The following is a 112,238-nucleotide window of genomic DNA, read 5'->3' as shown; positions in this document are numbered from 1 at the left end:
CGCTGGACGATCAACTGCGCGCGGGTATTGATATTGTCAGTGATGGTGAGCAAACACGTCAGCATTTTGTAACCACCTTTATTGAACACCTTAACGGCGTGGATTTTGAAAAACGCGAGGTGGTTAAAATCCGCAATCGCTATGATGCCAGCGTACCGACCGTTGTGGGGGCAGTGGAGCGTCAAAAACCGGTGTTTGTTGACGATGCACGCTATCTTCGCCAGCTCACGACGCAACCCATTAAATGGGCGCTGCCTGGGCCGATGACCATGATCGACACGCTGTATGACGCGCATTATAAAAGTCGTGAGAAGCTGGCCTGGGAATTTGCCAAAATCCTCAATCAGGAAGCCAAAGAGTTAGAAGCGGCGGGCGTCGATATAATCCAGTTTGATGAACCGGCCTTTAACGTGTTTTTTGATGAAGTGAATGACTGGGGCATCGCCGCGCTGGAAAGGGCCGTTGAAGGGCTGAAATGCGAAACGGCGGTGCACATCTGCTACGGATACGGTATCAAAGCCAACACCGACTGGAAAAAGACGCTGGGCTCTGAGTGGCGGCAATATGAAGAGGCGTTCCCGAAACTGCAACAATCGACTATCGATATCATCTCGCTGGAATGCCACAACTCGCGCGTACCGATGGATCTGCTGGAGCTGATTCGCGGTAAAAAAGTGATGGTTGGCGCTATCGATGTGGCAACCTCTGCCATTGAGACGGCGGAAGAGGTTGCCGATACTCTGCGCAAAGCGCTTCAGTTTGTCGATGCCGATAAACTGTACCCTTCGACTAACTGTGGAATGGCGCCTTTGGCCCGTCAGGTGGCGGCAGGTAAACTCAATGCGTTGAGCGCAGGTGCGGAAATTATTCGCCGGGAGTTGCTGGCGAAATAGTGTTATCGCTTTCGATGCTAAAGATGTAATGCGATCATGCTGAAATAACCGAATGCGGTATTTTGGCCTCGCGACTTAATCAGGATGAGTGCTAAGATGACAGGCTTAGCACTCAACGCAATTACCTGCAATTTACAAATGGTAATGAATTAATTGTTATTAATAGCCAATACCTTTACTGTTATCCCTTCAGCGTTTCCCCGAACCACCTCGTTTTATCCGTATAGCGTGATAATGATAAATAGATGAAACTTTTTAGCCATGTTATTAATGGCGAAAAAATACGCCCACCGAAAAGACAAATTTCTAAATAGCACTTTTTGCATGTTGAAACGTTAAGGCAATCCGGGGTTCGTCAACTAAACTGAGACACTGAGTATCCTGATTTGATGTTGTAAGGTAATTCTGAAGGAATAGAATGCGCATGTAAAAAGTAGTGTTATCTCATCGCCGATGGCGCTTTTTACAGGGAATGGCCTTCAGACGCATCTGGAACGCCATCACTCAATATCGTAAAAGAGTGTTTTGTATTTTATTGTTTTATCTAGGGAAATATCATGCAGTACTTATCGCTGGACAAATATAAAAATGGTTTCCTGTTGGTTGCTCGTATTTTACTGGCAATCCTGTTTGTGTTATTTGGCTGGCAGAAAATGATGGGGTTTGAAGGCACTGTGGGCTATATGGCGTCAGTTGGCGCACCGCTGCCGCAGCTTTCCGCGATTATTGCCGTTATTGTTGAGCTGGTGTTCGGCTTACTCATTGTTGCCGGTTATTTCACCCGCCCACTGGCGCTGCTTCTGGCCGTCTACACTGTGGCAACGGCAATTATCGGCCACCCTTACTGGAGCATGACCGGAATGGACCAGTACATGGCAATGACCAATTTCTTTAAAAACGTGAGTATCTGCGGTGGGTTCTTGCTGCTGGCTTTCACCGGCCCGGGTAGCTATTCACTCGATCGCAAATAACACATGGCATTAATGGTCTATCCTTGATGCAATAATAATACCTACAGGCCCATAAGAGGCCGAAAGGTTAATGACTCATATTGCCATTCGAACGATTTTGTTGGAATGGTAATATTCTTTTATTGGCTAGGTATTTTCTTATTCGGTAGCGTGTGCAAATTAATTGAAGGGATGTGTGACAATGTCGAGCGAGAAAACGAACAGTTCGAGACGCGACTTTCTGGTCAAGTCGATGACGTTAATTCCTGCGGTAGTGGTGGGCGGCAGCAGTGTTGGCGCCCTGGGGATGGTTGAAAACGCCGTCGCCGCAGAAAGTAAGCCTCACTCAGCGCCCGATCAGGGTGAGTGGACACCACGGTTTTTTAACAGTGATGAGTGGGCGTTTGTAAAAGCCGCTGTCGCGCGGCTTATTCCTGCGGATGAGCGGGGCCCTGGCGCGCTGGAAGCAGGCGTACCTGAGTTCATCGATCGCCAGATGAATACGCCGTATGCCACCGGCTCCATCTGGTACATGCAGGGGCCATTTAACCCGGATGTGCCGAAAGAGATGGGTTATCAACTTCCGCTGGTGCCAAAGCAAATCTATAACCTGGGCATTGTCGAAGCGAATGACTGGTGTCGCCAGCAGTATGGCAAACCGTTTGCCGAACTGGACGCTGCTAAACAGGATGCCGCCCTGAGCCAATTTGAATCGGGCACTGCCAGCTTTAAACAGCTTCCCGCTTCTCTGTTCTTCTCCTACTTACTCCAGAATACCCGCGAAGGATTCTTCAGCGACCCGATTCATGGCGGTAACAAAGGCATGGTGGGCTGGACGCTGATTAATTTTCCCGGCGCGCGCGCCGACTTTATGGACTGGGTTGAACGGGGCGAGCGTTACCCCTTCCCGCCGGTATCAATTAATGGGGAGAGGGCATAACGATGGCAACAGTAATGAAAAAAACCGACGCGGTGATCGTCGGATTCGGTTGGGTTGGCGCGATTATGGCCAAAGAACTGACCGAAGCCGGGCTGAACGTGGTGGCGCTGGAGCGCGGCCCGATGCGCGATACCTGGCCGGATGGCGCATATCCGCAGGTTATTGATGAGCTGACCTACAACATTCGCCGCAAGCTGTTCCAGGATCTCTCAAAAAGCACCGTCACGATCCGTCATAACACCAGCCAGACCGCCGTTCCGTATCGTCAGCTTGCGGCATTTCTGCCGGGCACCGGCGTGGGTGGCGCAGGGCTGCACTGGTCGGGCGTTCACTTCCGCGCAGATCCGATCGAATTGCGCATGCGTAGCCACTATGAAGAGCGCTACGGTAAGAATTTCATTCCGCAGGACATGATCATCCAGGACTTCGGCGTCACCTACGACGAGCTTGAACCCTTCTTCGACAAAGCCGAAAAAGTCTTCGGGACATCGGGAACGGCGTGGACGGTGAAAGGCAAAGTGGTCGGTAAAGATCGCGGCGGCAACCCGTTTGCGCCGGATCGTTCAGACGATTTCCCGCTGCCAGCCCAGAAAAATACCTGGTCTGCACAGTTGTTCGAAAAAGCCGGGCGTGAAGTGGGCTACCACCCGTATAACCTGCCGTCAGCGAATACCTCCGATTCTTACACTAACCCTTACGGCGCGCAGATGGGGCCGTGCAACTTCTGCGGCTTCTGTAGCGGTTATGCCTGCTACATGTATTCCAAAGCCTCTCCAAACGTGAACATTTTGCCTGCGCTGCGGATGGAAAAACGCTTTGAACTGCGGACCAACTCCAACGTACTCAAAGTCAATCTGACCGATGATAAAACCCGCGCGACGGGCGTGACCTATGTCGATGCGCAGGGGCGTGAAGTTGAGCAGCCTGCCGATCTGGTTATCGTGGGCGCGTTCCAGTTCCACAACGTCCACCTGATGCTGCTGTCGGGCATAGGTAAGCCTTACAACCCTGAAACCGGGGAAGGTGTGGTAGGGCGTAACTTCGCTTATCAGAACATGACGACGATTAAAGCTATCTTTGATAAAGACACCTTCACCAACCCGTTTATCGGAGCAGGTGGTAACGGCGTCGGTATCGATGACTTTAACGCCGATAACTTTGACCACAGTGAAGTCGGGTTTGTCGGCGGCTCACCGTTCTGGGTGAACCAGGCCGGTACCAAACCGATCTCCGGCCTGCCTGTCCCTCCGGGCACCCCGGCATGGGGGAGCAAATGGAAAGCGGCGGTGGCTGATACCTATACGCACCATCTGTCGATGGATGCCCACGGCGCGCACCAGTCCTATCGTCAGAACTATCTTGACCTCGATCCTAACTACAAAAACATCTACGGCCAGCCGCTGCTGCGTATGACGTTTGACTGGCAGGAAAACGACATCAAGATGGCGCAGTTCATGTTCGACAAGATGGCGCCTATCGCCAAAGCGATGAACCCGAAATACATGCTCGGCAGCCCGAAAAATGCCAATAGCCATTTCGATACCACCAGCTATCAGACCACCCACATGAACGGCGGGGTGGTGATGGGCGAAGACCCGAAAACCAGCGCGGTGAACCGCTATCTGCAAAGCTGGGATGTGCACAACGTGTTCGTCATTGGCGCATCGGCCTTCCCGCAGGGGCTGGGATATAACCCGACAGGGACGGTTGCCGCGCTGGCGTATTGGTCAGCAAAAGCGATCCGTGAACAGTATCTGAAAAACCCAGGCCCACTGGTACAGGCATAAGGAAGGCAACGATGAAAATTCAACTGTTATCGGCGCTGGTGCTGGGCGCGCTGAGCTTCGCAAGCTTCGCGCAGGATGCGTCAACCGACAGCAATCTCATTCGTCAGGGGGAGTACCTGGCGCGGGCGGGCGACTGTGTGGCGTGCCATACCAACGGTAAAGACGGGAAACCGTTCGCCGGTGGCCTGCCGATGGAAACACCGATCGGCACCATTTATTCGACCAACATTACGCCGGACAAAAAGAACGGTATCGGCGATTACACCTTCGAAGAGTTTGACGATGCGGTACGCAAAGGGGGCCGCAAAGATGGCTCAACGCTGTATCCGGCAATGCCATTCCCGTCGTTTGCCCGCGTGAGCGAAGCGGATATGCGGGCGATGTACGCCTACTTTATGCATGGCGTGGAGCCGCAGGCTGAGCCAAATCGCGACTCTGATATTCCGTGGCCGCTCTCAATGCGTTGGCCACTCTCCATCTGGCGTCTGATGTTTGCGCCAACGCCGAAAGACTTCGTCATCAATCCCAACGCCGATCCGGTGCTGGAACGTGGTCGTTATCTGGTGGAAGGGCTGGGGCACTGTGGCGCATGCCATACGCCGCGTAGCCTGACCATGCAGGAAAAAGCCCTGAGCGAAAAAGACGGCGATAACTATCTTTCCGGCAGCAACAGCCCGATTGATGGTTGGGTGGCGTCCAGCCTGCGCGGTGAAAATCGCGATGGACTGGGCACCTGGAGCGAAGCGGAACTGGCGGAATTCCTGAAAACCGGGCGTAACGACAAATCCGTAGTCTTCGGCGGCATGAGCGATGTGGTGGAACACAGCCTGCAATATCTCTCTGACGATGACATTACGGCGATTTCCCGCTACCTCAAATCGCTGCCGCCGCGCGACGGCAAGCAAACGCCTGCGCCTGTTGAAGACAGCGTGGCGAAAGATTTGTGGAAAGGGAACGACAGCAAGCCTGGTGCGTCGCTGTACGTGGATAACTGCGCAGCCTGTCACCGTACCGATGGCGTAGGCTACAAACGCGCCTTCCCGTCGCTGAAAGGCAACCCGGTGGTGCAGACGGAAGATGCCACCTCGCTGATTCACATCATCCTCACCGGTAGCACGACGCCGGCGGTGAAAGGGGCGGTCTCCAACCTGACCATGCCGTCATTCGGCTGGCGTCTGGACGATCAACAGGTAGCGGACGTAACTAACTTTATCCGCACCAGTTGGGGCAACAACGCGCCTGCGGTCAGTGCATCGGATGTGGCGAAGGTGCGCAAATCGCTTTCTCATGACGAAAAAGCGATGGGCAACGCCGATATCTCCAAACTACCAACGCCGTAATGGACAAACGGGGAGCCTCGCTCCCCGTTAAAGGGTTTTTCATGCTGCACGCAAATCAACTGACCTGCGTCTACGAGGAACGGGTGCTATTTGAGTCGCTGTCTTTCACGGTAGAGTCCGGGGAAGTGGTGCAAATAGCGGGTGCCAACGGCTCAGGTAAAACCTCTCTGCTACGCCTGTTAGCCGGACTGACTCAGCCCGACAACGGTGATGTGTTCTGGGGCGGTGAACGGCTTTCGCGCGCGCGTGACACGTTCCATCAACAGCTGCTGTGGATTGGGCACAAACCGGGCGTCAAAACCGCGCTCACTGCCGAAGAGAATCTGCGCCTCTTTTATCCTCGCTCGACGCTTGAGGAGCGGGAAACGGCGCTGGCGGCGATAGGTCTGGCAGGATTTGAAGACTTGCCGCTGTTTCAGCTCTCGGCCGGGCAGCAAAGACGCAGCGCGCTGGCGCGGCTGTGGCTAAGCGATGCCGCGTTATGGATCCTCGATGAACCGCTGGCGGCGCTTGATGTGTCAGCGATTGAGATACTGACCCGTCGGCTGGAAACACACGTGCACAGGGGCGGCAGCGTGGTACTGACCACCCATCAACCGCTGCGTTCGCTTAACTGCCCGTTACGCGTCTTAACGTTATCCGGCGGGGAGGCGTACGTTTCATGATCCGCACGATTTTTCTCTGCGAGCTGCGCCTGGCCTGGCGACGGGGCGCGGACATCCTCAACCCGCTGTGGTTTTTCCTGATTGTTATCACGCTGTTTCCCTTTAGCGTGGGGCCGGAAAGCGCCCTGCTGGCGCAAATCGCGCCGGGCGTGATTTGGGTCGCGGCGCTGCTGGCCGCGCTGCTGGTGATGGACCGCTTATTTCGCGATGACCTGCTGGATGGTTCGCTGGAGCAGCAATTACTGCTGCCGACGCCGCTCCCCGGCGTGGTGATGGCGAAAGTGCTGGCACACTGGATGATGACCGGGCTACCGCTACTGCTGGTTTCACCGCTGGCGGCGTTGCTTCTGGGGATGAACGCACACAGCGCAGGCGTGCTGTTTCTGACGTTACTGCTGGGTACGCCAACCCTGAGCTTTATTGGTTCGGTCGGCGCGGCGCTCACGGTGGGGTTGAAACGCGGTGGCGTTCTGCTCAGTTTACTGGTGCTGCCGCTCTCTGTTCCGATGCTGATTTTTGCTTCCGCCGCGTGCGAAGCGGCCGCTGCGGGTCTACCCGTTGATGGCTATCTCGCGGTGCTGGGCGCTTTTCTGGCGGGGAGCGCGACGCTATGTCCGTTCGCCACCGCTGCCGCATTGCGGCTTTCCGTTTAACGGGCCTGTTTTCACCAGGAAGGGCAATTTTATGTGGAAATTATTACATCAACTGGCGATACCGGAGCGGTTATACACGCTCTGCGGCCGCTGGCTTCCGTGGCTGGCAATGCTCAGCGCGCTGTTGCTGATTGTCGGGCTGGGGTGGGGGTTCATCTACGCGCCAGCCGATTATCAACAGGGTGAAAGCTACCGCATTATGTACGTGCATGTACCGGCGGCAATGTGGTCGATGGGGATTTACGCCATGATGGCGGTAGCGGCGTTCATCGGCCTGGTCTGGCAAATGAAAATGGCTGACTTAACGCTTATCGCTCTGGCACCGGTTGGCGCAGGTTATACGCTAATCGCTCTGGTGACGGGGGCGGCCTGGGGTAAACCGATGTGGGGCACCTGGTGGATCTGGGATGCGCGCCTGACATCTGAACTGGTGCTGCTGTTTCTTTACGCCGGGATAATCGCATTGTGGAACGCCTTCGATGACCGACGCCTTGCCGGACGCGCGGCGGGGATCCTGGCACTGGTCGGGGTGGTTAATTTGCCGATTATTCATTACTCGGTTTTATGGTGGAACACTCTGCATCAGGGTTCCACCAATATGCAGCAGACCATTGACGTCAGCATGCGTATACCACTGCGGTTGTGTATTTTCGGTTTCCTCTGCCTGTTTATCACCTTAACGCTGCTGCGTCTGCGCAACCTGATCCTCTGGCAGGAGCGTCGTCGTCCATGGGTGGCGACGCTCGCCCGCAAAGGAGACGCGCAATGACGCCTGCTTTCTCATCATTCGCCGATTTTCTGGCGATGGGCGGCTACGCCTTTTATGTCTGGCTTTCGCTGGCAACGACGCTGGTTGTGCTGCTGGGGCTGGTGGGGTATTCGCTCTGGCAACATCACGCGTTATTACAGGCTGTGCAGCGCCAGCAGCGTCGTGAGCAACGGCTTCGCCACGCGCGAGAAAACATGAACAAGGAGCAGGCTGATGCAGGCACGTCGTAAAACTCGCCTTTATCTGGTACTGGCCGTGCTGGCCGGGCTCGGGCTGGCGGTTACCCTCGTGCTGTACGCCCTGAGCACCAACATCGACCTGTTCTATACGCCAGGGGAAATCCTCAACGGCAAAAATGAAACTCAGGAAAAGCCGCATATCGGCCAGCGCCTGCGCGTGGGGGGCTATGTTGAAGCGGGTAGTATCAAACGTGATGATAAAACCCTGGATGTCACCTTCCGCCTGTACGACGCGCGCGGTGCGGTCTCGGTGAGCTATAAAGGTATTTTGCCGGATCTGTTCCGCGAAGGGCAGGGGGCGGTAGCGCAGGGTGTTCTCGACGGTGAACGTCATATTACCGCGCAGCAGGTGTTAGCGAAGCACGATGAAAACTACACGCCGCCGGAAATTCACAACGCCATGGCCACCGCGCCAAAGGATACTCGACAATGATGCCGGAACTGGGCAACTTTTTACTCTGTCTGGCATTAGGGCTTGCGCTGCTGCTGGCGATTTACCCACTATGGGGCGCGTATCGCCAGAGCCGCTGGCTGATGGCGCTGGCGCGTCCCTTAAGCTGGGGGCTGTTCTTCGCGATCCTTGCCGCGTTCCTGGTGCTGGTGCACGCCTTCGTGGTCAACGATTTCACGGTGCGTTACGTCGCGGATAACTCTAACGTTGCGCTGCCCGTCTGGTATCGCGTCGCGGCCACCTGGGGGGCGCACGAAGGCTCACTGCTGTTATGGGTGCTGTTAATGAGCGGCTGGACCTTCGCCGTCGCAGTGGGCAGCCGCCGGATGCCGCTGGACGCCGTCGCCCGCGTGCTGGCGGTAATGGGCATGATCAGCGCCGGTTTCCTGCTGTTTATTCTGTTCACCTCTAACCCGTTTACCCGCGGGCTGCCGGAATATCCCATCGACGGGCGCGATCTCAATCCGCTGTTGCAGGATATCGGCATGATCTTCCACCCGCCGTTGCTTTATATGGGCTACGTCGGTTTCTCGGTGGCGTTTGCTTTTGCGATTGCCTCGCTGCTGGCCGGGCGACTCGATACCGCCTGGGCGCGCTGGTCGCGCCCGTGGACGCAGGCGGCGTGGGTATTCTTAACGATGGGCATCGTGCTCGGCTCGGCGTGGGCCTATTACGAGCTGGGCTGGGGCGGCTGGTGGTTCTGGGACCCGGTCGAAAACGCCTCGTTTATGCCGTGGCTGGTGGGGACCGCGCTCATGCATTCCCTGGCCGTAACCGAAAAACGCGGCAGCTTCCGCGCCTGGACGGTGCTGCTGGCCATCAGCGCGTTCTCGCTGTGCCTGCTGGGCACCTTCCTGGTGCGCTCCGGCGTGCTGGTGTCGGTGCATGCCTTCGCCTCCGATCCGGCGCGCGGTATGTTTATTCTGGCGCTGCTGGTGTTGGTTATCGGCGGCTCGCTGCTGCTCTATGCCCTGAAAGGCGGCAGCGTGCGGGCGCGGGTGGAACACACATTATGGTCGCGGGAGTCTTTCCTGCTGGGCAATAACATCTTGTTGATTGCCGCCATGCTGGTAGTGCTGCTGGGTACACTTCTGCCGCTGGTGCATAAAGAACTGGGGCTGGGGAGTATTTCCATCGGCGAGCCGTTCTTTAATTCCCTGTTTACCGTACTGATGGCGCCGTTTGCACTGCTGCTGGGCATCGGCCCGCTGGTGCGCTGGCGTCGCGATGATGCGAAAAAACAGATTAAGCGGCTGGTCATTTCGCTGCTACTGACGCTGGTGTTGTCCATTGTTTTGCCGTGGTGGCTCCAGGATCGCATCGCCGCAATGACGGTCATTGGTCTGATGATGGCGCTGTGGGTCTTTATCTTCGTGCTGATTGAGCTGCATGAACGCGCCACCCATCGCCACGGTTTCTGGCGCGGGTTGACGAAACTCTCTCGCAGCCAGTGGGGTATGGTGCTGGGGCATATTGGCGTGGCGGTGACCGTCACCGGAATCGCTTTTAGTCAAAGCTACAGCGTCGAACGCGATGTGCGCATGAAGGCGGGCGACAGCATTGATATCCACCAGTATCACTTCGTCTTTAAAGGCGTGCGCGACATTGTCGGGCCGAACTGGTTTGGCGGGGAAGGGGTTATCGACGTCACCCGCCATGGCCGTCCGGAAGCCACCTTATATGCGGAAAAACGCTTTTACAGCGCCAGCCGCATGATGATGACCGAAGCCGCCATTGATGGCGGCCTGACGCGCGACCTCTACGCGGCGCTGGGTGAAGAGCTGGATGACGGCAGTTGGGCGGTACGTCTTTACTACAAACCGTTTGTCCGCTGGATCTGGTACGGCGGCGTGCTAATGGCGTTGGGCGGGCTTTGCTGCATGCTCGACCCGCGCTACCGGATGCGGAAATCACGTCAGGAGGTCACTCATGACGCGTAAGGCGCTTTTTCTACCGCTGGCGCTGTTTCTGGCGCTGGCCGTTGCACTGCTCTGGCAATTAATGCGTAACGCGGGCGGGGATGATCCGACGTCGCTGGAATCGGCGCTTATCGGCAAGCCGGTTCCCGCTTTTCGTCTTGAATCGCTGAATAATCCCGGTGAGGTGTACGATCGTTCAGTGCTGGTCAGCGGGAAGCCGCTGCTGCTCAACGTCTGGGCAACCTGGTGCCCAACCTGCCGCGCGGAGCATCAGTTCCTGAATCAGCTCTCTGCGCAGGGCGTGAGAGTGGTGGGGATGAACTATAAAGACGATCGCCAGAAAGCGGTCGACTGGTTGAATCGCCTCGGTAACCCTTATTCTCTGAGCTTGTTTGACGGCAACGGTATGCTGGGGCTGGATCTCGGCGTCTACGGCGCGCCAGAGACATTTCTCATTGATGGGCAGGGCGTAATTCGCTGGCGTCATGCGGGCGCGCTGGACGATCGTGTCTGGCGGGAACAGCTGGCACCACTCTGGCGGCAATACAGTCAGGAGGCGTCATCATGAGGCGCTGGATACTCGGTATTGTCGCGCTGCTGCTGGCCTGCAATGCGCTGGCGGCCATCGACACCTGGCAGTTCAAAGATGACGCCCAGGAGCAGACGTTTCGCGAAATCACCTCCCAACTGCGCTGCCCGAAATGCCAGAATAATAGCGTGGCTGACTCCAACGCGATGATCGCCGCCGATATGCGGCTGAAAGTCTATGAACTGCTGCGCCAGGGGCAGAGCAAACAGCAGATTATTGACTACATGGTGGCGCGCTACGGTAATTTTGTCAGCTATGAACCCCCCGTCACGCCGGGGACGATTGCCCTGTGGCTGATTCCGGCGCTGTTTATTGTGGCGGGTGCGACGGTTGTGGTGACACGCACCCGGCGACGCATGACGCAGATCGATACGCTCAGTGATGACGAGCGCGAACGCCTGGCTGCCCTGTTAAACAAAGAGAAAGATCTATGACCCTTTTTTTAATCGTCGCCGCGCTGCTGCTGGTAGGCGCACTCGCGCTGCTGTACTTCCCGTGGTCTTCGCGCGACGACGTCAATCACGATGCGCTGAACCGCGCGTTTTATCACTCTCGCCTGCGGGAAATTGAGCAGGAAGCGCCTCAGGATCGCGATGCGATGGTGGTGGAACTGCAACGTACGCTGCTGTCAGATATTCCCGAAACGGCCTCGCCAACCGTACGCCCCCAAAGCCGCTGGCTGCTGCTGCCCGGCGCGCTGGCGCTGGTGGTAATCAGCCTCGGCGTGTTTCTGAAAACGACCGATATCGGTGAAGTGCTGACGTTACGTCTGGCGCAGAATGAACTGCCTGGTCTTATACAACGTGCGTTAAATCCTGCTGAGCGGCCATTGCGTACGGATGAAGTGGAACAACTGGGGCTCGGCCTGCGCAGCCGCGTTCAGACTTCGCCCGACGATCTGGACGCCTGGCGTTTGCTGGGGCGGGTGGGCATGGTGCTCAATAACGGTGACATGGCAATAGGCGCGTATGCCCGAGCCAGCCAGCTCGCGCCAGATAGCCCGGCCATTGCGCTGGATTACGCCGGTGCCTTATTGTGCATCGGCGATGAAAGCGCTAACCGACAGGGCGAAATGAAGCTGCATGAACTGCTGAAAAAATACCCCGATAGCCTGCGCGCGGCAGCAATGAACAGCACTCAGCCGCCGCTTAATCTGGTGAATAACAGCGGGATGCGCTGCGATGTGATGGTGCACCGTTTCATCGATATCCTGGCGCGGGGCGGTAAGCCGTAACAAACGTGCAGCCTGAGGCGTTGACGCTTACAATGATTAGCGTTAATTGACGGATGTATTGTGCATCCCGAACCTGGTGAAATAATGCAGTTAGAAGATATCCGAATTTTTGTCACAATCGTGAATATGGGAAGCTTTACGGCAGCGGCGGAACATTTGCAGCTGTCGAAACAATATGTCAGCCGACGCATGGCGGCGCTGGAGAAAAAAGTCGCCGCCCGTTTACTGGTACGTAATACGCGAAAGCTGTCGGTAACCGACACCGGGCAGGTTTTTTTTCATCACGCGCAGCGTATTCTCGAAGAGGTTCATGAAGCCGAACAGGTTATTTCCGCTCGTCAGCAAAAACTGACGGGCTCTTATCGTATCAGCCTGCCAATGATTTATGGCGTGCGCCGCCTCGCGCCGCTGGTGGTGGAATTTCAGACCGCGCATCCGGAATTAGCGATGCATATCGATATGAGCGATCATTATGTCGATGTGGTCGGCGAGGGCTACGATATGGTCCTGCGGATTGGCAATCTGATGGACTCCACGCTCATCGCACGTTGTCTGGGAAAACTGGCCATGGTGCTCTGCGCCAGCCCGGACTACCTGAAGGCACACGGCACGCCGCGCACCTGCGACGATTTAAGCCAACATAATTGCCTGTTATACGGGCGCGAAGGACAGCTCGGCTGGAAATTAAAATCGGGCGGGGCGGTCAATACCTTCGCGGTAAAAGGCAGCCTGAGCAGTAATCATGGCGAAGTGATCCGTGACGCTGCCGAGGCCGGTGTCGGCATCGCGCTGCTGCCCACGTTTATTGTGGAAGATGCGCTGCGTCAGGGCACCCTGGTACAAATATTACCTGAATGCTCTCCACCGCATCTCACCCTTAGCGCGTTGTATCCCAAACATCGGCAGAATAGCGCGGTGACACGCGTATTGCTCTCTTTCCTGGCAGAAAGGGTGGCAGGGATAGTGGATGAGGATGAGAGTGATGAAATATAAATCGCGGTTTCTGAATGTGGAACAAAATGTCTCTGATTTAGGCTGCGCCGTTATAGAGGTTAACGGAATTGCCCCTCCTCATCGTCGAGTGCAGGATGCACAGGTATTAGTTTGTGAACATGATGCTCCGGTTGTCTTACTCAATATTTATGTAGAAGTTGATGCGGATGGGTTTATTACGACAAGTTGCTTCAAAGAGATTTTAAGCAATGATGACTACGTTGTTGTTCTCTGCGGCCAGCATGTCCATATTCTGGATATAGCCAGCCAGAGCGTTGAAAGCCTGTATCTCAACGATTATGTTGGGCATATCTATGCGGTACCCGATTATACAGAGGATACACTCAGTGAGAACTTCCTTGTGACAACGTATAGGTTTGTCTTCTTAATAAATGTCGCGCAAGGCATTTTGTGGAAATCAGAGGAGTGTGGCATTGATGGCGTGTTGATTCATGGTATTTCCGACAATATTATCTTTGGCTCAGGTGATTGGGATCCTCCCGGTGGGTGGGAAGATTTTGGGCTTTCGTTGATAAATGGTAAGCCATGCAATGTTGCTATTAGTGATTGAATGTCCTTTTTCAGGCGTAGAGAGGACTTAAAGAAATGCCGCGAGGTAGGCTATGAGTTGTGAGTTCAACTGATGGACGCAACACACTTATTGCACCGTTCTGCGGATAATTCACAGGTTTGTCCGATGAGTGCAGATATAACCGTTATGGTCTTGTTGTTTCTGATCTTCGCCAGTACAACAAAACGGGAATGACATTCTCATTGAAGTTTTGGCACTCAATCTATCCAGAGTACAGGTTCACCAATGTAAGTGTGTGTGCAGCAGCGACAAGTCACCTTAACATCCTTTCTAGTAATTGCAGGGTTTACCTGTTGCAGAATTCCATTCTCATTAACAAACAGACCCGGATAAAAACTGCTTTCGCCAATGCAGACTAAATCCCTTTGCTGGTGCTCATGTAGCGCGACCAAACAGAATACAGGCTCAGTGGTATCAAGACGTCCACATACTTCGCTGAATATTTCATCCCACGGTTTGCCAATCTGTTTGATCAAAAAATAAAACAATGGTGTGTAGTCTCGACCACGCTTCTGTCTGCCATGCATTGTCTCGCGCTTTGCCAGTAGTTCATCTCCGACTTTTTTACAATTGCGTTCCCAGCGATACTCAGCACCTGGATTATTAGAATGGTGCCGCGTAGTCGTATTGACGCTGCGATACAGTTTACGGGACTTTTTCAGTTGGTGAGTACGCATAGCTCGATCTCGTGCAGCCATTATTCTGTGAGTCAGTAACCCCTGCTGGAGCTAGATTCAATAGCTTATAACTGCATAAAAAATGGTCATGTTTAAAGGCAGTCTCATTCTGCTGAAATACCTTCCCGCTGACAACTACCAAAAGTCCGCTTCTGGCAGGAAGCGGACATATCAGTTTTGCCTTGCCCCAGGCCTCTGAACACGTTGAGCTTATCTGTCAGCGGCTACCTGCTGCTGAGTCTTTTTCGCCGGTGCGGCTTTTGACTTGCTGCTGGAGTAAATGAAGAACAGCGCGATACCCAGGCAGACAATGGCGCCGAGTCGGCTCATCGAAAACGGAATCGACGCATTGCCCAGCCAGCCGAAGTTATCGATCAGCATGCTCATGGTCAGCTGGCCAAAAATGACGGCGACCGTGGCAACCGCAGCGCCAATGCGCTGGATCGCCAGTACCATAATGACGATGTACGGCACGCCAAACATTGCGCCCAGCAGTTGCCATTTAGGCACGTCCATCAGGGTCAGGGCGTGTTTGGGTTCGAAGAAAAAAATAAGCAGCCCCGTCACCAGCGCGCCGACCGAAAAAGTCAGGAACGCGCTTTTGAAAACGCCGACCTTGCTGCCCAGTTGACCGTTGATAGCCGCCTGGATACTCAGCATGGCACCGCCAGCGACGGCGAGAAGAATCATGATAATAGTCATAATGTTACTTTACCCCTGTGCAACCATAACCAGCGCTGCAATGATGAAAATCAGCGCGATGATACGTTTACTGTCAATTTTTCTGTGCGGCGTACCGAGCAGGCCGAAGTGGTCAATAATCAGGCTTTTGAAGACCTGGCCTGCCAGTATGCCGATCATCGTCATGGCGATGCCGATTGCCGGCGTTACCACGGTCAGGATGATGACATAAATCGGCCCAAGCACGCCGCCCAGCAGCTGCCACGCAGGCTGCGCAAAGAATGACGGGCTGTTACGCGGGCTGAAGAAAAGCATCAGCAGGAAGGTCAGCGCCGCGCCCACGCCAAATACGCTGAAGGTAGCCCAGAGGTCACCGACCTCCCCGCCAAGTGGCCCGAGCAATCCTGCCTCTACGGACAGTCCCATGCCTCCGGCAATTACGATAAAAATCAATATCAGTTGCATAGCAATCAGTCTCCGGTTGTCCAGGCGGGGGAGATTACGACTTAACATGGATGAGAAAAATGCCATAATGAGATAAACACTTGTGCAGGATATGCATTAATGAATGAGCCTGGGAACATCAGCATTCGCGCTCTGCTGATCTTTATAGACGTTTATGAGACGCAGAATTTCTCTGTGGTGGCGCGGCGGGAAGGGATATCTGCCTCTCAGGTGTCGCGCGTCATCCATCAGATGGAGGATGCGCTCGGCCAGCAGCTCTTTTACCGCAATACCCGGGCGATCATCCCGACGGAAAGCGGCCATCTTTTTATCCGCTATGCGCGGGCCATGACGGGCAGCCTGGAGGAGGCGCGGCGGGAACTCAACGAGAGAACGCTTGAGCCTTCCGGAAGGGTCCGCATAAACGCCCCTGTGTTCTTTGGACAACGACATGTCGCGCCCGCATTACCCGGCCTGACGGAGCGATATCCGAGGCTCAGTATCGAGCTTACGCTGACCGATGATTATGTCGATCCGCACCGGGAACCGGCTGACGTGATTTTCCGCATTGGCACGCTGACGGATTCCTCATTTCATGCGCGCGTGTTTGGCCAGCAGTTCTATCATCTTGCCGCGTCAGCGGATTACATCCGTCGGCACGGTATGCCTGAATCACCTGAAGAGCTGGCAGGTCATAAATGTCTGGTTTATCACGGCTCGTCAGGTCCAAACCGCTGGCTGCTGCGCAGGCACCCAGAGGAGTGGGTGCACTATCCCGTCTCGCCCCTGATGTCATCCAATAATGCGGAATCGCTGCTGATTGCCGCACTCGGCGGAATGGGGATTGTGCTGTTTCCTGACTGGCTGATTGGCGACCGGCTGAAGAGCGGCGAGCTTGTCGGGCTGCTGCCGGAGCTGGACGCGTCCATAAAAACGGATCCGCAGCACATCGCGGCAATCTATCCGAATGCCCGCCACCCTCCGCTGAACGTGCGGGCAATTATCGATTACTACATTGACGTGTTCGGTTCACCGCTTTACTGGCAGTCTGAATAAGATAACCGATTTTATTGCTCGTCCTGAAAACGGCTCTGACGCATTGAATTTCGCGACGCTCACGCCTTCAGCTCGCAGTCGGCGGGGCAAACGGTATTAGCCTCACCGGTCTCATCGAGACCGGTGCATCTTGCAATGCAATCGCTCTTTTCACCAATAATATGTATGGTGGCTATTTAATAATTAATTATTATCCGGTATTGGATATCTCAATTCTATATCTGGTGCATCAGCTAAGTGCCTGCCTGAGCGGGCCATTAGATAGCCTGCAATCTCTTCTGCACTAAGTTCACTGTGTAACATTTCAGCGTTCTGGAACCAACTATCTGGCCAAAATATGAGATCAGATGGATTACCATCAAAATTACACTCAAGTAATGAAAGAGCGAAGTCTTGCTCGGATTCCTTGCCCTCGCAGGCACAAATGAAATTGATTATTTGAATCAATTCTACCCACGTAAAGTCTGGGTAAAATTTTTCCTGGTTAAAAGCCATTCGGGTAAATTCACGGGCACTGGTCCAGGAGGAAAAATCCCTGAAATCAGAAAATGCATAGGGGCACGCAACTTGATTGTTCCATTCAACCATCATAGCCATCAGAACAGGATCTTCCTGATTGGCACCCTCATCAATTTTAGCAAGTATCATCTCAGCTTTTTTTGAGAGTTCGGCTATCTTTTTACTACTGACTTTAGTTGGTTGCATCCTTTCCGGTAGCGGCATTGTCTTAATCCCTTTAGCGTTAGAGCATCAAATGTATTGGCTATAAATAATACTACTACGGCAGAAGCGGTACTATCATAGTCCGCTTCTGGACTAAAGCAGGCACATCAAGCCCTCATGTCACACCAACGCTTACGGCAAAAAATACCCTGGCGTTTTACCTACAATGGCCCGAAAGGCGGCGGAAAAAGCGGCCGGGCACGAGAAGTCAAGCTGGTAAGCGACCTGCTTAACAGGAATGCCGTTTGCGAGAAGATCCAATGAAGCACAAATTCTGGCCCGTTGCTTCCATGTTCTGAAGCTGAACCCGGTATCCTTGATAAAAAGCCGTGAGAATGTGCGTTCGGACATATTAGCAATATACGCCAGGTCGCTCATTGTTGCTTCCCAGCGATGGCTAACCAACAATTCCTGGGTTGCACAGTACAACCGTTCATCCCGCGGCATGGGAAGTTCCGCGGCTAAAGGGGCTGCCTCACTTAAAATCTCCAGAAGTAACAGCGCCATTTTTCGTTGGCTCGATGGGTTATATTCCTGGCTAAAGAGTGCCTGAATAAGTTCTTTCACCAGAGGCGTGGCGGTTATGACATGTACATCGTGACTTTTGGTGAAATTCGAACACTCGGCGATAAGACTACTGCTGAAATAGACCGATTGCAGGTCTGTCTGTGATAACAGGTGATAGCTGTGGATTTGCAGAGGCGGAAGCCATAATGCGCGTTGCGGCGGTATGACCCAGCGATTGCCTTCGGTTTCAACGAGCATCACGCCCCTGGAGGCAAACAGTAATTGCCCTTCAAGATGATGATGAGAGGGATCTGACTCACCGCGCTGATAGCGTATTGCCGTGCCGGACCAGCCGACACGTTCATCATGCCTTGGCGTTTTATCTATACTTCCTGGCATTTAAGATTCAACTCCTGCGCTTATGATGATGGCGTCATCCTCCCTTAGCCAGAACCAGACGGGCTCGATGAGGTGGTATCCATAATTATCATAAGTATTACAGGAGCATATGCAAATGAGAGTTCACTTCATCGTTCACGAGAGTTTTGAAGCACCAGGCGCTTATGAAACGTGGGCAAGGGAGAAGGGCCATGACGTCACTTATTCACGCGTTTATGCCGGTGAAAAACTCCCAACGGATACCGGCGACATTGATTTGTTGATTGTAATGGGCGGCCCGCAGGACCCGAGCGTGACTACTGACGAATGCCCCCATTTTGATGCAAAAAGTGAACAAACCTTTATTGCTTCTGTCATCGGATCAGGACGCGCCGTAATCGGAGTCTGTCTAGGCTCGCAGTTGATTGGCGAAGCGCTTGGCGCGCCTTTTGCGCACAGCCCGGAGAAAGAGATTGGCAAATTCCCGGTTTATCTGACGAAGGATGGCAGCAAGAGCGAGATGTTCAGTCATTTTGGCCCAATGCTTGAGGTGGGGCACTGGCATAACGACATGCCCGGCCTGACGGGTGATGCGGTCATTATGGCTTACAGTGAAGGATGTCCACGTCAGATTGTGGCTTATTCCGATCGCGTTTACGGTTTCCAGTGCCATTTGGAATTGACGCGAGAAGTCGTTGAAGAACTTATTGCTCATTCAGCATCGGAGCTAAGTCGTTTCGCAGAATATCGTTTTGTCGATACGGTGGAGAAACTTCGGGCACATGATTACAGCGAAATGAATGCGGCTTTGTTTATCTTCCTGGATAAGCTTGAAGCGCACTGCTCCCCTAAAATCGAAGCCAGAACCTGGTGACAGACATGAGCAAGGCGCTGAAAGAGAGTAAAAGATTGACAGGTTTCATGTTTAGATGGTTGTATTATGCAACTATATAAACAAGGGCAATGTTAATGAATCCAGAATTGCAGACCATAAAAAATGTACGTGAAGCCTCTCGTTTAATGGTGCGCGAGTTGGGTTTTATGAACCAGACGCTGGCGGCGACGGATTATCCTCCTTCCGCCGTTCACACCCTGCTTGAAGTTGAAACGTATGGGGCCATATCAGCGGCTCAGTTGGTACAGATTCTTGGGCTGGAGAAATCCAGCGTGAGTCGCATGCTCGCAAAGCTTGTCAAAGCGGGTGAGCTGGAAGAAAGACCTTACGCAGAAGACGCGAGGACGAAACTGTTAAATCTCACCGAAAAGGGGAGAAAGACTGTCCAGACCATCAATGCTTACGCTGACGACCGTGTCACCGCCGCACTCGAAAAACTGGATCCCTTTACCCAGATAACGACCTCACAGGGGCTTTCATCATATGCCTGCGCCCTGAAAGCCAGCCGCGAAAATACGGAGGTCAACGCAAGCAATAGCGTCAAAATTGTCACGGGCTATCATCCGGGAATGATTGGTCGCATTGCCGAAATGCATGGCGGCTATTATGCAAGGGAGCATAACTTCGGCGTTATTTTTGAATCGAAGGTTGCTGCGGGCCTTGCTGATTTTTCCGTCCGCCTTGATAAGTCCTGCAACCAGATTTGGTTGGCAATGGTAAACGACAGAATAGTCGGCTCGGTAGCCATCGACGGTGAGGATCTGGGAAATAATGAAGCCCATTTGCGCTGGTTTATCCTCGAAGATGGATGTCGTGGCAGCGGGTTGGGCAGAAAACTCATTGCAGAGGCGATGGCATTTTGTGTTGAGCAGCGGTTCTCTTCGGTACAGCTATGGACATTTAATAAACTGACAGCGGCAAGACGCTTGTATGAATCATTTGGCTTTACATTGTCGAAAGAATGGGAAGGCGACCAGTGGGGGAGTACCATTACGGAGCAACAGTTTACCCGAAAAATTACCTGAGCTTTACTGACTCCTTATTCTTTTAAATATGGATGGGTTGGCTGACGTGTTTTGGCTTTCTCTCTGTTTCATACTTAGCGAGTAAGATCAATAAACGGCACACCGTCTGGCACCTCTGGCGACTGAAAGTAGGGCATAAGGTCTGCTATGAGCGAGAAACGGGTGCTGACTATCCTCGCTAAATGGCAGCACTAACGGACACATCCTTGTATATCTATGTGCCAGGCTAACTGTGCGTTAAATAAATACAAAGTCGATTCCCCTGCCATTGGATTAAGAGAAGGAATAAGGAAAACTCAATGATTACTCTATGCAAAGCATGCGGTACGTCCTATGAGACGAAAGGTTCTTATCCAGATAATTGCAACATCTGTGAAGATGAGCGCCAATATATCCCTTCGACTGGGCAAAAATGGATCGATTTTAACGCCCTTTGTGCTTCACATACCAATACATGGAAACAACACGATAACGCTCTTTTTAGCATCCGTACCGTTCCTGATTTTGCCATCAACCAGCGTGCGTTTATTCTGCGAACCCCGGAAGGCAATATTCTGTGGGATTGCATTGCCACTCTCGACGATGCCACAAAAATGCTTATTTCATCCATTGGCGGTCTAAAGGCAATAGCGATATCGCATCCCCATTACTACACCACAATGCAAGATTGGGCTGAAGAATTTAGCGCCCCGATTTATCTTCATGCCAATGACAGTAAGTGGGTAATGCGCGACAGTCCCTGGATTAATTTTTGGGAAGGCGACACTTTTGCTCTGACCCGTGACGTTCACGTGATACGTCTTGGTGGGCATTTTGCCGGTGGCTGTGTTTTGCATTGGGCGCGAGATGAAGGCGTAGTGCTTTCCGCCGACATTATTCAAGTCACCCCAGGTGCGCACGCCGTCTCCTTTATGTGGAGCTACCCCAATTTACTGCCATTACCAGCAACAACCGTCAGTGACATTATTCAGCGACTGGATAGGGTGAAATTTAAGAGACTGTACGGCGCGTTTGAAGGAAAAGATATTACTGAAAATGCTGATGATATCGTGCGTTGCTCAGGGAAAAAGTATATTTCCTGTCTCGGATAGTTATCCGTGAATAAGTTACGCTTACGGTGTCAGGCAAAACCCAATCGTAAGCAACGCCTTGCTGGCGATGTAAAGTTAACAAAATGTTTAATATTTAAATTGGGCAAGAGCATCTATAGTTTCAGACACGTTGAATGTTATGGAACAGTATCTATGAAAAAAATAATCGTTGTTGCCTTATCCCTGTGTAGCCTGAATGCATTCGCCTCCCCTGAAGGTACTCTCAGCGTTCATATTCTGAACCAGCAAACAGGTTTACCGTCCCCTGGAGTGAAGGTTGTGCTGGATAAACAAGAGGGAATGAGCTGGAAGCATATTGCCGATGGAAAAACCGATGCAGGTGGCCGCATTAAGTCACTTTATCCCGCAGACACCGATATGACACCGGGGATTTACAGAGTGACATTTCAGACAGGGGACTATTTTAAAAGCCAGAAAATGGAGACATTTTTCCCAGGCATCCCGGTAACGTTCAACGTTTCTAAAAACAATGAAAAATTGCACATCCCTCTTCTGTTGAGTCAATACGGTTATTCAACTTATCGCGGTAGCTAATTCGCTGAGTTTAAGGATAAATTCCGATGGATACGGCAAGTTGTCGCTGCGGAGTCTGCCATGTAGCGCAGTAAACGACCCGTTGTACGGTTAGCAATATCGGCGACCAACACCGCCGCCGATATCCTCACCCGTTACAAATCCGGACCTTTTTTCCCTTCCTCAATAAATGCTTCATCAAGCTCTTCGGCATTACCTTCATGATCGCGGCCAGAGAACAGATTCCAGCTTGCAAGGAACAGGGCGGCAATTAATGGGCCGATGACGAAGCCATTAATCCCGTAAATTTCCATACCGCCAAGCGTGGTGATCAGAATCAGGTAATCGGGCATTTTGGTGTCTTTGCCGACCAGCAGGGGGCGCAGAATATTGTCGACCAGGCCGACGATAATCACAAAGAAGCCGATAATAAACAGCGCTTGCCACAGCTGGTGGGTGGCGAAGAGGAAAATCGCCGCCGGGACCCAGACAATGGCTGAACCCACGGCAGGTACCAGCGACAGAAACGCCATCAGCGCGCCCCACAGGATACTGCCGTCGATGCCGACAATCGCGAAGGCGATACCGCCCAGTGCACCCTGAACAATAGCGACGACCGCCGTGCCTTTTACCGTGGCGCGCGTTACGCCGACAAATTTGGCGAACAGGTGCTGTTTCACAAAGTCGGAAAGCGGCAGTGAATCGAGAATCTGATTAACCAGATAGGGCCCATCTTTGAGCAGGAAAAAGAGCAGATACAGCATGATGCCGAAACTGATGGCAAACCCGAAGGTGCCTTTACCAATCAGGAAAGCGCTGCCCGCAAGATATTGCCCACCCTGCAATGCCACTTCAGAGAGTTTTTTCTGGATCTGCGCGGCATCGTCCAGGTTGTGCTCCGTCAGGAACCCGCGCGCCCAGTCCGGAAGATGCGAGAATATCGCAGCTACCACCTCCGGGAACTGCGTATTGTTCTGCTGTAGCTTGGTGTAAACCACATTCAGTTCGAAGGCGAGCGATGAGAGAATAATCATCAATGGAATGAAAACGATGAGGCAAATAATCACCAGGGTGAGCAGCGACGCCAGCCCGTTACGATCTCCCATCGCATCGCGCAATTTGTTTTTTACCGGATAGAAAATAACGGTTAATACCGCCGCCCATAAAATGGCGGAGAAGTACGGTGACAGCACATCGAAGAAAGCCCAGGTGACAAGGGCCAGAATGAAGAGAAAGAAACCTTTGGTAAGTCCATTAAAGCGCATTAGTAAATCCTGTAGCTGAAAGACTGTAACGACTATAGAACCGTACAGACGATTTACCAACCTAAATACCCTCAGGGGTTAATAAAGTTGCGAAATACCTCAATGGGATGAAATAAAGGATAAAAAGCAGTTTAATACCCGGCTAACCTCGCGATTTTTCAGCCATACCATCATGGTATTGACGTTGCCGATGTGCGGCGATATAGAGTGGCAGCGAATGGGGAAACTTGTTTCGTACTGTTTTACGACGCTCTCAGGTAATAATGCAATGCCCATCCCGGCGCTGACGCAACCAAGAATGGCCTGAAAAGAGCCAAATTCCAGCGGTTCGGCATAATCGATATTTTGCAGCCGCAACCATTGCCCAAGTCGCGAACGATAATTACATCCTTTTACAAAGACGAGTGGCCTTGTCACCTCAAGGTCGGCTCCCGTCACGACATGGCCATGCTCGGCGGCGGTAACTAAAACCAGGGTTTCCTGACACAGCACCTGTGTTTGTAGCCTTGAATTGTCCACATGCAATGCCTGATGGTCAGCGACGAAGGCAATTTCAAGTTCACTATTCAGGATCTGCTGAACCAGCACATCTGTAGGTGATGTTTTTAAGTTCAGTTCAACAGAGGGCATTTCACGATGAAAATTCGCCAGCAAAGCAGGAAGCCGGACGGCAGCAGTGGTTTCCATTGCGCCGATGCGCAGAGGGCCAGCCGCCTTTGTTCCCTGCATGGACAATTCAGCTTCGTCTAATAGCGCGAGGATTTTGTTGGCATAACGTAGCAGCAGTTCGCCTTCAGGGGTGATGTGAAGCCGGTTCTTCTCACGAATAAACAACGACACATCCAGACTGGACTCAAGCTGCTTGAGCCGCGTTGTGACGTTTGAAGATACGCAGTGCAGGTTACGGGCTGCTGCGGTGATAGAGCCAGTTTCCGCGACAGTTTTAAACAAATTTAACGAGGTACTGTTCATCGTGTCTGTTACTCAAAGTGAATGTTTTCATCATTTTTATTAACTTTTTATTATCATTTCTTTATGTAACATAACAATCAAATCTGATTTACATATTGAGCCTGAAAAATGGATCTTGATCACAATGTTGTTGGCCATCGCCAGTTCAGCACGGCTGTCTTTGGCATGATCGTTTTAACGCTGGGCATGGGAATTGGCCGTTTTTTATATACTCCGATGCTGCCGGTTATGTTGCATGAAGGCATTTTTAGTTTTTCACAATTATCGTTAATTGCCAGTGCGAATTATGCCGGCTACCTGGTTGGCAGCCTCCTGTTCTCTTTTGGTATTTTTGGTGGTCTAAAGAATATCAAAGGGATGTTAATTTGTGCTGCATTAGTCACAGGGCTGCTTATTTTTGCGATGGCTGTGGTCACACATCCTGACATAGTGATTGTTATTCGATTTATCGCCGGTGTTGCCAGCGCAGGCATGATGATATTCGGATCGATGCTTGTGCTACAGCATACCCATAATCCGTTTGTCATTGCTTCTTTGTTTGCCGGCGTCGGGGTGGGTATTTTTATCGGAAACGAATATGTTATAGCCGGTATCGCCTATGCATTAAATTCAAAACTGCTATGGATCGGGGCATCAATCATTTCAGCTGTACTCTTCCTCGCGCTAATTATCTTATTGCCTGCAAACAAACACGTCCTTCCTTCTCAGAAAGCAGCTTCCTCATCCGAGCCGAACATCCAGTGGTGGAATTTAGCATTGCTGTATGGACTGGCCGGTTTCGGTTACATCATTGTGGCAACTTATCTCCCTTTGATGGCCAGAGGCGTGGGTAATGAATTTCTGGCTAACCATATCTGGTCTATTGTTGGCCTCGCCGTTATCCCCGGATGCTATGGCTGGTTATGGGCCGCACGCAAGTGGAGCATATTGTCCTGCCTGAGCGTTAACTTAATTGTGCAGGCGAGTTGTGTTGTGATGGCCTCGTTTATCCACTCGCCGTTTTTATTAACCTTGAGCTGTATTGGCTTCGGCGCAACCTTCATGGGTACCAGTTCTCTCGTGATGCCACTCGCGAAAAATATTTCTGCGCCGCAGAGAATTAATCTACTTGGGCTGGTAACGCTGACCTATGGTATTGGGCAAATTGCCGGACCATTGATCGTAAACGCGTTTCAAACCAATAAAAATGGAATGACTATTTCAATACTTGCAGGTGCTTGTGCGTTATTTATTGCAGCAGGGATAAGCTATTTGCAACACTGCAAAGTTAAATTTTCAGAAAATTTTAGCGAGCAATAAATACAAGTATTGCTATTTCGTGAATATTTAATCGGTAATTTTTATGCTCATCTTTACCCTGATGCAATCTTAAAACTATCTAATAACAGGAGTTAATATGCCTTACGTAAACATCAAAATCACTAATGAAGGTGCTACCGTTCAACAAAAGAAACGGCTGATGGAGGGAGTGACCCAGTTACTGGTCGATGTCCTGAATAAAAACCCAGCTACAACGATTGTGGTTATTGAGGAAGTAGAAACTGACAACTGGGGGATTGGCGGCGTGCCAGTCACTGAGTTGCGTAAAAAAAGCAAGCTGTAGCTGCCTATGAAATTGTTGGTAGGTTTTGTTCTTTGTATCCTGGTTGGCTTGGGTTTTACCTATTGCAACGTTCCGTTGGGTATGATGTTTGGCCCCCTGATTACCGTGCTGTTGTTAAAACCTATGGGTTTTTCTGTACCCGTGTTGCCGGGCAGTATGACGGTGATTCAACTCTCTCTTGGCACGTCGATTGGTCTTTTATTTCGCGATTTTTCTTTTGGGGCGCAAGAACATATCGCATTTTTACTGCTGTTATTATTGCTGTGCTTATCCCTGCAATTTACCGCGTGCTACTTGTGGTGTATTCATCGATTACGCTGGAGCAGGGACGAGGCTCTATTGGGCGCTGTTCCGGGGGCGATGGCGGCGGTTTTAGCGTTGGCTTCGCACATAAAAACGCCGCCGCAAAAAATTATTATTTCGCACTCGCTGAGGCTCATCACGCTGACCTTATTTGCCGGATATATTAGCGGCGGCGCGCATACCCCTACGGACTTCCCGCCTGTATTGTTAACCGCGACTAATATGCTCTGGTTATTGGGCATTGTCTTAGCGGGCTATGTGTTGGGCAAGTGCCTTGAACGCATCCATTTTCCCGCACCTTTTATGATTACATCGTTACTTTGTGCGGCGCTATTGCATCCTTTGTCATCTCAGACGGTACTCTTTCCCGATATTTTCAATCAGTTCAGTATGGCCTTAATGGGCATATTGCTGGGGCATCATTTTATTGCGTTTACGTTGACGGCATTTATGCGCCATCTCTGGTCTTCAATGCAGCTCATTACCATTGGGCTGGGCGTGACGGTGGTGATGGCGTTGGCAACGTCGCATCTTCTGGATTACCCTTTTTATTTATTGATGCTCTCCTGGGTCCCAGGAAGCGTGGAATCCATGTCCTTTGCGGCACTGGCGCTTAAAGCGGATGCCGGTTTTGTTATGGCAAGTCATATCATTCGCATGTTGATCATCCAGACTCTCCCTGCGATTGTTATTTATCGGAAAAGAGAGGTTATGCAAGGTAATGGCGCTAAAATGCGTAAACCGACGAAGCCACTTTAGGGTTTGGTTTATGACCGTGTTAAGGAAAGCGCCCCATGCTTAAAGAAAATTTCAATGAGCTTCAGCTCTTTCTCGCTGTCGCGCGAGAGCGTAGCTTCACCAAAGCCGCGGGTAAGCTAGGTGTGTCGCAGTCGGCGCTCAGCCACGCAATGAAAGCGCTGGAGGCCCGGCTGAACATTCGCCTGTTGACGCGCACCACCCGCAGCGTAGCCCCAACGGAAGCCGGTGAGCGGATCATCGCCTGTCTGGAGCCCCGGCTTTCCGAGCTGGATGAAGAGCTTGAACAACTGATACAACTGAACGGCGTTGCGGCGGGGAATATCCGCATTTCTGCGGGCGAACATTCAGCCAAATGTCTGGTGTGGCCAAAACTGAAACCGTTTTTACGCCAATACCCCGATATCAACGTTGAGCTGGTGGTGGATAACGGCTTCGTCAACATTGTGGAAGGGCGCTTCGATGCCGGTGTACGCCTGGGCGAGAGTGTCGATAAAGACATGATCGCCGTGCGCATTGGCCCTGACGTTCGCCTGGTAGTTGCCGGTTCGCCGGACTATTTTGCGCAATATGGCATGCCGCAAACGCCACACGACCTCCAGCATCATCGCTGTATCAATATGCGTTTGCCTACGGCGGGCGGGCTCTATCACTGGGAGTTTGAAAAAGCAGGGAAACAGTTAAAGGTGAGGGTAGACGGTCAACTCACTTTTAATACCATTGCTGAACGAATCGATGCGGCAGAGTCGGGTTTTGGTCTGGCATTTGTACCTGAGGATAGCATCGGTCAGCAAATTGCCGATGGAAGGCTTGTGACTGCCTTGACCGAATGGAGTCCTGTTTTTTCGGGATATTATCTCTATTATCCCAGTCGAAAACAGCACCTGCCCGCATTCACCTTACTGATTGATGCACTCAGATATTCCGATGTTGTTTGAGCGCATTAACGCTGCCCCTTCATTGCCTGCTGAATCACCGGAATCGGCGTCAGCAAATGCTGACGCATTAATTCACTGGCGCGTGCCGCATCGCGCGCCAGTATTACCTCGGTCAATTGCTGATGCTGGTCATGTTTATCTTCCAGCATTTCGACAGACAGCACCGTTCTGCGTAGCCAGATAAAGCGATAGCGCGCGGCCAGATCAAATAACCTTTCGCGCATTTGCAGCAGATAATAAGAACCACAGCCCGCGACAATTGCCGTATGGAACGCCTGATGGCGGCGGTCCCACTCATCGAGCATATTTTCACTGGCGTCGTTGGCTTCCAGTTTGCTGAGCATATGTGCGCGGGCAAGGATCTCGGCCTCCCAGGCGTCATCACCGCGTTCGATGGCCAGGCGTACCAGCATGGCTTCCATGTTGGCGCGCGCATCGAAGATGTCGAGCAGCTCCTTTTCCGACATGGAAGCGACGTTATATCCTTTCTGATTAACCACCGTCACCAGCCGCTCTGCCACCAGTTGGGAAAGCGCCTCTCGCAGTGGCCCTACGCCAAGGCCGTAGCGAGCGGTGAGCAGGCTCATGCGCAGCTTTTCATCGGGTTGATAAACGCCGCGAATAATATCGTTTTTCAGCCAGCGGTAGCCATCAATGGCCGTTGGTTGAGGAATAGCGGTCATGGCCTTGCTCCTGTGTAGCAATCCCGGCTTGCGCCGGGATAACAATCTATCGGGTATTGTGTAGTGGCGTTTTTTGCCACAATACCAGTTTTTTCCAGCGCGCCATAATCGGCACGGTACAGATAATCCCTATCGCTAATAAGCCGGTGGAAATGACCTCGAGTTGCTGCGCCGGGCGGAATAACATCACCACCAACACAAAGGTAATAAAGCCAATCACCAGCCAGGTGAGCCACGGATAAAGCCACATTCGCAAGCGAATTTCGCTTCCTTCTGCTCGCAGAATTTTGCGCATCCGCAACTGTGAAACGGCGATGACTAAATAAACCAGCAGGGCGATAGCGCCGGAGCTGTCGATCAGAAATTTAAACACCTTCGCAGGCGCGTAATAGTTCACCACCACCGTTAAGAATGCCGCGCCGGTGGAGAGTAACACCGCCACGTACGGGGTTTTACTGCGGTTGATTTTACCCATTACCGCAGGCGCATCACCGCGACGGCTTAAGGAGTAGAGCATCCTGGAGGCGGTATACAACGCCGAGTTCAGGCAACTGGTTACGGAAAGTAATATCACACAGTCCATGATTAATTTCGCATGGGGAATATTGAGCAATTCCAGAACCGAGCGATAAGAACCGACGGCTTTCAGCCCCGGCATATTCCACGGTATTAATGCCACGACGACAAAAATAGAGCACAAATAGAAGATAGAAATACGCCAGATAACCGAGTTGGTGGCGCGGACAATATGTTTTTCCGGCGTGTCGGATTCCGCAGCGGCAATGGTGACAATTTCTGCGCCCATAAACGAGAACATGGTGATCAACATCGCGCTTAATACCGCACCGAAGCCGTTGGGCATAAAGCCGCCGCTATCCCACAATCTTGAGATCCCGCTCACTTCGGCATAAGGGTAAAAACCGCTAATTGCGACTGCACCAAGGAAAATAAAGGCCAGGATAGCGATGACTTTGCACAGCGCCAGCCAGAACTCAAATTCCCCGTAGTTTTTAACGCTTAATAAATTACTGCCAGTTAAGGCGAGGGTAATGACGAGGGAAAATAACCAGATGGGAATGCCTGGAACCCACGAGTGCAGGATCATGGCGGCGATGTTGGCCTCCAGCGGGATAACCAGTACCCAAAACCACCAGTACAGCCAGCCGATGGTATAGCCCGCCCAGCGGCCAATGGCTTTATCGGCATAGGTGGAAAACGAACCGGTATCGGGCGTGGCAACTGCCATTTCCGCCAACATCCGCATAATCATAACCACCAGTAACCCGGCGAACAGATAGGCCAGTAATACCGCTGGGCCCGCTTCGGCGATGGCGACGCTGGAACCGACAAACAGACTTGCGCCGATAACACCGGCAATAGACAACATGGTGACGTGGCGTGACTTCAGCCCGCCGCCTAACTCATGTGGTTGCGATGATTGCCCCATCCTGAATCCTCTCGAAAGTGTGTCACTTGGGAGAGCGCCCCGACATTTCCCGCGTCGGGTCACGCGTTTAATTGTTATTGATTCTTTTTGCCGGAGAGCGGCTCCGCCTTATCCGGCCGACATAGATTTATTCCTGTTCACGTACAGATTGTCGGATGCGGCGTAAACGCCTTATCCGACCTGGATCACCGTCGGCCGGACAAGACGCGCAGCGTCGCCTCCGGCATGGGAGCGGTGCTACTGCTTCGCCTCATCAAAACACTGACCGATGATCTCCAGACCCTGACGGATCTGAGCGTCTTCAATAGTGAGCGGTACAAGGATGCGCAGCACGTTGTAATACGGGCCGCAGGAGAGAAGAATCAGGCCCTTATCGCGGGCGCGTGCCACGATCTCGGCAGTGAGTTTTGCGTCCGGTTTACTGTGATCGCCATCTTCAAACAGCTCGATGGCGATCATCGCCCCCAGCCCGCGTACGTCGCCGATCTCGGTGTGTTTTTCGGCGATCGCCAGCAATCCGTCTTTCAGCTTCTGCCCCAGATCGTTGGCTTTTTGCAGCAGATTTTCCTGCTCGAACACCTTCAACACTTCCAGCGCCGCCACGCAGGCAATCGGGTTACCCGCATAGGTGCCGCCCAGACCGCCTGGAGCGACGGCATCCATCACTTCCGCGCGCCCGGTGACGCCCGCCAGCGGGAAGCCGCCCGCGATCGATTTCGCAAAGGTGGTGAGATCGGGTGCCACGCCCATCTGCTCCATCGCAAACAGCGTGCCGGTACGCCCCGCGCCGCTCTGCACTTCATCGGCAATCAGCATGATCCCGTGCTCGTCACACAGCGCGCGTAAACGCTGCATAAAGGCTGGCGTCGCGGCGTAGAAACCGCCTTCGCCCTGAACCGGCTCAATCACGATGGCGGCGATATCTTCCGGCGCAGCGTCATTTTTAAAAATTCGGTGAATGCTGGCGATAGCGTCATCTTCACTGATGCCGTGCAGCGGGCAAGGATAAAGCGCGCGATAAACGTGCCCAGGCATCAGTCCCATGCCCGCAGAGTACGGATTCACCTTGCCGGTCAGCGCCAGCGTGTAGTGCGTGCGCCCGTGATACGCGCCGCTAAAGGCGATGGTGCCGCTACGTTTGGTGGCGGCGCGGGCGATTTTCACCGCGTTTTCCACCGCTTCGGAACCTGTAGTGACCAGCAGCGTTTTCTTGGCACAATCGCCTGGCACCTTCTGATTCATAATCTCGCACAGCTCCAGATACGGCTCGTAGGCCAGCACCTGAAAGCAGGTGTGCGACAGTTTTTTCAACTGCGCTTCCACCGCCGCAACCACCTTCGGATGCAGGTGCCCGGTATTGAGCACCGCAATCCCGCCCGCGAAATCAAGATACTCACGGCCTTCAACGTCCCACACCCGGCAGTTTTCCGCGCGGTCAGCGAAAATGGGGTGAATTTGCCCAACGCCACGAGGAACTGCCTGACTGCGGCGTTGCATTAACTCTTTATTGCTGCTCATTCGCGTTCTCCAGTTAAAGACCGATGCACATATATTTGATTTCTAAGTAATCTTCGATGCCATACTTCGAACCTTCACGACCCAGACCCGAGGCTTTGATGCCGCCGAACGGGGCCACTTCATTGGAAATAATGCCGGTATTGATGCCGACGATGCCGTACTCCAGCGCTTCGCCCACGCGGAAGACGCGGCTTAAATCACGGGCGTAGAAATAGGCGGCAAGGCCAAATTCGGTGTCATTGGCTTGCGCAATCACATCAGCTTCATCTTTAAAGCGGAACAGCGGGGCGAGGGGGCCGAACGTCTCTTCTTTCGACACTTTGGCGTTGGCCGGAACGTCCACCAGAATGGTCGGCTGGAAGAAGTTGCCGCCGCGTTCGTGCGCTTTACCACCGCAAACCACGCGCGCGCCTTTCTCCAGCGCATCGGCAATATGCTCTTCAACTTTTGCTACCGCTTTTTCATCGATCAGCGGCCCGATGGTGACGCCTTTCTCCAGCCCGTCGCCGATGTGCAGTTTGCTCACCGCCTGCTGTAATTTTTCGGCAAAGCGGTCATACACGCCGTCCTGCACGTATAAACGGTTGGCGCAGACGCAGGTTTGCCCGGCGTTGCGGAATTTCGAGGCCAGCGCGCCTTCCACGGCTTTGTCGAGGTCGGCATCGTCAAAGACGATAAACGGCGCGTTGCCGCCCAGCTCCAGCGACACTTTTTTGATGTCTTTCGCGCACTGTTCCATTAACTGGCGGCCAATTTCGGTCGAACCGGTAAACGACAGTTTGCGCACCAGCGGGTTGCTGGTCAGTTCGTTACCGACTGCGCCCGCCGAACCGGTGACCACGTTAAATACCCCAGCCGGAATGCCCGCGCGAATCGCCAGCTCCGCCAGCGCCAGCGCAGAGAACGGCGTCTGACTGGCGGGTTTCAGCACCATCGTGCAGCCTGCCGCCAGCGCCGGACCGGCTTTGCGGGTAATCATCGCCGCCGGGAAGTTCCACGGGGTGATAGCTGCGGTAACGCCAATCGGCTGCTTGATAACAATCAGGCGCTTATCGGCCTGATGACCGGGAATGGTGTCGCCATAAATACGCTTGCCTTCTTCGGCAAACCACTCAATAAAGGAGGCGGCGTAGCTGATTTCGCCTTTCGCTTCAGCCAGCGGTTTGCCCTGTTCGAGGGTCATCAGGCGCGCTAAATCGTCCTGATGCTCCATCATCAAATTGAACCAGTTGCGCAGAATGTTGGCGCGTTCTTTGGCGGTGAGCGCACGCCAGGCGGGCAGGGCGCGGTTGGCGGCGTCGATAGCGGCGCGGGTTTCATCCGCGCCCATTTTCGGCACGCTACCCAGCTTGTCGCCGTTCGCCGGATTGGTGACGTCGATGACCTCGCCATTGTTGGCGTCCAGCCATTCCCCGTTAATCAACGCCTGCTGGCGGAATAAGTTACTGTCGTTAAGTTTCATTGTTACGTCCTGTTTTCAAAGGTTATTGATTAAATGCGGCGTGTAAGGCATCCACACTACGTGCCGCTCGCAGCGTGCGTCCGGGGTTACTCTGGCTTGCCAACAGCGTTTGTACCTTGCTGACAATATGCGCACCAATAGGAATTGCTGATGTCGCTGCCGGGGAGGGCGCATTGCAGGTGTGGATCGTGCGCGGGGTGGTGACAAACAGAAAATCGTCAATCAGCTTGCCGTCCGGCGATACCGCCTGCGCCCGCACACCGGCGGGCCAGGGCTGGAGATCGCTTAACGAAAGCCGGGGACAATACTTTTGCACCAGCCGCAGATAGCCGCTTTTGCACAGCGAGTTTTTCATCTCGCCCAGTCCTGAGCGTAGATGGTTTTGCAGCACCCGGCGAATCCCCGACGAGCTCAAAATCTCCAGCGTGTCACTAAATGAGAAGTCGCGCTTGCGATAGCCTTCGCGTTTGAAAGCCAGCACCGCGTTTGGCCCGACGGTCACGCTGCCGTCGATCATGCGGGTGAGATGCACGCCCAAAAATGGCATCGCGGGGTCGGGAATGGGGTAAATCAGGTGGTTAACAATCTGGTTATGCTCCGGCGCAAGGCGGAAATACTCACCACGGAACGGGCAGATGATAAAGCCCGGTTCGAGTCCGAGCATTTTCACCAGCCGGTCAGCCATCAGCCCGGAACAGCTAATCAGCGTCGATGCTTCATATTCGCCGCCCTGGCGGGTACGTATCACCACGCCGTTTTTATGCTCACTGAGGCCGCTGACTTCTGCGTTATAGATAATCTCACCGCCTCTGGCCTGGAAAATTTTTGCCATCGCCGCTGTGACTTCGCGGTAGCTGACAATGCCGCTGGACGGCACAAAAATGCCGCCAAGCCCGGTGATATTCGGTTCGCGCTCGCGCAGTTCCACGGCGTTTAACCACTCGCGCTCGATACCGTTTGCCGCCGTGCGTTCCCACAACGCGCGCATCCGTTCCATTTCGAGTTCAGAGGTGGCGACCAGCATCTTGCCGCAGTTGTCATAGCGAATGCCGTTTTGATCGCAAAAGGCTTTAGTGGCGCGGTTTCCCGCCAGGCAAAACTGTGCCTTCAGGCTACCGGGCGTGTAATAAACCCCGGCATGGATCACGCCGCTGTTGTGGCCCGTCTGATGACAGGCCGGGCCGGACTCTTTTTCCAGCAACGCAATGCGGGCATCCGGATAGACATCAATTAGTTGCATGGCGGTCGACATGCCGATGATGCCGCCGCCAATAATCACAAAATCATACATCCGCTCAATTCCTTTGCGCTTACTGATGCGTCTGGTAGTGGTTAGAGGCGTAAGCGAAATAGCCACGCTGGCGCATCAGTTCACGGCGCAGATCCGGATGCGCGGTAAAGCGGTCGCGACCGTGCAGCCAGAACAGATTGTTAATCAACAGGAATTTGCCAACGGGAACGGGCACAGAAAGAATGCCTTTGCTGGTTTCAATGGCGTCGGAAAGCTCGCTCAGCCACACGCCTTCTTCGAAGTCTTTTGGCTGGACGAACTGGTCGATATAACGCATCACCGGGCGACCTTGTTGATCAACGTCGAACACTGGATGGAAAACATCTTTGCTGACGTTTTTGCTCGGCGGCGCGGCAAAGCGCATCGGGCGACGCGCCAGTGGATGGCGGAAATAGTGGTCGAGATGTTCCCAGTCGTCGAGATGCAGCAGCAGCGAATTTCCGCCCTGCATGTTCTGCTCATCGATTTTCATCATCAGCACGTAATCGGTGATCTCTTCGACATACGTACCGTCGTTGTGTAGCTCCATCACGCGGTGCGGCTGACGCAGATAGCTGTCTGAGTTATCGACATTTTTCACTACAAAACGCGCGTAATACTGACCGCTCATTGCGTCGAAATTGGAGCGACCAATCAGATGCGCCACCGCCGTCGCCAGCTTCACCATCTCATCTGCCTTTGCGACATCATCGACACCCACCGCGTTGATCAGCAGCGCACCCTCAGCGCGGTTTAGCAGGGTCTTCAACAGCAACGGTTGCAGCTGATTCGCACACAGATCGTCAAGAATTTTGCCTACCCGAAAACGCAGAAACGATTTGTACTCCAGCGCCTGCACGGGCCATTCGGCAACCTGCTCGAGAAACTGTTTGGTCGTCTGTTCGGTGAAGGTGAGTTCCAGCAGACGCGGGGATTGCGCCGACGGGGTGAGGGTGAATCCGCTATAGTCCTGGCCTGAATCGACAGCGTTATTTTGTACGGCGGTCAGTGCATTCATCAGAAGCGATCCTCTTATGAGATGTAGGGTGACATGGCGATGCTCATTTCGTAGCCATAAGTAAAAAATATCTACATTTTTAGAAAACGTGCACAGAGAGGGCGATTTGTTTCAAATTTGTGATCAAATGCGGCAGGAATTAAACGTCTTATTTGTGTGGGTATGCGTGCCGGGTAACCACGTTACCCGGCTTTAGGTGAAGGGATTATCGCGGCATCAGGGCAAAAACGCCCCAGCCGACGTATTCACGGGTGTATGTGACATGCCTTTTTGGTGATTCAGTTAAAATTGAGCGAACCTCCGGTGCGAAAGGATCGTTCGGGTTGGCTTCCAGCCAGCGGCGTAGGGTGAGCCATTTTGCCGCTTCATAGCGATCCCAGCCTTCCTGGTCTGCCAGCACCATCTCCACCACGTCATAGCCGCGCTCATCAAATAAACCGACCAGTTCCGGCAGTGCCAAAAAATCCTCAGGCGCGTTTGCGCCGCACGCCTGCGCAACCGCGTCGGATTCAGGCCTGCGACGCCAGAAAGGTTCGCCGATAAGCATCATACCGCCGGGTTTCAGGCTTTGACGCAGAAGGGCCAGCGTGCCTTCAAGGCCCCCGGCAATCCAGGTTGCACCGACGCAGGCTGCGATATCACAGGGTTCAGCAGCCACATAACCTGCTGCATCTCGATGGATAAAGCTCACGCGTTCGCTTACTTTCAGTTCCAGCGCCCGCGCTTTAGCCTGCCCGGTGAACAGCGGGCTTAAATCGACGCCTGTACCCGTTATCTGATGATCGCGCGCCCAGGTGCAGAGCATCTCACCGGAGCCGCTGCCGAGGTCAAGAATGTGCATTTCTGGCGTAAGCCTGAGAACGCGCCCCAGCGTGGCGTACTTTTCTGCCGTGAAGGGGTTATGAATGCGGTGCGCACTTTCGCTAATCGTAAAAATACGTGGGATATCCATAGGTTTTCTCCTTGTTTAGCGGTTGTCCAGTTGGGCGCGGACGTTCTGCAACCCGGTGGTGTTGATACGGTAAGGTTGCCCATTGACGGACTTAATCAGTTTTTTGGTTTTGAGTTTTTTAAAGACGGCGAGAGTACAGTCGCTGAGCAGAAGCCCTTCGCGGCTATAGCATTCGACGGAGGTCACGCGGCCTGAAGAATCGCGAACGTGCGCAATTCGGCCACCTTTGGCGAGAACGTGTAAGGTACGTTGTTCCTGACGGGATAAATTCATACTGGTGAACCTGTTAATCATCATGTGCAAAACGTGCAAACACACTGCGGTGTCCGCATTCGATTTCGGCGCATTGATAATCAGACCGGCCTTAAAAGGTCGGGGAGCTGATTATCGGATGATTACATTCTCCAGCATCAAAGCCTCGGTATGAGTTGATAGGTATTTACAGTGTGAATGTTAACACGCAGGTTTTACAGGGGAATAGGCGATGTTGGGTTGTGTGAGGGAGATCACGCAGGAGGACGCGGTGATGTCTCCTGACCTATTCCCGGAAGTGAAGAACTCAATTGTATTTTCAAATTAGGTAAAAATGCTTTATGCCATAACAGGTAACGCTATGCTGCCTTCAGGTATCGCGATGATATGAAAGGAAGCCTATAAAGCCGCCCGCCTGGTGTTTTTGTGTTTTACCGTTCATCTTTTCACCGTCTGTGAATGCGACTGAAAAAAACGACTATTTCAAGCGCATCAGTTTTCACTCACCCACCAACTCCGGCTTTCGCACCGCCTCTATTCTGAGCGCCGGGTTTACCGGGGCCAAGGTCACCATGAGCAGCAATCACGAAGCGCTCAATCTGAATGATGTCGTCTTTAGTGTTGCCCATGACTGGCTCGACATTCGTCCGCATCAGGAAGGGCGAGTAACGCTGGTGATGAAACGGCAGCCGCAGGAACATGAACTCTCCAATACGTTGACGTTGCGCAACCGTAAAACGGACAATACGCAGCACTATCCTTTCGTTGTGAACACCTGGCTTATCGGTGAGGGCACGGTTGATAATAATTTCTCTACCGCCCGCGAACGCTGTCAGCGAATGGGGGGCGGTTGTTAACGACGCGCGAATTCCGCGATGTGTCGAGGAAATGGTTTGGCTTGAGTCACGGTCAACTGAGCGAAAGGTATCCGCAAGCTCGTATCTTCCACCCACAGACGCAGGCAGGCGGCAGTTTCTGGGTGCATGAAGCGAAAGCGTTACACCTGCATACGGGGATTAAAAGTCATCAGCGAGGGATTAATACGTTTTGTCGGTATAATTATGCTGGTGCGTTGGAGGTCTGGGCTGGAACTTTTGAGTATGGCAAAGAAATTTTTCAAAAATAATCGTATTACCAAATTAAGTGGCACTGGCAGTGTACGCATTACCAAACTGTTGAATGCCATCCTTCCTGCGGGGCCAAAGGTTGATCGCAGCGGCCTCATGTTAGAAATTAAGCGTCAACTTGCCGTTGGTAAAGATGAGGAATATATCCTCCGCAATGTTCCTAAATCCGTTGCTTATGCTCGCTATCTAAAGGCGCAAGCCTCCACCGAAAACTATCGAGAATTAACGCGGGAAACACTGGAGAAAGCGGAGGCCAAACGACAGCAGGTTGAGGTCCACCAACATGAAAATGAGCAACTGGAACAGGAGCGGCGTTTCCAGATTGTTGAATGCCATAAAGATGAAGCTCTGCGCCTTGCCAGTGGCGGATTGATTGAAAAGGGTGTGCCGTATTCGAAACAGCTTCACGAATGGGTGAGTGGCCTTCGGAATCAAGGTCTTCCAGTACAGGAAATCATCGCGGCTATTCTCTCCTCATCCATTTTTGAAAAGTACTGCTTCCGGCGTGATGCTGTCGGGAAAATCCAAAAGGGGAAAAAAGCCGCTGCTAAGGCTGAGGACTTGCAGCGTTTGGAGGATCTACATAAAGCGTCACGCCTTCGCCGTGAAGAAGAAGTGCGGAAGGCTAATAAAAAACGCATCAATGATGAAGCCAGCCGTGAAGATATCCACGAAAAATTGCGTCAGATTCTACCGACGCATCTGCTGCTCGAATTCCGTTTACAGTTCCGCGGCACCGCTGAAACTATGCTCGAAAGCGCCCGTGATTTTATGGCTGCACGTATGCATAAACAGGTACAGCCAGCACCAGTCAATCAGCCTATCGAACCGATAGATATGCAACAACCGGTAGCACCCATTGCAGAACTTCCTGTGAAGCCTAAACGAGAAGGCTATAAAGCGGAGGTCATTACTCGTCCTGATCAGGTGGAATTCACCGAGACAGTACGTCTGAACTGTTTTAATTGTTGCGTGATTTCCGGTGTTCGCACACGCCAGCGCACGGAAGCGGCCCATCTTATGGAGCACTGCAATGACGGTATCGACCATTACACTAACGGGCTGCTTATGCGCGTTGACCTGCATCGTTTGTTTGATGCGGGCCTGATGGCGATTAACCCAGAGACATTGACCGTTCACTTTGACGCGGGAGTGTTGGCAGACGATCCCGACCTGGCGCAATTTGAAGGTAAGCTCATTGCTGATACCCAGCGTCCGATTAACCCGGCTTACCTGCTAGCCCGCTGGGCGGAATTCAGTCAGAATGCAGCGTGAAGGGGCAGGCAAGGACGAACACTATTGTTTTTAAGCTGTTAGAGGTTGATAGGCTGCTTTTTAGCGAGGAGCACACATTAGTTTGAAATGAAACCAAATTCGTATGCCGAAAGTGCTTTAAAAATGACTGACTTGTTTAAGTGAGACCTTACTAAGTATCGAGTAAGATCCTGTTAAACCTAAATGTAATCACCACACTGCCGATAATTCTACTTAATGTACATAAGTAAGCCAATTTCAGTTACGCACCAACGATCTAACGACAAGGAATAATTAGATGCCAAGTAAATCAATAAAGGCGATAGTTCAGGAAATCAACAACGATGAAGCTGATGGTGGTGGGCTTTGGCTTCCAAACATCCAGAGGCAGTTTGTGTGGAATACAGATCAAATTGCCCGCCTTTTTGACTCGGTGATGCGCCAATATCCGTTGTCTTCAATGCTTTTCTGGAAAACCCGCGAAGCGATAAAGCACCGAAAATTTATACAGAACTTTAATGGCGGTAAGGTTGATTTGAAGGATCATTATCATCATGGTAAAACGAAGGCAAAATGGCTCGTGCTGGATGGTCAGCAGCGTTTGCAGAGCTTCTATCTGGCATTAAAAGGGAGTATCGACGGTCAGGTATTGCATTTCGATTTACTGAGTGGTGAACCAGCGAGCAAAGAAGAACTACGTTATCGCTTTGAGTTTAAGGATGTATCTTGTACTGGTTGGCCGTGGATGGCAATGTCCGACATTATCTACCCCAAGAAATTGCCTGAGCAGATCCTCAGCCAGCGCCTCAAGGAAGAAGGACTAGAGCTGAGTAGTGAAGAACGTGAGCTGGCAACGATTAACCTAAGCAGAGCGCGTATGGAGTTCAGTAATGAAGGGGCTTTGTTATATCATGTAATTGACAGTAGCGACGATGAAGGCGATCTCACCTTTGACGATGTGGTTGAAGTTTTTATCCGCGCTAACTCAGGCGGTACGCGTTTAAGTAAGTCAGACTTGATGTTTACTCTGCTTTCCACAGAATGGTCTGAAGCAGATGTGATTTTTGAGGAGTTTCTGGAGCAAATTAACGATAATGATCGCTTCAACTTCTCTCGTGATTTTCTCATCAAGCTGAGTACTACTATTCTGGGTTACGGCGCTAAATACGATGTGGATAAATTACGTGACGATGAAGTCCGCAGAAAAATCAGTGAGAACTGGCCAGAAATAGCTAAAGCGCTGCTCTTTGTAAAAGGTGAGATCGTCAGTAAAACCTATATTCGTACCGGAAAAGCTCTTACATCATATAATGCACTTATCCCATTAGTATATTTGCAGTATCATTTCCCCAAGAAACTTGAGAAATCACAAGCCTTAAAACAGTATCTGATACCTGCGCTTCTCAATGGCGTATTTTCCGGTCAGCCTGATGGCATCATTGATAAACTGGTGAAGCTAATTGAAGAGCAACAAGGATTTGATGTTAAAAAAATTCGTGCGGCTATTGTTTCATCCAACCGGAGCCTGCATTTAACTGAGGAGCGTCTCTTCGACTGGTGCGGCTATGGCAGTGGACATATCCACCTTCTGTTCAACATGTGGTATGGAGGGGAATACAAATCCTCTGGATTCCAGCACGAACCGCAAATTGACCATATCTTCGCACGTAGCATTCTGAAAGCTCAGAAGGAACTTAATGAAGAAACCGGTCGCCAGATCCGAACCTACGAGAACTGGGAAATTGACCAGTTAGCAAACTGTATGCTTTTGCCTGCGCATCAGAATGGCTCAGGTGATAAAGGTGCACAACCACTCGAACAATGGCTGAGAAATCAATCAGCTGATTTTTTAGAGTTACATTGCATCCCCTCTTCACCTAAAACACTCTGGAAAACTGAAAATTTCAGACGCTTCGTCGAAAAGCGCAAGCAACTGATCCAAGAGCGTATTGCTGAAATTGGCCTGCTGGAAACTGAGGAGTAAATTCCCTGAAATACATGGGCCTGAATGTACTAAAGTTAAATAGCCCAAATTTGCCAGGTATTATTGTAGAAGGTAATAGCCTGGCATTCCCCTATACGTTAAGGCCATCCTTTGACCTGCCATCTGTTGATTAACATATGGTGACACACTCAACATTTTCCCCTGGCATGAAGCAGTCAAGTTCCTGATACCCAAAGTCTGCTATGAGCGAGAAGCGGAAGTTCATAATTGTTCTTATAGTCGGCAAGGTCTTAACGAACACACTGCGTATTACTCAAATAGGGGCTAATCCAAGATATAATCAGTCTAGTGGACGATTTCTAAAAATGAGTGCCCCGGTTGAGTGGGATTTACATATTTACTTTATCCTTTATTTTTGAACGTAATCTGGATTATATAAAGATGGTGAGTAACAGATTTGCAATATTCTACTTATCTGGCTTAAAAATTGAGATTTATTTTTAGGAATTTTAGATTGCAATCCCACGAATCAATAAAAACCACCTAGCTTACAGATGGTTTTTTACATAATAAACCTATAATTAGGTTATAGGATGCAGTTAGCAAGCTTCAATAAAACGTTCCACCCAACTCTGTCCTTTGTGTAATCTTAAATATAATTCTTCCAGATCATAATCAGGATTCTTTGTGATGTTCGTTTGGAAAAAATCATAGATAGTTGCATCGCCTAAATATACCGGAGGCAATTCCATTGAATCGAATGGAAGAATAAATGATTCATCTTTGATTAATTCAGAGTTTTCAAGGCCTCTAACCGCTATTTTTAAAATATATGGTTCTGAAGAAAGTGTTAAATATTCCATGAGTTTAATTTTTTCATCAGAGACACTATTCATAAATTCTAGCTTTGTTACGCCAAGTTTTAAATAACCTTTATATATTGATGTGGCTGATATACTAAAATCATAATCATTTTGAAAGGTTTTGCATAACAAATACAAAAGAAATCCCGGTTCTCGATATTCAAAGCCTTTTCTAAATCTTTTTTCAAATTCATGACCGACTGGTATATTTAGAATCTCAGCAAAGTTGCACCTTTTGAGGATTAAATCATATATCTCATCTGATGTATTGAGTACAAAACGACACAGAAGCGAGCATAATTCAAACACTTCGAAAATTGAATTTATTTTAAGTTTAGATGCAATGAGATGTGCACAAGCTGAATATTCAGTGAGCGACTTATCATAGAAATATTTCTTAAGTTCTATTTCATATTGTGCTAATTCAACTTTATATTCAGCAAAAGTAGAACGACTTTTGAGAGAGTGCATTTTAAATAGAACCTCCTGAGCCATTGCTGAACACTCAAGAATTGACAATATAGAAATAGGTGATCTGACTATTAATTGAAGATTTTCGTCCATGAATCTCATAAATAAAATAGGATGATCTGATACCATCCCTGTCGGAGTAAATCTATGTCCAATTGTTTCTGTATACCTCCATAAACAATTGCCTCCGTCTGCTGAACCTAATTCAGTAAAATATTTCGGAAGTCGAATAAACCTTAAAAAGTGTTCAAGGCTTTTAGCAATGTGGAAGTTTTCTTCATCTGTATTTTGATAGATATCAGTATTGCATGCATACGCTGAGGATAATAACTTTAAATATTTAAACCCCCATAGAGTTGATGTGCAGTCAATATAATGTGTAAATTCATGCCTTGCTAAGGATTTGACATCAATGACACTTTTGAAATCATCAATTGGTATGTTTTTAGAGTCATTAAATTCAGAATGGTATTTATCACATAATGATTCAATTTTCTTTATTGTTGGGCTGGATATAGAGTCCAAGCATATTATCGTTGTCCAAAAATCATAGGAACCAGAAACATCTGCAGATGCAAGGATGTTTTTTCTGGTTTTTTTTAGCTGATGATATGACATCTTACCCCTCCTGTATAATATTTAAATTATGGCTAATTATAATTATTATTTTTATGAAAAACAATAATCAACAGGCGAGAACAACGAGGCAACAGACAAAAAAGAAATGTAGTGACTAGATGAATTGGATTTCAATGATATTTTATGATTTAAAACATGGCGATATAAGGTGGTAATTTATCCCAACGAACCTACAAAGATATATGCCCCATATTTTATTTTGAATGAATTTTATTGTTTACAAAGTACAGTTCTGAGCAAGCCTAACAAAATCAATGTCTTCTTCTGGCACACAGCGGACAAGATAACTGAGCTGAAGGTCTACTGTGAGCAAGGAGCAGACATTTTGCTCATGTGGAAAACCGGAGGATTTAGCATCCGGTTTTCCGCACTCTTGGATTACATTAATGATCTCCAGCATCTCGTGCTGGCACCGCAGCAGCTTGTCGCACTTGACGACGCTGATTTCTTTTTTCCCACTTTGCTCGTAACCATTCGCTATATGCCGGCATGTTAAGGTATAACTGCTGTGTCATATCGGCCAGAACGCGAAGATTATCTGTATAGCCGAAGTGTCCTTTTCCCATTTCAGCATGGCGGCCACCTGCAGCATCCCAGGCTTGAGAAAGCGAATATGGCGCGAACAGCTCTAGACCAGTTAAGAGTATTACGGGAGCCCTTGTTTGTCGGCGCTCGCGGATGTATTCACGCCCCCAAGACGCGAGTTTTTTAATCCGCTGAATTTCAGCCGGGGAAAGATCTCCTGCCTGCTTCATGGTTGCAAAAACCAAAATCGCGCCAGGGAAGCGGATAGCAAGTTGTTTCATTCTTTCTACATCTTCAACTTCAAATGCATCAGCAACCGCTTTTTTCTCTTCGGAATTCTCTCCCCTAAAGCTTTTTGCCTCTCCAAATACGAGTTCTGCGTGGTGATCCAGCTCATTGAAAATTTTGCGTCGGTGCCAGAGTATTAGGTCAGCTTCAATATGTTGCTTTGGGGCCAATGTCAGTATTTGGCCGGTTGACCATGTAATAGTGGTATCATGATTTCCAAATATGTTGGCGAGAAATCTTAGCGTTAGGGATGCGGCGTATCCCCCACGAGCATAATCGGGAAGTGCAAAGGGGCCTATCAACCTGTAAGCCCAACGGGACAATTGACTCGAACTTGGATCGATCATTGGAAAGCTAAACTTATTTAGACAAAGGCCACATGCTACTACAAGATCCAGTTCGCGTAGCGCGTGCCATCCCCAAGTAGAGCATTTTGCACACTTCAACTCCAAGCCAAGCTCAACAGCACCAAGCTCAACTAAAGTTTCAGCATTTTTATTTCGCCATATATCCCCCTTCACCACATTATTAATTTTGTTCTGAAATTCTTGGTGTTGAATTGAGGGTGAAATAGGGCGTCGAGAAATTTTATTGAGAAGTTTCACTATCTCTGCATGGGCAAAACTACTAATTCCCCTGAAACCTCCGAGCGTATTAATGATCTGCTGTGTAGCTTGTCCTGCATCGGAGATTTGGCTTTCAACTCCATTGTTTTTTAGCCATTCACTTATCGCAGTTGTGCCGTCACTCAAACGCCAGAGATCAGACATATTATGGAAACGGCAAAATACAACAAAACCTTCAGTTGTAGATAAGATGCTCCTTTGTATTGACTGGAAACGTGGTATTTTGGGTGACCTGTAATTACATGGATAAACGGTTGCAGCCCGACTGGTATTTGCCCAATTTTTTAATTTCACGACGTTCACCCAGCGAGCATCATTAGCACCATATCTTTCAGTGAATTCTGGATGGAGATAATCAAATCGAACTTCGGTTCGGTCACCTTCGATTTGTGTGTCAAACTTTTTTTCTGCACATGATAGAGTAGGTCGAGTAGTGCGAACTGTAAAACCAGATGATGGTCGCCAAATCGGTGGATACCAATCTTGACGCCTATTTGCCTCATCTTGATTAACCCGCAAATAGTCGGCGTAAAGTTGTTCGATATTCGCAGTAGGGATAGATCTTGCGAACATTACAGTAGCATGATTCATTAAGCCAAATTGATTCCCTCGAACGGGACGATGGCAATGTTCAATGTATTCTCTGCAGTATGGGGAAAGCGCATCAATCCATTGGACTGGAATTGGTCGGACATATTTCCGCATGGCGCGAAGGTTCCAGAAGTCAATAAGATCGCGCGAGTCATGTGCATCCATGACAAAGAGCGTTGGGTCCGCATTGTCATGATAATTAACCTCAATATTCGAGTGACCGATTTGTAGTGCTGAATTAAATCCATCCTTGTACAGGTGTACTAGAACTTCTGGGGATAATTCAACCTGTTTGGGATCAAAAGCATCACAGAACCCTTGGCCAAAATATTTAAGGTCTTCATCCTCAGGGAAGCTGCCGGATAGGCAAGCACAAAACGACTTCAATGCATTCGTCCGAGGTAGTAGTTCCACGATATTGTGCTCATGTCGACGCACGAATTGAAATTGTTTCTTATACAGATCTTTATATAGATCGAAGACATCAAGCCCAGCTTGATCCCGTAGTTCATCAGATCGCCTTAGCATGGCTGAAAGTTGCAGTACTCGGTCTGGGTCATAGCCAAACCCTTTAGCCAGCCCTGCTTCAGCTTCTACAAGGAAATCAGGTTCGAAAGCATCAAGATAGCCATTGACGATCTGCAAAGCGCTCTCAGGTTTGTAGTCATCCCTATCCCACCATTTAGGCACATGCCCAAAAATTGGAATGATAGGGTTAAATTTACCGCCCCAAAGGCATGTGTTTATTTGGAAGATTTCCAATAACCGTTTACTGTCATTAGGTTTAACGAGGAATGCGAATCGAATTGGTCGTAGGGTTACGACGGCGCTTATATGAGCCATAATTCTTCCTGTCAGAATGTAGTACGTTCACTTTGAGGTTGTATAACCGATTTGTCACGCACCGCGTAACTGAGCGTTTACCAGCATTCTACTTTGATTTACCTCCCGTTTAAAAATGGTTTAAGCATTATGTTTTGTGGAAAAAGAGGCTATTGATCTACGCCTAAAATTAAATCTACGTTCAGTTAATAACGTCCGCTTCTGGCACGAAGCGGACTGTCTTAAGGAACGAGGGGCCTCTACGAGTGAGGAGAGGGCCCTGTCCCGGACATCTGAACTGACTGAGCTTATTTGTCAGCGGCTACCTGTTGCAGGGGCTTTTTCGCCGCTGCGGCTTTTGACTTGCTGCTGGAGTAAATGAAGTACAGCGCGATACCCAGGCAGATGATGGCCCCGAGTCGGCTCATCGAGAACGGAATCGACGCATTACCCAGCCAGCCGAAATTATCGATCAGCATACTCATGGTCATCTGGCCAAAAATGACGGCGACCGTGGCAACCGCAGCGCCAATGCGCTGGACAGCCAGTACCATAATGACGATATACGGCACGCCAAACATTGCGCCCAGCAGTTGCCATTTAGGCACGTCCATCAGGGTCAGGGCGTGTTTGGGTTCGAAAAAAAAGATCAGCAGCCCCGTCACCAACGCACCGATCGAAAATGTCAGGAACGCGCTTTTGAATACGCCGATCTTGCTGCCCAGTTGACCGTTGATAGCCGCCTGGATACTCAGCATGGCCCCCCCGGCGACGGCGAGAAGAATCATAATAATAGTCATAATGTTACCTTACCCCTGTGCAACCATAACCAGTGCTGCAATGATGAAAATCAGCGCGATGATACGTTTTCTGTCAATTTCCCTGTGCGGCGTACCGAACAGGCCGAAGTGGTCAATAATCAGGCTCTTGAAAACCTGGCCTGCCAGTATGCCGATCATCGTCATGGCGATGCCGATGGCCGGTGTTGCCACGATCAGGATGATGACATAGATCGGCCCAAGCACGCCGCCGAGGAGCTGCCACGAGGGTTGCGCAAAGAATGACGGGCTGTTACGCGGGCTGAAAAAAAGCATCAGCAGGAAGGTCAACGCTGCGCCCACGCCAAATACGCTGAAGGTGGCCCAAAGGTCTCCGACCTCCCCGCCAAGTGGCCCGAGCAATCCTGCCTCTACGGACAGTCCCATGCCTCCGGCAATAACGATAAAAATCAATATCAGTTGCATAGCAATCAGTCTCCGGTTGTCCAGGCGGAGAAGATTACGGCTTAATATGGATGAGAAAAATGCCATAATGAGATAAATACCTGTGCAGGATATGCATTAATGAATGAGCCTGGGAACATCAGTATTCGCGCACTGCTGATTTTTATAGATGTTTATGAAACGCAGAATTTCTCTGTGGTGGCACGGCGGGAAGGGATATCTGCCTCTCAGGTATCGCGCGTTATCCATCAGATGGAGGATGCGCTCGGGCAGCAACTCTTTTACCGCAATCCCCGGGCGATCATCCCGACGGAAAGCGGTCATCTTTTTATCCGCTATGCGCGGGCCATGACGGGCAGCCTGGAGGAGGCGCGGCGGGAACTCAACGAGAGAACGCTTGAGCCTTCCGGGTTGGTCCGCATAAACGCTCCTGTGTTCTTTGGACAGCGCCATGTAGCACCTGCGTTGCCCGGCCTGACGGAGCGATATCCGAGGCTCAGCATTGAGCTTACGCTGACTGATGATTATATCGATCCGCACCGGGATCCGGCTGACGTGATTTTCCGGATTGGCACGCTGACGGATTCCTCATTTCATGCGCGTGTGTTTGGCCCACAGTTCTATCATCTTGCCGCGTCAGCGGATTACATTCGCCAGCACGGTATGCCTGAATCACCTGAAGAGCTCGCACGTCATAAATGCCTGGTCTATCGCGGCTCTTCAGGGCCAAACCGCTGGCTGTTGCGCAGGCACTCAGAGGAGTGGGTGCACTATCCCGTCTCGCCCCTGATGTCATCCAATAATGCGGAATCGCTGCTGATTGCCGCACTCGGCGGAATGGGGATTGTGCTGTTTCCTGACTGGCTGATTGGCGACCGGCTGAAGAGCGGCGAGCTTGTCGGGCTGCTGCCGGAACTGGACACGTCGATAAAAACGGAGCCGCAGCACATCGCGGCAATCTATCCGAATGCCCGCCATCCTCCACTAAACGTTCGGGCAATTATCGATTACTACATTGACGTGTTCGGTTCCCCGCTTTACTGGCAGTCTGAATAAGATATCGGACTATATTACTCGTCTTGAAAACGGCTCTGACGCATTGAAGGTCGCTAACGACTACGTGATCTTACGGGATCCATTCGCCTGTTATAACCATCTTTAACGTCACATAGTGCGGCCAGCAAGCACACTCAATGCGCGATGCGTTCCTGCCATCGGTTATCCATATTGTTTGCCCGTAATTCCTGCAAGATTTTAGATGCCCAAATAAAATAATCTATTTGTAATTCTGCAAGTTACGTAAAAGAAAATGATGAGTGTTAGCGGATTTTTTAACTCGTCGCTTATAGCGCATAACAACTTTCTTGCAATTGATAATAGATCTCATTATCATTAACTCGATCTTATATACTATAAACATGTATTTTATCAGCATTTTATGCTGATGGAGTCCTATTGCTTAATTATTAATTTTTTAAAAATCAAATGTGGGTGTTCAGGGATTATTTGATAGCAGGGTAATTATTTTCATGAAAAGAAAGGCGCATCTTCGGTTAAATACGCTCGTCTTATTAGCATTGTGTTTCCCACTCACAGGAAAAGGTGCTGATAGCGCTGCCGATAATGAAAACTTCTCGCTCGGAGAAATTAACGTTTTAGGTACCAGTAGCTATGATGAGGATAGCGACGCGTTAATTGAAAGTTATCGCTCTCCGGTATCTTCCACCTACTTAGGTAAAGATGAAGTAGAGCGATACCGTGGGACACGTAACTCCGATATCTTCAATGATATGACGGGCGTGCAAATGAATAACCCGGCCAACGAGGCGGGGGCGCTGGATCCAGGTATCCGCGGAATGCAAGGTAATGGTCGTGTGCCTGTTGTAATTGATGATTCCGTACAGTCAACCATGACTGAGCGCGGTTATCAGGGGAGCTCTGATCGTACTTATATCGATATGGATTTAGTTCGCAGCGTGCAAGTCGATAAAGGCCCGGTAATTGGCGCTGATACTGCCGGAGCGACGGGCGGGCGTGTGGAATTACGCACAATAAATGCCAACGATGTTATTCCACAGGGTGATAGCTTCGGGATTAATTTTAATCTTGGAACGTATAACAATAACAGAATGCCGCATGAGTTTGGTAATTCATCGGAACAGCTAAACTATCATTTGCAGCGAGAACAAAAAGCAACACATTTCCGTAATGGCTTTTATTCGCTGGCGATGGCGGGAAAAAATGACTATGGCAGCGTATTGCTGGCCTACACCGAACGTAGTACGGGTAACTATTTTGCCGGAAAAAATAACGCCGCTCGTTATGACAAAGGAAATCAGTTTGACCAGGTCACTCGCCCGGGCCAGGAAGTAGCCAATACAAGCAGTGAAAATGCCTCTTTCCTTGCTAAAATATCGGCTGATTTCTCGCCTGATAACAAGTTATTGCTGACGTACCGCCATCATCACCAGAAGGCAGGAGAGATCCTTTCGGCCTATCTGACCAAAAGCCAAACGGTGAATGGTGATGATACCCAGCCGCAGTGGACATTAGGTACTGCCATTCTCGATACGTTTAGTGCCACCCATAACTACAAATCGCCCACCTACAACTGGCTCAACCTGAAGTCGACATTTTTCTACACTGAGTTACAGACTGAACAGCATAATGGATTCCTGGGGTACGGTACGGCAGGTGATCAATACTGGAACTCGCTACGCGACCGCCGTATTGGTATCAATGCCAGCAACACGTCACTCTTCCCGGCGCTGCCGGTGGTGGGGGATTTTAAAGCGGAATATGGATTTGCGCTGGAACAGCAGCTCATCAGCCCACGGAAAACTCAGCGTAGTGCAGGTTCAACCAACATTGACGGTAATCGCCGCAGCAACAGTATTTTCACCAATCTCAGCATTGATCCGACAAGCTGGGTCACTGTAGCAGTTGGCCTGCGCAAGACTGTTGTAGACCTGCACAGTAACCGTCAGATTGCATATACCCAGACAAACTATGATAACCCGGCTCACCCCTACACGCCCACTAGCGTAGTTAAAGGGATCAGTAAAAAGGACTTCCACTATAGCCCGCGTCCTGACTTTACCAGCAGTCTCACATTTCACTTAACCCCGGACATCGACGTCTACACCAGTTATTCCAATGTTAGTCGTGCGCCAAGTGCTTATGAGCAGATAAGTCAGGGGGGCACGATGAACAGCGCCAGCGCCACAGGACAGTCGGAAGTTAAGCCCGAAAATACGCAGAATATTGAGATTGGTGCAACCAGTCGTTTCAATGGCGTGCTGGCTGACGGTGATAGGATGCTCCTGCGTGTTTCGCGTTTCTATAATAAAAACCGGAACTATATTGCACCTGCGGCCATACCAACCAATGACATGTATGCCTTCGTTAACTATGACAAATACACCACCAAGGGTATTGAGTTGTCGGCAGACTATGACTCGGGGAAATTCTACACATCTGGAAGCTGGACTCATTATGACAAGCAGGAAGTATGCGCCGAATCACTTTCTGTTTTTCTTGGTGTTCGTCAACCTGCCTGTAATACCACCGGATTCTCCTATGGGGGAATTACCTCACGCATACAGCCGAAGGACAACCTGGTACTGAGAGCTGGCTATCGTTTCTTTGATGATAAGTCACTGGATGTGGGGGCGCGCTACCGTTACAACAGCAGCAAGAATAATCCTGAAAACTGGTTAGCAGGAACCGCGGCGCAGCAGATCATGGAAAATGCTGATGCCAACAAGTTTGTCGATATTTATGCTAACTACCAGGTAAATCAAAACGTTACTGTACAGGCTGGCATCGATAACCTGACGAATCAGTACGCGATTGCCCCTGGCGCTATTATCTGGATCCCAGAGCCTGGACGCACCTGGCGTTTCACCGTCAGAACGAAATTCTAAGAGGAGTATACGGTGCTGCTTGTCAACGCCGTTTTCCCTATGAAGAATTTATACAACCGTACCCTCATTGCGCTCGTCGTCTCGACGGTAATCCACGGCCTGTTGCTCTCGCTATTCCTGATTCGTCATCTCCCTACAATGACGCAGTCTCATAGCGAGGGTGAAAAGACGGTTATTTCCATCCAGATGTTTCTCGCCAACGTGCCTGCAGAAGAGGTGAGCGAGACAGACTCTGCTGAAATGGTTACACCGCGCCTTATTAATAATAACGCACTGATTAAAGAGGAATATATTCCACCTTCGCCGCGTAAAGAAGTGATAAAACCGAAGCAGAAACCGAAACCCCGCAAAGCCCGCCGGAAAAAGGTGGAAAAGAAACAGAAATCTCAGGTTGACCGGACACAGGGGAAACCTACACAGGCATCGGATCCTGTTAACGCTCTTGAAGGTGCCCGTAGTCCGTCACCAATGGCAGGTTCGTCAAGTGGGGCACCGGTGAGTAAGAGCAGTTATTTGTCGCGCTTGCTGACAAGTATCGAGAGCCATAAACAGTACCCGCCAAATACCCGCGAGGCAGAAGGGAGAAGCATAGTGTCTTTCAGGATCGGGGATAACGGCGAGATTTACGCTGTGTCGCTACACAAGTCATCCGGTTATTCGTTGCTCGATGCTGCGGCAATAAGTGCAGTCAGCCAAGGAAGTCTGCACTTGCCGCCGCCTGCTGACGTGCCGCGAAGTATGAACGTATCCATTATTTTTACAGTTCACCCATAATAGAGGCTATCGCTTATCATGACTCCACAATGTCTGATGTTTATTATTTTGTTTATCTCTTGTGGTTTTATCTGCTCAGAGTTGCATCGTCGACTGGGTTATTTTCGTGGTGAATGCCTTGCAGGGCGATTACTGTTGTGGTGCGCTTTCTTCATGTTCTGGCCTTTTTTTATGGTGATGTATGTGGCTTCCGGGAACTGATTACACACGAATCAATGTACATCGTTCTCAATGAGGAATATCTCACTGCCTCCAGTGAATTAATATGATATCTATAAAGATGACAGTTTTGTTATGATATTAATAATTTTTATTTTTGTAATAATTATTTGCTGCGTATATCTGCCGTGGCATCTGGAACACAGTTTTTACTGGAAGCTATACCGGGTAGCGGGTCTGCATGGACGCTCCAGGGAGTTCGAAATCATCGTATATGAGAGAAAATGCAGACGATCAAAAAAATTATTAATTGCCTATCACGATGCAATAAAATAAATATTCTCTCCATGTTTTGTTGAAGGTTACATGGTCTGAAACAGCCCGGTATGTTTGAAGTGCCCATTTGAGTCACCACGGGGTTAACAACACCGCAGAGACATTTATTATGGTTTATAGAGAAGTGCGCATGAGCAGTATAGGGAAAAACTTAAACAAGATGTAATCTGACAGAGACCTGTATAAATAACCTGTCACTGTCAGATCAGTTCAAAGATAAAACACATAAATACACTTATCGTTAGAACATACCGTTGCTGTTAGCAGATGTTTCCGGCACGGTCTGGATAACATCCCAGTGCTCAACGATTTTATGTTGTTTATCGAGACGGAAGATGTCGATAATTGCTTGCGTTACGTTCGGCTGACGCCTGGTAACGGCGACATGCAGAACCACATAATCTCCATCAACCAGCACACGTTTGATTTCACTGTGGGAGTCAGGGTATTTCTTTTTCAGGAATGCGATGAATTCCCTAAAACCATCAATACCATCTTTCGCAGTCGGGTTATGCTGTTTGTATTGCTCGCCAAGAAATGGTTTTGCAGCAGCAAAATTTTTATCATTTAACGCGTAATGATAAAACTTCAGTACATTTTCTTTGTTTTGCTGTGCTTCCGGCGGTACAGCAGCAAAACTGGTTTTGGCGATGCACAAGAACGCTAGCATGAGTAATGATTTTTTTAACATAAAACCTCGCAATGATAATTGATAATATTTATATAACAAATTCCACAAGAAGGTTAAAGACCTGGTGATTACCGTTTTGTCGATACAGTGAAGAAACTACGGGCACATAATTACAGTGAAATGAATGCGGTTTTATTCATCTTCCTTGATAAACCTGAAGCGCGCTGTGCATGAGTGCGCCCCTAAAATGAAGCCAGAACCCGGTAACAGTCATGAGTAAGGGACACTGAAAGGGAGTAAAAGATTACCAGATTTGGTTGGCAATGGTGAACGACAGAATAGTCGGCTCAGTCGCCATTGACGGTGAGGAACTGGGAAACAATGACGCGCATCTGCGTTGGTTCATCCTCGACGATGGATGTCGTAGCAGTGGACTGGGTAGAACACTCATTGCAGAGGCGATGGCATTTTGTGTTGAGCAAAGGTTCTCTTCGGTACAGCTATGGATATTTAATAAACTGACAGGGGCAATACGATTGTATGAATCATTTGGATTTAAATTGTCGAAAGAATGGGAAGGCGACCAGTGGGGGAATACCATTACGGAGCAACAGTTTATCCGAAAAATCACATGAGCATCCCTGACTCCTTATTCTTTTGAATATGGATAGGGGGGCTGACGTGTTTCGGCTATCTCTCTGTTTCATACTTAGCGAGTAAGATCAATAAACGGCACGGCTTCTGGCATTTCTGGTGACCGAAAGTCTCCCTTTCAGTCGCGGGTGGACAGGCCATAAGGTCTGCTGTGAGCGAGGAGCGGACTTTTGTCTATTTATGAAGAGAGAAGGAGATAGTAAATCGTCTGAAAGCAGAGAAATAAGTCCAGAGCGTGGCGGCGAACTAACTCATAGGGTGGTCATGAATACGAGCAGTCGCCTGAAATGTCGGGCTACTTGGACTAATTATCGGATATGGTTAATTGATATCCCAGCTATCAACCGGGAATTGATTTATGCTTTCGCACCTACATTATCAACGTTCGTAAGTTGTCCCGTCTGGGCGCATGTACATACCATCACTCAGATAAACGTCTTCGCCATCCTCAACACATAGGTCAGAATAAATATCGACCATGCTAGGTTCGATAATATTCGTCGAAATTCCATGAGCATCGTAGAGTTCAAAGAAGCGAGTGACCCATTCCTCGTTGACTTCATCTTGTATAGTTTTGCCTTGATCTATAGTAATGGAAAACATGGAGATGCAATTATTCTGAAAGCGGTCTACTTTTTTCTCAGGTTGAAGATGATTTTCTTGGGCTAACGTCTCAGCGACCGAAAAAAGGAGCTTCTGGTTTACTGGCAGCTTGTATCCGACAGTCAAACCACCCCCAGTGCGAATTCTCTCTTCGGGCCTCGTTGGTGTCTGCACTTCAAAAGAAGTACCATCATCATTTTGAGCTAAAAAGCGGACGAAAACCGTGTCTCCACGGACTAACATCCAATCCTTTCCATGTTTTGGTTTCATTGCTTTAACTATCTGCGGTTGTAATGCTGACATGCTCATGGTGTTAGATACCGAAAAGAAAACATGAAAGAGATTATACCGGATAGAGTGTTTTTTTATAGCTCCGCTACTCTTGGCGAGCATCACAGAAAAGAGACGCTACAAGCCAACGTCCGCTTCTGGCACAAAGCAGACATCCCCAAAATTCCTCACCATCCGCAATCAGCAAGCAGCCAGCTTAACCTCACACGCCCCCGGTTTACAGAGCGAGTTCTAACCCGATGGATGAAACGCTACCGACGACCTCAGATCTTAAGCGCAGCAACGATCGCATCCTCCATTTTCTCTGGGGTAGTGAAGGGCGCAAAACGCTTGATTGGCTTGCCATCGCGCCCTATCAGGAACTTCGTAAAATTCCACTTAATTCGTCCGCCCAGCACACCGGGTAATTCGGTTTTCAGATAACGGAATATCGGATGCGCGGCGCTACCGTTGACGTCCACTTTTTCGAACATCGGGAAGCTTACGCCGTAATTAATGTGACAGGCCTGCGCGATGTCATCGGCATTGCCGGGTTCCTGTTTACCGAACTGGTTACAGGGGAAACCCAGCACAACGAAACCCTGGGCGGCATATTTCTTATAAAGTGTTTCAAGGCCTGCATATTGTGGTGTGAAGCCACAATGGCTGGCGGTATTCACTACCAGGACCAGTTGACCGAGGTAGTCGGCCATTGCGTTGTTCTGCCCCTGCAGACTGGTGGCGGTGAGTTGGTGAAAATCGGGCATCTTGATATCCTCAGCGCAGAATCCGTGTGGCATAGACATGGCTATTGAGTATGGCGCAATTGTGTGTGAATCATTTTTACAGAGTCTAAAAACATCGTCCACCGTTCATCGGTTCAGCGCTCGTGGGGACATCATCCCAACCAAACCGCCACAGGCATTCGCTCCTCATCTTAAATTCCGCTATCATCTCCACCCACTTCCATGCCAGGCCGCGTCATGTCTACCCTTATCGACACTTTTATTGCTCCTCCATGCCATGACGATGTAGAGATTCTCTATCAGGATGAACATCTGCTTCTGATCAACAAACCTTCCGGTCTGCTCAGTCTCTCAGGCAAAAACCCGCAAAATAGAGATTCGGTGCATTACCGTCTGGTGCAGCAGTTTCCGGGTTGTACGCTGGTCCATCGTCTCGATTTCGGCACTTCCGGATTAATGCTCGTGGCGGGTAACAAAGCTATCAATGCGGCGCTGTGTCAGCAGTTCAGCCAGCGTTCGGTGAGCAAGGTTTACACGGCGCTGCTTTGCGGGCATCTGCAAGATGATGAAGGCGTGATTGATGCTGCTATTGCTAAAGATCCCGCGCTGTTTCCTCTGATGTCAATCAACGCCTGCGAGGGCAAGCCTGCGCGTTCTCGATATCGGGTGCTTGAACGTATTTATCACACGCCGGGAGAGGGCGCGGCGATACCCGTGACCCGCGTCGAACTTATCCCCGAGACCGGGCGTACCCACCAGTTACGTATTCATTGCCAGTATTTGGGGTATCCCATTTTAGGCTGCGATCTTTACGGCGGGCAGCTTCTGCCGGGCACGGAAACGGTGTCCCGATTAATGCTCCATGCGAGCGAATTGCATTTTATTCACCCGGTTAGCCAGAAGCCAACCCATGCCTGCAACCCCAGCGCGTTCTAGCTCGGCAGAGAGGGGATGTATAAATTCAACATTTGTTTATTTTTATAAAAGTGTTTAATTTTTAAATCGCGATGCTATGATGTGCCCATACATCAGCTATGGGCATTGCATTATGACGCTTCAACGATTCCCCACCAGCAAGCCGTTTCCGTTCTCGGATATGGTGAAAGCCAACGGTTTCCTCTTCCTTTCAGGCCAGGTCTCCATGACGCAAAACGGTGAGCCTTTACCGGGTTCGGTCAGCGAACAAACGCAGCGTATTCTCGATTCTATCGAACAGACGTTGGCACTTGCCGGGGCGACGTTGAATGACATTGTCCGCGCACAGGTGTGGCTCAGCGACATGGATAATTTCGCTGAGTTTAATACGGCCTGGCGCAGTCGATTTTCGAACGGATTTCCTTCCCGTTCGGTAGTGACCAGCCGCCTCGCGTTTGGGCTGGATGTTGAAATTGAAGTACAGGCGATTGAACCATGTCTAACCTCCTGAATGTTTTGATGGCGTCTATGGATGCCATGCGCACAACGCTTGCGGCAAATACGGAAGCCGTCCTACACGATTTGACGCAGCCTGAGTGCTCTGTAATCAGTATTGTTAATGGCCATGTCAGCGGGCGAAAACCGGGCGATCCTTTACTCTCCGGGCCAAATGATGATGTGGGTTTTCTGGGGCTACTGGAGCCATCCCAGCGTGTGCCTTCCCGGGTGTTCAACAATTACAAAACCACCACAACCTCGGGCAAAGTACTCAGCAGCGCGTCGACCATTTATTACAGTGAAGATGGCGTTCCGCGCGTGGCTTTTTGCATCAACGTTGACTTAAGCGTGGTGAATGATCTGAAACGCACCCTGGATTCGTTGTTACCCCCCACGTCGGATCGGGACGAAGAAGACCTTAACGACAAAATCCCGGCGCAATCCTTTGATGATGTCATTGCTAAATTTCGCCAGACGGGGTCAGAAAACAAAATTCAGTTTCGCAAACGCGTGGTCGCGGAATTGCAAAAAATGGGCTTCTTTAAGGTTAAAGGCAGCGTCGGGCATATCGCGCATACGCTCGGCGTGTCGCGTTACACCATCTATAACTATCTGGAAAAAAATGATGAAAAACAATAATACACACAACATCCCATTTTATCAGGTTGATGCATTTACCGCCGAACCCTTCGGCGGTAACCCGGCGGGCGTGTGTCCGCTGAAGGAATGGTTGAGCGACGACACGCTACAGGCCATTGCCCGTGAAAATAACCTGTCGGAAACGGCGTTTTTTGTGCCGACGGACGATGGCTATCATCTGCGTTGGTGTACGCCTGCGGTAGAAGTGGATCTTTGCGGTCATGCGACGCTCGCGGCCTCCTGGGTGTTGTTCAATAAGCTGGGCTATTCCGGCAAAACGATTCGCTTCCAGACACGCAGCGGCGAGTTGAGCGTCTCCCGGCACGGTGATGAATATTGCATGGATTTCCCGGCGCAAAAGGCGCAAGCCATTGATATCCCTGCAGGATTACTGGAAGCGCTCGGCATTACCCACGGCGTCGTTGGCGTCTGGAAAGCGGCTGATTTAATCGTGCTGGTCGATGACAAAACGATGATTGACGGCCTGTCGCCAGACTTTAACGCGCTCAATGTTTTTGATACGCGCGGCGTGATCGTCACCGCTGCCGACGATAAATTTGATTTTGTCTCGCGCTGGTTTGGCCCGCAGGTTGGCGTTAATGAAGACCCAGTGACGGGCTCCGCGCATACGTTCCTCGCGCCGTTCTGGGCGGAGCGTCTGGGCAAAAATACGTTATCTGCCCAGCAGGGTGGGGCGCGTAAAGGCACGCTGCGCTGTGTCGTGCGCGACGATGGACGCGTCGAACTTTACGGCGCGGCACGCATGATGATTGAAGGAACCTTCAGCCTGTGATGAAGCATAAAGAGCCTCGCTATGTGGTCGCGCTTGGCACGGCCATCATTGTGCTTTTGTACGTTGCCTATGTCTGGGGAAGTTTGAGCCAGTTCTGATCTCGGGTGGCGCATCACGTCGCCACTCTCTTTTAAGAGTTTCTTTCATGTCGGATACGAAACACCTCTCCTTCGCGGATACGCTCGCGTTAGGCGGGATGACCCTTGCGTTATTTTTGGGAGCCGGGAATATTATTTTCCCGCCGCTGGTGGGTATGCAGGCGGGCGCGAATTCTGTCACCGCGGGAACCGGTTTTATTATTACTGCCGTGCTGTTTCCTGCGCTGGCCATTATTTCTCTGGCGATCAATAAAGGGGATATTAACGAACTGACGCGCCCATTGGGGCGGGCCGTGAGTATTGCTTTTATCAGTGTCTGTTTCCTGACGCTCGGTGTTTTATTTGGTACACCGCGTACGGCCACCATTAGCTATGAAGCTATCACTAACGGTGCGCAGAGTACGTTAACGCAAAAAACGGTATTCTCTTTTGCGTTCTTCGCCCTGGCAGGCGCGGTGCTGGCAAAATCGGGCAAGTTGCTGGAAATTGTCGGCTTCTTCCTCTCGCCGGTGAAAATTGGCGCACTGATTTTCATCGGCGTTACGGCCTGGATTTATCCTACCGGCGCGCTGACCTCTGCGGTTGACGCGTTTGATACGCATCCGTTTGGTACCGGGTTCATCAATGGCTATCAGACGCTGGATGTCATTAGCGCGTTATGCTTTGGGGCGATCATCACGCACACGCTTTATCAGCGCGGCATCGTGAATGCCAAAGGTATTCTGCGTTATTCCAGTCGTGCGGCGCTGATTGCCGCCGCCGGGCTGGTGCTTATTTACGTCTGTTATATTTCTATGGGCGCGCATACGCTGGAGCATTCCGCCAGTAACGGGATGCAAATTATGAGTGCCTATGTGGAGACCGTCTTTGGTGTATATGGTCGCGCGTTGCTGGCGGCAATTATTACGCTGGCGTGTCTGGTGACGGCGATAGGTTTGACGACCGGTACCGCGCGTTATTTTCATCAGATAACCGGCATCTCTTATGGCCTGCTGGTCACGCTTTCACTGGTGCTTTCGGCGATGATTGCCATACTGGGGCTTGATTCGCTGACGATGCTGGCGGTTCCGGTGCTCAGTGCGATTTATCCGGCGGCGCTGGTGGTGGTGGCGTTGGGGATTGTCAGAAAATGGCTCGCTATTCCGACGATGTTATACCGGGGGTTATTCTTTATCGCGCTTATCGTGGGTGTGATCAGCGCGTTTATTTGACTGGCTTCACTTGCCCGGTAAGCGCCGCTACCGGGCATTGCCCGCATCATTAACACGGGTAGGGAATTACTCATTTCCCCACTGATTCAGGAACTCCGCAATTTCATCAATACGCGCGGCTTTTATGCCCGCTTCATCGGCCATCTCTTTCTGCGCCTCTTCGCTGATCTCTTCGTTATTCATCAGGCGGGTCAGCAACAGTTGAAAATAGTGTGCCAGCGGTGTGCGTTCAGACTCGGCGACCGGCTCTGCGCATTCCGTCGCATATTCATCGGCAATATCGTAATACTTCAATGGGATATCGTTGTTCATAAAAAGCCTCTGGTTAAGGTTTCGCGGATGTCTGGCCGGATATAGTATCACTCAATTGAGGTACACAACACTTCGCGCAGCCACGCCATAAAGGTAGTGACGCGCACGGGCGTATAGTGGCGAGTGGGGCGGATGAGCGAAAGAGGTAGCGCAGACGGCGCATGATCCTGCATTACCGGCACCAGCGTGCCCGCATGTAGGGCATCTTCGACGATAAACCACGGCAGCATAGCGATGCCCATCCCCTGGATTGCCGCTTCCCGCAGCACGTCGCCGTTATCGGTGATAAGCGGGGTATTCATCTCAGGCAGCTCTTTGCCTTCGGTAAATCCCCACTCATCGCGCGCGGAGAGCAGCGAGTAGCGCAGACAGCTGTGCCCGGCAAGGTCAGCCGGCGATGCCGGGACGCCTTTACGCGCCAGATACGCCGGCGAGGCGCAAAACAGCCGTGGAAGATCTGCCAGATGAGCGCAAACCAGCGACGAATCATTCAATGCACTGATGCGTAAAGCCAAATCCAGACCTTCTCCCACCAGATCCGACAATCTGTCTTCCAGCTGTAACTGCACGGTGATTTGCGGATATTTCGCCATAAATACCGGCAGCAGCGGCGCCAGTTTTTTCACACCATAGGTTAACGGCGCCGACAGACGAATCACGCCGCTCAGCGTTTCCTGAAAACAGTTGAGCCGCTCTTCGGCTTGTTCCAGTGATTCCAGGATACTTTTCACGTCCTTCCAGAACTGCTCGCCTGCCGTTGTCAGCTCAAGATGACGCGTGGTGCGGTTGAGCAGGCGCACGCCCAGACTTTTTTCCAGTGAAGAGACGCGGCGGCTGATGGAGGCGCTGCTGGTTTCAAGCTGTACGGCAGCATTATAAAAACTGCCCGTTTCGATTACGGCGACAAAGCTGCGCAGGGACAGGAGATCGTATTCTTTCATTTTTCGTAACGGTGAATTGTGTGTAGCCCCATTTATCCTGGGGAGAATGGTGATTACTCTGTTCGCATTATATGAACACCGGAGAGAAACAATGACAACCCAATACCGCGTAAAAAAAGGCGAATCCCTGCATTATCTACCCGCAAGTGATTATCACCCGGCGGATACCTACTTCCATTTTTCCTTCGCCAATTATTACGATCCTGACAACATGAATTATGGCGTATTACGCGTGGTGAATGATGACAATGTGAAACCGCATAACGGTTTTGGTCGCCACCCGCATCAAAACATGGAAATTGTCAGCTATGTGATTGATGGCCAACTGACCCACTGGGATAGCGCAACGCAAACGGAAGAGACGCTGGGGCGCGGGCATGTGCAGGCGATTACTGCCGGGAATGGCGTATGGCACTCTGAGCTGAATAAACATGATGAGTGGTGTCGCTTCCTGCAAATCTGGATCCTGCCGCCGAAGCAGGGGCTGGAGGTGCGTTACAACCAGCGTAAATATCAGGCGCAAGAGCGTGAAAACAAGCTCCTGCATATCGTGGGCAGCCTGAAAAATGACGATGCGCCGCTGATGCTCAATCAGGATGTGAATATGTACGTGAGCGAACTGACCAACCCGACGGCGGAAGTTGAGTATCAACTGCAGGCCGGACGCCAGGCCTATATCAATAACTTTGAAGGTGAAGTAAATGTGAAAGGTTTCGCTTCGTTAGGTAAAAAAGATACGCTGGAAATTACCGGGCCGGCGACCCTGAAATTCAGTGCCGCCAAAGAACAGAGCCATTTTATTATTATCGAAATGCCTGAGTCTCACGCTTGATTTTTAACGCATGACGCTGTCGATTTTTCCGGACACTTGCTAAAGTAACCTGCTGATTGCAAAGGAAGGAACGCGCTGTGGCCGGAAGAATCGATTACCAGATTGAAAAATACAGCTTCACCGAAGCGGGCGAGTCGCCGAGGCTCGCTCAACAGTGGTCGGAAGTGATTGAAGAGTGCCGTCAGTCCGGCGCGGGCGCGCAGGAGCGTCTACGCATTGCGCTGCTGAATGTTGACTACGTCACCAGCTTCGAATTGCCTTTTCGCCTGCTGTTAATCCGCGCGCCACAGCTGATCGCCGCCGTGCGTGACGAACTTCAGCTCAGTCAGAAAAATGTCCTCTTTAACGGTAAACGTTTCGGCTGTGTTTACAGCCTGAAAGCCAGCCTGGACGCCATTCCCGACGAATATCAATACCGCTTATCCAACCGTATCCGGCGAATGGATGGCACGCTTTCAACCGCCTCGCCGTATCAGGAAATTGCCAAACAGATTAAACAGCCGCGCGAGCGCTTAAAGCTGGCGCTGGAAAATGATTTGCAGGTTACCGCGCTGGATGGGCTTTTTTGGTTTGGCATTCAACGTATCGCGGCGGATGTGCAGAAGCTGCGCAAATCGGGGATGAAAATCAGCACCGCAGAGGTTGAGGTGTTTGATAACCTGACCGGCACCACGCGGCGGGTGCCTTATTATCAGCAGGTTAAAAGCGGCGCGTAGTGCGCCGATTTTTGCCCGATGGCGCTACGCTTATCGGACCTACAATGGGTGATGAATCGTAGGTTGGATAAGCGCAGCGCCATCCAACAATTACGTCTCGCTCACCGGCGTTCTGTCACCCTCATACAACGGCACTTTGCGATAACGACGTACCAGATACCACAGATATGCTCCACCCAGCGAGGCCCACACCAGACCCAGCGTCAGCGAGGTGGCTTCGAGGTTAATCCACAGCACGCCCACCGTCAGCGCGCCAACCAGCGGCATCAGTAAATAGTGGAAGTGTTCCTTCCAGCTTTTATTCATTCCTTTGCGACGCCAGAAGTGGTTGAACACCGACAGATTTACGAAGGTAAACGCGACCAGCGCACCGAAGTTAATCAGCGCCGTGGCGGTGACTAAATCGAAGAACAGCGCCGACAATGCCACAATCCCGACCATAATCACGTTTAACGCCGGGGTGCGCCATTTTGGGTGCACATAGCCAAACACGCGTTCCGGGAACACATTGTCACGCCCCATCACATACAGCAGACGCGACACGCTGGCGTGCGACGCGAGGCCAGACGCTAACGTGTTCACAAACGTGGTGCAGAGAAAAATCGACTGGAACAGCTTGCCGCCGACGTACAGCGCAATCTCCGGCAGTGCGGCATCCGGGTCTTTAAAGCGGCTGATATCCGGGAAGAATAGCTGCATAAAGAACGACGCCGCGATAAAGATAATGCCACCGTACACCGCCGTCAGAAAAATCGCTTTCGGAATAACCCGCGCGGCATCCGGCGTCTCTTCTGAAAGCGTGGTCACGGCATCAAAGCCGAGAAACGAGAAGCAGACGATCGTCGCCCCGGTAATAATCGGAATCAGATGCGCGTTCTCGCTGATAAACGGCTGTAGCGACCAGACCGTGCCAACGCCTTCTCCCTTATGCAGCCCCTGAACCACCAGGAAGATAAACACCACCATGATGGAGATTTGCACCAGCACAAACAGGGTATTGAAGTTAGCGACCAGGTTAACGCTCTTCAGATTCGCGGCAGTTAAAATGGCGACGAAGGTTACCACCCATACCCACGGCGGCACTTCCGGGAAGAGGGCAGAGAGATAGATCTTCGCCAACAGCACGTTGATCATCGGCAAAAAGAGATAATCCAGCAGCGACGACCAGCCGACCATAAAGCCAACGTGCGGGTTAATTGATTTTTGCGCGTAGGTATAGGCCGAGCCCGCCTCCGGGAACTGGCGAACCAGCTTGCCGTAACTGACAGCGGTAAACAGCACACCGGCCAGCGCCAGCAGGTAGGACGCCGGAACGTGGCCGTCGCTGATGCCGGACACAATGCCAAAGGTATCGAACACGGTCATCGGCGTGAGATAGGCAAGCCCCATCATCACCACCTGCCACAGCTTCAGCGACTTACGCAGTTTCGTTTTGCCAGGTTGTGCGGCGATATCCAGTGAGGAATTAAAGGCCATGATGTGTGCCTCCGCTGCGTAATCGGGTTTGCGGTCGCGTCGACCTGAAATCAAACCTGTTTAGCAGGGGAAGCAAAGGGGGCGGGGTACACTCGGTCGTGGGGAGGGCGCAAACGCAGCCTCCCTCGCCATGCGGGTATTTCATCATCGGCATCATCTCATTTCCTCGTCACAGTCTGTATCGTTAACGGAAGCCCGTTGCCGCCTGCGTTCCATAACGCGACATACGGGAAATGTCTGGATTACCAGCAAATGTCAGGCCAGGCTCCGCTCAGGCCGGTGATACATACCCCGCAAGGGGTCACTACGCGTTTTTCAACATCCACTCAATTTCGGTTTCTGTGATGAGGCGCTCAAACTGCAACAGCTCATCATTCTTACAGGCGTGATACACATGGCAGAAACGCTCGCCCAGATAGTGGCGCAGGTGGTCGTTTTGCATAAACTCCCACAGCGCATCGCTCTGACGAATCGGGAAGGGTGAGCCTTCCTGTTCCAGCCCGTTGCCTTCCACTTCTTCCTGCAACGGCAGTTCATTATCAAGGCCGTGCAGAATACCGGCGAAAATCGCCGCCATCACCAGATATGGGTTGGCATCCGCCCCGGCCACGCGGTATTCCACGCGGTGGTTATGGCGATCGCCGCACGGAATACGCAGGGCGACGGTGCGGTTGTTATGGCCCCACGACGCCTGCGTCGGCACATACATTCCTGGCTGGAAGCGACGATAGGAGTTCACGTTCGGCGCCAACAGCGCCATTGACGACGGCATCAGGTCAATCATCCCGGCGAGCATCTTTTTCAGCAGCGGCGAATCTTCGCCGTCAGCGTCAGACAGCACGTTCTCGCCACGGTTATTTTGCATGCTGATATGGATGTGCATCCCGCTGCCCGCGTGCTCTTCATACGGCTTCGCCATAAAAGTGGCGTGCATCTTATGCTTTTCCGCCATCAGACGCACCAGGCGTTTAAGGGCTAATGCATCATCGCAGGCATCCAGCACGTTATCGGTGTGATACAGGTTGATTTCAAACTGGCCCGGTGAGGCTTCGGCGACCGCGCCATCTGCCGGAATCAGCTGTAACTGCGCCAGTTCATCAATATCATTGAGCACGTCGGCGAAGTGGTTGAGGTTATCAACCGAGTAAACCTGGCTTTGGGTGTTGCGGTCATCGGTGCCGGGCGCGCAGGGCGGTTGCAAATACCCTTCGGCGTCGCGTTTGCGATCCAGTAAATAGAACTCCAGCTCTACCGCTACGACCGGGAACAGTCCGCGCTGGCGTAGCTGCTGCCACAGGCGGTTGAGTACGTTCCGCGGCTCAACGTCAAAGGGAGCGCCATCTTCATCGACCATGGTCAGGAGCATCTGACCGATATACTCCGGGTCAGCGGCGGAAGGGGTTAAGGAACCGAGTACCGGCACACAGGTACGATCCGGCTCGCCCATATCCTGACCCAGGCCCGCTTCTTCTACTACGTTACCGAGAATATCCATCGCAAAGACCGAGGCCGGGAAGTAACACCCTTTCTCCAGCTTCTTCAGGCTGGAGACCGGAACGCGCTTGCCACGGAAGCAGCCATTCAGGTCGGTAAGCAGTACATCAACATATTGCGTGTTCGGGTAGCGCTCCAGGTAGCGTTTCACTTCCTGCGTAAAGGCGCTACCCCGCCTCTCTTCTGACTGCTGAACAAAGTTCTCTACTTCAACGATATTGGTTTCCATGATTCTTCGCCTTTGGTTTTGTTTTCCGCTCGCTATGAAAGCGTAAAATATAATGACCACTCTTCGAATTTGTATGCAAACTAAATGTTTGTCAAATGTTAAATTAAGTTTGCAAAACCGAAAATCCACTGCTAGATTGAAAAAATATTGAACAGAAAGGTCATTTTAACCGCAGTAATGGCGATAATTTAGTCCACTTTGTGAGATCGATCATGGAAAATATAATGTACAAGCCGGTTATCGGTATCGTGATGTGCAGGAACAGGCTTAAGGGTCATGAGACCCAGACCCTGCAAGAAAAGTACCTGAATGCCATTATTCACGCGGGCGGTTTGCCGATTGCGCTGCCACACGCGCTGGCGGAGCCTGAGTTGCTCGCAGAACTTCTGCCGAAACTCGATGGCATTTATCTGCCAGGAAGCCCCAGCAATGTGCAGCCGCACCTTTATGGTGAAAACGGCGATGAGCCTGACGCCGATCCCGGGCGTGATCTTCTGAGCATGGCGTTAATCAATGCCGCACTCGAAAGGCGCATCCCCATTTTCGCCATCTGCCGGGGGTTACAGGAAATGGTGGTGGCAACCGGGGGTTCTTTGCATCGCAAGCTGTGCGAGCAGTCGGAACTGCTGGAGCATCGGGAAGATCCTGAATTGCCGGTCGAACAGCAGTATGCGCCATCGCACGAAGTGCAGGTTGAAGAGGGCGGATTATTGTCCGCACTGTTACCTGACTGTAGCAACTTTTGGGTAAACTCCCTGCACGGGCAAGGGGCGAAGGTTGTGAGCCCGCGTTTGCGCGTAGAAGCCCGTTCGCCGGATGGGCTGGTGGAGGCGGTGAGCGTCAATAATCACCCCTTCGCGCTGGGCGTGCAGTGGCACCCGGAATGGAACAGTAGCGAGTATGCGCTTTCGCGTATATTGTTTGAGGGCTTTATCACCGCTTGTCAGAACCATATCGCTGAAAAACAGCGACTCTGACCCCTACAGTTAAGGAAATGCAAATATGAGTGATGACGGACTGGCACCGGGTAAACGCTTGTCGGAAATCCGCCAGCAACAAGGACTTTCACAACGTCGTGCCGCCGAACTCTCCGGGCTGACTCACAGCGCTATCAGTACGATAGAGCAGGATAAAGTCAGCCCAGCTATCAGTACGCTGCAAAAGCTGCTGAAGGTGTATGGTCTGTCACTCTCGGAATTCTTTTCCGAGCCGGAAAAACCTGATGAACCGCAGGTCGTCATTAATCAGGACGACTTAATTGAAATGGGCAGTCAGGGTGTATCGATGAAGCTGGTGCATAACGGGAACCCGAATCGCACGCTGGCGATGATATTTGAAACGTACCAGCCGGGCACCACGACCGGGGAGAGAATTAAGCATCAGGGTGAGGAAATAGGCACTGTACTGGAAGGTGAAATTGTTCTGACCATTAATGGCCAGGATTATCATCTCGTCGCGGGGCAAAGTTATGCCATTAATACCGGCATCCCGCACAGTTTCAGTAATACGTCGGCAGGCATTTGCCGAATTATCAGCGCCCATACGCCCACCACGTTTTAATCTTTTTGCTTTTGTAGGCCGGGTAAGCGAAACGCCACCCGGCTAGCTATAAAGGCAATCTATAAAGAATGTCGCCAGAAATAAACGGGCTCATCGCCCGGGGATCTCTGCGCCCTGACGTTCACAAACTGCATATATCTGATAGACGTGAAACAGGAGTCATAATGAATTTTCATCATCTGGCTTACTGGCAGGATAAAGCGTTAAGTCTCGCCATTGAAACCCGCTTATTTATTAACGGTGAATATTCCGCTGCGGCGGAAAATGAAACCTTTGAAACCGTTGATCCGGTCACCCAGGCACCGCTGGCGAATATCGCGCGCGGCAAGAGCGCCGATATCGACCGTGCGGTGAGCGCAGCACGCAGCGTATTTGAACGCGGCGACTGGTCGCAGGCCGCCCCGGCAAAACGTAAAGCGGTGCTGAATAAACTCGCCGATTTAATGGAAGCCCACGCCGAAGAACTGGCGCTGCTGGAAACCCTCGACACCGGCAAACCGATTCGGCACAGCCTGCGTGATGATATACCCGGCGCGGCGCGCGCCATTCGCTGGTACGCCGAGGCAATCGATAAGGTGTATGGCGAAGTGGCGACCACCAGTAGCCATGAGCTGGCGATGATCGTGCGTGAACCGGTCGGCGTGATTGCCGCCATTGTACCGTGGAACTTCCCGCTGTTGCTGACCTGCTGGAAGCTTGGCCCGGCGCTGGCAGCAGGGAACAGCGTTGTCCTGAAACCGTCTGAAAAATCACCGCTCAGTGCGATTCGTCTCGCCGGGCTGGCGAAAGAAGCTGGTCTGCCGGATGGTGTGTTGAACGTGGTGACGGGTTTTGGTCATGAAGCGGGGCAGGCGCTGTCACGCCATGACGATATCGACGCCATCGCCTTCACCGGCTCGACCCGTACCGGGAAACAGCTGCTGAAAGACGCAGGCGACAGCAACATGAAACGCGTCTGGCTGGAAGCCGGTGGCAAAAGCGCCAACATCGTTTTTGCCGACTGCCCGGATCTGCAAAAAGCGGCGAGCGCCACCGCTGCGGGCATTTTCTACAACCAGGGGCAGGTGTGTATCGCCGGAACACGCCTGTTGCTGGAAGAGAGCATCGCCGATGAATTCTTAGCCCTGTTAAAACAGCAGGCGCAAAACTGGCAGCCGGGCCATCCGCTTGACCCCGCAACTACCATGGGCACCTTAATCGACAGCGCTCATGCTGACTCGGTGCATGGCTTTATTCGTGAAGGCGAAGGCAAAGGGCAATTGCTGCTGGATGGCCGCAACGCCGAACTGGCTGCGGCCATCGGCCCGACCATCTTTGTGGATGTGGACCCCAATGCGTCCTTAAGCCGCGAAGAGATTTTCGGCCCGGTGCTGGTGGTCACCCGTTTCACATCAGAAGATCAGGCGCTACAGCTTGCCAACGACAGCCAGTATGGCCTCGGCGCGGCGGTGTGGACGCGCGACCTCTCCCGCGCGCACCGCATGAGCCGTCGCCTGAAAGCCGGTTCCGTCTTCGTCAATAACTACAACGACGGCGATATGACCGTGCCGTTTGGCGGCTATAAGCAGAGCGGCAACGGTCGCGACAAATCCCTGCATGCCCTTGAAAAATTCACTGAACTGAAAACCATCTGGATAAGCCTGGAGGCCTGAAATGACCGAACATACCAGCAGTTACTACGCCGCCAGTGCGAATAAATACGCGCCATTCGACACGCTGAATGAGTCAATCACCTGTGATGTTTGCGTGGTCGGCGGCGGCTATACCGGGCTCTCTTCCGCGCTGCATCTGGCGGAAGCGGGCTTTGACGTGGTGGTTCTCGAAGCCTCACGCATCGGCTTTGGCGCCAGCGGGCGCAACGGCGGGCAGCTTGTGAACTCCTACAGCCGCGACATCGACGTTATCGAAAAAAGCTACGGCATGGACACCGCCCGTATGCTCGGCAGCATGATGTTTGAAGGCGGCGAGATCATCCGCGAACGTATCAAACGTTATCAGATTGACTGCGATTACCGCCCCGGCGGCCTGTTTGTGGCGATGAATGATAAACAACTCGCCACACTTGAAGAGCAGAAAGAGAACTGGGAACGCTACGGCAATAAACAGCTGGAACTGCTGGACGCCAACGCCATTCGCCGCGAGGTCGCCAGCGATCGCTACACGGGCGCGCTGCTGGATCACAGCGGCGGGCATATTCACCCGTTGAACCTCGCCATTGGTGAAGCCGACGCCATCCGCCTGAACGGCGGGCGCGTGTATGAGCTTTCTGCCGTGACGCAGATCCAGCACACCACGCCCGCCGTAGTGCGTACAGCCACAGGCCAGGTGACGGCGAAGTATGTGATTGTCGCCGGGAATGCGTACCTGGGCGATAAAGTGGAGCCAGAGCTGGCGAAACGCAGCATGCCGTGCGGCACGCAGGTGATCACCACCGAGCGGCTTTCCGATGATTTAGCCCGTTCGCTGATCCCGAAAAACTACTGTGTGGAAGACTGTAACTATCTGCTCGATTACTACCGCCTTACCGCCGACAACCGTCTGCTGTACGGCGGCGGCGTGGTCTACGGCGCACGCGACCCGGATGACGTTGAGCGTCTTGTTGTGCCGAAACTGCTGAAAACTTTCCCGCAACTGAAGGGCGTGAAAATCGACTATCGCTGGACGGGCAACTTCCTGCTGACCCTGTCGCGTATGCCGCAGTTTGGTCGCCTTGATACCAACATCTATTACATGCAGGGTTACAGCGGCCACGGCGTCACCTGTACCCACCTCGCCGGGCGTCTGATTGCCGAACTGTTGCGCGGCGACGCCGAACGTTTCGATGCCTTCGCCAATCTGCCGCATTACCCGTTCCCCGGCGGGCGCACGCTGCGAGTACCGTTTACCGCGATGGGCGCGGCTTATTACAGCCTGCGCGATCGTCTGGGCGTTTAATTTCCGATTAACAGTGAAGAGTCAAAAGGTGTGAAACATGAGCAACAATGAATTCCATCAGCGTCGTCTTTCTGCTACCCCTCGCGGGGTTGGCGTGATGTGTAACTTCTTCGCCCAGTCGGCTGAAAACGCCACGCTGAAGGATGTTGAGGGCAATGAGTACATCGATTTCGCCGCAGGCATTGCGGTGCTCAATACCGGGCATCGCCACCCTGAACTGGTCGCGGCGGTGGAGCAGCAACTGCAACAGTTTACCCACACGGCCTACCAGATTGTGCCGTATGAAAGCTACGTCACCCTGGCGGAGAAGATTAACGCCCTTGCCCCGGTGAGCGGGCAGGCCAAAACCGCGTTCTTCACCACCGGTGCGGAAGCGGTGGAAAACGCGGTGAAAATTGCCCGCGCCCATACCGGACGCCCTGGCGTGATTGCATTTAGCGGCGGCTTCCACGGTCGCACGTATATGACCATGGCGTTAACCGGCAAAGTCGCGCCGTACAAAATCGGCTTCGGCCCGTTCCCTGGTTCGGTCTATCACGTGCCGTATCCGTCAGATTTACATGGCGTTTCAACGCAGGACTCCCTCGACGCCATCGAGCGCTTGTTTAAATCAGACATCGAAGCGAAGCAGGTCGCGGCCATTATCTTCGAACCGGTGCAGGGCGAGGGCGGTTTTAATGTGGCGCCAAAAGAGCTGGTTGCTGCCATTCGCCGCCTGTGCGACGAGCACGGTATTGTGATGATTGCCGATGAAGTGCAAAGCGGCTTTGCGCGTACCGGTAAACTGTTTGCCATGGATCATTACGTCGATAAGCCGGACTTAATGACGATGGCGAAAAGCCTCGCGGGCGGGATGCCGCTTTCGGGCGTGGTCGGTAACGCGAATATTATGGACGCGCCCGCGCCGGGCGGGTTGGGTGGCACCTACGCCGGGAATCCGCTGGCGGTAGCTGCCGCGCACGCGGTGCTCAACATTATCGACAAAGAATCCCTTTGCGAACGCGCGAATCAGCTGGGCCAGCGCCTGACGCAAACCCTGATTGATGCCAAAGAAAACGTTCCGGCCATCGCGGCGGTACGCGGTCTGGGGTCGATGATTGCGGCAGAGTTTAACGACCCGCAAACGGGCGAACCGTCAGCCGCCATTGCGCAGAAAATTCAGCAACGCGCGCTGGCGCAGGGGCTGCTACTGCTGACCTGCGGCGCGTACGGCAACGTGATTCGTTTTCTGTATCCGCTAACCATCCCGGATGCGCAGTTCGATGCGGCCATGAAAATTTTGCAGGATGCGCTGAGAGACTAATTGCAATAACAGCGGGCTGCAATTGTGCAGCCCGCTATAAATACTGGATAAATATTATTAATTAACGCTTTTCCAGAATAACGTTCTTCATCCTTTCTCTTATGCTGCCTGCTCATATCAATAGCCAAAAAACTTGGTTAGCCCGTTCTTAATTGTTCAATATAGTCATTCCTGTGTTCTTGCTAATTCGCGTGATAGGCGTTTAGCGACTATTTTACAGGAGTTATATTTATGCATCTCGCTCGATTTCCCCGGCTCTCGTTCGGTCATTTCCCCACGCCATTAGAACCGTTAACCCAGCTTTCTCAATTGCTCGGCGGTCCGAATATTTGGATCAAACGCGACGATTGCACAGGCCTTGCGACAGGTGGAAATAAAACCCGCAAACTTGAATTTTTACTGGGCGATGCGCAGGAAAAACAGGCCGACGTTATTATCACTCAGGGCGCAACCCAATCGAATCATGTGCGACAGACCGTAGCCGCCGCGGCGAAACTTGGCCTCAAAACACATATTTTCCTTGAGCAGCGTGTGACCACACTCGGCGATGACTACCAGCACTCTGGCAATATTTTGCTTGATGGCCTGTTAGGCGGTGAAATTATTGCGCACCTGCCAGCCGGGACTGATATGCAGCAGGCGATGGAGCATCACGCAGAAACGCTACGCGCGCAGGGATTCAAACCGTATGTGATCCCCGGTGGCGGCTCGAATCCTGTTGGCGCGTTGGGCTATGTGGCCTGCGCACAGGAACTGCTATGGCAGTCCAGCCAGCAGCGCCTGAGAATCGACCATATCGTTCATGCCACGGGAAGCGCCGGTACGCAGGCAGGATTAGTCGCTGGTCTTCACGCCTCAAACAGCGGTATTCCGCTACTGGGTATTAGCGTGCGTGCGCCGCGTGAGAAACAGGAGCAAAACGTCTGGCGCCTGGCCCAGCAAACGCTGGAACTGTTGGGTGTCGAGGGCGAGCTGCCGCGCGAAAGCGTTAAGGCTAACAGTGACTATGTGGGTGAAGGATACGGCCTGCCGACGACATCTATGCTGGAAGCTCTGCAACTGCTGGCACAGCATGAAGGCATCTTGCTCGATCCGGTTTATTCCGGAAAAGGATTCGCCGGGCTGATTGGCCTGATTCGCGAAGGCGCTTTCCGGAAGGGTGAAAATGTGGTCTTCATCCACACCGGCGGTTCTGCGGGCCTGTTTGGCTACCGCCAGGTGATCACCGATTCGCTCGCCTCATGAGCCGCCCCTTTTTATTAGGTGTGCTGGGCGGCATGGGCCCATTAGCCACCGTCGATTTTATGCATAAGCTTCTGCGCGCCACGCCTGCCACTCACGATCAGCAGCAAATACCTCATGTGGTGTGGAATGTGCCGCAAATTGCCGATCGTCAGCGTGCGTTGGCCGGAGAGGGGCCATCGCCGCTTCCGCAACTGCTTTACGGTATACAGCAGCTTAACCGGTTGGGTGTTAGCCATATTGTGATTGCCTGTAACACCGCGCATCACTGGTATGAGGCGTTAAAACAAGAAAGTGATGCGCCGATATTGCACATCGCGGATGCCACGCTCGAGGCGATAGAGGATAAACCGAAAAAAGTGGGACTCATCGCAACACAGGGAACGCTGGATGCAGGCTGGTTTCAACAGCGTTTCGCGGCCATTGGTACGGAAAGCCTGCTCCCGACCCAGGATGAAATCACGCGCTGGTTTGTTCCGGGGTGCTATGCGGTGAAACGCGGTGATTTGCAGCAGGGAGGCGAGCTGCTGACGTTGCAGGCGCGGGCGCTGCGTGAGCGTGGTGCTGAGAAACTGGTGCTGGCCTGTACTGAAGTTCCTGTGGCGTTAGCGGCCATCTCTTCGCCCTATCTTAACGAGGCCATTGATCCTGCCGAGGCGCTGGCGCAGCAGTGCGCAACCCTTTGGTTATCACGGCGTAACGATCGCATTAATTGAATGATTTCACACAGAATAATACAGAGAGACAACATGAAAAAAGGTCTGGTTTTTTTACTCGCAGCAGGCAGTTTCTGGGTTAACAGTACTTTTGCCGACACACCGTCTGAAGTGCGTGTCGCCTATAGCGGTGGCTCACAGGTTTTGATGTTGGCAAAGGCGGATGGGTCACTGGATAAAGCATTAAACAGTAAAGTGAAGTGGGTGCAATTTGCGTCAGGTGCCGATGCCTTAACCTACTTCGCCAGCAATGCGATTGATATTGCCAACTTCGGATCCAGCCCGGCAACCGCAGGCATTGTCAGAAAACTGCCGGTCGAAATTATTGGTGTTTCCGGCGTCATTGCCAGCTATGAGCGGTTGATTGGAAAAGAGGGGATTAACGGAATTAAGGATATCGAAGGCAAACGCGTGGCGTATCCGCCAAACTCCACCGCGCAATATGCGCTGGAAGCCGCGATCACCGTTAATAAACTGGATCGTAGCAAAATAACTCTGCTGCCGTTACGTCCGGCAGAGATGGTGGCGGCGTGGAAACGCGGTGATATTGATGCGGGCTATGTATGGGCGCCTTTTGCGCAGGAGCTGGAATCAGCAGGAGGCCATCAGGTCTTTGCCACTAAAGAGCTGCAAAAATCAGGCTATCTCATTTACAACAACTACGTTGTCCGTAAAGCCTTTGCGGAACAATACCCTCAGGTGGTAACCGCATTCCTGCGCGTGCATCAGGAAAAAGTCAACGAGTTCAAAAAGGATCCGGAACGCGCTTCCGCGATTGTGGCAAAAGAAGTTGGCGCGCCGCAAACGACGGCGGCTAACACCCTGAATGGTCTGGAATATCCGACATTAGCTGAGCAGAGTACGCCCTCCTGGTTGGGGAATGGTACGGATACCAGCGATAGCGGTATTGGAAAAGCGCTGAGCAAAACGGCGAACTTCCTTGCCGGAATTGGTGAAATCCGGCAGCGCGATATCCCGACAAACTGGAATAGCGCCATCAATGCCCACTACATTCAAGATGCGGCGGTGTCCGGACAATGAAATTGAGTCAACATATCGCTATCAGCGTGGTATCGGTGGCGGTTTTCTTTTTGCTCTGGCAAACGGCGGCGACAAGGCAGTGGGTGGACCCACTGCTGCTCCCCTCGCTGACGGATATTGGTTTAACCGCGCGTGAGTTACTGGAAGATGGCTATCGGCAGGTACCGCTCTGGCAGCATATCGCCGTCAGTCTGGCCCGCGCGTTGAGCGCCTTTGCGCTGGCTATTGCGATTGGCATCCCGCTGGGATTATTGATGGGGCTTTCAGACACGCTGGCTGCCATCCTTAACCCGTTTGTGCAATTTCTCCGTCCGTTACCCAAAATCGCGTTGATTCCACTGGCGGTAGTCTGGCTGGGAATTGGCGAGTCATCAAAATTCTTTTTGATATTTATCGCGACGTTTTTGAGTGTCGTTGTCGGTGCGTCGGCGGCCGTAGAGCGAATTGGCCGCTCACGTATTCGCGTCGCACAAACGCTGGGCGCGACGCGTCGGCAGATCTTTATGCGTGTGGTATTGCCTGATGCGCTGCCGGATCTTTTTACCACGGTCAGGCTCTCGATTGGTATTGGCTGGACGTCGCTGATTGCGGCGGAGATGGTGGCTGCCAGTTCAGGGCTTGGCTGGATGGTGGTGAACGCCAGCGCCTACTTGCGCACGGATATTGTCATGCTGGGTATTCTGCTGTTGGGCGGCATTGGTTATCTGCTCGATTTATTAATCCTGGGGTTGCAGCGCGTGGTTGTACCCTGGGCGGGGAAAGAATAATGAGTTCTATCTCACTTGAAAATGTGTCACTGACCTTTGCGGCAAAACCGAGTCCGGTCACGGTTCTTGACGATATCTCCCTCACCCTGAAAAAAGGGGAGTTTGTAGTATTGCTCGGGCCATCGGGCTGCGGGAAATCGACCATCCTTAATTTGGTTGCCGGGTTTACTCGACCCGATAAAGGTACGGTAAAGGCCGCAGGGAAAAAGGTGACGCAGCCAGGGCCGGATCGCGGCATGATCTTTCAGCAGGCAAATTTATTTCCCTGGTTGTCAGTACTGGAAAACGTCACCTTTGGCCCGCGCTTAGGCAAATATGATAAAGAGGTCGTGAATAACCAGGCGATCGACTGGCTATCCCGCGTGGGCTTGAAGGGATTTGAACATCATGCGCCCTGGCAGCTTTCTGGTGGGATGAAACAACGCGTTGCATTGGCTCGCGCCTGGCTGCCTGAACCAGACGTTTTGTTGCTGGATGAACCCTTTGGCGCGCTGGACGCACAAACGCGATTAATGATGCAGGAACTGCTTCGCGACGCCTGGCTGAAAACGGAAACGACGTTGTTGTTTGTCACTCATGATGTGGAAGAGGCGCTGTTTCTGGCTGACCGTATTCTGGTTATGTCGGCCAAGCCAGGGCGAATTGTCGAAGAGATTGTGCTGCCGTTTACTCGCGAGAGAAATATCGAAACGCTGGCAGAACACCCGCAGTACAGTGAAATTAAACACCGTGTTCTGCATCGCGTACGCACGGAAGCAAAGCGACATATGGCGGCGTCGCTTCAGTGATCTCCTCTGAGCCTGCGCATGCAGGCTCATTCTCCCGCACGTCTTTACAGGCGAATCACAAACACCGGCACGCGTGCATGGCGTAAAATCCCCGAGGCTTCAGACCCCAGCAGATGCGACTGCTTTGCCGGGTTGCGCGAACCAATCACTACCACATCCGCCTTTAGTTCATCCGCCAGCGTCGCGACGGCGTCACGCACTTTCCCGCTGCGGATATGGTGATGAATACGGTTCTGTGGGAATGAGAGACTCCTTGCCAGCTGCGCCATTTTCTCTTCGCTGGCACATTGTAGATACTGCTGCATTTTCTTCGCGTCGGCGATAAAACCCCGCGTGAGCATCGGTGAGAATTCCGGCAGCACATGCAGAAGATGAATATCACCGCCGGCTTTCTCGGCCAGATATTGCGCGTGTGCTAAGGCGTTGTCGGCGAGGTCGGACTCAAAGACATCAACGGGAACCAGAATCGTTTTATACATAGTTGAAATCCCTTCATATCAATCATTTGCTGAAATAATCTTTATTGTGGATAACAACGCATGAAGGGGCCAGCGATCGCGGTCACTGATTAAGAAATATCGACAAATCAGATGGTTAATTTACATTTTGTGACTGACGCTTGCCCGGCTGAAGATCCGGTAGGCCTGATAAGCGAAGCGCCATCAGGCAACTGCGCCGTTCTCCTGCCGGGGGCGCTGCGCTTGCCCGGCCTACAAGGCTGAAGATCCGGTAGGCCTGATAAGCGAAGCGCCATCAGGCATCTGCGCGGTCCTCTAGCCGGGGGCGCTGCGCTTGCCCGGCCTACAAGGCTGAAGATCCCGTAGGCCTGATAAGCGAAGCGCCATCATGCAACTGCGCGGTCTCCTGCCGGGGGCGCTGCGCTTGCCCGGCCTACAAGGCTGAAGATCCCGTAGGCCTGATAAGCGAAGCGCCATCAGGCATCTGCGCGGTCTCCTGCCGGGGGCGCTGCGCTTGCCCGGCCTACAAAGGCTGAAGATCCGGTAGGCCTGATAAGCGAAGCGCCATCAGGCAACTGCGCGGTCTCCTGCCGGGGGCGCTGCGCTTGCCCGGCCTACAAAGGCTGAAGAGCCGGTAGGTCTGATAAGCGAAGCGCCATCAGGCAACTGCGCCGTCCTCCTGCCGGGGGCGCTGTGCTTGCCCGGCCTACAGGGGATGAAGAGCCGGTAGGCCTGATAAGCGAAGCGCCATCAGGCAACTGCGCCGTCCTCCTGCCGGGGGCGCTGCGCTTGCCCGGCCTACAAGGCTGAAGAGCCGGTAGGCCTGATAAGCGAAGCGCCATCAGGCAACTGCGCGGTCCTCCAGCCGGGGGCGCTGCGCTTGCCCGGCCTACAAGGGCTGAAGAGCCCGTAGGCCTGATAAGCGAAGCGCCATCAGGCATCTGCGCAGTCTCCAGCCGGGGGCGCTGCGCTTGCCCGGCCTACAAGGCTGAAGATCCCGTAGGCCTGATAAGCGAAGCGCCATCAGGCATCTGCGCCGTTCTCCTGCCGGGGCGCTGCGCTTGCCCGGCCTACAAGGCTGAAGAGCCCGTAGGCCTGATAAGCGAAGTGCCATCAGGCATCTGCGCGGTCTCCTGCCGGGGGCGCTGCGCTTGCCCGGCCCACAAGGGCTGAAGAGCCGGTAGGCCTGATAAGCGAAGCGCCATCAGGCGTTATGGCACATACCTACAATTTGTTCAGCCGCTGAACGCTAATGTTGTCCAGCTTGCCGTCTAAAATTTCCAGAAAGTCATCGTGATACGGCATGGCGACGTGTTTTTTCAAATCGTCCTCAGACTTCCAGCGCTCGATAAACACAAATGATACCGCGCCTTCCACCGCCAGGTTACGCACATCCGGAATGGCGCGGCTTTCGTGCAAATCATATTGCAGGCAACCCGCTTCCAGCTGCGTAGGGCCGACCATCGCCTGTGCGGCGGTGCGGATGGTATCGACATACTCTTTGCGCGGGGTCAGGGTGGCGACAATTTTCACTTCACTCATCGTGATATCCTTTTTTTTATCAATGTTTTTAAAAGCCAATCATTGAGCGTAGCGGTGAAATGGCACTTGCGCCAATAATGATAATCTCCGGCTACCAGAGCCGGACTTTCTCCGGTGAGGCCTCTTTATATTTTCCTTAAACTATGCGGTTTTCATCACGCCCCAAATCCATGCATTGCACCGCTTTGGCTCCCCAAACTGGTGTTGCCTGCATTTTAAATATCCCATCTTACTGATTTAACAGTTACTTTCGTTCTGGCATGCCACTTGCAACATCACAGGCAGAAGGCAGCGTAAGACAATCTGGCATCAATGGCTGGCTAGGGTTCCGGTTCACGAAGGTGAGCGTCAGGTCCGAGAGCTGGCGACCTCGACGAGGTTACACGGCGGGACAAAAGCCCGGGAGACAGCAGCACCATAGGGTGTCGCGCTGCCCCCACTTTTTTGTGCCAAACCGAGGTCCATGATGAAGAGATTGCCGTTTGTTCGCTCACTTGCTCTAACGCTTGCGCTGCTCGCCTGCGCCCCCTCATTTGCCGCCGTCAAAAAAGAGTTCAACATCTGCTGGACTATCTATGCAGGCTGGATGCCCTGGGGCACCATCAGTAACGAAAAAATCATTGATAAATGGGCCAGCAAATACGGCATTAAAATCAATATCGTCCAGCTTAATGATTACATCGAATCGATAAACCAATACACCGCAGGTCAGTTTGACGGCTGCACCATGACCAATATGGATGCGCTGACTATCCCTGCGGCGGGCGGCGTTGATACCACGGCGCTGATTACCGGTAGCTACTCTGACGGCAATGACGGTGTGGTGCTCAAAGGCGCGGATAAAAAGCTCAGCGACCTGAAAGGCCTGTCGGTATATCTCCCTGAGCTGTCGGTTTCCCATTACCTGCTGGTGCGCGGGCTGGAAAAAGCGGGCCTGGCGGAGCGAGATGTGAAAGTGGTCAACACCTCGGATGCGGATATCGTCTCGGCATTTTCTACCGCTAACGTGCGCGCCGCCGTGGCGTGGAATCCGCAGCTTTCCGTGATTAAGCAAACACCGCAAACCACGGAAGTGTTTAGCTCTTCGCAGGTCCCGGGTGAACTGATTGACATGCTGGTGGTGAACAGTGAAACCCTGCATGACAACCCGGCGCTGGGTAAAGCATTGACCGGCGCGTGGTTTGAAATGATGGCAAAAATGCAGGCCGGTGATAAGCAGGCTTTGAGCGCCATGGCTGCCGATTCTGGTACCGATCTCGCCGGTTATCAGGCACAACTTAAAACCACCCATCTCTTCTGGACGCCCGCCGATGCCCTGGCCTTCATCACCGCGCCTGAGCTTGTAAAAACTATGCAGCGCGTGGCGCAGTTCTCTTTTGATAAAGGTTTATTGGGCGAAGGCGCGGCGAGCGCTGATTTCATCGGCATGGCGTTTCCGGGTAATGCGACCCTCGGGGATACCGCTAACACCAAACTGCGTTTTGATGACCGCTATCTGAAGATGGCCGTTGCGGGCCAGCTGTGATAATTGACGACGGGAGCCTACGCCATGCGCCAGATTAACCGCCACCCCCAGCACGGTATGCGAATCATGTTAATGCTGCTGCCTTTCGTGCTGCTGATTGCCGCCTGGTTTGTCGGCTCGACCCTGCGACTGGAGGCCAACCCGCACGACAAACTGTTGCCGGGGCTGTCGCAGATGCTGTCGGCCATCGACCGGATGGCCTTCACGCCGGATCGTCGCAGCGGCGAATATTTGCTGTGGGCCGATACGCTCATCAGCCTGACGCGTTTGCTGCTTGGGCTGACGATTGCGTCGCTCATTGGGCTCAGTATCGGGATTACCGCGGGCGTTTTCCCGATGTACAGTGCGGCGCTGTCCCCGCTGATGACCGTGCTCTCTATGGTGCCGCCGCTGGCTATCCTGCCAATCCTGTTCATCGTATTTGGCCTGGATGAGCTTTCAAAAGTGATGCTTATCGTCATTGGCATCACGCCGATGCTGGCGCGCGACCTCGAACAACGGGCAAAAGAGATCCCAGCGGAGCTGTTCATCAAGGCGCAGACGCTCGGCGCCAATAGCTGGACGGTGGTGCTGCGGGTGGTTCTCCCGCAGCTGCTCTCCCGGTTAATCACCTCCCTGCGCTTAATGCTCGGCTCGGCATGGTTGTTTCTGATTTCAGCGGAAGCTATTTCCGCCACCGCCGGACTGGGCTATCGCATCTTCCTGGTTCGTCGCTACATGGCGATGGACGTCATTATTCCCTACGTCATCTGGATAACCCTGCTGGCGTGGCTAATGGACCTGGCATTACGCCAGTTGCACAAACGCTGCTTCCCATGGGCAGAAGGGGGCCGGGCATGAGTTTTATCGCGGTGAACAATATCTGGCAGGAATACGGCGACCACGTCGTGCTGGAGCGCATCAACCTGACGGTGAAAGAGGGCGAGTTTTGTTCGATGGTCGGCGCGTCCGGCTGCGGAAAATCGACTTTTTTACGCCTGCTGTTAGGCCAGGAGCGCCCCAGCCGTGGCGAGATTTTGCTCGATGGCAAACCGTTACCCGATGAACCCGGCAGCAGCCGGGGCGTGGTATTCCAGCGCTATTCCGTTTTCCCGCATCTTAATGTGCTGGATAACGTCGCCGTTGGGCTGGAACTCCCGGCGTCGCCGTTGCTGGGCCGACTGTTCGGCGCACGCAAACGATCAGCACGCGAACAGGCCGCACAGATGCTGGAAAAAGTCGGTTTAAGTCATGCGCTGGATAAATATCCGGCGCAGCTGTCGGGTGGGATGCAGCAGCGTCTTGCCATCGCCCAGGCGTTCATTATGCAGCCGCGCGTCCTGCTGCTGGATGAACCCTTCGGCGCGCTTGACCCCGGTATTCGCAAAGATATGCACGCGCTACTGCTGGCGCTATGGCGCGAAACGGGGATGACCGTGTTTATGGTGACCCATGACCTGACGGAAGGTTTCAACCTCGGCACCCGTTTACTGGTGTTTGACAAAGTGCGCATCGACCCGCAGGCCCCCAATGCCTACGGCGCGCGGGTAACCTACGACATTCCGCTCAATGAATCGCGGCTGTCGCAGCGTCAGGCGACCGGGGCCGACCACAATGTATTTCCCTTAAGGAGAGAATCTGATGAAGCCATTACTTCACACCACATCGAGCCTGCGTGAAGAGCAGGTCCCAGGCGGCGGGCAGACGTCGTTTATTCTGCGGCGCGGGCAGATCCTGCGGCTGACCGATCTCGACGGTGAGGCCAATGTCAGCATGATGATGCTCAACCCGCACGAGAAAAGTGAACGGCTCAATCTGCCCGATACCCTGAAAGGGCAGCACACCGCGCGTCTCACCGCCGGGCACTGTTTCTATTCTGATATGGGGCGCGTGCTGGCAGGTATTGTTGCGGATACCTGCGGCTGGCATGACCCTTTTGGCGGCGTGTTAAATGCGCAGGAAACCGCGGAAAAATATGGCACAGGACGCTATCAGGAACTGCGCAACGCCTTTTATCGCAACGGCGTCGATAACCTGCTGGTGGAGCTGGGAAAATGGGATCTCGGCCTGGAGGATTTGCTGATGGTGGTGAATTTCTTCAGCAAAGTGACGGTGGAGGAAAATGGCGACTTCCGTTTTGTGCGCGGGCATTCGCAGGCGGGTAATTACGTCGAACTTTTCGCCCCGATGGATGTGCTGATCGTCCTGACGGCACTGCCGCATCCGCAAAACCCTGCCACCGAGTATGCCCCGCGCCCGGTTCAACTGAGCTGGTACCAGGCTTGCGATGAGCAGGCTGCAACAGCCGCGCTGTTCACGCGGGATGAAAACCAGCGCGCCTTTACGAATACGCAACGTTTCACCTGCTAAGGAGCCCGTGATGACCACGATGACCAGCCCACGCCATCCGCAAGACGCAGTGTTCCGCCACGTGATCCCGGCGGGCGAGCCCTATTTGTTTGAAGTAAAAAAAGGGCAGACCTTACGTTTGCTCGATCTCGAAGGTAATCAGGCTATCGACACCCTGTTTTACAACGCCGATAACCCGCGTGAACGCTATGACGTGCAGCGGACGTTGCGCCGCCAGGGGAATGCCTATTTGACCACCGGCAGCGTGCTTTACTCCAACCTCGGCAACCCGCTGTTAACGATAGTGGCGGATACCTGCGGGCGTCACGACACCCTTGGCGGTGCCTGCGCGCAGGAGAGCAATACCGTGCGCTATTCGCTGGATAAACGCTATATGCACAGCTGTCGCGATAACTTTCTGTGCGCCTGCCTGCACGATGGTCGCCTGCATAAGCGCGATATCAGCGCCAACATCAACTTCTTTATGAACGTGCCGGTGACGCCAGAGGGAGGATTGACCTTCGAAGACGGTATCTCTGGGGCAGGGAAGTATGTGGAGCTGGTGGCTGAATGCAACGCAATGGTGCTTATCTCCAACTGCCCGCAGCTTAACAACCCGTGCAATGGCTGGAACCCAACGCCTGCCGAGGTACTGATATGGAACTGACCCGCTGGCAACGCTGGCGCAAGGTGATTTTTCACCTGTTTGCCACCCGTGCCGATCGCCTGAATCACACGCCGACGCCGAAAGCGTAAGCGCGTGCACCCTGAGGACGACCTCAGGGGAATGACTTTATCGCGGGACGACCCGCCAGAAATGAGTCATCACCATGTTTACATCACTCCTCATTGCCAATCGCGGCGCTATCGCCTGTCGAATTTTACGTACGCTGCGCGCTATGCACATTAAGGGCGTGGCGGTCTATTCTGAGGCTGACCTCAGCAGCCTGCATATCCGTGAAGCCGATGAGGCGATAAGCCTTGGCGAAGGCCCGGCGGCACAAACCTATCTGGTTATCGACAACATTATCGCCGCCGCCAAAAGCAGCGGGGCCAGCGCGATTCATCCCGGTTATGGTTTTCTGTCGGAAAATGCGGCGTTTGCCGAAGCCTGTGAGGCCGCCGGGCTGGCATTCGTGGGCCCGACGCCTGAGCAACTGCGTACTTTTGGGCTGAAGCATACCGCCCGCGCGCTGGCGAAAGCACAGGGCGTGCCGATGCTTGAAGGAACGGAACTGCTGGCGGATGCGCAGGAAGCTTGCCAGCAGGCCGCATTGATAGGATATCCGGTGATGCTGAAAAGCACGGCGGGCGGCGGCGGAATCGGGATGCGTGTGTGCCGTGATGCGCGAGAACTTAGCGAGTCGTTCGACGCTGTCGTACGTCTGGGGCAGAACAATTTTAGTGATGCTGGCGTCTTTCTGGAGAAGTACATTGAACGCGCCCGCCATCTGGAAGTGCAGATTTTTGGCGACGGAAAGGGGGAGGTGATTGCACTCGGTGTGCGCGACTGTTCGGTTCAGCGGCGTAACCAGAAAGTGATTGAAGAGACGCCCGCGCCGAATCTGCCGGACGGGATGAGCGAAGCGTTGTGTGAGGCCGCCATTGCTCTTGGAAAAGCGGTGAACTACCGCAGTGCTGGCACGGTGGAGTTTGTTTATGACAGCGTGGCCGCGCAGTTCTATTTTCTCGAAGTGAATACCCGTTTGCAGGTGGAGCACGGCGTCACTGAACAAGTATGGGGCGTGGATCTGGTTCGCTGGATGATTGAACTGGCCGCCGGAGAACTTCCGCCATTATCGACGCTGTATGCCGGGTTAACGCCGCGCGGCCACGCCATTCAGGCGCGTATCTATGCTGAAGATCCGGGGCGTCAGTTTCAGCCATCGCCGGGTTTACTCACTGAGGTCGTCTTCCCGTCGGCAGATGGCGCGACGCTGCGTATTGACCGCTGGATTGAAGCCGGATGTGAAGTGCCACCGTTCTTCGACCCGATGCTGGCTAAAATGATTAGCTGGCGTGATAACCGGGCAGAGGCGATAACGGCCCTGAGCAACGCGCTTGCCGAAACGCGTTTATATGGGGTTGAAACCAATCGCCTTTATCTCCAGCAAATTCTGACGTTTGAATCGTTTAGCCAGGGCGAACCCTGGACCCGCTGCCTGGACGCGTTGCATTATCAGGCGAATACCGTTGAGGTGGTGAGCGCCGGAACGCAAACCAGCGTGCAGGATTATCCCGGTCGGCTGGGCTACTGGGCTGTCGGCGTACCGCCATCGGGCCCAATGGATAACCGGGCGCAGCGCCTGGGCAATCGCCTGCTCGGTAACCCGCAAGGGGAAGCCGCGCTGGAGATAACCCTCAGTGGCCCGACCCTGAGATTTAATACGGCGGCGGTGGCGGTTGTCTGCGGCGCATCAATACCCGTAACGCTTGATGGTATAGCGCAGGAGATGGACCAAACGTTCACCATCCCCGCCGGATCGACGCTGAAAATCGGCGAAATCACTGGCGCTGGCGTGCGAAGCTACTTATGTCTGCGCGGCGGCATCCAGGTTCCGATGTATCTTGACAGCAAAAGCACCTTTACCCTCGGCCAGTTCGGCGGGCATGCCGGACGCGCGTTGCGTGCGGGCGATGTGCTGCATCTGGGCGAATGCCATGACGCACAGCAGGCGACGTTACCCACATCGTTGCAAATGCATTTGCCGGATGTACGCACGCTGCGGGTGATCTACGGCCCGCACGGCGCGCCGGAATTCTTTGCCGAAAGCTACATTGACACTTTCTTCACCACCGACTGGGAAGTGCACTTCAACTCCAGCCGAACGGGTGTGCGCTTGATCGGCCCGAAACCCCTTTGGGCACGTGAGAGCGGCGGCGAAGCGGGGCTGCATCCGTCGAATATTCACGATAATCCGTATGCGGTTGGCGCGGTTGATTTTACCGGCGATATGCCCGTCATTCTTGGGCCAGATGGCCCGAGCCTGGGCGGGTTTGTTTGCCCGGTCACCGTTATCGAAGCCGATCTCTGGCAGCTAGGTCAGCTAAAGGCGGGAGACAAAATCCGTTTTGTCCCTGTAAGCCTTGCGACGGCGCGCCAGCTTGCGCAGTCGCAGAAGGGTGAGATAGAGACGCTGCAAGCCATCACAAACGAATGGCAGCCTGCCGCGTTAAACTCGCCGATCGTGATGAACTGCGGTGAGGGTGACAAGCGGTTGATCGCGCGGGTATCGGGCGACACGCATTTGCTGCTGGAAGCCGGGGAACCGGAGCTGGATCTGGTGCTGCGTTTTCGCATTCACGCCCTGATGCAGACGCTGGAGCGCGCATCGCGGCCTGGCGTTGTTGACCTGACGCCGGGCATTCGTTCTTTACAGGTGCATTTTGAGCCGGAAACGCTGGCGCTTGATGCATTGCTGGCGTGGGTGCGCGATGAATGGCATTCCGTTTGCGAAAGTGACGATCTACAGGTGCCCACGCGGGTGGTGCATCTCCCTCTTTCCTGGGATGACCCGGCCTGCCGTAAGGCGATTGATAAATACATGACCACCGTGCGCCCGGATGCGCCCTGGTGCCCGAGCAACCTCGAATTCATTCGTCGGATCAACGATCTGCCCGATGAACAGGCGGTCTGGAATACGGTGTTTGACGCCAGCTATCTGGTGATGGGGTTAGGCGATGTCTATCTGGGCGCGCCGGTGGCCACGCCGCTGGATCCTCGCCACCGTCTGGTGACCACCAAATACAACCCGGCGCGAACCTGGACTGCGGAAAACTCGGTGGGCATCGGCGGTGCTTACCTCTGCGTGTATGGCATGGAGGGGCCGGGCGGTTATCAGTTTGTCGGACGAACCCTGCAGATGTGGAATCGCTATCATCACGTCGCCGATTTCGACGGCAAGCCGTGGCTGCTGCGCTTTTTTGACCAGATTCGCTTTTATCCCGTTTCGGGGGAGGAATTACTGCAAATCCGTCGGGATTTCCCGCTCGGGCGCTATCCGTTACGCATTGAGCACAGCACGCTGCGGCTGGCGGAGTATCAGCAGTTTCTTGAACGGGAAGCGCAAGAGATCGGCGCGTTTCGAGAGCATCAGCAGAGGGCGTTTAACGAGGAGCGTGACCGCTGGATCGCCAGCGGACAGGCGCATTTCGACAGCCAGGAGAGCGTGGCCCAGGAAGATACAGATGCGCCACTCATGATGGGAGAGCAGGGGGTGGAGAGCCCCATCTCCGGGAATCTCTGGCAGGTTCAGGCCGCCGCAGGAAGCCGCGTTCGCGCCGGTGACGTGCTGGTGGTACTGGAATCGATGAAGATGGAGATCCCGCTGCTGGCGCCGTGTGATGGTGTGATCCAGCATCTGAGCGTGCAACCCGGCTCGCCAGTGCGCGCCGGGCAACGGGTGGCGGTGATTCTGGAGGACGTCGCTTAACCGTAAGGCTTGCGCGGTGTGATTACTGCAGATTCCCGGCAGTCAAATTTTCTGCATCAAAAGCGTGGCTGACATCGATATGGTTCTGCCCTACAGACGTATCGATGTTCGAGCCCGCTTCAACGCGGGTATTGTCGGCAGCCAGCGCGCTGGCGGATAACACAGAAGCCAGTGACAGCGTCGCGATAACGGCAAACGATTTGATAGATTTCATGATGAGACTCCTTAATACAACCAGAGGGTAAGCAGGTTGTTGTTTTGATAACCCTAAGGATAAAGTGTGACGGCGATCATGAAAATCGGAATGTTTTGCGGTTCTTGTTCAAAAAAATAGAATGACTTTGGTTCATCTTTTTCAGCAGAAATTTGACGTCTCCGCCTCAGGCGTGTAAAACCCACCTAACTCAATACTCAATCTTATTTTCCTTGCCCGATAGCGATGATTATCGTGGTAGCGAAAAGTATTCTCATGCGCATCATTATATTGATAATTTTCACCGGTTTATTATTGCCGATAATAACCACACCTGCGACGGTCCATGCCGCTAGCGGGGCAATAAGCTGTGAGTTTTCCGGCGGAAATAGTTTCTCGTTTGGTTCGCTATCAATTGGCTCGACGGCCACGACAACGGCCAGCGCCAAATACACATGCCACCTTCAGGATTACACGCCAGGGGTTAATCACTACGCGAATATTTGCCTCAGCAGCGAAGATGCACCGCCTTTTAAAATGCAGTCAAACGGTGACAGTGAAGGTAATGTGTATACGCTGCTTTTTCGTGTCTATAACCTGAGCGATCCTGCGCAGGAGTTGCAGCAAAATGATAATTTGATGCAGCAAACGATTATGTTGAATACCGATAATACCACGGTGGGCGGAACCTTTAATCTTAGGGGCGTTGTTCCGGCCGGGCAGAATGATATTCCTGCTTACTCCTATTATAACTACAGCATGACGATGCGCATTCGCTGGAACACCGAGACCAGTACCGATGCGCTGGCTTCCTGTCAGTCCGGGCAGGCGCAAAACAGCGTTACCAACGGCGGGAATACGCAGAGTTCTGCATCTGTCTCAGACAGTTGCGCGATTCAAAGCGTCACCAATCTGGACTTTGGCCTGCTGGAGGCCTCGACGCTGCGCCAGCAAACGACAAAAGCCAGCGCGCAGATCCAGGCGCGATGCCCGTTGGGAACCGCGTTTTCCCTGGGGATTGATAACGGCAGCCATGCGAATGGCAATAGCAGGCAGATGTGTAACGGTAATAATCGTTGCCTGAACTACACGCTTTGGCAGGACAGCTCTGCGTCAATGCCGTGGGGCAATACTGCCAATGTCGATCGCGTGGACGTCTCCAGCGCCAGCGGATCGGCGCAATCATTTGTTGTATACGGTGAGGTGCCCTCCGGGCAAGCGGTGAACGGGGATGGCATATTTAGTGATGATGTGGTGATAACACTGACGTATTAATGGGCGTGACTTATAAAAAACACCAAATAATTCTCGCCTAATAATCTCATAATAATATTAATCGGCATATCTGAATAATATTTGATGATTAATAATATGCTGATTTCTTCAACGGGAAATGGGTGTCTTTTTACGAAGGTGTTACAGGTGTGTATTTTTTACCTGGCACCTTTTTATAACATGCAACCCAAATTGTGCGCATTTTCTTTTTCTGCTTGCCGATGCACTTTAAGACTAATCAAGATATAGCACGAAATTTATTCTGCAATGCCCAACGCGGCAAAATAGAATTCATAACAAATCAAACTATCACTCATGGTGATAACCCAAAACGGTGCTGTATTATGAATGCGAAGCAAATTTATCTTATTTTTGCCTTAGTGATGCCAGTGGCGTTGACCGCACATGCGCAAGACGCCAGTACGTCGGCAAATATGCATGTCACGCTGGAAGTCCTTAAATCCTGCGCAGTCTCTGCAGAAGATATGAATTTTGGTGAACATGCCTCATCAGAAACAGCCGAACTGACGGCCGATTCCACCGTAACGGTCACCTGTACCAGCGGGACGGAATACAAACTGAATGCAACCAGCGCCAACGGCGGGGCGGATGCCTTTACGCTGGTCTCCGGAAACAGCAGCGTGGCGTATAACCTGTACGCCGATGACGCGAAAACGCAGCAGGTGACTTCGACCACGCCAATCGAAAATATGACCGGCACGGGCAACGAACAAGAGATAACCCTGTACGGCAAGATTGCCAGCGGCGCGCTGGCGCAGGTACCCGCAGGGACGTACGAAGACAATGTCACGTTGCAAGTGACTTACTAACGATGTTACGTCACCTCTCATACTGTTTCGCCATATGGCTGCTGGCTGGGCTGAGTATCAGCGCCAGCGCCGCTACGTTACAGGTTGCCCCGGTGCTTATTACCCTGAAACCGGGGGAACAGGCCGCCGCGCTTTATCTCTCTAATACCGGGCATGAGCCAATTCAGGCGCAGGTGCGTGTGGCGGCGTGGGCGCAGGTCAACGGCATAGATACGCTCACGGCAACGACGGATGTCGTCAGCAGCCCGGCAATGACGCGGATTGCCCCTGGAAATCGCCAACTGGTGCGCGTGGTGATGTTGAATCCGCAAACGGATAACCGCCAGCACAGCTACCGTTTACTGATTGATGAACTGCCTGAGCTGGAGGCTGCGCATGCTGAAGAGAACGCGGTTCACTTCCTGCTGCGCTACTCGATTCCGGTTTTTATAGCGGGTGAAAAAGAGGCGAAGCGCGTGCCGCTTACCTGTGCCTGGGATGCCCGCCGTCATGTGCTGAGTTTCGCGAATCCGGGTCAGGAGTACGCGCGTTTAAGCGACATCGAATTGATCTCGGCGTCGGGAACGCAACTTGCTGATGTTCGCGGGCTGGCCGGCTACGTGCTGGCCGGGAGCCGGATAGACATTCCCGTTAATTATCGCGGTAACACGCCGCCGACCACGTTGAATCTGCATCTGAACAGCCATAATGATGACTGCGTACTCGCCTCCGGCAGGCCGGTTTCTGCTCCTGCTGTGCCTTCTTCTGCCTCTTCGCACAGAGGCTGACGAGCAGCGCGAATGGCTGGAGATCTCCCTCAATCAGGCGGTATATTCGCGCCTGATTGAAGTGGATATCCGCGATGGCGCTTACTGGATTTCGTTACAGGATGCCAACAACATCGGACTCAAGCTTGCTGACTCGTCGTCGGCGTGGATAGCGCTGGCTTCGCTAAAGGGCGTAGAGGTGGCCTATGATGCCATGAACCAACGGCTCAATATCCATGCGGCACAGGAAGCGCTCGGGGGCGAACAGCGGCTTCATAGCGAGTCTCATGAGAAACAAGTCTACCAGCAGGCTCAGCCGCTCAGCTCCCTGATGATGGCGTATACCCTCAATTACGCCACGAGTCAGGAGGTTAAACAGAGCAGCGCACAGACCGAGTTCAGCGCCTCAGGCTGGCTGCCCGGTACGTTAACCAGCAGCTTTAATGCGCTGCATCGGGAAACCGCGACGGCATCGACCAGCCGTAATACGCGCTTAATGAGCACCTGGCAGTTCGACAGCCCGACACATCTGGCGTCATTGAGCGTGGGCGATAACATCACAACCGGCGTGGGCTGGAGCCGTCAGGTGCGCTTTGGCGGCGTTCATTTGGCGCGAAATTTCGACCTTGATCCCCAGCTCAACACGCTGCCGCGTCAGACGTTCAGCGACACGGTGGCGCTGCCTTCGACGGTGGATCTCTACGTTGATGGCCTGAAGCAGAGTTCCAGCCACGTCACGCCGGGGCAATACATCCTGGAAACAACGCCGACATTTACCGGGATGGGGCAGGCGCAGGTGGTGGTAACCGACATTAACGGCAATCGCAAAACCGTTTCCCTCGATCTCTACGGCACCCCGCGCATGCTGGCGCAGGGGCTCAGTAGCGGTTCGCTGGATATGGGCTGGATGCGCAAGCACTACGGTACGCGCTCCGCCGATTATGAATCACCGTTGCTAACCGACGCTGGCTGGCGATACGGCGCCACGCAGCAGCTTACGCTGGAGGCCCACGCCGAACAGCAGCAGGATATGTACAACGGCGGCCTCGGCGCGTACTGGATGCCGATAATGGGGCTGGGGGTGATAAATGGTTTTGCTGTCGCCAGCCAGGGCCCGGACGGCGCAGGGACAAAATATGGCGGCGGCTACCAGTGGAGCGGTCATGGTGTCTCTCTTACAGCGACAAGCACCATCAACAGCGCACGTTTTGCGGATAACGCATCGCTGAGCGGTTCCACACCGTTGCGGCGCAGCGATGCCGTCTGGCTAAGCGGTAACGTGTCGCAACTGGGCACTTTCGGCGCGGGGTTGGTTCGCCAGCGTGCCGATTCACAGCTTAGCCGTTATCTTAATCTCTCATGGTCGAAAAGCCTGGGGCGGGGCTATTTTACCAGCCTCAGCTATACCCGGGAGTTAGGGGAGCATGCCCAGCAACTGACCTTCACGCTGACCGTTCCGTTCGGCCGTCAGGATCTCATCAACGTACAGGCGCAGGGGCAAAACCGCCAGTGGAACTATCGCCATCAAACGGAAAATAATAGTGACGGCTGGCGCTGGCAGGTAGGTCAAAGTAGCAGCAGTTCCGGCACGCGCTACGCGGACATCGGCAATGTTAACCCCTGGGGAGAGTGGCATATTGGAACCAACCAGTATGATTCTGACAAGAGCTGGTACGCCAGTCACGAAGGTAGCGTCGCACTGCTCGGCAATCAGCTCTTTCTGCTGCGTCACTCAGACTCCGGCTTAGCGCTGGTATCGACCGACGGCTTTGCACATGTCCCGGTGCATCTGGAGAATCGTCTGGTGGGGGAGACCGATGATAAGGGCTATCTCCTGCTGACGGATATTCCCGTGTGGAACAACAGTAAAATTACGATTGATCCGTTAGGTCTGCCGCCTTCTGTGCCTGCCACCAACGTCGATATGAACGCGCTGCCGGGGAAAACGCGGGCGGTACTGGCCGATTTTGGCCTGAAGGCGACGGTCTCAGCGGTGGTTTATCTACAGGATGAGCAGGGAAATGCTGTGCCAATGGGCAGCCGGGTTGCCGTTAAAGGCATGGCGGGTTATCAGATGGTCGGGCGGGAAGGGGGCGTATGGCTGGAAAACCCGCCGTTACCGGCCGATATTACCGTCTTTATGGGGCGCGAGTCGTGCCATCTGAGGCTTCCACCGATTGCCGGTAAGCAATATATGCAATATGGCGTAAAAATCTGTAGCCCGCATTAACAAAAGGCCCTTAATCCTTAAGGGCTCTGAGGCTGTTACGATGTCTGGTGCGTATTTTCGTGAATAAAATTGATAAAGGTGGATAACGTCTGTGAGGTGTTATTCTTCATCCAGTTAATCATGATATCGAGCTTAAATGACGGAACGTTAATATCTTTCATCACCACCCGATTCACCGGTAAAATTGAGCGAAAGGAGTCCGGGACAATCGCAATACCTAACCCTGCACTGACCAATGAGGGGAGCAGAAGCGGGTGCGAAGTTTGATGATGTACGTCTGGAGTAAACCCGCATAACGTTTTGATGGCATCGCTGGTGGAATAATCTGTAGTGGCATAAACCACAAAGGGTTCAGCTGCCAGCTGTGTAAAACTCAGTGATGGTTTATCTGCCAACCGATGGTTACGTGGCATAATCACTCTTAGCGGATCGGACGCCAGCCACAAACTGGAGGTTTCAACATCATGGGGAACATCCAGGTTGCTGAAAAAACCAATGTCAATTTCGCCATCAATCAGGCGTTTACTTTGGTGGAAGTCACTGTGCTCAATCATATTGATATTAATTTCCGGATACCTTATCTGGAATCGGCTAATTAATCGTCCCATAATATCGCTATGCGCAGTAATACTGGAATAAAATATATTTAATGTTCCAGAGTTCCCTTCCGCCAGATCGCTCGCGGCTTCAAGAAAACTTTCTGAAGCCGTTAAGGCCGTGCGGGCTTTGCCCAGCAGTAATGCGCCCTGCGGGGTGAGCTGTACGCTGCGTGTCGTACGGATAAAAAGCGTGGTGCCGACTTGTTCTTCAAGCGATTTTATCAATGCGCTTAATAGTGGTTGGCTAATGTTGAGTTTTTCTGCGGTTCGTCGAAAATGTAATTCTTCAGCGAGGCAAACGAAAGCACGTAAATATTTCGTATCCATTGTTTAACATTTCATCGTTATAATAACTAACCGTGTGAGTGTATGTTGCAAGCGTTGAATGTGTGCGAGAAAAGAATATGACTCGGCATAATAAAGAAACAACATTATCTGTTTTTTATTTTACTGTCTATTCAATAATAGAAGATATTCTAATAACCGTTAAAATATATTATAAAAAGTTAATGAATGTCAATATAGGTTTTTTCTGTGTTTTGCATTAACAGGAGTTGGAAATCGTTGTAGGGTGTTGTAATTCGGAGGAAAAAAGACTTTATTTGTAATGCCTGATCAATTCAATATTATTAATTAAATAGCGGCAATAATAAATAAAAGCATCATATCAAATGTGTCTTTGGGCACATTATGGCAGAAACCAGCATGAAAAGGAGATAGCGCTTAACGGCTAACGAAGAGAGTGGACAAGATATGTTGATAGATCAAATTAAAAGCCCGACGGAGTAGGGTGAAAATGCCTGCCCATACGCAGGAGATCAAAATTGCCCGTTTACCCGTCGGGTTTCACAGACAGAGCTCACTGGGCTCTGACCGTCGAGTGCCGGGCGTTTTATTCTGCCACCATCCACATATCGGCTTCTTCAAACATCTCTTCCAGCATGCGGTTAAGTTTTTCCCGATCGCTTTTGCTGGCGTCGCTGTTCAGGCCATTGGCCTGCATCGGTTTTACGCGCACATCGGCATCAGGGAAGAGGCGATGTACCCGTTTAGTGAGCTCCGCTAAGATGATTTCACGCGCGTCGGGCAGGCCCGCAACGTTACGTTTATCGTAAACCAGTTCTACAAACATACTGTCTCCAAATACTGAATGTTTATACAGTATTATGCGCTATAACCGGGGGCAGACGTCAACAGATTTGTCACGAGTATCCCGCAAATTGCGCAATACATTTCAAAAATGTTAATAACCTTCTGCGGAATTGTTATTTTGTGGCCCTAAGGCTTTCCCCTACAGTGGCGAAACAGAAACAACAATAATCACATCGCACATTTGGGGCCGCACCATGCACGCTAAAAAAACCTTTTTCGCCAGAACCGCATCTGCGCTGGCGCTAACGTTCGCCGCGTTTTACAGCCAGGCAGAAGCGTTACCGACGTTAAGTCTTGATTACGCTTACTACGCCCCGGAAAGCCTGATCGTGAAGAAAAATCACTGGCTGGAAGATGAATTAAAACCGCAGGGGACGGAAGTGCGCTGGGTATTATCGCGCGGCTCGAATAACTCGCTGGAGTTCCTGAACAGCGGCTCGACGCAATTTGCGCTCACCTCGAGTATTTCGGCGTTTGTCAGTCGCACCAACGGCCAGCCGGTGAAAGCGGTATACAGCTATCTCTGGTACGTCCCGAGCCTGCTGCTCATTCAAAAAGATTCACCGCTGAAATCGATCGATGAACTGAAAGGCAAGAAAATTGCGGCGACCAAAGGCACCGATCCCTATTTCTTCCTGCTGCGCGCACTGGAAGCCAACCAACTGAAACCGAGCGATGTGAACATTGTTCATCTTCAGCATCCTGATGGTCGTACCGCACTGGAGCAGGGGCGTGTTGACGCCTGGGCCGGGCTGGACCCGCATATGGCGGCGGGGCAACTGGCAGGAGATAAAGTGCTCTACAGCAACGACAAATTTGGCGTTGCAGCGTTCCTCAATACCAACGAGAAATTCCTTGCGGAACATCCTGATACGGTCAAACAGGTGATTGCTGCCTACGACAAAGCGCGCCGCTGGATTATCGCCAACCCGGATGAGGCGGTGAAGGTCATTGCCGCAGAAACCAAGCTGCCGGAGCCGGTTATCAAGCTGCAGCTCAGCCGTTATGACCTGAGCAAACCGATCCCTGGCGAAGCGCATCTGAATGCCATCAAACCGGTGATTCCTCTGTTACAGCAGGACAAAATTTTGCGTTCCGGCACCGACCCGGACAAAGCGTTGAATACGCTGGTGGATAGCGCGCTGGCCAAGCAGGTTGTAGGGGAGTAAGCGTATGTCAGATATCTTGCGGGGGACGAAGGTTAAAGCGCCACGACGATTTACCGTTAAGCGCTATAACCTGCGCGGCTGGGCGCTGCCGATTCTGGCGGCGCTGGCCGTGGAGATAATCGTGCGGCTGGGGATTATCCCGGCGTGGGTGATGCCGCCTCCGGAAGAGCTTTTTTACAGCTTTGTCGAGCTGGCGCAGGGGGAACTCTGGCAGCATATTCTGGCCAGTTCTCTGCGCGTGCTGGCAGGCTTTACCATCGGCGCGTCGCTGGGCGTGCTGGTGGGATCGCTGGTAGGGTTGAGCCGCAGCCTCGAAAGCTGGCTTGACTCGACCTTCCAGGCGTTGCGCGCGGTTCCAAGCCTCGCATGGGTGCCGCTGCTGCTTATTTGGATGGGCATCGACGAAAGCGCCAAAATCACGTTGATCGCCATTGGCGCGTTCTTCCCGGTTTATCTCAACCTGGTTGCAGGGATCCGCAACGTCGATCGCAAATTGATTGAACTCGGCACGCTCTATCGCCTGAGCGGGGCGCAGCTGATCCGCCGCATTATCCTTCCCGCCGCACGGCCTTACCTGTTTACCGGGCTGCGTAGTGGGCTTTCAATGTCCTGGCTGTGCGTGGTGGCGGCAGAACTGCTGGCGGCGACGCAGGGAGTCGGCTATCTGCTGACCGATGGCCGCGAAAATTCGCGTCCGGACCTGGTGCTGGTGGCGATTATTACGCTCGCGATGATGGGCAAACTCTCCGATAGCCTGCTGAAAAAACTGGAAAACCGCATGATGACCTGGCGGGATAACTACGAAGGAGGTCGTTAATCATGGGTGCAATTTTACAGCTTGAGCACATTGAGAAAAGCTTTGCCGAACGCACTATTCTGCGCGATATCCACATTCGCCTGGACGAGGGCGAAATCGTCAGCCTGCTCGGCGCCAGCGGCTGCGGCAAAAGTACGCTGCTGCGCATCGCTGCCGGGCTGGACACCGATTATCGCGGGCGTTGCCTGTATGGCGAAGAGCAGAGCACCCGCCAGGATCACCGCGTCGGCGTGGTGTTTCAGGAAGCGCGCCTGTTCCCGTGGCTGACCATTGAACAAAATATTGGTTTCGAAGACGACAACCGCGCCGACGAAGCCTGGGTGACACAATTGCTCAACGATGTCGGCCTCAGCAGCCATCGCGGCAAGCTGCCCAAACAGCTTTCCGGCGGACAGGCCCAGCGCGTGGCGATTGCGCGCGGGCTATACGGGCGTCCGAAGATTTTACTGATGGATGAACCCTTCAGCGCCGTTGACCCGTTTACGCGCATGAACCTGCAAAATCTGGTGCTCAATCTGGCGCGCCAATACGGCATTGCAGTACTGCTGGTGACCCACGATCTGGACGAAGCGTTTTATCTCAGCGACCGGGTGGTCATTTTAGGCGGCGAACCGGGGCGTGTGCTACGTGATGTCGCGGTTTCGCTTCCGCATCCGCGCGACCGTAACGCCAGTGAACTCGCCAGTTATCGCAAGAGCGCGCTGGATTTGCTGGTCAGTCACCACGCCGTTTCCTGAATCCTTTTCATGCATTTCTTACCTTTTATCGCCACGTTGCGAGGGGAGCCCCTTGATGAAAAAACAGATACGACTGAATGCCTTTGAGATGAACTGCGTCGGGCATCAGGCTTCCGGGCTGTGGCGACACCCGCGCGATCGCTCCTGGCAGTATAAAGATCTCGCCTACTGGACGGAACTCGCCTGCCTGCTGGAGAAAGGGTTGTTCGACGGCCTGTTTATCGCCGATGTGATTGGTTATTACGATGTTTACGGTGGTAATACCGAAGCGGCGCTGCGCGATGCGGCGCAGATCCCGCTTAACGATCCTTTACAGTTGATCGCGCCCATTGCAATGGTCACCGAACACCTGGGGATTGGCGTCACTATTTCCACCAGTTATGAGCATCCGTACACCTTTGCCCGCCGTCTGGCGACCGCCGATCATCTTTCCGGGGGCCGCGTGGGCTGGAATATCGTGACCTCCTATCTCGACAGCGGTGCGCGCAATACCGGGCAACAGGCGTTGCTGGAGCACGATGCGCGTTACCAGCGCGCCGGAGAGTACATGGAAGTGGTGTATAAGCTGCTGGAAGGCAGCTGGGAGCAGGATGCGGTGGTGCGCGACAAGGAAAAGGGCATTTTTGCGCATCCAGAGAAAGTCCACCCTATTCGCCACCACGGTGAACATTTCCGCGTGCCGGGCGTGCAGATGAGTGAACCTTCGCCCCAGCGCACGCCGCTGCTGTTCCAGGCCGGTTCCTCCGGCGCGGGCGTCAACTTTGCGTCTCGCCACGCCGAGAGCGTGTTTGTGAATTCTCACACCCTGAGCGGCTTGAAGAGTTATGTCGCTTCCCTGCGCGAGCAGGTTATCGCCAACGGGCGTAAGGGGAGCGATGTGCTGGTCTACACCCTGGTGACGGTGATTGTGGAAGAGACCGATGAAAAAGCACAGCAAAAATATGAGGAGTATCAGCGCTATATCTCTCGCCCCGGCGCACTGGCGCTGATCTCGGGCTGGACGGGGCTTGATCTTGCTGCGCTACCGCATGATGTGCCGTATCCACAATTACCGGAACCGGCATCTGGGCTGGTGGCGCGTTTTGCGGCGGGCGATACCTCGTGGACGCTCAACGATCTCGCTGATTATGGTGCCATTGGTGGCCTGGGCCAGGTGTTCGTGGGCTCGGCATCGACCGTTGCCGACAAGCTTCAGCACTGGGTCGAGGAGAGCGACGTGGACGGCTTCAACCTTTCGTATGTTGTGGCGCATGAAACCTTTAGTGATGTGGTGAAGTGGCTGGTGCCGGAGCTACAACGGCGCGGCGTTTACCGCTCGCATTATCCACAGGGAAAAACGCTGCGGGAAAAAATGTTTGGCCGGGGGCCGCGACTGCCAGAAAACCATCCGGCGCACGCGTACCGCGATCCTGCCCGCTATACCGACGATTTCAAACAAGAGGTAAAACAATGACCGCATTCTGGGCGCTACACAGCAATGATAACGATCCGCAATACGCCGCGCTGGCAGAAACTTTCCGCCCTGTGTTTGCGCGCATACGTGAAGGCGCGCAGGCCCGTGAGCAGCAGCGAGAACTGCTGTTTGAACCGCTCCAGTGGCTGAAAGCCGTGCGCTTCGGCGCGCTGCGCGTGCCGGTTGCGGCGGGCGGCTATGGTGCCAGCTTGCCGCAGTTCTTTGCGCTACTCACCGAACTTTCTGCGGCGGACTCCAATATCACCCAGGCGCTGCGTGGTCACTTTGGTTTTGTCGAAAGCGTGCTGGCGTCTGCGGATGCCGGGAAAAAATCGCGCTGGTTTGCCCGACTCGCCCAGGGGGATTGGGTTGGCAACGCCTGGAGCGAACCGGGTGATGCGAAGCAGGGGACGTTTACCTCACAGATAGTGCGCGAAGGGGAACACTATCGGCTGAACGGTAAAAAATATTACACCACCGGGTCGCTGTATGCCGACTGGATCAATACCGGCGTTAGCGATGAACAAGGTGTGTGGGTCAATGTGGTGGTGAATCGCCACGCGGAAGGGGTGACGGTTGAAGATGACTGGGACGGATTCGGTCAGCGCCTGACGGCCAGCGGCACCACGCTGTTTGCCGACGCGCCAGTGCAGGCGGAAGAGTTGACGCGCCATGAATCGGCGACGTCCTACGATCCTGCGTTCTATCAACTGGTGCATCTTGCGACATTAACCGGCATTGGTCTGGCGGCGGCTGAGGATGTGGCGCAGGCAGTGCGTACCCGCACGCGTAGCTACTCCCACGGCAACGGCCCGCGCGCGGCGCAGGACCCGCAAATCTTACAGATTGTGGGGGAGGTCTACAGCGCGGTGTATGGCGCGAATGCGATTGTGGTGCAGGGCGCCCGTGCCTTGCAGCAGGCGTTTGAGGCTATCGGCCATGCCGAGGCGGCGGATCGCGCCAATCAACAGGCGGAACTGGCTATTGCCCAGGGGCAAACCGTGGTGTCAGCGTTAATTCTGGATGCGGTGACGCGTCTTTTTGATGCGCTTGGCGCATCGGCAACGTCCTCTGCGCACGGATTGGATCGCTACTGGCGTAATGCCCGCACGCTGGTCTCGCATAACCCGCGCGTTTACAAGGCGCGCATCGTGGGGGATTTCGCCGTGAACGGCACACCGCCGGGGTATCAGTGGCGAATTGGTACGGCGTGATTGCCGGGTACGCGGCTCGGCGCCATTGCCGGGGGCGCTTCGCTTGCCCGGCCTACAACGGCTCAAAACCCGTAGGCCTGATAAGCGCAGCGCCATCAGGCGCAGTTCGGCACCAATGCCGGGGGCGCGGCTCAAAACCCCGTAGGCCTGATAAGCGCAGCGCCATCAGGCGTAGTTCGGCACCAATGCCGGGGGCGCGGCTCATACCCGTAGGCCTGATAAGCGCAGCGCCATCAGGCAAGTACAGCAATAACAAAGAGAACAAAAGCATGTCAGCAGAAAACGATACACAGCGCATACCTCGCGCTCACCTTATTCACAGCGATGACGAAGCGATTGCCATCGCTCATGAAATCGCGACATATCTGCAAACGGGCGCCTCGGAACGAGATCAGACAGGGATTGTACCTCCTGAGGTTGTTGATACGTTCTCCAACAGCGGGCTGTGGGGCATTACCGTTCCTCGCCGATGGGGCGGGGCAGAAGTCTCTGCTGCGACGCTCGCGAAGGTGATTGCCATCATTTCGGCGGCAGATCCTTCGCTGGGGCAGATCCCGCAGAACCACTACTGTTTACTGGAAGACATTCGTTTGCAGGGTAACGACGATCAGCAACAATTCTTCTTTGGCCTTGCGTTACAGGGCTATCGCTTTGCTAATGCGCTTTCGGAAACGGGCGGAAAAACGGTGCAGGATATCCAGACCCGTTTGACGCACACGCCTGAGGGTTTACGTATTAACGGGCGAAAAGGGTACTGCACTGGCTCGCTGTATGCCCACTGGTTGGGGGTGCTGGCGCTGGATGAAGAGGGGCTGTCACAGCTGGCGTTCGTACCGCGTAATACCCCCGGTCTGACGGTAATCAACGACTGGCAGTGCATCGGACAACGCAATACCTCCAGCGGTACCGTTCTGGCGGAGAATCTGGCGGTAGAGGCGTTTCATCTGATTCCCTCCTGGAAATCCTATGCCACACCGACCCTTGCCGGGCCGTTCGCTCAGCTGACGACGGCTGCGATAGATGCGGGTATTGCCCGCGCCGCGCTCAATGATACCGTGCAGTTTGTCACGACCTTTGCCCGCCCGTGGATTGATGCGGGAGTGGAACAGGCCGGAGACGATCCCCTTACCATTTATCAGATTGGCGCGCTGGATAGCCGGCTTGCCGCCGCCGATGCGCTGCTCGAGAAAGCAGGTGAAGTGCTCGATCTCTATAAACATGATCTTAGCGAAGAGACCGTTGCCCTGGCTTCTATCGCTGTCGCGCGCGCCAAAATATTTACCACCGAAGCCGCGCTGGACGCGGCGAGCCGCCTGTTTGAACTGGGTGGCACGCGTTCAACGCACCCGCGTTATAATTTCGATCGCCACTGGCGTAATGGCCGTGTTCATACGCTGCACGACCCGGTGCGCTGGAAGTATCACCTGCTCGGAAATTGGGTGCTGAACGGCAAGCGCCCGCCGCGTCACGACTGGAACTGAGGAGCGCGAAATGCTGGCGTTTCTTGCGCAAATTGACTGGCCCGACGTGGCTGAAGCCGGTATCGATACGTTGACGATGTTGGCCTGGGCGCTGGGCTTTACGGTGCTGATTGGCCTGCCGCTGGGCGTGATTCTCTATCTTACCGGACAGCCGCGTCTGCTCTACGCGCCGTTGCTGCATCGTACGTTGTCGTTACTGGTGAACATAATGCGATCGCTGCCATTCATCATTTTGCTGATTGTGATGATTCCGCTCACCACGCTGATAACCGGAACCTCACTCGGTGTACAAGGCACGATCCCCCCACTGGTTGCCGGATGTGCGCCGTTTTTTGCCCGTCTGGTTGAAACCTCGCTGCGCGAAGTGGACCACGGGCTGGTCGAGGCAAGTTGGGCGATGGGGGGCAATACCTGGCAACTCATCTGGCATACCCTGTTGCCGGAGTCGCGGTCTGGCTTAATCGCGGCGGTCACGGTAACCGCCATTGTACTGGTCGATTACACCTCTATGGCGGGCGTCATTGGCGGCGGTGGACTGGGGGATTTAGCCATTCGCTTTGGTTATCAACGATTTCAAACTGACGTGATGGTTGTGACGGTCGTGCTACTGATTGCGTTAGTGCAGATTTTACAAATGAGCGGTGACCGTCTGGTACGCCGAATGAGTCGAAAATAGAGTATTTAACGGAACGATAAAAATGAAAAAAACATTAATTGCCAGCCTGCTGGCGCTGTTTTCTGTCTCTGTGCTGGCGAATGAAACCTTAACGGTGGGCGCTACGCCGGTGCCGCACGCCGAGATTCTGGAATTTGTAAAACCGGAACTGGCGAAACAAGGGGTGGATTTAAAGATAAAAGTGTTTAATGACTTTATTCAGCCGAACCAGCAATTGGCCGAGAAAAATCTCGACGCCAACTACTATCAATATCGTCCGTTCCTCGATGATTACAATAAAACCCGCCACACCAATCTGGTGCCGGTCGTGGGTGTCCACATTGAACCCTTCGGTGCCTATTCCAGTAAATATAAGAGCGTGAAAGATCTGCCTAATGGCGCAACTATCGCTATTCCCAACGATCCGGTTAATACGGGGCGTGCTCTGGTGTTACTCAGTGAAGCCGGTCTTATCACGCTGAAAAATCCGCAGGACCCGCAGTCAGCGGAAAAAGATATCACCGCCAATCCGCATCACTTTAAAATTCGCCCGCTTGAAGGCGCGATGCTGGCGCGCGCGGTAAACCAGGTTGACCTTGCTTTCATATTTGCGAACTATGCGCTGGAAGCCGGTATTGATACCGATAAAGCGTTAATTGTTGAAAAGGGGAAAAGTCTGTACGTCGAATATCTGGTGGCGCGCCCGGACGATATTAATGATCCCGGCATTCAAAAACTGGCAAAAGCGCTAAATTCCCCGGAAGTCCGTCAGTTTATCCTGACGCGCTATCAGGGAAAAATCATGCCTGGTTTTTAATGGTGCACAGGAATGACCGTGATGAAAATTGCACAATCGACGCCGCAGATACAGCTTCGCGGCGTTAACAAAACCTATTCCAGCGGGGTGAAAGCCCTTGAAAATGTTGAACTGGATATTCATGCCGGAGAAATTTTTGGCATCATTGGGCGCAGCGGTGCGGGTAAATCGACGCTGCTGCGTTTGTTTAACGGCCTTGAGCAGGCCGACAGTGGCGACATCACCATTCATGGTGTGTCTGTTACAGGCAAACGGTCACAATTGCGCGATTTGCGTCGCCGCGTGGCGATGATATTCCAGCATTTTAATTTGATGTCGACCAAAACGGTGGCGCAGAACGTCGAACTGCCGCTACGTATGGCCGGTGTTCCCGCACAAGAGCGCCGTCAGCGGGTGGACGAGATTTTGCGCCTGGTGGGCCTGGAATCACTTCGTGACAGCTGGCCGTCACGGCTTTCTGGCGGGCAAAAGCAGCGAGCCGGTATTGCTCGCGCCCTGGTCATGCAGCCGGAAATCCTGCTTTGCGATGAAGCCACTTCAGCGCTGGACCCGGAAAATACCCTCGCGGTGCTAACACTGCTGAAAGAGATCAACCAGCGGCTTGGGCTGACTATCATTCTGATTACCCACGAAATGGACGTGATTCGCACACTCTGCGATCGTGTAGCGGTTATTGAGAAAGGGAAAATCGTCGAGCAGGGAGAGGTGTGGCGCGTTTTTGGCGATCCGCAGCACGAGGTGACCCGAGGGATGCTCGGAACGTTGCATCATGGCCGCGCAGAAAGCGCTACTCAGGTGGAGGACGGCCAGCAACTGGTTACACTGCATTTTAATGGCGTTAGCGGGCAGGAGCCTGATCTCCAGCAGATTACTCGCGTGCTGGGGGGAAATGCTCGGCTGGTCTACAGCAGTTGTGAGCCGATTCAGGGCCGGGTGGTCGGGCAGCTAAAAATTCGACTGGATACGCCGATGACGCGGGAGGTGTTGCGCCTGGCGGAGCAGGTAGCGGACAGGATTGCCATTCACGAATAGCGCGGAATTGACCGTCGTCCAGGGAAGTGACGCGGTCAATCAGTTAACCAGGTGAGCGCACAGTTCATTCCAGTAGGTTTCGCGGATAAGACGTTTCTCAGCGTGCTTTGTCACGAAACCACTCCGGTTCAATATTGGCAACATCCACACCGTACAGGCTCGCAACGGGTAATACAGACTCGATAACGCGTTCAGCGCTATGTTCATCAGACCCCAGCCATATTCGTTGCAGACGCTGTAAAAGTGCTGACAGTAATGTTTTCATTCTTCTCTCCAGAGTGATTTGAACCGTATAAAACCAGTTAACCGCCTTCCTTTGGAAAGATGAAATAACAATATTGGCTGACCTTTTGCGAAAACTGGCATTAGGCTTTGTTAATTTATTTACCTTCGCACAACAATGTTTTCACTAATATTTTTTTGCTCTTGATAATAAAGATTCGTTATTTGGTGAGAACGAAAGCTTATGGGAGCGTAACAGCACACAACAAAAACAGGGATATCGGAGAAAAACTATGGCACTGAAATTACACACCGTACAGAAGCTGGCAATATTTGTGGGGCTGGCCGTCAGCTCGCTGGCGGTTATTCCGGCACAGGCCGATCAGCTGGCAGATATTAAAGCCAAAGGCGTGGTGAAAGTGGCAACCTTTGACGCCAATCCGCCGTTTGGCTCAGTCGATGCCAAAACGCATGAGCTGGTGGGGTATGACATTGACTTTGCTAAAGCCCTGGCAAAATCACTGGGCGTGAAACTGGAACTGGTGGCGACCAACCCGGCTAACCGCATTCCGCTGCTGCAATCGGGCAAGGCGGACCTCATCGTCGCCGATATCACCATCACCCCGGAGCGTGCTCAGGTAATTGATTTCTCAACGCCTTATTTCGTGACCGGGCAGCAGTTCCTGGTGCCAGCGGCGTCTGGCGATAAACTGGATGATTACAGCAAAGCGCGCATTGGCGCGGTAAAAGGCACCACCGGCGAACAGACGCTACACCAGCGTTATCCGCAGGCGCGAGTGCTCTCCTATGACGATATCCCGCTGGCGCTCACCGCGCTGCGTAATGGCAACGTGCAGGCGATAACCCAGGACAGTACCATTCTGGCGGGCCTGCTTGGCGAAGCGCCGGATAAAGCGAAATTCAAAATCATCCCGGATTTACTGAGCAAAGAAGAAATTGGCGTGGGTGTGAAAAAGGGCGAACCTGCGCTGTTAAAAGCGGTGAATGATGAGCTGGTGAGCCTGGAGAAATCGGGCGAAGCGGCAAAAATTTACGACACCTGGTTTGGTCCGGCGACTAAAGCGCCGCAGCCGCGTTCTTTCACCATTGAAGCAAAATAGTATGTTGTCGGCATTATTCTCTCGTTCCGCGGCAAAGGCCGCGGATTTCTCCCATCTTCAGCAGGCGAGCGTGCAATTCCGTCAGGCAGTGAAAAGCTATGGCGACCATCGCGTGCTGAACGGTATCGATTTAACGATTCACTCCGGTGAAGTGGTGGCAATCCTGGGCCCATCGGGTTCGGGGAAATCCACGTTGATTCGCCTGATTAATCAGCTGGAAAGCCTGAGCGGCGGTGAAATTCTGATTGATGGCAAAGCGACCTCTCAGCTTACGGGTAACGCGCTACGGCAGCTACGTAGTCGTATTGGCTTTGTTTTTCAGCAATTTAATCTCTACGCTCACCTTACGGCTCGACAAAATATCATGCTGGCGCTGGAGAAAGTCCATGGCTTTCCACACGCCAAAGCCGAAACCAGGGCGCTGGAGCTGTTGCGTAAGGTCGGGCTGGAAGAGAAAGCTGATCATATGCCCTCGCAGCTTTCCGGTGGCCAGCAACAACGCGTTGCGATTGCCCGCGCGCTTTCATCCTCACCGCAGATAATTTTGTTCGACGAGCCTACGTCGGCGCTGGATCCTGAAATGATCGGCGAAGTGTTGCAGGTTATGCAGACGCTGGCGCATAGCGGCATCACGATGATTGTGGTGACGCACGAAATGCAGTTTGCGCGTGAAATCGCTGACCGGGTAGTGTTTATCGACGGCGGTGACGTGCTGGAAGTTGCGCCGCCTGAGACGTTCTTTACGCGGCCACAACACCCCCGCGCCGTGCGGTTCTTGCAAAAAGTACTCGACCCGCTGCATCAGGAGCGTGCCGAGTGACTCACTTGTTTGACTGGCAGGGCGTGCTGAGCGGGCCGCCTTTGCAATGGATCCTCTCCGGGTTCCTGACCACCTTGTGGGTAACGCTGGCAGGTATTGTGCTGGCGAGCCTGCTGGCGATTCTGTTTTTGGCGCTGCGTCTGTCGGGCGGACGCGTGGGGCGAGGTATCACCGCCGCGTGGGTGTCTCTGTTTCGCAATACGCCACTGCTGGTGCAGCTTCTGTTCTGGTATTTCGCCGCGTGGAATCTGCTGCCGCAGGGCGTGCGGGAATTCGTCAATGACGACCACGGCTGGTCTATCCTGCCGGGCGATGTCTGGTGGCTAACGCCGGAGTTTCTCTGTTCTGCATGGGGGCTCGGTGTATTTACCTCGGCGTTCTTGATTGAAGAAGCGGCATCGGGCCTGCACAGCGTGTCGAATGGTCAGCGGGAAGCGGCGCTGGCACAGGGTTTTAGCTCGTGGGGGATGTTGCGATATATTCTGCTACCACAGGGGCTGGCGAACGCCTGGCAACCGATCGTAGGGCAGTATCTCAATCTGATGAAACTCTCTTCCCTCGCGAGCGGTATTGGTTTCGCCGAGCTGACCTATCAGGTGCGCCAGATTGAAAGTTATAACGCCCATGCGCTGGAAGCCTTTGCGGTCGGCACGGGGCTGTATCTTCTCACCGGGATCGTGTTGGGTTTACTGTTCACGCGCTTCGGTCCGTCGCCAGTGGGTAGCGCGAAACGGGTGAAAAACGTGACGCTGAAGAGAGCAAGGAGCGTAGAAGATGGACGCTAATCTGGCGGTCATTATTGATAACCTGGATTATTTACTCTGGGGCCGCCTGATGGACGGCGAACCCGGCGGCGTAGTATTGACGTTGATGATGGCAGTAGGGGCTGGGGCGCTGGCGCTGCCCGGTGGCATTCTCCTCGCCTGCCTGTCCTGGCGCTATGACGGAGTGGTGCGCAAACTACTCTATTGGTGGGCGGAAATTATTCGCGGTATTCCGCTGATTTTCGTCATCTTCTGGCTCTGGTATCTGTTGCCGATGTTGACCGGCAGTGATTTACCCGGCGCATTGACCGTCACGCTGGCGCTGGCCTGGTTCACGGCCGCATCGGTGATGCATTCGGTCCTGGCGGGGCTACGATCGCTCTCACAGGGACAATATGAAGCAGCGCTGACGCAAGGCTTTAGCGCCGGGCAGAGTCTGCGTTTTATCCTGCTGCCGCAGGTGCTGAAAAACGTCATGCCATCGCTACTGGGGATATTCATCGGCCTGCTGAAAGATACCTCGCTGGCGTTTATCGTCAACGTGCCGGAGCTGACCACCGTCGCGGGGCAGGTGAACAATCGGGTGCAAATCTACCCGATGGCGATATTTATCTTTGTCGGCCTGGTGTACTACCTGCTGTGCGCCGCGCTGGGGCTGCTGGCGAAACGCTGGCAGCCAGGTCGTTATTCGCCAACGTGATGAAATTAAGCGCTTAATCCCAGCTTTGCGAGCTAACCCCCGGAAATTTGTCACATTACTGTCACAATCTAGCGGTGGGTTATCACGCAAAGAGGATTGAGGGATGAAAAAAGCCGTACTGGCCGTCGCGGTGGCGACGACACTATTAACCTCCATTGCCGCGCAGGCAGAGATCTCCCCGGAGGGATACCAGCTCCAGCAAGTGTTGATTATGAGCCGCCACAACCTGCGCGCACCGCTCGCCAATAATGGCAGCGTGCTGGAACAATCCACTCCGCAAAGCTGGCCGGAATGGGATGTCCCTGGTGGGCAACTCACCACCAAAGGCGGCGTGCTGGAAATCTATATGGGTCATTACATGCGTGAATGGCTGGCGCAGCAGGGGATGGTGACCTCTGGCGAGTGCCCGACGGATAACACGGTTTACGCGTATGCCAACAGCCTGCAACGCACGGTGGCGACGGCGCAATTCTTTATCACCGGTGCGTTTCCGGGGTGTGATATTCCGGTTCATCATCAGGCTGAAATGGGGACCATGGACCCGACCTTTAACCCGGTGATCACCGTCGATTCTGCGCAGTTCAGCCAGCAGGCCGTACAGGCGATGGAAAAAGAGCGCCAGCAGATGCATCTCGACGAGAGCTATAAGCTCCTGGAGCAAATCGCCGATTACCGCCAGTCTCCGAGTTGCAAAGAAAAACAACAATGCGACCTGAACGGGGCACAAGACAGCTTCAGCGCGCAATACCAGAAAGAGCCGGGCGTTTCCGGGCCGTTGAAGGTGGGTAACTCGCTGGTGGACGCCTTTACGTTGCAGTACTACGAGGGCTTCCCGCTGGATCAGGTGGCGTGGGGTAAAATCAAAACCGACCAGCAGTGGCGCGTGTTATCGCAGCTGAAGAACGGGTATCAGGACAGCCTCTTCACCTCGAAAGAGGTGGCGCAAAATGTCGCGGCGCCGCTGGTGAAATATATCAACAATGCGCTGGTTGCGGAGGCAGACAAATCCGCCAAAGTGACGTTGATGGTGGGACATGACTCCAATATCGCCTCGCTACTGACCGCGCTCGATTTCAAACCTTACCAGCTGCATGACCAGTACGAACGCACGCCGATTGGCGGAAAGATCGTCTTCCAGCGTTGGCATGACGCGAAGGGCAATCGTGATTTGATGAAGATTGAGTATCTGTACCAAAGCACGACGCAAATTCGCGACGCACAGGCGTTGACCCTGCAATCACCACCGCAGCGCGTGACGCTGGCGCTGAACGGTTGCCCGATTGATGCCAACGGCTTCTGCCCGATGGAGACGTTTAAAGCGGTGATGAAGGACGCGGTGAAGTAGGGGGAGGGCATAATAACAAAAAGGCTCCCATCGGGAGCCTTTGTCATTCACGCAGCAATTTCATCAAACGTTCTTACGTTCAATGGTTTGCTCGCCCCAAAAGAGCGAATCTTTATCGGTTTTACTGAACGCCAGGGCGAGGACTTCATCACTGCCTTCTTCCCAGATCTGTTCGGCCAGTTTTTCATCATACTTGGCCACCTCAAAAATCGCCTGGGCGATTTCCGGCGAGGTGTTGCGCAAGCTCGCCCATTCGTTTACGTGGTGAGCTTTTGCTTCTTGTGTTGGCATAGAAATCCTCCTGCTGAAGATTAACCTTTTAACTTAACCGCAAGCCCGGCGACATGTTCACCCTGATAGCGGGCAATCGCGAGTTCTTCCTCGCTCGGCTGACGTGAACCGTCGCCGCCCGCGATGGTGGTCGCGCCATATGGCGTGCCGCCGCGAACCTGGGAGACATCAAACAGTTCCTGCGCGCCGTAGCCGATAGGAACAATCACCATCCCATGATGAGCAAGCGTAGTCCATGTTGAGGTAATCGTCTGCTCCTGACCACCACCGGTACCGGTAGAGCTGAATACGCTACCGATTTTGCCGTACAGCGCGCCAGAGGCCCACAGACCGCCAGTTTGATCAAGGAAAGTACGCATCTGCCCGGACATATTGCCGAAGCGAGTCGGGGTACCAAAGATGATGGCATCGTACTCAGCCAGCTCCTGTGGCGTGGCAACCGGCGCGGTGTGTGTTTTTCCGCCCGCTTTAGCGAAAGCTTCCGGTGACATGGTTTCCGGTACGCGTTTGACGACAACTTCGGCGCCAGAAACCTTATTTGCACCCTCTGCGACGGCTTTGGCCATCGTCTCAATGTGTCCATACATGGAATAATAAAGCACCAGAACTTTTGCCATCTGCAACACTCCTCGGTTTATCGTTACACAGCTTTTCGCTGTCCTTCTTTAAAGATAAGCCGTGTCGACAGGAGTGCAAACTTTAGAGCCATTTCTTTGATTTGTAACAATGACGCATGTGATTGAATGTAAAATAAAGATTCTTTGTTAATGTTTTGAAATGCTCTGATTGAATAACGTGCAGAAAGACATCAGCCTCTGGTTGCCAGGACGATTACGCGGGCAAGAAAAGCCCGCGTTTATTTTAAAATGTCACACCGCGTGTTTTAAGCCAGTGACGAGCACATACCTCCGAACAGGTACGAAAGTGAATATCAATAGTCAGCCTGCTGTCTTGGGTGACGTTAAAAACGCTGGCTGGCCCGTTGGCGTTATGATCGTTGACCAATAGATCCCCTGAGGCTGGCCTTTCACCTGACAGCAACGTTCCAATGATAAACTCTCCATGCTCGTTAAGGCTGCAAATACACCCGGTTCTGGCGCTGAAATGCAACACCACATTGCACAATTCGCTTCCTCCTGCGATCGCTCAGTTAACCGGACGCAAGGTTGGGAAGAGAATGACATCGCGAATGGTGGGGGAGTCGGTGAAAAGCATTACCATTCTGTCGATACCAATACCCAGCCCAGCCGTGGGCGGTAATCCGTATTCCAGCGCTGTGACATAATCAGCATCGTAGTACATCGCTTCATCATCGCCCGCGTCGCGTGACGCAACCTGCGCCATAAAACGTTCAGCCTGATCTTCGGCATCATTCAGCTCTGAGAAGCCATTGCCTATTTCTCGCCCACCGATAAAGAATTCAAAGCGATCGGTTATCTCGGGATGAAGATCATTACGACGTGCCAGTGGCGAAACTTCTGCAGGATACTCAGTAATAAACGTTGGTTGAATCAGATGGCTTTCAGCGACGACGTCAAAGATTTCCGTGATGAGGCGTCCGTGTCCCCAACTGACCTCAGGTGTAATCCCCAGACGTTGTGCGAGCGCGAGCGTTGGCTCGGATGAATCAAGCTCTTCCGGTCGGATGTCATTGCCATATTTCAAAATGGCTTCTTTCATCGTCAAACGGGTAAACGGTTTGCCAAAGTCAAAGGTACACTCGCCATACGTCACCTCTGTGCCGCCCGTAACGTCGAGTGCAACCTGGCGGAAAAGCGCTTCTGTGAGGTCGATGAGATCGTTGTAATCGGCATAAGCCATATAGAGTTCCATCATGGTGAACTCGGGGTTATGGCGCGGCGAAATACCCTCATTGCGGAAGTTGCGGTTGATCTCGAATACGCGTTCAAAGCCGCCCACCACCAGGCGCTTGAGATACAGTTCGGGAGAAATACGCAGGAACATATCCTGGTTTAACGCATTATGACGCGTAATAAATGGCCGAGCCGATGCACCGCCAGGAATGAGCTGCATCATGGGTGTTTCGACTTCCATAAAGTGCCGCGTACTCATAAAGTCGCGAATCACGGACATGATTTGTGAACGCACTTTGAAAGTATTGCGCGTTTTTTCATTGGCGATGAGATCCAGATAACGCTGGCGATAGCGACGCTCCTGATCTGTGAGGCCATGAAATTTATCGGGTAAGGGTTTGACGGCTTTGGTGAGGAGGCGCACGTCTTTACAGTCGAGAGTTAGCTCTCCTGTTTGTGTTTTAAACAATACACCGGTAGCACCAAGGATATCGCCCTGATCGATGAGTTTAAGAAGCGCGTCGTAGCGGTCGGCGTTAAGACGCTTAGCGCTAATATAGAGTTGAATTCTTCCTCCCATATCTTGCAGCGTTAAGAACGTCGCCTTTCCCATCACCCGGCGAGTCATCAGTCTCCCTGCAACAGAAACGCTTATTTTATGGTCGTTAAGTGCTTCAGTGCTGAATGCATCATAGAGATGATGCAGGGATTGTGATGTCGCATCTCGGCGAAAGTCGTTAGGGAAGGCATTACCTGATTCACGAAGCTGTGCAAGCTTCTGTGACCGAACGCTAAATTCATCTTGTAGTGTTTGCTCGTTATCTGAAGTTTCCATACTCATAGCCTCCTGGGCAGTGTTCGCTATCGCGTACTGTACTGCCAGGGTGAGCGTTATTGCAAGAAAAATGATCTCCATAAGGATCATTTTTCTTTCCACATGCTCCGCTACTTTTTCTTTTCTGACTTAAGTTCTGCCGCCAGTGCGAGTGCCTGAGTATAGAAATCGTGACGTTGGGTCTCATCGAGTTGGGATATGGCCTGTGCAAGGGAATGGCGCTGCTCCGACTCCCGCAGAATGCCCTTGATACCCTCTTTATGAATCAATCTCAGTAGCGCCTCTTGCTCTGCAGTGTCAAGTGAATTGAACACCATCATCCAGGCCATCAGTAGCGGTTCATTCTGCGCAGGTTCAGGTCTATTAACGTGGTAAACAGCAGGGTTTTCATCTGTTTGTACCGGGACGTTCTCACGGTATCCCCATGCGAGCCATTCCATCGAAACGCCCTCAAGCTCGGCAATTTTGGCCGCCACACTAAGAGAAGGCTCCGTACCGCGGGTGATGTAATTGTTCAGCGTAGAGTAGGAGAGTTGCCAGGCCTTCGCTGCAGCACGGGTGCTTCGATGACCAATCAGGTAGCGAAGCCTGTCTGCTAAAGAAATCAGTTCATCTTTCTCATCAATATGCTGCCCTTCATTACTCATTTTTATCCGTCCATCGTTATTGAACTCTGCGATTGACTCATATGGAGATCATTAAAGTACGATTTAACTCACAAAAATTGCTTTTAGTACTTTTTGTTGTCTCAAAAGAGATCAATGCTAGTGCCAGCATCATCATATTGAATTCACTCCATGGGGTTAACCCAAGGAGTAATTGCAGAGGGTAATCTAAATATGGTCACAAATGAAGATCGTGCTGACTGGCACAGAGTAGATATTGTTGCGGCACTCCATAAACAGGGGCTCTCAATTCGCGAGCTCTCTGTTCGTTCGGGTCTCAAACCAGACACACTCAAAAATGCCCTTTCACGGGCCTACCCAAAAGCGGAACGCATCATTGCCGAAGCTTTGGGCCTGACGCCGGAAACCATCTGGCCCAGTCGTTACCCCAATGTCAGGAATACAACCACGAATCCCCCTTCATTAATGAATCAATCCGCTTAAAAAGGAGCGTCTTATGACGTAGCGAAACTGCTGGCGTAGATAAAGTGTGTCGTATTCAAGGAAATTATAATTCTATTATAAAGAGAAGTCATTATGAGCAATCCCGGGAATAAAATGGGCGTAATGCACCTGACCATATTAACCGCAGTGAATATGCTGGGGTCAGGCATTATTATGTTACCGACAAAGCTTGCCGAAGTGGGGACAATGTCAATATTGTCCTGGCTGGTCACCGCATTGGGTTCACTTGCCCTCGCATGGGCATTTTCAAAATGTGGTTTATTTAGTACGAAAAGCGGCGGGATGGGAGGGTACGCCGAGTATGCGTTTGGAAAATCGGGTAACTTTATTGCTAATTATACCTACGCAATAAGTTTGCTAATTGCCAATATTGCCATTGCAATCTCTGCTGTAGGGTATGGGACAGTTTTATTTGGTGTCGAACTTACACCTGTCCAGGTATGTATCGCGACTATTGTCGTACTGTGGGTCACCACGGTACTTAATTTCGGTGGGGCGAAAATTACGGGGCAGATTGGTTCCATCACAGTTTGGGGCGTCATTATTCCGGTAGTTGGGTTATGTGTGATTGGCTGGTTCTGGTTTAGTCCATCGCTTTATGTCAGCGCCTGGAATCCTAATAATATGGATTTCTTCTCCGCCATATCAACCTCAATCTCTATGACGCTGTGGGCATTCCTTGGCCTGGAGTCTGCCTGCGCAAATATGGATGCTGTTGAAAACCCGCAGAAAAACGTACCTATCGCTGTTTTCGGCGGTACGTTGGTTTGTGCCGTTATCTATATTTTATCCACAAATGTTATTGCCGGAATAGTGCCAAATCTCGATCTCCTGCATTCCACGGCGCCATTTGGTTTAGCCTACGCTTCGATGTTTACACCTGTTGTTGGAAGCGTTGTCATGTTTCTGATGGCCCTGGCCTGCATTGGTTCGCTGTTAGGGTGGCAGTTTACCGTGGCTCAGGTCTTTAAGTCTTCCGCGGATATTGGTTATTTCCCTCGCGTGTTCTCACGCGTAACAGCGAAAGATGCACCTGTTATTGGCATGATCATTTTAGGGATTATCCAG

General features: G+C 52.6%; 113 protein-coding genes, 2 pseudogenes and 1 riboswitch (2 of these 116 running past the window's edge). Of the genes and pseudogenes, 77 read left to right on the top strand and 38 right to left on the bottom strand.

Features of this window, described 5'->3' with window-relative positions; translation table 11 throughout:
- The 16 genes from G163CM_RS09115 to G163CM_RS09040 form a co-directional block, all read left to right on the top strand.
- Window positions 1-893: the 3' portion of a methionine synthase gene (locus tag G163CM_RS09115; RefSeq protein ID WP_231827790.1), read on the top strand. It extends 139 nt beyond the left edge of the window; 893 of the gene's 1,032 nt are visible here — the last part of the coding sequence; the start codon falls outside the window, past its left edge; the stop codon is at window positions 891-893.
- A gap of 557 nt (window positions 894-1,450) precedes the next feature.
- A complete protein-coding gene (locus tag G163CM_RS09110) occupies window positions 1,451-1,864 on the top strand; it encodes a DoxX family protein (RefSeq protein ID WP_015965035.1) in 414 nt (137 codons plus the stop codon).
- 181 nt (window positions 1,865-2,045) lie between these two features.
- Complete coding sequence (locus G163CM_RS09105; protein WP_231827789.1) at window positions 2,046-2,783, top strand: gluconate 2-dehydrogenase subunit 3 family protein; 738 nt, start codon at window positions 2,046-2,048, stop codon at window positions 2,781-2,783.
- 2 nt (window positions 2,784-2,785) lie between these two features.
- Window positions 2,786-4,570 carry a GMC family oxidoreductase gene (locus tag G163CM_RS09100; protein ID WP_231827788.1) on the top strand — a complete coding sequence of 595 codons (1,785 nt, stop codon included), beginning with the start codon at window positions 2,786-2,788 and terminating at the stop codon, window positions 4,568-4,570.
- An 11-nt stretch (window positions 4,571-4,581) separates the two neighbouring features.
- Window positions 4,582-5,910, top strand: coding sequence for a c-type cytochrome (locus G163CM_RS09095; protein WP_231827787.1), 1,329 nt, complete (start codon window positions 4,582-4,584; stop codon window positions 5,908-5,910).
- Between the two features lie 41 nt (window positions 5,911-5,951).
- Entirely contained in the window at window positions 5,952-6,575 is a 624-nt protein-coding gene (ccmA, locus tag G163CM_RS09090) for a cytochrome c biogenesis heme-transporting ATPase CcmA (RefSeq protein WP_231827786.1), read from the top strand.
- Entirely contained in the window at window positions 6,572-7,228 is a 657-nt protein-coding gene (gene ccmB, locus G163CM_RS09085; protein ID WP_231827785.1) for a heme exporter protein CcmB, read from the top strand. Before ccmA ends, ccmB begins: the two co-directional genes overlap by 4 nt.
- A gap of 31 nt (window positions 7,229-7,259) precedes the next feature.
- Window positions 7,260-7,997 (top strand): heme ABC transporter permease, encoded by a 738-nt coding sequence (locus G163CM_RS09080; protein ID WP_231827784.1) that lies wholly within the window; start codon window positions 7,260-7,262, stop codon window positions 7,995-7,997.
- On the top strand, window positions 7,994-8,227 hold the full coding sequence (ccmD, locus tag G163CM_RS09075; protein ID WP_015965028.1) for a heme exporter protein CcmD: 234 nt from the start codon (window positions 7,994-7,996) through the stop codon (window positions 8,225-8,227). The genes G163CM_RS09080 and ccmD overlap by 4 nt, the downstream gene beginning before the upstream one ends.
- Window positions 8,211-8,669, top strand: a complete 459-nt coding sequence (gene ccmE, locus G163CM_RS09070) for a cytochrome c maturation protein CcmE (protein ID WP_231827783.1) — start codon at window positions 8,211-8,213, stop codon at window positions 8,667-8,669. Before ccmD ends, ccmE begins: the two co-directional genes overlap by 17 nt.
- On the top strand, window positions 8,666-10,627 hold the full coding sequence (locus G163CM_RS09065; protein ID WP_231827782.1) for a heme lyase CcmF/NrfE family subunit: 1,962 nt from the start codon (window positions 8,666-8,668) through the stop codon (window positions 10,625-10,627). Before ccmE ends, G163CM_RS09065 begins: the two co-directional genes overlap by 4 nt.
- Window positions 10,617-11,174: a DsbE family thiol:disulfide interchange protein gene (locus G163CM_RS09060; RefSeq protein WP_231827781.1), complete on the top strand. Its 558-nt coding sequence runs from the start codon at window positions 10,617-10,619 to the stop codon at window positions 11,172-11,174. Before G163CM_RS09065 ends, G163CM_RS09060 begins: the two co-directional genes overlap by 11 nt.
- Window positions 11,171-11,629, top strand: a complete 459-nt coding sequence (locus G163CM_RS09055; protein WP_231827780.1) for a cytochrome c-type biogenesis protein — start codon at window positions 11,171-11,173, stop codon at window positions 11,627-11,629. Before G163CM_RS09060 ends, G163CM_RS09055 begins: the two co-directional genes overlap by 4 nt.
- Window positions 11,626-12,429 (top strand): c-type cytochrome biogenesis protein CcmI, encoded by an 804-nt coding sequence (ccmI, locus tag G163CM_RS09050; RefSeq protein WP_231827779.1) that lies wholly within the window; start codon window positions 11,626-11,628, stop codon window positions 12,427-12,429. The genes G163CM_RS09055 and ccmI overlap by 4 nt, the downstream gene beginning before the upstream one ends.
- Before the next feature lie 84 nt (window positions 12,430-12,513).
- Window positions 12,514-13,422, top strand: coding sequence for a LysR family transcriptional regulator (locus G163CM_RS09045; RefSeq protein ID WP_231827778.1), 909 nt, complete (start codon window positions 12,514-12,516; stop codon window positions 13,420-13,422).
- Window positions 13,412-13,993 carry a hypothetical protein gene (locus tag G163CM_RS09040; protein ID WP_231827777.1) on the top strand — a complete coding sequence of 194 codons (582 nt, stop codon included), beginning with the start codon at window positions 13,412-13,414 and terminating at the stop codon, window positions 13,991-13,993. Before G163CM_RS09045 ends, G163CM_RS09040 begins: the two co-directional genes overlap by 11 nt.
- A gap of 218 nt (window positions 13,994-14,211) precedes the next feature.
- Here G163CM_RS09040 and G163CM_RS09035 read toward each other — a convergent pair whose 3' ends face one another.
- From G163CM_RS09035 to G163CM_RS09025, 3 genes are all read right to left on the bottom strand, one after another.
- Window positions 14,212-14,691 (bottom strand): hypothetical protein, encoded by a 480-nt coding sequence (locus G163CM_RS09035; RefSeq protein WP_231827776.1) that lies wholly within the window; start codon window positions 14,689-14,691, stop codon window positions 14,212-14,214.
- A gap of 210 nt (window positions 14,692-14,901) precedes the next feature.
- Window positions 14,902-15,393 (bottom strand): DMT family transporter, encoded by a 492-nt coding sequence (locus G163CM_RS09030; RefSeq protein ID WP_231827775.1) that lies wholly within the window; start codon window positions 15,391-15,393, stop codon window positions 14,902-14,904.
- 9 nt (window positions 15,394-15,402) lie between these two features.
- Window positions 15,403-15,837: a DMT family transporter gene (locus tag G163CM_RS09025; RefSeq protein WP_015965014.1), complete on the bottom strand. Its 435-nt coding sequence runs from the start codon at window positions 15,835-15,837 to the stop codon at window positions 15,403-15,405.
- A 99-nt stretch (window positions 15,838-15,936) separates the two neighbouring features.
- Here G163CM_RS09025 and G163CM_RS09020 point away from each other — a divergent pair, with 99 nt between their 5' ends.
- Entirely contained in the window at window positions 15,937-16,872 is a 936-nt protein-coding gene (locus G163CM_RS09020; RefSeq protein ID WP_231827774.1) for a LysR family transcriptional regulator, read from the top strand.
- A 183-nt stretch (window positions 16,873-17,055) separates the two neighbouring features.
- On the opposite strand, the gene G163CM_RS09015 is transcribed toward G163CM_RS09020, so the two are convergent.
- A complete protein-coding gene (locus tag G163CM_RS09015; protein WP_231827773.1) occupies window positions 17,056-17,595 on the bottom strand; it encodes a hypothetical protein in 540 nt (179 codons plus the stop codon).
- Window positions 17,596-17,727: 132 nt separating this feature from the next.
- Window positions 17,728-18,501 carry an AraC family transcriptional regulator gene (locus tag G163CM_RS09010; protein WP_231827772.1) on the bottom strand — a complete coding sequence of 258 codons (774 nt, stop codon included), beginning with the start codon at window positions 18,499-18,501 and terminating at the stop codon, window positions 17,728-17,730.
- 115 nt (window positions 18,502-18,616) lie between these two features.
- Here G163CM_RS09010 and G163CM_RS09005 point away from each other — a divergent pair, with 115 nt between their 5' ends.
- The 4 genes from G163CM_RS09005 (at window position 18,617) to uraH (ending at window position 22,046) form a co-directional block, all read left to right on the top strand.
- On the top strand, window positions 18,617-19,354 hold the full coding sequence (locus G163CM_RS09005; RefSeq protein WP_231828351.1) for a type 1 glutamine amidotransferase: 738 nt from the start codon (window positions 18,617-18,619) through the stop codon (window positions 19,352-19,354).
- 95 nt (window positions 19,355-19,449) lie between these two features.
- A complete protein-coding gene (locus G163CM_RS09000) occupies window positions 19,450-20,400 on the top strand; it encodes a bifunctional helix-turn-helix transcriptional regulator/GNAT family N-acetyltransferase (RefSeq protein WP_231827771.1) in 951 nt (316 codons plus the stop codon).
- A gap of 299 nt (window positions 20,401-20,699) precedes the next feature.
- Window positions 20,700-21,491, top strand: a complete 792-nt coding sequence (locus tag G163CM_RS08995; protein WP_231827770.1) for an MBL fold metallo-hydrolase — start codon at window positions 20,700-20,702, stop codon at window positions 21,489-21,491.
- A gap of 153 nt (window positions 21,492-21,644) precedes the next feature.
- Window positions 21,645-22,046, top strand: coding sequence for a hydroxyisourate hydrolase (gene uraH / locus G163CM_RS08990; protein ID WP_231827769.1), 402 nt, complete (start codon window positions 21,645-21,647; stop codon window positions 22,044-22,046).
- A 134-nt stretch (window positions 22,047-22,180) separates the two neighbouring features.
- Here the strand turns inward: uraH and G163CM_RS08985 are convergent, their stop codons facing one another.
- The gene (locus G163CM_RS08985) at window positions 22,181-23,290 is read right to left on the bottom strand and encodes an AI-2E family transporter (RefSeq protein ID WP_015965008.1); all 1,110 of its coding nucleotides are present in this window, start codon (window positions 23,288-23,290) and stop codon (window positions 22,181-22,183) included.
- Between the two features lie 99 nt (window positions 23,291-23,389).
- Complete coding sequence (locus G163CM_RS08980; protein WP_231827768.1) at window positions 23,390-24,262, bottom strand: LysR family transcriptional regulator; 873 nt, start codon at window positions 24,260-24,262, stop codon at window positions 23,390-23,392.
- 108 nt (window positions 24,263-24,370) lie between these two features.
- Between G163CM_RS08980 and G163CM_RS08975 the strand changes: the two genes are divergently transcribed.
- The 4 genes from G163CM_RS08975 (at window position 24,371) to G163CM_RS08960 (ending at window position 27,862) form a co-directional block, all read left to right on the top strand.
- Complete coding sequence (locus G163CM_RS08975) at window positions 24,371-25,561, top strand: MFS transporter (protein ID WP_231827767.1); 1,191 nt, start codon at window positions 24,371-24,373, stop codon at window positions 25,559-25,561.
- A 97-nt stretch (window positions 25,562-25,658) separates the two neighbouring features.
- Window positions 25,659-25,865 (top strand): tautomerase family protein, encoded by a 207-nt coding sequence (locus G163CM_RS08970; RefSeq protein ID WP_231827766.1) that lies wholly within the window; start codon window positions 25,659-25,661, stop codon window positions 25,863-25,865.
- 6 nt (window positions 25,866-25,871) lie between these two features.
- Entirely contained in the window at window positions 25,872-26,927 is a 1,056-nt protein-coding gene (locus G163CM_RS08965; protein ID WP_231827765.1) for an AbrB family transcriptional regulator, read from the top strand.
- 35 nt (window positions 26,928-26,962) lie between these two features.
- Window positions 26,963-27,862 (top strand): LysR family transcriptional regulator, encoded by a 900-nt coding sequence (locus G163CM_RS08960; protein ID WP_231827764.1) that lies wholly within the window; start codon window positions 26,963-26,965, stop codon window positions 27,860-27,862.
- A gap of 5 nt (window positions 27,863-27,867) precedes the next feature.
- Here the strand turns inward: G163CM_RS08960 and csiR are convergent, their stop codons facing one another.
- The 8 genes from csiR to G163CM_RS08920 all read right to left on the bottom strand — a co-directional run bounded on the left by csiR (window position 27,868) and on the right by G163CM_RS08920 (window position 36,485).
- The gene (csiR, locus tag G163CM_RS08955; RefSeq protein ID WP_015965002.1) at window positions 27,868-28,545 is read right to left on the bottom strand and encodes a DNA-binding transcriptional regulator CsiR; all 678 of its coding nucleotides are present in this window, start codon (window positions 28,543-28,545) and stop codon (window positions 27,868-27,870) included.
- A 46-nt stretch (window positions 28,546-28,591) separates the two neighbouring features.
- Complete coding sequence (gene gabP, locus G163CM_RS08950; RefSeq protein WP_149461597.1) at window positions 28,592-29,992, bottom strand: GABA permease; 1,401 nt, start codon at window positions 29,990-29,992, stop codon at window positions 28,592-28,594.
- Between the two features lie 237 nt (window positions 29,993-30,229).
- Window positions 30,230-31,510, bottom strand: coding sequence for a 4-aminobutyrate--2-oxoglutarate transaminase (gabT, locus tag G163CM_RS08945; RefSeq protein ID WP_231827763.1), 1,281 nt, complete (start codon window positions 31,508-31,510; stop codon window positions 30,230-30,232).
- 13 nt (window positions 31,511-31,523) lie between these two features.
- Entirely contained in the window at window positions 31,524-32,972 is a 1,449-nt protein-coding gene (gabD, locus tag G163CM_RS08940) for an NADP-dependent succinate-semialdehyde dehydrogenase (protein WP_021577833.1), read from the bottom strand.
- 22 nt (window positions 32,973-32,994) lie between these two features.
- Window positions 32,995-34,263, bottom strand: coding sequence for an L-2-hydroxyglutarate oxidase (gene lhgO, locus G163CM_RS08935; protein WP_096320627.1), 1,269 nt, complete (start codon window positions 34,261-34,263; stop codon window positions 32,995-32,997).
- Between the two features lie 19 nt (window positions 34,264-34,282).
- Complete coding sequence (gene glaH / locus G163CM_RS08930) at window positions 34,283-35,260, bottom strand: glutarate dioxygenase GlaH (protein WP_231827762.1); 978 nt, start codon at window positions 35,258-35,260, stop codon at window positions 34,283-34,285.
- 205 nt (window positions 35,261-35,465) lie between these two features.
- Window positions 35,466-36,212 (bottom strand): SAM-dependent methyltransferase, encoded by a 747-nt coding sequence (locus tag G163CM_RS08925; protein WP_231827761.1) that lies wholly within the window; start codon window positions 36,210-36,212, stop codon window positions 35,466-35,468.
- A gap of 15 nt (window positions 36,213-36,227) precedes the next feature.
- Window positions 36,228-36,485: a YjhX family toxin gene (locus G163CM_RS08920; protein WP_015964995.1), complete on the bottom strand. Its 258-nt coding sequence runs from the start codon at window positions 36,483-36,485 to the stop codon at window positions 36,228-36,230.
- A 551-nt stretch (window positions 36,486-37,036) separates the two neighbouring features.
- Here G163CM_RS08920 and G163CM_RS08915 point away from each other — a divergent pair.
- The 4 genes from G163CM_RS08915 to G163CM_RS08900 all read left to right on the top strand — a co-directional run bounded on the left by G163CM_RS08915 (window position 37,037) and on the right by G163CM_RS08900 (window position 40,829).
- Window positions 37,037-37,321 carry a hypothetical protein gene (locus G163CM_RS08915; protein ID WP_231827760.1) on the top strand — a complete coding sequence of 95 codons (285 nt, stop codon included), beginning with the start codon at window positions 37,037-37,039 and terminating at the stop codon, window positions 37,319-37,321.
- Entirely contained in the window at window positions 37,315-37,590 is a 276-nt protein-coding gene (locus G163CM_RS08910) for a hypothetical protein (RefSeq protein ID WP_231827759.1), read from the top strand. Before G163CM_RS08915 ends, G163CM_RS08910 begins: the two co-directional genes overlap by 7 nt.
- Complete coding sequence (locus G163CM_RS08905; protein ID WP_231827758.1) at window positions 37,565-38,866, top strand: HNH endonuclease signature motif containing protein; 1,302 nt, start codon at window positions 37,565-37,567, stop codon at window positions 38,864-38,866. The genes G163CM_RS08910 and G163CM_RS08905 overlap by 26 nt, the downstream gene beginning before the upstream one ends.
- Window positions 38,867-39,143: 277 nt before the next feature.
- Window positions 39,144-40,829, top strand: a complete 1,686-nt coding sequence (locus G163CM_RS08900) for a DUF262 domain-containing protein (RefSeq protein WP_231827757.1) — start codon at window positions 39,144-39,146, stop codon at window positions 40,827-40,829.
- A gap of 560 nt (window positions 40,830-41,389) precedes the next feature.
- On the opposite strand, the gene G163CM_RS08895 is transcribed toward G163CM_RS08900, so the two are convergent.
- From G163CM_RS08895 to G163CM_RS08880, 4 genes are all read right to left on the bottom strand, one after another.
- Window positions 41,390-42,742 (bottom strand): hypothetical protein, encoded by a 1,353-nt coding sequence (locus tag G163CM_RS08895; protein WP_231827756.1) that lies wholly within the window; start codon window positions 42,740-42,742, stop codon window positions 41,390-41,392.
- Window positions 42,743-43,146: 404 nt separating this feature from the next.
- Window positions 43,147-45,636 (bottom strand): hypothetical protein, encoded by a 2,490-nt coding sequence (locus G163CM_RS08890; protein WP_231827755.1) that lies wholly within the window; start codon window positions 45,634-45,636, stop codon window positions 43,147-43,149.
- A 287-nt stretch (window positions 45,637-45,923) separates the two neighbouring features.
- Window positions 45,924-46,415, bottom strand: a complete 492-nt coding sequence (locus G163CM_RS08885) for a DMT family transporter (RefSeq protein WP_231827754.1) — start codon at window positions 46,413-46,415, stop codon at window positions 45,924-45,926.
- A gap of 9 nt (window positions 46,416-46,424) precedes the next feature.
- Window positions 46,425-46,859 (bottom strand): DMT family transporter, encoded by a 435-nt coding sequence (locus G163CM_RS08880; RefSeq protein WP_231827753.1) that lies wholly within the window; start codon window positions 46,857-46,859, stop codon window positions 46,425-46,427.
- Window positions 46,860-46,958: 99 nt separating this feature from the next.
- Between G163CM_RS08880 and G163CM_RS08875 the strand changes: the two genes are divergently transcribed.
- The 3 genes from G163CM_RS08875 to G163CM_RS08865 all read left to right on the top strand — a co-directional run bounded on the left by G163CM_RS08875 (window position 46,959) and on the right by G163CM_RS08865 (window position 51,538).
- On the top strand, window positions 46,959-47,894 hold the full coding sequence (locus tag G163CM_RS08875) for a LysR family transcriptional regulator (RefSeq protein WP_231827752.1): 936 nt from the start codon (window positions 46,959-46,961) through the stop codon (window positions 47,892-47,894).
- A 473-nt stretch (window positions 47,895-48,367) separates the two neighbouring features.
- Window positions 48,368-50,764, top strand: coding sequence for a TonB-dependent receptor domain-containing protein (locus tag G163CM_RS08870; RefSeq protein ID WP_231827751.1), 2,397 nt, complete (start codon window positions 48,368-48,370; stop codon window positions 50,762-50,764).
- Between the two features lie 12 nt (window positions 50,765-50,776).
- The gene (locus G163CM_RS08865) at window positions 50,777-51,538 is read left to right on the top strand and encodes an energy transducer TonB (protein WP_231827750.1); all 762 of its coding nucleotides are present in this window, start codon (window positions 50,777-50,779) and stop codon (window positions 51,536-51,538) included.
- Between the two features lie 736 nt (window positions 51,539-52,274).
- Here the strand turns inward: G163CM_RS08865 and G163CM_RS08860 are convergent.
- On the bottom strand, window positions 52,275-52,724 hold the full coding sequence (locus G163CM_RS08860; RefSeq protein ID WP_231827749.1) for a nuclear transport factor 2 family protein: 450 nt from the start codon (window positions 52,722-52,724) through the stop codon (window positions 52,275-52,277).
- A gap of 57 nt (window positions 52,725-52,781) precedes the next feature.
- Between G163CM_RS08860 and G163CM_RS08855 the strand changes: the two are divergent.
- Window positions 52,782-52,898: pseudogene (locus G163CM_RS08855) on the top strand (glutamine amidotransferase); the annotation flags it as partial.
- A 74-nt stretch (window positions 52,899-52,972) separates the two neighbouring features.
- Window positions 52,973-53,299 (top strand): annotated as a pseudogene (locus G163CM_RS08850) (GNAT family N-acetyltransferase); the annotation flags it as partial.
- Window positions 53,300-53,696: 397 nt separating this feature from the next.
- Here the strand turns inward: G163CM_RS08850 and G163CM_RS08845 are convergent.
- Together G163CM_RS08845 and G163CM_RS08840 are read right to left on the bottom strand one after the other, a co-directional pair.
- Window positions 53,697-54,224, bottom strand: coding sequence for a hypothetical protein (locus G163CM_RS08845; protein ID WP_231827748.1), 528 nt, complete (start codon window positions 54,222-54,224; stop codon window positions 53,697-53,699).
- Window positions 54,225-54,475: 251 nt separating this feature from the next.
- A complete protein-coding gene (locus G163CM_RS08840) occupies window positions 54,476-54,958 on the bottom strand; it encodes a glutathione peroxidase (protein ID WP_231827747.1) in 483 nt (160 codons plus the stop codon).
- Between the two features lie 216 nt (window positions 54,959-55,174).
- On the opposite strand from G163CM_RS08840, the gene G163CM_RS08835 reads away from it, so the two are divergent.
- The 5 genes from G163CM_RS08835 (at window position 55,175) to brnQ (ending at window position 59,091) form a co-directional block, all read left to right on the top strand.
- A complete protein-coding gene (locus tag G163CM_RS08835) occupies window positions 55,175-55,873 on the top strand; it encodes an RluA family pseudouridine synthase (protein ID WP_231827746.1) in 699 nt (232 codons plus the stop codon).
- Window positions 55,874-55,985: 112 nt separating this feature from the next.
- A complete protein-coding gene (locus tag G163CM_RS08830; protein WP_231827745.1) occupies window positions 55,986-56,363 on the top strand; it encodes a RidA family protein in 378 nt (125 codons plus the stop codon).
- Window positions 56,348-56,989, top strand: a complete 642-nt coding sequence (locus G163CM_RS08825) for a helix-turn-helix transcriptional regulator (protein WP_231827744.1) — start codon at window positions 56,348-56,350, stop codon at window positions 56,987-56,989. Before G163CM_RS08830 ends, G163CM_RS08825 begins: the two co-directional genes overlap by 16 nt.
- Window positions 56,976-57,782, top strand: a complete 807-nt coding sequence (locus G163CM_RS08820; RefSeq protein WP_231828350.1) for a PhzF family phenazine biosynthesis protein — start codon at window positions 56,976-56,978, stop codon at window positions 57,780-57,782. The genes G163CM_RS08825 and G163CM_RS08820 overlap by 14 nt, the downstream gene beginning before the upstream one ends.
- 145 nt (window positions 57,783-57,927) lie before the next feature.
- The gene (gene brnQ, locus G163CM_RS08815; protein WP_231827743.1) at window positions 57,928-59,091 is read left to right on the top strand and encodes a branched-chain amino acid transport system II carrier protein; all 1,164 of its coding nucleotides are present in this window, start codon (window positions 57,928-57,930) and stop codon (window positions 59,089-59,091) included.
- A 66-nt stretch (window positions 59,092-59,157) separates the two neighbouring features.
- Here the strand turns inward: brnQ and G163CM_RS08810 are convergent, their stop codons facing one another.
- Together G163CM_RS08810 and G163CM_RS08805 are read right to left on the bottom strand one after the other, a co-directional pair.
- On the bottom strand, window positions 59,158-59,403 hold the full coding sequence (locus tag G163CM_RS08810; protein WP_108474487.1) for a YmjA family protein: 246 nt from the start codon (window positions 59,401-59,403) through the stop codon (window positions 59,158-59,160).
- Between the two features lie 47 nt (window positions 59,404-59,450).
- Complete coding sequence (locus G163CM_RS08805; protein ID WP_231827742.1) at window positions 59,451-60,344, bottom strand: LysR family transcriptional regulator; 894 nt, start codon at window positions 60,342-60,344, stop codon at window positions 59,451-59,453.
- 91 nt (window positions 60,345-60,435) lie between these two features.
- Between G163CM_RS08805 and G163CM_RS08800 the strand changes: the two genes are divergently transcribed.
- Together G163CM_RS08800 and G163CM_RS08795 are read left to right on the top strand one after the other, a co-directional pair.
- Window positions 60,436-61,176 (top strand): pirin family protein, encoded by a 741-nt coding sequence (locus tag G163CM_RS08800; protein WP_015964982.1) that lies wholly within the window; start codon window positions 60,436-60,438, stop codon window positions 61,174-61,176.
- Window positions 61,177-61,253: 77 nt separating this feature from the next.
- Window positions 61,254-61,892, top strand: coding sequence for an ECs1377 family protein (locus G163CM_RS08795; protein ID WP_231827741.1), 639 nt, complete (start codon window positions 61,254-61,256; stop codon window positions 61,890-61,892).
- Between the two features lie 90 nt (window positions 61,893-61,982).
- Here G163CM_RS08795 and puuP read toward each other — a convergent pair whose 3' ends face one another.
- The 3 genes from puuP to puuA all read right to left on the bottom strand — a co-directional run bounded on the left by puuP (window position 61,983) and on the right by puuA (window position 65,091).
- Window positions 61,983-63,368: a putrescine/proton symporter PuuP gene (puuP, locus tag G163CM_RS08790; RefSeq protein ID WP_015964980.1), complete on the bottom strand. Its 1,386-nt coding sequence runs from the start codon at window positions 63,366-63,368 to the stop codon at window positions 61,983-61,985.
- Entirely contained in the window at window positions 63,358-63,522 is a 165-nt protein-coding gene (locus tag G163CM_RS08785) for a YmjE family protein (protein ID WP_144052309.1), read from the bottom strand. The genes puuP and G163CM_RS08785 overlap by 11 nt, the downstream gene beginning before the upstream one ends.
- A 150-nt stretch (window positions 63,523-63,672) precedes the next feature.
- On the bottom strand, window positions 63,673-65,091 hold the full coding sequence (gene puuA, locus G163CM_RS08780) for a glutamine synthetase family protein (RefSeq protein ID WP_231827740.1): 1,419 nt from the start codon (window positions 65,089-65,091) through the stop codon (window positions 63,673-63,675).
- A 212-nt stretch (window positions 65,092-65,303) separates the two neighbouring features.
- On the opposite strand from puuA, the gene puuD reads away from it, so the two are divergent.
- The 10 genes from puuD (at window position 65,304) to G163CM_RS08730 (ending at window position 75,442) form a co-directional block, all read left to right on the top strand.
- A complete protein-coding gene (puuD, locus tag G163CM_RS08775) occupies window positions 65,304-66,068 on the top strand; it encodes a gamma-glutamyl-gamma-aminobutyrate hydrolase (protein ID WP_015964978.1) in 765 nt (254 codons plus the stop codon).
- Window positions 66,069-66,093: 25 nt separating this feature from the next.
- Complete coding sequence (gene puuR / locus G163CM_RS08770) at window positions 66,094-66,651, top strand: HTH-type transcriptional regulator PuuR (protein ID WP_015964977.1); 558 nt, start codon at window positions 66,094-66,096, stop codon at window positions 66,649-66,651.
- 164 nt (window positions 66,652-66,815) lie between these two features.
- Window positions 66,816-68,303, top strand: coding sequence for an aldehyde dehydrogenase PuuC (gene puuC, locus G163CM_RS08765; protein ID WP_231827739.1), 1,488 nt, complete (start codon window positions 66,816-66,818; stop codon window positions 68,301-68,303).
- A gap of 1 nt (window position 68,304) precedes the next feature.
- Window positions 68,305-69,585 (top strand): gamma-glutamylputrescine oxidase, encoded by a 1,281-nt coding sequence (puuB, locus tag G163CM_RS08760; RefSeq protein WP_231827738.1) that lies wholly within the window; start codon window positions 68,305-68,307, stop codon window positions 69,583-69,585.
- 37 nt (window positions 69,586-69,622) lie between these two features.
- Window positions 69,623-70,888 (top strand): 4-aminobutyrate transaminase, encoded by a 1,266-nt coding sequence (puuE, locus tag G163CM_RS08755; RefSeq protein WP_231827737.1) that lies wholly within the window; start codon window positions 69,623-69,625, stop codon window positions 70,886-70,888.
- Window positions 70,889-71,119: 231 nt separating this feature from the next.
- Window positions 71,120-72,133 (top strand): D-cysteate sulfo-lyase, encoded by a 1,014-nt coding sequence (cuyA, locus tag G163CM_RS08750; protein WP_231827736.1) that lies wholly within the window; start codon window positions 71,120-71,122, stop codon window positions 72,131-72,133.
- Complete coding sequence (gene cuyB, locus G163CM_RS08745) at window positions 72,130-72,846, top strand: cysteate racemase (RefSeq protein WP_231827735.1); 717 nt, start codon at window positions 72,130-72,132, stop codon at window positions 72,844-72,846. The genes cuyA and cuyB overlap by 4 nt, the downstream gene beginning before the upstream one ends.
- A 33-nt stretch (window positions 72,847-72,879) precedes the next feature.
- Entirely contained in the window at window positions 72,880-73,887 is a 1,008-nt protein-coding gene (locus G163CM_RS08740; protein WP_231827734.1) for a taurine ABC transporter substrate-binding protein, read from the top strand.
- Window positions 73,884-74,654, top strand: coding sequence for an ABC transporter permease (locus tag G163CM_RS08735; protein WP_015964970.1), 771 nt, complete (start codon window positions 73,884-73,886; stop codon window positions 74,652-74,654). The genes G163CM_RS08740 and G163CM_RS08735 overlap by 4 nt, the downstream gene beginning before the upstream one ends.
- Window positions 74,654-75,442, top strand: a complete 789-nt coding sequence (locus G163CM_RS08730; protein ID WP_231827733.1) for an ABC transporter ATP-binding protein — start codon at window positions 74,654-74,656, stop codon at window positions 75,440-75,442. The genes G163CM_RS08735 and G163CM_RS08730 overlap by 1 nt, the downstream gene beginning before the upstream one ends.
- Before the next feature lie 44 nt (window positions 75,443-75,486).
- Here G163CM_RS08730 and G163CM_RS08725 read toward each other — a convergent pair whose 3' ends face one another.
- Entirely contained in the window at window positions 75,487-75,921 is a 435-nt protein-coding gene (locus G163CM_RS08725) for a universal stress protein (RefSeq protein WP_231827732.1), read from the bottom strand.
- A 1,203-nt stretch (window positions 75,922-77,124) separates the two neighbouring features.
- Window positions 77,125-77,442: a putative quinol monooxygenase gene (locus tag G163CM_RS08720; protein WP_015964967.1), complete on the bottom strand. Its 318-nt coding sequence runs from the start codon at window positions 77,440-77,442 to the stop codon at window positions 77,125-77,127.
- Window positions 77,443-77,751: 309 nt separating this feature from the next.
- A riboswitch (guanidine-I (ykkC/yxkD leader) is annotated at window positions 77,752-77,850 on the top strand.
- Window positions 77,851-77,908: 58 nt separating this feature from the next.
- Here G163CM_RS08720 and G163CM_RS08715 point away from each other — a divergent pair.
- From G163CM_RS08715 to uca, 6 genes are all read left to right on the top strand, one after another.
- Window positions 77,909-78,967 (top strand): putative urea ABC transporter substrate-binding protein, encoded by a 1,059-nt coding sequence (locus G163CM_RS08715; RefSeq protein ID WP_231828349.1) that lies wholly within the window; start codon window positions 77,909-77,911, stop codon window positions 78,965-78,967.
- Window positions 78,968-78,991: 24 nt separating this feature from the next.
- Window positions 78,992-79,807: an ABC transporter permease gene (locus G163CM_RS08710; RefSeq protein WP_231827731.1), complete on the top strand. Its 816-nt coding sequence runs from the start codon at window positions 78,992-78,994 to the stop codon at window positions 79,805-79,807.
- Complete coding sequence (locus tag G163CM_RS08705; protein ID WP_231827730.1) at window positions 79,804-80,625, top strand: ABC transporter ATP-binding protein; 822 nt, start codon at window positions 79,804-79,806, stop codon at window positions 80,623-80,625. The genes G163CM_RS08710 and G163CM_RS08705 overlap by 4 nt, the downstream gene beginning before the upstream one ends.
- Entirely contained in the window at window positions 80,588-81,316 is a 729-nt protein-coding gene (locus G163CM_RS08700) for an urea amidolyase associated protein UAAP1 (RefSeq protein ID WP_231827729.1), read from the top strand. Before G163CM_RS08705 ends, G163CM_RS08700 begins: the two co-directional genes overlap by 38 nt.
- 10 nt (window positions 81,317-81,326) lie before the next feature.
- Complete coding sequence (locus G163CM_RS08695; RefSeq protein ID WP_015964962.1) at window positions 81,327-81,962, top strand: urea amidolyase associated protein UAAP2; 636 nt, start codon at window positions 81,327-81,329, stop codon at window positions 81,960-81,962.
- A 163-nt stretch (window positions 81,963-82,125) separates the two neighbouring features.
- The gene (gene uca, locus G163CM_RS08690) at window positions 82,126-85,728 is read left to right on the top strand and encodes an urea carboxylase (RefSeq protein ID WP_231827728.1); all 3,603 of its coding nucleotides are present in this window, start codon (window positions 82,126-82,128) and stop codon (window positions 85,726-85,728) included.
- 22 nt (window positions 85,729-85,750) lie between these two features.
- On the opposite strand, the gene G163CM_RS08685 is transcribed toward uca, so the two are convergent.
- The gene (locus tag G163CM_RS08685) at window positions 85,751-85,942 is read right to left on the bottom strand and encodes a hypothetical protein (protein ID WP_015964959.1); all 192 of its coding nucleotides are present in this window, start codon (window positions 85,940-85,942) and stop codon (window positions 85,751-85,753) included.
- Window positions 85,943-86,145: 203 nt separating this feature from the next.
- Window positions 86,146-86,376 carry a hypothetical protein gene (locus G163CM_RS08680; RefSeq protein WP_231827727.1) on the bottom strand — a complete coding sequence of 77 codons (231 nt, stop codon included), beginning with the start codon at window positions 86,374-86,376 and terminating at the stop codon, window positions 86,146-86,148.
- A gap of 82 nt (window positions 86,377-86,458) precedes the next feature.
- On the opposite strand from G163CM_RS08680, the gene G163CM_RS08675 reads away from it, so the two are divergent.
- From G163CM_RS08675 to G163CM_RS08660, 4 genes are all read left to right on the top strand, one after another.
- Window positions 86,459-87,196: a Csu type fimbrial protein gene (locus G163CM_RS08675; RefSeq protein ID WP_231827726.1), complete on the top strand. Its 738-nt coding sequence runs from the start codon at window positions 86,459-86,461 to the stop codon at window positions 87,194-87,196.
- Between the two features lie 344 nt (window positions 87,197-87,540).
- On the top strand, window positions 87,541-88,026 hold the full coding sequence (locus G163CM_RS08670) for a Csu type fimbrial protein (protein ID WP_231827725.1): 486 nt from the start codon (window positions 87,541-87,543) through the stop codon (window positions 88,024-88,026).
- Window positions 88,027-88,028: 2 nt separating this feature from the next.
- Complete coding sequence (locus G163CM_RS08665; RefSeq protein WP_231827724.1) at window positions 88,029-88,793, top strand: fimbrial biogenesis chaperone; 765 nt, start codon at window positions 88,029-88,031, stop codon at window positions 88,791-88,793.
- Complete coding sequence (locus G163CM_RS08660) at window positions 88,714-91,002, top strand: fimbria/pilus outer membrane usher protein (RefSeq protein WP_231827723.1); 2,289 nt, start codon at window positions 88,714-88,716, stop codon at window positions 91,000-91,002. Before G163CM_RS08665 ends, G163CM_RS08660 begins: the two co-directional genes overlap by 80 nt.
- Window positions 91,003-91,037: 35 nt before the next feature.
- On the opposite strand, the gene G163CM_RS08655 is transcribed toward G163CM_RS08660, so the two are convergent.
- Together G163CM_RS08655 and G163CM_RS08650 are read right to left on the bottom strand one after the other, a co-directional pair.
- Window positions 91,038-91,928: a LysR family transcriptional regulator gene (locus G163CM_RS08655; protein ID WP_015964954.1), complete on the bottom strand. Its 891-nt coding sequence runs from the start codon at window positions 91,926-91,928 to the stop codon at window positions 91,038-91,040.
- A 565-nt stretch (window positions 91,929-92,493) separates the two neighbouring features.
- Complete coding sequence (locus G163CM_RS08650; protein WP_015964953.1) at window positions 92,494-92,733, bottom strand: DinI family protein; 240 nt, start codon at window positions 92,731-92,733, stop codon at window positions 92,494-92,496.
- A 214-nt stretch (window positions 92,734-92,947) separates the two neighbouring features.
- On the opposite strand from G163CM_RS08650, the gene G163CM_RS08645 reads away from it, so the two are divergent.
- The 9 genes from G163CM_RS08645 (at window position 92,948) to G163CM_RS08605 (ending at window position 102,128) form a co-directional block, all read left to right on the top strand.
- Window positions 92,948-93,922 (top strand): aliphatic sulfonate ABC transporter substrate-binding protein, encoded by a 975-nt coding sequence (locus G163CM_RS08645; RefSeq protein ID WP_015964952.1) that lies wholly within the window; start codon window positions 92,948-92,950, stop codon window positions 93,920-93,922.
- Window positions 93,923-93,926: 4 nt separating this feature from the next.
- Window positions 93,927-94,739 carry an ABC transporter permease gene (locus G163CM_RS08640; protein ID WP_231827722.1) on the top strand — a complete coding sequence of 271 codons (813 nt, stop codon included), beginning with the start codon at window positions 93,927-93,929 and terminating at the stop codon, window positions 94,737-94,739.
- 2 nt (window positions 94,740-94,741) lie between these two features.
- Complete coding sequence (locus G163CM_RS08635) at window positions 94,742-95,476, top strand: ABC transporter ATP-binding protein (RefSeq protein WP_015964950.1); 735 nt, start codon at window positions 94,742-94,744, stop codon at window positions 95,474-95,476.
- A gap of 55 nt (window positions 95,477-95,531) precedes the next feature.
- The gene (locus G163CM_RS08630) at window positions 95,532-96,929 is read left to right on the top strand and encodes an LLM class flavin-dependent oxidoreductase (protein WP_231827721.1); all 1,398 of its coding nucleotides are present in this window, start codon (window positions 95,532-95,534) and stop codon (window positions 96,927-96,929) included.
- A complete protein-coding gene (locus G163CM_RS08625) occupies window positions 96,926-98,143 on the top strand; it encodes an acyl-CoA dehydrogenase family protein (RefSeq protein WP_231827720.1) in 1,218 nt (405 codons plus the stop codon). Before G163CM_RS08630 ends, G163CM_RS08625 begins: the two co-directional genes overlap by 4 nt.
- Window positions 98,144-98,412: 269 nt before the next feature.
- Window positions 98,413-99,624 (top strand): SfnB family sulfur acquisition oxidoreductase, encoded by a 1,212-nt coding sequence (locus G163CM_RS08620; RefSeq protein WP_231827719.1) that lies wholly within the window; start codon window positions 98,413-98,415, stop codon window positions 99,622-99,624.
- A gap of 10 nt (window positions 99,625-99,634) precedes the next feature.
- Entirely contained in the window at window positions 99,635-100,300 is a 666-nt protein-coding gene (locus G163CM_RS08615; protein WP_015964946.1) for a methionine ABC transporter permease, read from the top strand.
- A gap of 22 nt (window positions 100,301-100,322) precedes the next feature.
- Window positions 100,323-101,096 (top strand): MetQ/NlpA family ABC transporter substrate-binding protein, encoded by a 774-nt coding sequence (locus G163CM_RS08610; protein ID WP_015964945.1) that lies wholly within the window; start codon window positions 100,323-100,325, stop codon window positions 101,094-101,096.
- Between the two features lie 21 nt (window positions 101,097-101,117).
- The gene (locus G163CM_RS08605; RefSeq protein ID WP_231827718.1) at window positions 101,118-102,128 is read left to right on the top strand and encodes a methionine ABC transporter ATP-binding protein; all 1,011 of its coding nucleotides are present in this window, start codon (window positions 101,118-101,120) and stop codon (window positions 102,126-102,128) included.
- 97 nt (window positions 102,129-102,225) lie between these two features.
- Here the strand turns inward: G163CM_RS08605 and G163CM_RS08600 are convergent, their stop codons facing one another.
- On the bottom strand, window positions 102,226-102,393 hold the full coding sequence (locus tag G163CM_RS08600) for a hypothetical protein (RefSeq protein ID WP_231827717.1): 168 nt from the start codon (window positions 102,391-102,393) through the stop codon (window positions 102,226-102,228).
- Window positions 102,394-102,643: 250 nt separating this feature from the next.
- Here G163CM_RS08600 and G163CM_RS08595 point away from each other — a divergent pair, with 250 nt between their 5' ends.
- The 5 genes from G163CM_RS08595 (at window position 102,644) to agp (ending at window position 107,100) form a co-directional block, all read left to right on the top strand.
- Window positions 102,644-103,471, top strand: coding sequence for an ABC transporter substrate-binding protein (locus G163CM_RS08595; protein WP_231827716.1), 828 nt, complete (start codon window positions 102,644-102,646; stop codon window positions 103,469-103,471).
- Window position 103,472: 1 nt separating this feature from the next.
- The gene (locus G163CM_RS08590; protein WP_231827715.1) at window positions 103,473-104,291 is read left to right on the top strand and encodes an amino acid ABC transporter ATP-binding protein; all 819 of its coding nucleotides are present in this window, start codon (window positions 103,473-103,475) and stop codon (window positions 104,289-104,291) included.
- On the top strand, window positions 104,288-105,076 hold the full coding sequence (locus tag G163CM_RS08585) for an amino acid ABC transporter permease (RefSeq protein ID WP_231827714.1): 789 nt from the start codon (window positions 104,288-104,290) through the stop codon (window positions 105,074-105,076). The genes G163CM_RS08590 and G163CM_RS08585 overlap by 4 nt, the downstream gene beginning before the upstream one ends.
- A complete protein-coding gene (locus tag G163CM_RS08580; protein ID WP_231827713.1) occupies window positions 105,066-105,755 on the top strand; it encodes an amino acid ABC transporter permease in 690 nt (229 codons plus the stop codon). Before G163CM_RS08585 ends, G163CM_RS08580 begins: the two co-directional genes overlap by 11 nt.
- 103 nt (window positions 105,756-105,858) lie before the next feature.
- Window positions 105,859-107,100, top strand: coding sequence for a bifunctional glucose-1-phosphatase/inositol phosphatase (agp, locus tag G163CM_RS08575; protein ID WP_231827712.1), 1,242 nt, complete (start codon window positions 105,859-105,861; stop codon window positions 107,098-107,100).
- Window positions 107,101-107,163: 63 nt separating this feature from the next.
- Here the strand turns inward: agp and G163CM_RS08570 are convergent, their stop codons facing one another.
- From G163CM_RS08570 to G163CM_RS08555, 4 genes are all read right to left on the bottom strand, one after another.
- Window positions 107,164-107,391 carry a YccJ family protein gene (locus G163CM_RS08570; RefSeq protein WP_015964936.1) on the bottom strand — a complete coding sequence of 76 codons (228 nt, stop codon included), beginning with the start codon at window positions 107,389-107,391 and terminating at the stop codon, window positions 107,164-107,166.
- Window positions 107,392-107,411: 20 nt separating this feature from the next.
- Complete coding sequence (wrbA, locus tag G163CM_RS08565) at window positions 107,412-108,008, bottom strand: NAD(P)H:quinone oxidoreductase (protein WP_015964935.1); 597 nt, start codon at window positions 108,006-108,008, stop codon at window positions 107,412-107,414.
- Window positions 108,009-108,537: 529 nt separating this feature from the next.
- Window positions 108,538-110,040, bottom strand: a complete 1,503-nt coding sequence (lysS, locus tag G163CM_RS08560) for a lysine--tRNA ligase (protein WP_231827711.1) — start codon at window positions 110,038-110,040, stop codon at window positions 108,538-108,540.
- A 110-nt stretch (window positions 110,041-110,150) separates the two neighbouring features.
- Window positions 110,151-110,687, bottom strand: a complete 537-nt coding sequence (locus G163CM_RS08555) for a helix-turn-helix domain-containing protein (RefSeq protein WP_231827710.1) — start codon at window positions 110,685-110,687, stop codon at window positions 110,151-110,153.
- Between the two features lie 150 nt (window positions 110,688-110,837).
- Here G163CM_RS08555 and G163CM_RS08550 point away from each other — a divergent pair, with 150 nt between their 5' ends.
- Window positions 110,838-111,149 (top strand): helix-turn-helix domain-containing protein, encoded by a 312-nt coding sequence (locus tag G163CM_RS08550; RefSeq protein ID WP_420851400.1) that lies wholly within the window; start codon window positions 110,838-110,840, stop codon window positions 111,147-111,149.
- Between the two features lie 93 nt (window positions 111,150-111,242).
- Window positions 111,243-112,238: the 5' portion of a putrescine-ornithine antiporter gene (gene potE, locus G163CM_RS08545; RefSeq protein ID WP_231827709.1), read on the top strand. Its footprint extends 330 nt past the window's final position; 996 of the gene's 1,326 nt are visible here — the first part of the coding sequence; the start codon lies at window positions 111,243-111,245; its stop codon lies off the right edge, out of view.

It is taken from the genome of Pseudocitrobacter corydidari (genome assembly GCF_021172065.1).
GTDB lineage: Bacteria > Pseudomonadota > Gammaproteobacteria > Enterobacterales > Enterobacteriaceae > Pseudocitrobacter > Pseudocitrobacter corydidari.
This window is presented reverse-complemented; position numbering and strand designations above follow the sequence as displayed.

What these genes read in the sequence shown, in the direction of transcription:
- ccmD (WP_015965028.1), top strand. Translation starts at nt 7,994, where the DNA reads ATGACGCCTGCTTTCTCATCATTCGCCGATTTTCTGGCGATGGGCGGC.
- G163CM_RS08830 (WP_231827745.1), top strand. Translation starts at nt 55,986, where the DNA reads ATGACGCTTCAACGATTCCCCACCAGCAAGCCGTTTCCGTTCTCGGAT.
- uraH (WP_231827769.1), top strand. Translation starts at nt 21,645, where the DNA reads ATGAAAAAAATAATCGTTGTTGCCTTATCCCTGTGTAGCCTGAATGCA.
- G163CM_RS08555 (WP_231827710.1), bottom strand. Translation starts at nt 110,687, where the DNA reads ATGAGTAATGAAGGGCAGCATATTGATGAGAAAGATGAACTGATTTCT.
- G163CM_RS08920 (WP_015964995.1), bottom strand. Translation starts at nt 36,485, where the DNA reads ATGAATTTATCCCGTCAGGAACAACGTACCTTACACGTTCTCGCCAAA.
- puuC (WP_231827739.1), top strand. Translation starts at nt 66,816, where the DNA reads ATGAATTTTCATCATCTGGCTTACTGGCAGGATAAAGCGTTAAGTCTC.
- G163CM_RS08885 (WP_231827754.1), bottom strand. Translation starts at nt 46,415, where the DNA reads ATGACTATTATTATGATTCTTCTCGCCGTCGCCGGGGGGGCCATGCTG.
- csiR (WP_015965002.1), bottom strand. Translation starts at nt 28,545, where the DNA reads ATGACCGCTATTCCTCAACCAACGGCCATTGATGGCTACCGCTGGCTG.
- G163CM_RS08845 (WP_231827748.1), bottom strand. Translation starts at nt 54,224, where the DNA reads ATGTCAGCATTACAACCGCAGATAGTTAAAGCAATGAAACCAAAACAT.
- G163CM_RS09010 (WP_231827772.1), bottom strand. Translation starts at nt 18,501, where the DNA reads ATGCCAGGAAGTATAGATAAAACGCCAAGGCATGATGAACGTGTCGGC.
- G163CM_RS09040 (WP_231827777.1), top strand. Translation starts at nt 13,412, where the DNA reads ATGAAATATAAATCGCGGTTTCTGAATGTGGAACAAAATGTCTCTGAT.
- G163CM_RS08590 (WP_231827715.1), top strand. Translation starts at nt 103,473, where the DNA reads ATGTTGTCGGCATTATTCTCTCGTTCCGCGGCAAAGGCCGCGGATTTC.
- G163CM_RS08820 (WP_231828350.1), top strand. Translation starts at nt 56,976, where the DNA reads ATGAAAAACAATAATACACACAACATCCCATTTTATCAGGTTGATGCA.
- G163CM_RS08835 (WP_231827746.1), top strand. Translation starts at nt 55,175, where the DNA reads ATGTCTACCCTTATCGACACTTTTATTGCTCCTCCATGCCATGACGAT.
- G163CM_RS09020 (WP_231827774.1), top strand. Translation starts at nt 15,937, where the DNA reads ATGAATGAGCCTGGGAACATCAGCATTCGCGCTCTGCTGATCTTTATA.
- G163CM_RS08995 (WP_231827770.1), top strand. Translation starts at nt 20,700, where the DNA reads ATGATTACTCTATGCAAAGCATGCGGTACGTCCTATGAGACGAAAGGT.
- ccmE (WP_231827783.1), top strand. Translation starts at nt 8,211, where the DNA reads ATGCAGGCACGTCGTAAAACTCGCCTTTATCTGGTACTGGCCGTGCTG.
- G163CM_RS08890 (WP_231827755.1), bottom strand. Translation starts at nt 45,636, where the DNA reads ATGGCTCATATAAGCGCCGTCGTAACCCTACGACCAATTCGATTCGCA.
- G163CM_RS09000 (WP_231827771.1), top strand. Translation starts at nt 19,450, where the DNA reads ATGAATCCAGAATTGCAGACCATAAAAAATGTACGTGAAGCCTCTCGT.
- G163CM_RS08645 (WP_015964952.1), top strand. Translation starts at nt 92,948, where the DNA reads ATGCACGCTAAAAAAACCTTTTTCGCCAGAACCGCATCTGCGCTGGCG.
- ccmA (WP_231827786.1), top strand. Translation starts at nt 5,952, where the DNA reads ATGCTGCACGCAAATCAACTGACCTGCGTCTACGAGGAACGGGTGCTA.
- G163CM_RS08640 (WP_231827722.1), top strand. Translation starts at nt 93,927, where the DNA reads ATGTCAGATATCTTGCGGGGGACGAAGGTTAAAGCGCCACGACGATTT.
- G163CM_RS09015 (WP_231827773.1), bottom strand. Translation starts at nt 17,595, where the DNA reads ATGCCGCTACCGGAAAGGATGCAACCAACTAAAGTCAGTAGTAAAAAG.
- G163CM_RS08705 (WP_231827730.1), top strand. Translation starts at nt 79,804, where the DNA reads ATGAGTTTTATCGCGGTGAACAATATCTGGCAGGAATACGGCGACCAC.
- G163CM_RS08725 (WP_231827732.1), bottom strand. Translation starts at nt 75,921, where the DNA reads ATGTATAAAACGATTCTGGTTCCCGTTGATGTCTTTGAGTCCGACCTC.
- puuR (WP_015964977.1), top strand. Translation starts at nt 66,094, where the DNA reads ATGAGTGATGACGGACTGGCACCGGGTAAACGCTTGTCGGAAATCCGC.
- G163CM_RS09005 (WP_231828351.1), top strand. Translation starts at nt 18,617, where the DNA reads ATGAGAGTTCACTTCATCGTTCACGAGAGTTTTGAAGCACCAGGCGCT.
- G163CM_RS08595 (WP_231827716.1), top strand. Translation starts at nt 102,644, where the DNA reads ATGGCACTGAAATTACACACCGTACAGAAGCTGGCAATATTTGTGGGG.
- G163CM_RS08900 (WP_231827757.1), top strand. Translation starts at nt 39,144, where the DNA reads ATGCCAAGTAAATCAATAAAGGCGATAGTTCAGGAAATCAACAACGAT.
- G163CM_RS08965 (WP_231827765.1), top strand. Translation starts at nt 25,872, where the DNA reads ATGAAATTGTTGGTAGGTTTTGTTCTTTGTATCCTGGTTGGCTTGGGT.
- G163CM_RS08825 (WP_231827744.1), top strand. Translation starts at nt 56,348, where the DNA reads ATGTCTAACCTCCTGAATGTTTTGATGGCGTCTATGGATGCCATGCGC.
- G163CM_RS08730 (WP_231827733.1), top strand. Translation starts at nt 74,654, where the DNA reads ATGAGTTCTATCTCACTTGAAAATGTGTCACTGACCTTTGCGGCAAAA.
- G163CM_RS08875 (WP_231827752.1), top strand. Translation starts at nt 46,959, where the DNA reads ATGAATGAGCCTGGGAACATCAGTATTCGCGCACTGCTGATTTTTATA.
- G163CM_RS08905 (WP_231827758.1), top strand. Translation starts at nt 37,565, where the DNA reads ATGGCAAAGAAATTTTTCAAAAATAATCGTATTACCAAATTAAGTGGC.
- G163CM_RS08655 (WP_015964954.1), bottom strand. Translation starts at nt 91,928, where the DNA reads ATGGATACGAAATATTTACGTGCTTTCGTTTGCCTCGCTGAAGAATTA.
- G163CM_RS08685 (WP_015964959.1), bottom strand. Translation starts at nt 85,942, where the DNA reads ATGAAATCTATCAAATCGTTTGCCGTTATCGCGACGCTGTCACTGGCT.
- G163CM_RS08700 (WP_231827729.1), top strand. Translation starts at nt 80,588, where the DNA reads ATGAAGCCATTACTTCACACCACATCGAGCCTGCGTGAAGAGCAGGTC.
- G163CM_RS09055 (WP_231827780.1), top strand. Translation starts at nt 11,171, where the DNA reads ATGAGGCGCTGGATACTCGGTATTGTCGCGCTGCTGCTGGCCTGCAAT.
- ccmI (WP_231827779.1), top strand. Translation starts at nt 11,626, where the DNA reads ATGACCCTTTTTTTAATCGTCGCCGCGCTGCTGCTGGTAGGCGCACTC.
- G163CM_RS08610 (WP_015964945.1), top strand. Translation starts at nt 100,323, where the DNA reads ATGAAAAAAACATTAATTGCCAGCCTGCTGGCGCTGTTTTCTGTCTCT.
- G163CM_RS08665 (WP_231827724.1), top strand. Translation starts at nt 88,029, where the DNA reads ATGTTACGTCACCTCTCATACTGTTTCGCCATATGGCTGCTGGCTGGG.
- G163CM_RS08625 (WP_231827720.1), top strand. Translation starts at nt 96,926, where the DNA reads ATGACCGCATTCTGGGCGCTACACAGCAATGATAACGATCCGCAATAC.
- puuA (WP_231827740.1), bottom strand. Translation starts at nt 65,091, where the DNA reads ATGGAAACCAATATCGTTGAAGTAGAGAACTTTGTTCAGCAGTCAGAA.
- G163CM_RS08975 (WP_231827767.1), top strand. Translation starts at nt 24,371, where the DNA reads ATGGATCTTGATCACAATGTTGTTGGCCATCGCCAGTTCAGCACGGCT.
- G163CM_RS08860 (WP_231827749.1), bottom strand. Translation starts at nt 52,724, where the DNA reads ATGTTAAAAAAATCATTACTCATGCTAGCGTTCTTGTGCATCGCCAAA.
- gabP (WP_149461597.1), bottom strand. Translation starts at nt 29,992, where the DNA reads ATGGGGCAATCATCGCAACCACATGAGTTAGGCGGCGGGCTGAAGTCA.
- G163CM_RS08615 (WP_015964946.1), top strand. Translation starts at nt 99,635, where the DNA reads ATGCTGGCGTTTCTTGCGCAAATTGACTGGCCCGACGTGGCTGAAGCC.
- cuyB (WP_231827735.1), top strand. Translation starts at nt 72,130, where the DNA reads ATGAGCCGCCCCTTTTTATTAGGTGTGCTGGGCGGCATGGGCCCATTA.
- cuyA (WP_231827736.1), top strand. Translation starts at nt 71,120, where the DNA reads ATGCATCTCGCTCGATTTCCCCGGCTCTCGTTCGGTCATTTCCCCACG.
- G163CM_RS08800 (WP_015964982.1), top strand. Translation starts at nt 60,436, where the DNA reads ATGACAACCCAATACCGCGTAAAAAAAGGCGAATCCCTGCATTATCTA.
- G163CM_RS09025 (WP_015965014.1), bottom strand. Translation starts at nt 15,837, where the DNA reads ATGCAACTGATATTGATTTTTATCGTAATTGCCGGAGGCATGGGACTG.
- puuE (WP_231827737.1), top strand. Translation starts at nt 69,623, where the DNA reads ATGAGCAACAATGAATTCCATCAGCGTCGTCTTTCTGCTACCCCTCGC.
- G163CM_RS08715 (WP_231828349.1), top strand. Translation starts at nt 77,909, where the DNA reads ATGAAGAGATTGCCGTTTGTTCGCTCACTTGCTCTAACGCTTGCGCTG.
- G163CM_RS09030 (WP_231827775.1), bottom strand. Translation starts at nt 15,393, where the DNA reads ATGACTATTATCATGATTCTTCTCGCCGTCGCTGGCGGTGCCATGCTG.
- gabD (WP_021577833.1), bottom strand. Translation starts at nt 32,972, where the DNA reads ATGAAACTTAACGACAGTAACTTATTCCGCCAGCAGGCGTTGATTAAC.
- G163CM_RS08580 (WP_231827713.1), top strand. Translation starts at nt 105,066, where the DNA reads ATGGACGCTAATCTGGCGGTCATTATTGATAACCTGGATTATTTACTC.
- G163CM_RS08805 (WP_231827742.1), bottom strand. Translation starts at nt 60,344, where the DNA reads ATGAAAGAATACGATCTCCTGTCCCTGCGCAGCTTTGTCGCCGTAATC.
- ccmB (WP_231827785.1), top strand. Translation starts at nt 6,572, where the DNA reads ATGATCCGCACGATTTTTCTCTGCGAGCTGCGCCTGGCCTGGCGACGG.
- gabT (WP_231827763.1), bottom strand. Translation starts at nt 31,510, where the DNA reads ATGAGCAGCAATAAAGAGTTAATGCAACGCCGCAGTCAGGCAGTTCCT.
- brnQ (WP_231827743.1), top strand. Translation starts at nt 57,928, where the DNA reads ATGTCGGATACGAAACACCTCTCCTTCGCGGATACGCTCGCGTTAGGC.
- G163CM_RS09110 (WP_015965035.1), top strand. Translation starts at nt 1,451, where the DNA reads ATGCAGTACTTATCGCTGGACAAATATAAAAATGGTTTCCTGTTGGTT.
- G163CM_RS09065 (WP_231827782.1), top strand. Translation starts at nt 8,666, where the DNA reads ATGATGCCGGAACTGGGCAACTTTTTACTCTGTCTGGCATTAGGGCTT.
- G163CM_RS08735 (WP_015964970.1), top strand. Translation starts at nt 73,884, where the DNA reads ATGAAATTGAGTCAACATATCGCTATCAGCGTGGTATCGGTGGCGGTT.
- G163CM_RS09060 (WP_231827781.1), top strand. Translation starts at nt 10,617, where the DNA reads ATGACGCGTAAGGCGCTTTTTCTACCGCTGGCGCTGTTTCTGGCGCTG.
- G163CM_RS09045 (WP_231827778.1), top strand. Translation starts at nt 12,514, where the DNA reads ATGCAGTTAGAAGATATCCGAATTTTTGTCACAATCGTGAATATGGGA.
- G163CM_RS09080 (WP_231827784.1), top strand. Translation starts at nt 7,260, where the DNA reads ATGTGGAAATTATTACATCAACTGGCGATACCGGAGCGGTTATACACG.
- G163CM_RS08605 (WP_231827718.1), top strand. Translation starts at nt 101,118, where the DNA reads ATGAAAATTGCACAATCGACGCCGCAGATACAGCTTCGCGGCGTTAAC.
- puuB (WP_231827738.1), top strand. Translation starts at nt 68,305, where the DNA reads ATGACCGAACATACCAGCAGTTACTACGCCGCCAGTGCGAATAAATAC.
- lysS (WP_231827711.1), bottom strand. Translation starts at nt 110,040, where the DNA reads ATGGAAACTTCAGATAACGAGCAAACACTACAAGATGAATTTAGCGTT.
- G163CM_RS08880 (WP_231827753.1), bottom strand. Translation starts at nt 46,859, where the DNA reads ATGCAACTGATATTGATTTTTATCGTTATTGCCGGAGGCATGGGACTG.
- G163CM_RS08695 (WP_015964962.1), top strand. Translation starts at nt 81,327, where the DNA reads ATGACCACGATGACCAGCCCACGCCATCCGCAAGACGCAGTGTTCCGC.
- G163CM_RS08870 (WP_231827751.1), top strand. Translation starts at nt 48,368, where the DNA reads ATGAAAAGAAAGGCGCATCTTCGGTTAAATACGCTCGTCTTATTAGCA.
- G163CM_RS08985 (WP_015965008.1), bottom strand. Translation starts at nt 23,290, where the DNA reads ATGCGCTTTAATGGACTTACCAAAGGTTTCTTTCTCTTCATTCTGGCC.
- G163CM_RS08740 (WP_231827734.1), top strand. Translation starts at nt 72,880, where the DNA reads ATGAAAAAAGGTCTGGTTTTTTTACTCGCAGCAGGCAGTTTCTGGGTT.
- G163CM_RS08570 (WP_015964936.1), bottom strand. Translation starts at nt 107,391, where the DNA reads ATGCCAACACAAGAAGCAAAAGCTCACCACGTAAACGAATGGGCGAGC.
- G163CM_RS08915 (WP_231827760.1), top strand. Translation starts at nt 37,037, where the DNA reads ATGAGCAGCAATCACGAAGCGCTCAATCTGAATGATGTCGTCTTTAGT.
- G163CM_RS08650 (WP_015964953.1), bottom strand. Translation starts at nt 92,733, where the DNA reads ATGTTTGTAGAACTGGTTTACGATAAACGTAACGTTGCGGGCCTGCCC.
- G163CM_RS08675 (WP_231827726.1), top strand. Translation starts at nt 86,459, where the DNA reads ATGCAGTCAAACGGTGACAGTGAAGGTAATGTGTATACGCTGCTTTTT.
- uca (WP_231827728.1), top strand. Translation starts at nt 82,126, where the DNA reads ATGTTTACATCACTCCTCATTGCCAATCGCGGCGCTATCGCCTGTCGA.
- G163CM_RS08895 (WP_231827756.1), bottom strand. Translation starts at nt 42,742, where the DNA reads ATGTCATATCATCAGCTAAAAAAAACCAGAAAAAACATCCTTGCATCT.
- G163CM_RS08600 (WP_231827717.1), bottom strand. Translation starts at nt 102,393, where the DNA reads ATGAAAACATTACTGTCAGCACTTTTACAGCGTCTGCAACGAATATGG.
- G163CM_RS08785 (WP_144052309.1), bottom strand. Translation starts at nt 63,522, where the DNA reads ATGCCGATGATGAAATACCCGCATGGCGAGGGAGGCTGCGTTTGCGCC.
- G163CM_RS09095 (WP_231827787.1), top strand. Translation starts at nt 4,582, where the DNA reads ATGAAAATTCAACTGTTATCGGCGCTGGTGCTGGGCGCGCTGAGCTTC.
- G163CM_RS08670 (WP_231827725.1), top strand. Translation starts at nt 87,541, where the DNA reads ATGAATGCGAAGCAAATTTATCTTATTTTTGCCTTAGTGATGCCAGTG.
- G163CM_RS09105 (WP_231827789.1), top strand. Translation starts at nt 2,046, where the DNA reads ATGTCGAGCGAGAAAACGAACAGTTCGAGACGCGACTTTCTGGTCAAG.
- G163CM_RS08635 (WP_015964950.1), top strand. Translation starts at nt 94,742, where the DNA reads ATGGGTGCAATTTTACAGCTTGAGCACATTGAGAAAAGCTTTGCCGAA.
- G163CM_RS08630 (WP_231827721.1), top strand. Translation starts at nt 95,532, where the DNA reads ATGAAAAAACAGATACGACTGAATGCCTTTGAGATGAACTGCGTCGGG.
- G163CM_RS08810 (WP_108474487.1), bottom strand. Translation starts at nt 59,403, where the DNA reads ATGAACAACGATATCCCATTGAAGTATTACGATATTGCCGATGAATAT.
- G163CM_RS08660 (WP_231827723.1), top strand. Translation starts at nt 88,714, where the DNA reads ATGATGACTGCGTACTCGCCTCCGGCAGGCCGGTTTCTGCTCCTGCTG.
- G163CM_RS08710 (WP_231827731.1), top strand. Translation starts at nt 78,992, where the DNA reads ATGCGCCAGATTAACCGCCACCCCCAGCACGGTATGCGAATCATGTTA.
- G163CM_RS08925 (WP_231827761.1), bottom strand. Translation starts at nt 36,212, where the DNA reads ATGGATATCCCACGTATTTTTACGATTAGCGAAAGTGCGCACCGCATT.
- lhgO (WP_096320627.1), bottom strand. Translation starts at nt 34,263, where the DNA reads ATGTATGATTTTGTGATTATTGGCGGCGGCATCATCGGCATGTCGACC.
- G163CM_RS09035 (WP_231827776.1), bottom strand. Translation starts at nt 14,691, where the DNA reads ATGCGTACTCACCAACTGAAAAAGTCCCGTAAACTGTATCGCAGCGTC.
- G163CM_RS08550 (WP_420851400.1), top strand. Translation starts at nt 110,838, where the DNA reads ATGGGGTTAACCCAAGGAGTAATTGCAGAGGGTAATCTAAATATGGTC.
- G163CM_RS08720 (WP_015964967.1), bottom strand. Translation starts at nt 77,442, where the DNA reads ATGAGTGAAGTGAAAATTGTCGCCACCCTGACCCCGCGCAAAGAGTAT.
- agp (WP_231827712.1), top strand. Translation starts at nt 105,859, where the DNA reads ATGAAAAAAGCCGTACTGGCCGTCGCGGTGGCGACGACACTATTAACC.
- G163CM_RS08980 (WP_231827768.1), bottom strand. Translation starts at nt 24,262, where the DNA reads ATGAACAGTACCTCGTTAAATTTGTTTAAAACTGTCGCGGAAACTGGC.
- G163CM_RS08970 (WP_231827766.1), top strand. Translation starts at nt 25,659, where the DNA reads ATGCCTTACGTAAACATCAAAATCACTAATGAAGGTGCTACCGTTCAA.
- G163CM_RS09100 (WP_231827788.1), top strand. Translation starts at nt 2,786, where the DNA reads ATGGCAACAGTAATGAAAAAAACCGACGCGGTGATCGTCGGATTCGGT.
- G163CM_RS08620 (WP_231827719.1), top strand. Translation starts at nt 98,413, where the DNA reads ATGTCAGCAGAAAACGATACACAGCGCATACCTCGCGCTCACCTTATT.
- puuP (WP_015964980.1), bottom strand. Translation starts at nt 63,368, where the DNA reads ATGGCCTTTAATTCCTCACTGGATATCGCCGCACAACCTGGCAAAACG.
- G163CM_RS08840 (WP_231827747.1), bottom strand. Translation starts at nt 54,958, where the DNA reads ATGCCCGATTTTCACCAACTCACCGCCACCAGTCTGCAGGGGCAGAAC.
- glaH (WP_231827762.1), bottom strand. Translation starts at nt 35,260, where the DNA reads ATGAATGCACTGACCGCCGTACAAAATAACGCTGTCGATTCAGGCCAG.
- puuD (WP_015964978.1), top strand. Translation starts at nt 65,304, where the DNA reads ATGGAAAATATAATGTACAAGCCGGTTATCGGTATCGTGATGTGCAGG.
- G163CM_RS08960 (WP_231827764.1), top strand. Translation starts at nt 26,963, where the DNA reads ATGCTTAAAGAAAATTTCAATGAGCTTCAGCTCTTTCTCGCTGTCGCG.
- wrbA (WP_015964935.1), bottom strand. Translation starts at nt 108,008, where the DNA reads ATGGCAAAAGTTCTGGTGCTTTATTATTCCATGTATGGACACATTGAG.